The sequence below is a fragment of the Pseudoalteromonas sp. A22 genome (genome assembly GCF_018141345.1).
GTDB lineage: Bacteria > Pseudomonadota > Gammaproteobacteria > Enterobacterales > Alteromonadaceae > Pseudoalteromonas > Pseudoalteromonas maricaloris.
Genome location: NZ_CP047238.1, coordinates 4,010,686 through 4,095,939 on the forward strand (window position 1 = coordinate 4,010,686; position 85,254 = coordinate 4,095,939).

Below are 85,254 nucleotides of genomic sequence, written 5' to 3' on the forward strand. Positions count from 1 at the left end.
AGCAGAGCAAGTTTCGGCAGTTAACGTCTACAAAACGCCTGAAGCAAACCTTGAAGAAGGTGCGCTGGGTGGTACAGTGAATCTTGTCACGCGCAAACCACTGGACTTAGATGCACACACTTACATGGTGTCAGCAGAAATGGGCCGCTCTACCTTGTATGATGAAAATGATATAAGTGGCTCATTTTTAGGCAGCTGGAAAAGTGACGATGAAAAATTTGGTGTGCTCGCAGCATACTCTATTGAAAACCTGACTTCAGGCCGTCACGTTATTGAGTCCATTGGTGGCTACTATGAATATTTTGCGGCGGATCAAGACACGGGACAAGCATCTACAGTGGGCGCTTGGGCAATCGGCTCACAAGCATTTAGAGCTGAACGCGAGCGCACCAGCGCGCAACTCACGGCGCAATTTGCGCCAAGCGATAACACCGAATTTGCGGTAGACTACTTTCGCTTTGAGTTTGACAACCCACATGTAAACCATAACTTCCTTACTGTAAGTGCCCGTGGTGCAGGTGCTGTTGATGTACAAAACAACGCAGCGGGCGGTACACAGCGGGCGCGTATTTTGCCAGCTTACGCGAACATTATATACAACCCCACTGTTCGTAACGCCGTAAACATGAAAGTCGATGCCTTAAACTTCAGTGGTAAATACGTCGGTGATACTTTCGAGATTAGCGGTGTTATTGGTCGCTCAACATCTGATGGTGGTACACAGTTTGGTTCCTCAAGTTGGTGGATCCCGGCAACGGATGAGGGTGGAAAAATTGGCGATCCTGCCTTCCCTAACGGTCAAAATAGTACTGATGGCGGCTTTACTTACGATGCATCCGGTCCTTATCAAATTTGGTTTGATTCGCTAGACCCAACCGATGCCTCACAGCTCAAATTTGCTCAGGAATCAAACTTCCAAACTACGGTCCAAGAGCATGAAGTGAGTTATGCACAAGCCGATATCAAGTGGATGCTAGAGCATGATTACTTCAAGAACATCAAAGCGGGTGTGAAGGTTAATAAAAACGAATTTGCACGTATCGCAATACAAAGAAATCCAGCGGATGTTGTTGGTTTTGTCCCTGATGGTAATAGCTTAGCTAACTGGAGTGATGGTATTTTTACCAATCTTCATTCGCAAACGGGCGGACATATTCTTAATTCATACGCCAAGCTCGATGAAGATAAGTGGTGGGATTTTATCACTGGTAAGTATGAGGCGGGTGAATTAATTGAGCAGCAAGATTTTGGTAAAACCTACAATGTCGAAGAAGATATGCTCGCTATCTATGTGCAAAGTGAATTCAGCGGTGAAAACTTCCGCGGTAATATCGGCTTACGCTATGTGGATACAGAACAGCAGTCCAGCGGCTATGTTGATAACACGGTGTTCGATGAAACGGTTGACTACGACAACTGGCTACCGAGCATCAACTTCGCTTATGACTACAGCGACGATATTATCATCCGTGCGGCCGCCTCCAGCGTTATGTCTCGAGTTAATTATAACGACTTAAAACCAGGTCTAGCGATTGATGCCAACTTTGGTTCCGCCACCGGTGGTAACCCGAACCTTAAACCTTATGAAGCAGATCAAGCAGATATTGGCGTCGAATATTACTTTACCGAAGCTTCCTTGCTCTCAGCAGCCGTTTTTGTGAAGAAAATTGACAACGTTGTCTTTTCTACCGAAGCGATTGAATATGTGGACGGATGCGGTACCGACCCTTCTAAGTATGATCAATGCCGAGTCACACGCCCACGTAGTAACGGAGACGGTGACGTAACAGGGATAGAACTGCAGCTTCAACATAGCTTTGATAATGGCTTCGGCTTTATTACTAACTACACCTACGTGGATAGTGAAACCACCACACCAGATAATGCAAAAGAAATGGTGCCGGGAGTATCTGAAAACTCATTCAACGGCTCGCTATTTTTCGAAAATGAGCAGTTCAGTGCACGTATCGCTTATAACTGGCGTAGTGAATGGATTGGCGTCGGTGCAGCACAAGCGGTGCGCAACGATAGCTACCAACAATGGGATGCATCTTTGGTGTGGCATGCAATGGAAAATCTGGATGTCAGCTTAGAGGGTGTAAACCTGACCAATGAGGTTATTCAATCTTACGACACCAACTACAACTTAACGCAGAACACCATTGAATTTGGTACGCGTTATTACCTTGGCGTCAGCTATAAGTTCTAACCTCGGAGCCCCAGTCACTTGCGGCTGGGGTCATTTGCCTATGAAAACTCATGTGCCTATGAAAACAATACAGTCACTCACCATCCTTGGTGGCGGTACAGCCGGTTGGATGTGCGCAGCCTACCTTGCAAAGCATCAACCCAATTTATCAATTACGGTGATTGAGTCATCGAGTATTGGCAGAATTGGCGTTGGCGAGGGCTCAACGCCGCATTTGCAGCTTTTTATGCAAAGTCTTGGTGTGAAAGAACGCGATTGGATGCCCGCATGCCAAGCAAGCTATAAAACCGGGATCTATTTTGATAACTGGAATGGCGACAATGGCAGCTATTTCCATCCCTTCTTCTCTGAAATGGATGCCAAAACAGCGGAAGTCTACTTTGTCAACGCCAACGCCAGACGTCGTGGTAACGAATATATAGATAAGCCCGAACATTACTTTTTAGCGGCAGTACTGGCCGACAAGCAACAAGCACCACTGCCACAGCGCCCATTACCAAGGGCGCTTGAATACGGCTATCACTTTGATGCGCAAAAACTTGCGGATTGGTTAAGGGCATTTAGCCTAGCGCGAGGCGTAAAGCATATTCAAAGTACGGTGAGTAGCGTACAGCATCATGCCAAAGAAATTATTGCACTGACACTTGAGTCGGGTGAGCAGGTGAAAAGCGATTTTTACGTCGATGCCTCAGGGTTTAACGCCCTGCTGATAGAGAAAACGCTCGAAGTGCCCTTTATTTCCTTTGCAGATCAGTTACTCAATGATTCAGCTGTCGCGATTGCCGGCGCTAAAATAAACCCGCTACCTTCAAGCACTTCTGCTATCGCGATGCCGTGCGGCTGGCGCTGGCATATCCCGCTACAAGGCAGAACCGGACATGGATACGTATACAGCAGCGCACATACTACCCCCGAAAAGGCTGAGGCTCAGCTGCGTCAAGCCGTGCAACTCGATAAAGGACAAGCCACACATCTCACCATGAAAGTGGGCATGATGGCACGCAGTGTTGAAGGCAATGTGTTTGCTATTGGTCTCGCGCAGAGCTTTATTGAACCACTCGAAGCCACCGCGCTGATGGTCACAGGTTATAGCATTGAGTTATTGAATAGGCTGCTTTCGCAACAGCTAGAGGCACAAGCCATCAATCAACAACTGTCAGAGCTGGTGCTCGGTATTAAAGAGTATGTACTGGCACATTACGCCACCAGCAAGCGCGCAGATTCACCGTATTGGCAAGATGCAAAAATCGCAGCACTGAGCTTAAACGAGCTCGATGAGCTGCTCACACACTGGCGTAGCGGTGGTGATTTTGATGCTTGGCTCAACCAACACAGGATGCACTCACCCTATATTCGTCCCAGTTGGTATTGCTTACTTGGCGGCATGGATCATCGCGATAGCACCTGCCAAATGCCCTTTGATCAAGCGCCACAGCATATCGAACAGGCGGCCAAGGCCTATCTTACGAAGCTTAGTGATGAGCATTTTACTGCCCATACAACAGCACTGGAACAATTACAGCGAGCACAAGCGTTTCGTGCATAACCCAATTGCGGGTGGTGGTGAGATTCCCCTTGATCTTTTTGTTTGTCTGCCCACAAGCGAGATCGCCACGCCATCACCCGCTCTCTAATGAAGGTGGAAATACAACATGAAAAAAAGCTACCTAGTGATTGCCTTAGTATTGGCAACCTTTTTTACGGTGTCCTTTATCACCAATATTTTAGGCGCGATTTTTCCAGCATTAATAGAAAGTTACAGCATAGGCCTAACGCTCGCGGGGTTTTTCCCGTTCGTCTTTTTTATCGCTTATGGGGTGATGTCTATTCCAGCGGGACTGCTAGTTCAGCGTTTTGGAGAAAAAACCGTTATGCAGCTCGCATTTACCCTTGCTGCAATTGGCGCAACGACCTTTGTGCTCATGCCAACGTTTGCCATTGCCATGGTTGCACTGTTTATGCTCGGCTGTGCCATGGCATTACTGCAAGTGGCTATCAATCCACTATTACGCGCTAGCGGTGGTTCAGAACACTTTGCCGTGCTTTCAGTGTTTGCGCAGTTGATGTTTGGTGCTGCAGCAACACTCGCGCCTCTGGTGTATAGCAAACTACAGTCTCAAGTCACCACCGCAGAGGGATTTGGCGGAGCGCTGTCTGGTGTTATCCCAGCAGATAAAACCTGGCTAAGTATCTATGCGGTATTCGCTATCCTAAGCGTCGTGATGCTATTACTCTCGCAATTTACGCCATTTAACGCGGTACCCGAGCAGAAAAAGCAGCAGCTGAGCTGGTCACAAAGTATCGGTTTTTTTAAAGATAGAACCGTATTGAAATTTTTTGCCGCCATCGCCGCTTATGTTGCGCTAGAACAAGGTATCGCTAACCTCATTTCCGTGTTTTTGCAGCAATATCATGGCCTAGACCCAGCCACCGAAGGCGCAAAAGTGGTGAGCGAATTCTGGTTATGCCTAACCTTAGGCTGTTTACTTGGACTGGCACTACTTAAACTCATTGATGCGCAAAAGCTTTTGATTTTATTCAGCTCTGCCGCCGCCATCGCGCTCCTAAGTGCGTTATTCGGTAGCACTACGGTGGCGCTTATTGCTTTTCCAATTGTGGGATTCTTCCTCTCCATTATGTGGTCGGTCATCTTTGCTCTGGCATTAAATTCATTCAAAACCGGCCATGGCGCAATCACGGGAATTTTATGTACCGGGATCATTGGCGGTGCTTTTATGTCTCCCATCATAGGTTTTGCGGCTGAATTGAGTAACAACTTACAACTTGCTGCCCTGCTGTTACTACTGCCACTTAGCTATATTCTGAGTGTTGGTGTATGGGCTAATCCTTTAATTAAAAATAAAACTTTTGGCAATAGTCAAAAGACGCTGTCTCAACCTCTAAATGAAAATAGTTAAATTACGATGAATCACTCTTTGTTATGTATTGACTTGGGTGGCACCAAAGCCCTTGTGGCTTCGGTTGCCCACACTCAGGTCGAGCAGGTACGCCAGTATGCGGTGCCTAGTCAGGCCAACTTAGACCAAGTTAATGCCTTTGTTATCCGTTTAATCGAAGAAAACCTAACAGCCGAAACAACCGGTATTGCGATTGGCGTACCAAGCACACTGGATGTGTGCAGCGGCACCGTGCTGACAACACAAAATATTCCTCATTGGCAAAATGTGCCTCTGAAGCAATTGTTAGAACAGCACTTTTCTTTGCCCGTTGTTGTCCATAATGACGCAAACTGCTTTGCATTTGGTGAATACTTATATGGTGGCCACCATGCCAACAACCTAATTGGCGTATGCCTTGGCACAGGTATTGGTGCCGGTTTTGTCTTTAACGGTAATTTATATACGGGTAACCATAGTGCTGCAGGAGAGCTAGGAAACTTAAGCTATCTTGATGGAGTTATTGAAGATTATGCGTCAGGACAGTTCTTTGGGAGACAAGGAATTGAAGGGAGGTGGTTGGCCGAGCAAGCACGCAGTGGCGACCCATTTGCACAACAACAATTTGAGACTTTTGGCAGTCACGTTGGTCATGCACTCGCGCAAGTAGTCATGGTGCTGAATCCAGATGTCATTGTACTTGGCGGCTCCGTGACGCATTCATATGACTATTTTAACGCTGCACTTGAAGCCAAGATGCAGCAGTTGCTTGGCAATGTTTTATATCAATCCGTTCGTGTCATTCCAAGCACCTTAAATCACGCGCCACTTTTAGGGGCATACGGATTGTTTCAACACAATAAAATTAACCATGATAACAAGGAACTAGCCAATGAAGTTTAATCGGCTTATGGCCCTACTTTTTGGGGTGTCGTCACCCCTTTATGCGCTCGACCAAACCGCTGTAAACTGGTTGAGCCAAAATCTTGATGTAAAGTACACCTTGCTTGATAGCAAGCCTAGCACCTGCCCCAAGGCACAACAAAAGTGCTATTACTCAGAGCTGAGTTTTAGCGTAGCTACAGAAAATACCAAGGCAAATAATGACTTTGCTATCTTTTTTAGCCAACTGATGCCGATTTACCATGTTGAGGGCGATAACTTTGCCATTACCCATATCAATGGTGATATTCACAAAATCACGCCTGCGGCAGGGTTTAGTGGGTTTTCAAGTGCCCCCACTACCGTGCGCTTTTATACCAAGGACTCTCAGGTTACACGCTCAGAATTTATGCCAAATTATGTTGTAACGGACGCGCAGCTTAAGCTCACCCCACAAGTGATCAAAAGCACGCAAACCCAGCGCGATAACGACACAGGACTTGAACTACAACCTTATCTGACGCCATTTGGTACGCTCAACCAGCTGCAAACCAGCAGTAAAGATGACACCCCGTGGATGGGTAGTGAATACTTATATCAACATCAAGTGCAGCCAACACTTGATGCTGCAATTGGGCTGATACCAAAACCTAAACAACTGACAGTGCTGTCCGATAAACGACTCAATCTAGCAGCCGGAATTAATCTGCAACTTTCAGGTATTTCAGCTGATGCTATCACCATGGCACAACAGCGACTCAATACCCTCGGGGTAAAAAGCACCAAGGACGGACTTGTAGTTAATGTCGCTGTAAAGCCAAATAAGCAATCAAGTCCACATTATCAACTGACGGTCGCCGAAAATAATATCTCAATCCAAGCCAATAACAGCGCAGCTGCATTTTATGCGCTACAAAGCCTTGCTGGACTGTTGGATATTAATGATTTAAGTATTCCCATGGTGGATATTATTGATACACCAAGGTATGACTTTCGTGGTTTACACGTCGATGTTGCCCGCAACTTCCGCTCCAAAGCCTTTATTTTACAAACCATTGAACAGATGGCGGCATATAAGCTAAATAAACTGCACCTTCATTTAGCGGATGATGAAGGCTGGCGCTTGGCCATCGATGGTCTTGATGAACTTACCTCTGTCGGCGCTTATCGCTGCTTTGATTTGACCGAAACTCGCTGCCTATTGCCGCAATTAGGCGCTGGGAATGATAAAAACGCGCAAGTGAATGGCTTTTACTCTGCAGAGGATTATATTGAGATCCTGCGCTATGCCAAGGCGCATCATATCGAGGTGTTACCCTCATTAGATATGCCAGGTCACTCACGCGCTGCAATCATCGCCATGGAGGCGCGATATAAAAAGCTGATGGCACAAGGCACACCTGAGGATGCACAGCAATATCGATTAGTAGAAGCTGCTGACAAGACGCGTTACAGCTCCATTCAACATTACAACGACAACACGCTAAATGTCTGTATTGCAAACACTTATACCTTTATCGACAAAGTATTAAGTGAAGTAAAAGTACTGCATGACCGTGCAGGTGTACCACTCAACACTTACCATATAGGTGCAGATGAAACCGCAGGTGCTTGGCTAGAATCGCCGGCTTGTAAAAAATTGCAGGCAAGCGTGAAAGATTTTACCAACTTTAACGGTTACTTCATTGAACGGATCGCAAAGCTGCTAGATAAGAAAGGAATACAGGTTGCAGGGTGGAGCGACGGTTTAGGTGATGTACGTGCTGCAAATATGCCAGCAAACGTACAGAGCAATGCTTGGGCGACATTAAGCGAAAACGGGCACGCGGTCGCGCATCGCTTCGCCAATCAGGGCTGGCAGGTTGTCTTGTCTAGCCCTGATGTAACCTACTTTGACTTTCCATATCAATCTCACCCAGAAGAGCGTGGTAATCACTGGGCAAGCCGTGCTATCGAAAGCAAAAAGATGTTTGAATTTATGCCAGACAACCTCCCAGCGCATGCAGAGATCTGGAAAAATACCAATAACCACGCCTACATAGCCAACGACAGCGACTCATCTCTAAACAAGGGGGTTAAGTTTGCAGGGCTCCAAGGGCACTTATGGAGTGAAATGCTGCGCAGTGATGCACAAGCCGAATACATGCTTTATCCACGGCTATTGGCCCTTGCAGAGCGTGCATGGCACCATGCCGAGTGGGAATTACCCTACCAAGCCGGTCGTATATACAGCCAATCTAGCGGATATTTTACGGCTAAGTTACAGGCGCAACGTGAAGCTGATTGGCAACGATTCGTGGCTATTTTGGGCAATCAAGAGCTACCTAAATTAGCACAAGCCGGAATTGAATTTCGCATTCCTGTCGTCGCCGCAAAACAGCTATCTGGAGCAAAGCTTGACGCTTTTACCGCCATTCCGGGTTTTGTTATCGAAGCACAGCTTGAAAACGGCAACTGGGTGCCCTTCAATGCCTCACTTAATCAAGTACAGGCGCTTAGAGCGGTGCACCCAAACTCTGATCGCAAAGGACGAGCTTTGAGTTTAGAGAAAAAATAACGAATAAGATCAACATGTGATGCTAAGCCCTACTTAGTTCTTAGCATCTCTATCACCATTATCAGCCGCAAAAGAAACATTGAGAAAATGTAATTAATAGCAAAATGTTGAAAAAGTAATAAATATGTTTTAGCTTAGTTGTTGTGTTACTTTTTTGTTCACTGAAGAATAAATCAGATGACATAACTACAATATAATGAGCTCAATCAGAGCCTATAATTTAGAAGGAATACTGAAATGAAATTATCGTTAAACAAGAAGAAAATCAAAGCCCTATCAGCTGACAAGCAAACTGTTCCAGCAGTAATGACTCCACAGGTTGCAGGCGGCGCGCTTCGTTTCAGCCAAGACAGGCTAACGCATTGTGTTGCCAATACGTGTGGTCGCCATACTTGCCCTGATATTTACTAATCGAGAGTAAATAACACAGTTCAGTGCCTCTAAGGAGGCACTTTAAGGCTTACTTAAATTTAACTTTTTTGTCGCTTTTTGTATAAATGCGCGACTCAGGTTCAGTCCACTCGCCGTTTTTCAAGTATTGCGTCGACACCGTAAATTGACCACTCTCAAACTTACTGGTTGATTTCACCTTTGTAATACCATCTTTGTTATTGATAACCTCTTCGTATGCCACAAACTCGCTCTGGTTCAGGACTTCCATTGTTCCTTGGGTGTAAAACCCAGCCGTCGTAAAATAGTAAAACACTAGACTGTTTTTACTTTTATCCCAGAAAATTAATGACTCTCCGCCGTACATGCCATCGTTGATTGAATGTAAGGTACGAACGGCTGTGCCATTTAAAGCTCGCTCCCAGTGACTGACATCCTGCATCTTTGGCTTATCTGAAGGCACGTCAAAGTTCGATTGCCAAGTACCAAGATAAGGTGTAAACACCGAGAGTTCTTCATTTAATTTTTCATTAGCCCAAGATAGCGTACTGAATACCACCAATATGGCGAGCCCGAATTTTTTCATCATTTTTATTTCCGTTGATTGTGTCTCACTCAGTATAAAACTCAATACTAAGATTTGCGTAGCTAGTCAATCCCCCTCTGTGGGGCAGTGTCTAATATAGACGGTAATAGCTAAATTGCTTGAGCTACAAAAAAACTAAGGAAAATTACGTGAATCCATTCAAACATCAAATGTGACTTTATAACGCAACAAAAAAGTGCGAGATAGCATTACACCAAATATGCTTTACCTATAACATTAATTATTATCTAAAAATTCAATTACTTCAGCGATTAAAGTAGTCACTTGAGCCCGATCTTCCCAGTTTATATTTTCCCAATCAACACCAAGGTCTAATTCAGAAATATCAGTAAATAAAAGCTTTTTAAGCAATGAACTCGAAGAGATATTCTTAATAATGTAGTTCTGTTTTTTAATACTAGTGGCAGCTTTCCCCTCTAGTGCATCTGAGATTTTTGCACCAATCGCTTTTCGGTCACCAATATTCAATACTTTTTTATCGTGTTGGACCTTGTAATCATTTTCAATTTTCAAAACGATCTTTTTTACTTTTACAAAAGAAAAGCTTAATCCATTTTCGTATGCTCGAATGACCTCTGGGTACCTTGTTAAAACATTGTAGTTATCAAAAGCCCCAAAAGAAATACCAAGATATTTTGCCTTTTCCCTAACTGTAATTCGCTTTTCACCAATTTTAAGGCGAGCTTGATCCAAATAGTCCACTTCCATCATCGCAGCTAAAAATGCTTGAAGCTTACCGTATTGAGGAAGATCCTCTCTACTAGCATTTTCTTGAAACTGTTTAACTTTTGAGAGTATAGGCTTGCGCGCATAGACTTTAAACTGAGCAACATGGCCAAACCCATAAGCGAAAACCAGTGCAAAAAAGCGTCTGTGCCCAGTTAGTATCTGATACTTTCCATCATCGATAGGGTATACCGTAGGCACTTGGATCATTTCAGAAACAGCTATATTTTCTCCAAGCTCAACGATTGACTCAATTGTTGTATTCGCCTTTTTCCATTCACTTGAGCCATATTTAAGACAATTTATGATGCAAGATTTACCAACAAGAACATAGTTCTCCCCGTTGTATAGATCACATAGCTTACGCTTAGATATCGCTCTCGATATAAACTGTTTTGCATGTTCATCTTCAATAAAAATACATGGCATAAACCTAGCGTTGGAAATGTCCGGAGTAACCGAGCTGAGAAAAAGTGATTTATACTCAAATGATTCACTATGCAGAAACTCTTTGTTATTCAGTGTCGCAAGTAGAAGCTGTTCAAGGTTTTCAGCCATAATTCCAGATGACTCCGTATTAATATTTAGGTACAACAAACAGGTTGCACGCCTGTAAGGCACGCTCCCTATAAAATTTAATAGCTCAGATGCTATCTAAGGATAAGAGTAAAGTGTGTCATTATATTGCAACTTAAAAGGGTTTAGTATCTTTTAGTAAAATAATTACTACGATACAAATTGACACTAACGCCCCACACTAATTTCCCACGCTCCCACCAAAAATCAAAAAATAAAAATAAAAGCTTAAAAATCAAAATTTTAAACTTAAACATTTGCTAGGGTAGATAAGAATTCATAAGTACCAAATAAAACTTTTCCTCTGTAACCTTAAAGATAATATATAGGCACACAACTTCAACATCGAGCCGTACTTCATGTTAAAGCTCAACAGCAAAGTAGGTTACTCATGAAACAAAATACAATAGAAAAAACATCTAATCATACACTTTCAAGCAGAGAGTATCAGCTAATCAAGTGGGCATATAGTCATGGCTACTCTAAGGGACAAGCAAACGGCTTAGATGGTGTTTTTATTAGTTCCAGTGCAATACAAGGGTTACTTGATACCGATTTGCATAAAGAATTTGATACACAAAACTTTATAACTGACCTAGCTTAAAGCGCTCTGAGTGTGTCAATTTAAACTAGGTAAAAGTACTCACTCATATAATTCCGACAAGCCTGACTGACCGCAAAATTATAATAAACGAATCAGTCTGAGCTTGCTGGCTTTATGCACAGCTTAATTACCAATCAATTTCAATAATATTGCGCCTTCTTTTGTGTTTGTTTATTTGCATATAGCCTAATATTTCCAGAACACACTGTGATGATAAGCTCTAATTAATGTCTCACGAATGAGATTCGCTGTTTAAAGAATGTAATGATACATAGCATGATGGGTATGGAAGCGTCTGATATTAAACGCCTCAAAGAGCTTGAAGAAGAAAATCGTAAGCTAAAAGATATGTTTGCAACGCTTAGCCTAAAGCACTCGATGCTTGAGGATATCATCGCAAAAAAGCTGTAAATACAAGTAGGCGCAGAGCTTGGGTTGAGCATTTAAGAGCTCAATTTAACGTCAGCGTCGCATTTGCTTGTGAAGTGGCAGGGCTAAGCCGCTCAGCTTTTTATTACAAACATAAACGGCCGTTAGATGATGAAGTTATCGATGCATTACTTGCGCTGGTAGAGTGCCATCCTAGGTGGGGGCTGCCTAAGCTATTCAAAAGGCTTCGCAATAAAATAAAAAGCGTGTTGAACGCGTTTACAACATGCTAAAACTAAACTTGAGACGTAAGGGGAAGCGCCGTGCTCCAACAAGAACACCTGAACCATTAAGTGCACCGACACAACATAATGAATCGTGGTCAATATGACACCAATTGGCTATCTTGAGGCTGCATAAAATTCTACGAAATAGCTGTACTAAATTGGGTGGAGTTACATACTCATCGATTAGTATCTGCATAAATTAGTGAATTTGAAGATATACTGACGGTATCTAAAACTAGCTTTGAACTTCCCTGAAGTATATATATATCATTAATAAACATATTATTAGGTAATTCGGATGTTATGAGCTCAGGTTTAAAATCACCCAATTCAAATCTATATTTGAATATGTTCTTTCCGTCCGAGTGAAATAGCTCACCCTCTCTTAATGCAAAGGAATCTATAAAATAGCTTTTTGTTATGTTGGCTACATTTTTAGTACTCCCATCACTCTCTTTAACCCAGACACTTCCTTCAACATCGACATATATATAACTTCCATTTTTATAGGGGGCAAACCAGCTCACCTTGTCTAACGGTAAAAGAATCATTTTCATAGCATTTAGGTCATAGAGAAATGCTTGGTTCTGTCTCAATTTGTCATTCTTTATTAAGCCAAAAACAACATTTTCAGATTTAAATCCAATACTTATTGGGTAGTTTTTTAGTGTAACTTCAGCTCGCAATTCTCGAGTTATTAGGTCATAGACCTTAAATGAATCCTTATATAGGAAGAGCGCCGTTTTTGATTTCTCAGCAAGATCAAAGTCTAAAATATTTCCTACCATCCAAGGTTCCTCACTGTCAATTCCAGAACCTGTAAGTATTAATTCTTTAGACCCATTACCGTGTTTCTTAAGGTAAGCATTGAATTCACCTTTGTAGATCGCCTTAAATTCATCTTCGCTACTCACGTAGAGAGGACTGAATTTCCTTTCTTGCAAATCGAAATCATAAATATCAAAAGAGTATGGAACACTCACAGCTATGATCTTGTTATTACTCAAATTGTATGCGAGCGAGTAAGCGCTTTTCTTATCTAACTTTTCGACTTTTGATACAGAAAACTTATTCAATGAAAAGTAGACTATAGCCTGATTGATATTATCAAACCACGATATTGAGTCATTCTCTTTATCGTAACTCACTCTCCATATTCTTCCTTCTGTTTTATATAAGCTTGTTACCTCTGTACCTTCAATGTCTGTCACCATTAATTCCGTAAAACCAAACTGCACTCGCTCAAAGTATACCTTTTTACCCAGTTCATCAAAGTAAAGAAAGTTATCTCCAAATGAGCTAAGACTTGGAGAAGTGATCTGGTATTCATCACCTGATTTTATATTTCTAATCACAACTGTAGATAAGTTATTATTATTTCTATAGCCAAACTTAGAATATATTATTGTTTCATCGCTTATTCCGGCCATTACACGCTGCCGTTCATCGCAATTCATAATAAACTTTTGAGACTTTTCCTTATCCTCTAAGTCAACTTTCCAAATTTCACATTGGCTGTTTCTAATCTTTTTGACGAAAAGCTCGCTAGACTTTAAAGACCAACCTGAAGGAGAAAGATTAATACCTTGATGTGAAAGCTTATTTTCTTGGTTTGTCACTAAGTCTCTAACGATAACACTAGAAAACCCTTCCCCTTCAGGAGTAAATTCAAAAGCAATAAATCGTTCAGATGGGTGTATGATGATCGAGTTGTAACTACCTTCAAGCCAAGAAATTGTTTTCTCATCAACACTAACTTCTCTCACATCTACATCACGTGTTTTAAACGATATAAAAACGAATATCAGACTTGTGATTAGCATGGCAAGTACAAAATAGAAAATAAACGCCGTACGAGGGGGAAAGATTTTTGGTGTACTATCGTGAGGATAAGACTCGGATGTGTTTTCGAAATAAACGATTTCAGGCTCAAGGAAAAAGCTATAACCTTTACTGTAGTGCGTTTTAACCACAATACCTTGCTGCTTGTTTGAACGTAAGATCTTTCTTAGTTCAGACATAGCGCGATTGATAGCATTATCATCTACATAGCGCTGACACCAAACACTCTCAACAAGGTCTTGCCTTGTTACGACCGACTCATGATTAACAATAAAATAACAAAGTAGTTTAAAGATAAGAGGCTCCAATTCTCTGGAGACTTCGCCATCAAATATTCTTTGTGACTTGGGATCCAAAACCCATTCACCAAATCGAACTTCTCTAACTTTCCTTGAAAAACTAACTTCGTTCATTATTTACTTTTAGCTATAAAGATCTACTTAATCATTCTACTCAATAAGTACAATAACTCAACAATCACATAGCGAAAATAAATAAAACTTAAAAAAAACAACTACAAAAATGAAACACAATACCAACACACGCAACAAAAAAACTACATACAACCATGATTATTATCCATAATATTGATGTCGATTTTTGATTGCCACTCAAATGACACATCATTAGCTACAAACGTATAGCTTCCTTTTTCTTTGCTCTGGATAATAATTTTCGCAGATACCCCTCTATTACATAGTGTTACTAATTGTCCAACCTTGAAACCTTCATCAGTATCGCCAGGCATCCTGATAACACCATAAATCGTCCTACTCTTCAATTTCATAAGTAAATCACCAGAGCTGAACCCTTGTTGATCAAAGCTATGCTTTCTTATCCAATTAACTAAGCTGGATGATGTGGCTAATATTTTTTTTTCTTCATTTTTTTCATTGATATACTTAATTAAAATATCTCCTTCAAAAACTTCTACATTTTCCGAAGCTAGAAACTCAAAAGCAATCGCATTTTCATATGCATACACGAGTTCAACTCTTGGAGGCTCTACTTCAATAGTAAAAGATGGTGAAGTAGAAGCAGAGATCATTAAAGAATATGTAGTGAAGCACCCTAATAATGCCTTTCCTACATTCATTACTAACAATTCTAAAGTTTAGGTTCTGGATCGGCGACACTATGTGTGGTAGTCACAATACCATCCGTATTACCGCCTACAACTTTTTTGGTTAAAGACTTATTAAAGTGACCTTTATCATTTAATTCTTTTAGATTTCTTTTTATAAATTTCAATTTAAGCATGATGTCTACACCTTTTATGTTTTTTCTTCGTAGTTATAGTCTCAGTCAACCTTTCAGCTCAACCGTCCCACTCCAGAGTACAAACAAAGTGTAAAAAGCAGTAATTATCAATCCTTAGAAACAAATAAGAAAATGATATTTATAGCTTTATTATGGATGAAGATAATGTTTAATATGATTTCTTAGATGGCTATTGACGATAATATTTATAAAAAAGTTTTCGCAAAATATGCTAATTTTTAGTTTTATTGGCGGGATAGTAGTGCTTTTCAAGCTAGTAGACACACAAGGTAAAGAACGAAACCTGTTACCTAAAGACCATCAGGTCATTAGGTAACAGATTTGTAATTCCTCTAATTATACGCTCTAAATAACCTTTTAGCTTTACTTAGCTCCTGTAAGTCCGGATGCTACTTCAAGCCCTACTTACATATTGCTACTAAACAAATTCAAGGTATATCAAAGTTCTCTTATTATTTGGTATTTGCTCTCGTCCGCAGGTAAGTCAGCTTAGTCAAAGAGAGCATTCTTAAGTCACTAAACTGAAGAATATCTCTAGATAGTACATAGCTAATACCTATTACCGACTATTAGCTTTTAGTCATTGCTTGCCTTAGTTGCACTATCTACGACTCCCTCCCTAAAAATACATACTGGAATTCGTGTTACCGCCCAGTTGGTAAAAAAACATTGCAAATACACAATTAATACACAATTTAAAACAACAATTATACAACAAATTAATATCATAACTGCAATAGGGAAAGCGGGGAACGTTACCCTGTCTAGAGTAGTTGTTGCAGCACCAACACCAACAAGGAACAACGAACATGCTTGATTATCTTATTATTGGCGCAGGCCCAGCTGGAGTCCAAACCGCTTACCACCTAAAACAAAGTGGCTTGTCCTACCTCATGTTGGAGTCAGGTCAGCGCGCAGGGTGTTTTTTTGAAACATTCCCAATTCACCGGAAACTGATTTCAATTAATAAAGTATTTACCGGTTCAACAAACCCTGAATTCAACTTAAGACACGATTGGAACTCCATTTTAACTGATGACTACAGCCTCAACTTTTCCAGTTTTGACCGCGACTTTTTCCCAAGTGCTGATAACTTAGTCAAATACCTCAACCATTATGTTGACCAAAATCAGCTAAATGTTGCTTATAACCAGCGTGTTAAGTCCGTCGAAAAGATTGCCGATCACTTCGTTGTGACCACAACTCATAATGAACAATATACAGCAGCCCGCGTCATCGTCAGCACTGGTGTCCCTAAGCCTTATATTCCGAAGATCGAAGGAATAGAGCTAGTTACACAATACTCAGACTTAAATATTGATTTGGCACCATATGAAAACAAACGCGTACTTGTTATCGGTAAAGGAAACTCAGCTTTCGAAACGGCTGATCACCTTATCCCTGCCACCAGCCTAATCCACGTTTGTAGTCCAAATCCTTTAGATATGGCATGGAAGACCCACTATGTTGGCGACCTACGTGCAGTAAACAACAATATTCTAGATACATATCAACTGAAGTCGCAAAACGCTATCTTAGACGCCGACATTAAGCGTATTGAGAAACAAGACAACCGTTTTATCGTGCACTTTAGTTATGCTCATGCTAATGGTGAGCAAGAAACCATAGAGTATGATGAGATCATTTGTTGTACTGGATTTGCCATGGACAGTAGTATTTTTGCCGATAGTGCAAAACCTGATCTCATGATTGAAGGCCGCTTCCCATCTCTAGATTGCAGCTTTGAATCCATCAATGTAAAAGGCCTGTATTTTGCCGGCACGCTGACACAATCCACCAAATATCGTAAGTCGACCTCAGGCTTTATTCACGGCTTTAGATATAATAGCCGCGCCTTAGTCGAGATGCTAAAACAAAAGCATCATAATACTACGCTTGCATGCGACCAACACTTAGGTACGCCAGAAGCAATCGGCAGTGCAATCCTGAACCGTATCAATGAGACAAGCGCGCTATGGCAACAGCATGGCTTCATGGTGGATGCAGTTACGGTATCAAAGAGCGGTATGGCACAATATTATAAACACTTGCCGAGTCCGTACCTCCATGCTCATCTAGGTGATCACTATCATTTGCAGATAGCATTAGACTTTGGTGCACCAATTGAAGGTGACCCGTTCAATCAGGTTCGAGTGCATAAAGACAACGCGACTGATGCGGAGTTAAGTAAATTCTTACACCCCATCATTGAACTTTGCTATCAGGGTGAAGTAATAGAGACTCATCATATTATTGAGGACCTAGAAGCGGACTGGACTGACGTAGAAGCGCACGTTAAGCCACTTCAACAGTTCATTGAGCGAGTATTACCAAAACTTGTTGGTGAGAAAATGCAAAATAAAGTGTCAGCATAACTCATAAATGAAAAAGGTTGGCAACCAAGCCAACCTTTTTCATTCTCTAAGAAACTTTAGACTCAGAGAAGTACTTTCGTCTCAACATATCATGAATAACAAATTCCTGTTCTCGACCATAAGCTTTAAACATACGGTTGTTATGCATATGCAAAAGAGAGCCGAGTAATGATTGTATACTCAAATTAAGTGAACCTGACTTTTCTAATGTCAAAATTTCCTTCACCACTGGCTCTGCCTGCTTCTGCCACGCCTCTAACAGCGCCAACATCGCTTGTTGCGTCTCATCACATTGCGCTAAGCTCGCAATATTAAGCTTGGTAAAGTCATCATCGAGCTGAGTTTGGTGATCGCGATAACGATTACCGAGCTGCTTTCTCAGCGCGCTACTCTCATTGAATTCTTTACCAAACCCTGCGCGCAATGAAGAGATCAGTGATAGCTTTTGTTCCGCATCATAATCAAATAGCGTCAGCAAACGGTTAGTACAAGCCAATGCGATACGCCAACGGACATCTTCTCCGAACTCTTCAACTAGCTGACAACTTTTCGCAATAAGCTCACTGTCAAACATAAACAAGCTTTCGATCAAAGTCATCGATTGCGGACCGCCGTAGCGCTCGACTTCTCGCTCATAAGTCATTAATTCAACTTTATGCAGCTGAGAGCTCTCTATCATAGGTGACAATAGCTGATTGAGTTTTGGCAATAACTCTCCACAAAGCACTGCTGGCTGGCCTTGGAAGCGTAAGCGTAGATGCCAATCCGGATCGCCATAGCGAATAAAGAACCACTTATCGAACAATGCACTATTTTCCTCAATAAGCGGCAATAACTGCTCATAAAGTAGCTGCTCAACAATGGTATTACCTGAATATATTTTTAAGCTAAGCCACTCGGAACCCGCACTGAAGCGCCGAGAGATTGGTGTGGCGGTAATATTTTCTAGTGGCTTTTCTGCAAAGTGCGTATGAGGAGCCGCATTCTCATTAAGTAAAGGAACAATGATTTCATTAGCGTAATGACGACCTTGCGCATCCGTTACACGCGGCGTCAGTTGATATGCTAATACTTCGCTGAGCTCAACCGTATTGCGGCCTTTGGTTTCCATCAGCAACACTTCTACCATCGCACTTTGGCTTAAGTTCAAAGTTAAAACATTATCTCCTGCGGCAAAACTGACCCAATCATCTAACAAATACTTCTCTCTGAGCTGTTGAAGCTTATTTGCGTCGATGTGTTGATTAACTAATAACGCTTCAAGTTCTTTGCGTTCAATACGCCATGTTTTCTCATGTAAAATCAGGTTATCTAACATGATGCGCGGCACATAAGTAGCGTTTCTTAGGCTTGAAGGCAGTGAAAACTTGGGCGTTTCACTTTCTTGATGCTGCAACATACACAGGAATTTATAAGCGCTCAAGCTTCGAGCAGAAAAGTTATGTGCACTCGACAAACGCGGAATAATGCGTTTATTGAGTCGCTTACTCCAGAGTTTAACCTGCTGGCTTTCGACCCAAACATACAGATCACTTAGCGGGATCTGGTATTCAAGGTCTAGTGAACTGTCTGCCATAAAAACGATTTCGTACTGCCGTAAATGTGGCCTCGCAATCACGTTACCAGGCCTTCCCTCAGGCATATGTACAATTTCTGCGAAAATAACCTCTTCACTGTGACTATGTTCTTGCTCTAAATGATGAATAACCGACTCTTTTAATGTCTCATCAAGGTGGCAGAAACGACCCAAAAGATTAGCTGCCGACGGCCCATAGCAGCCATTGAACTTGAACACAGGATTCGACTTTTCATCCTCAAATAAACTCAACATCACAGCCATTGAACGTGGCAAGTTAAGTTCTACTTTATCCTTAACTTTTTGCTTCAATTCGCTACTGGTCAGGACCACACAGCTTTTGCCTAAATTACTTGGCAATGTCACAGCCTGCTCAATAATGTGATCCAGTTCGGTATAGTCAGGGGCGCTAGCTTGTCCGCTACTCGCTCTACCCAACTGTAAACCACCTACTAGCGGGGCATCATAGCCAGTTTCAGTGGAGACACTAATACCCGACTCATCATCCAACACCATATCCAAAGGTACAAATTGACCTTCAAACCGGGTGTTGAACTTATTAATAAAGTTCTCAAGTGGGTTATGCTTAGCGCTGCGATTTAAGCTCGCGATCAATTGCAGTTGTTTATTCACCCTTGCAACTTCTTGCTGTGACATTTCACAATGTAAAAAAGCGCGATAAGTATCTGATTGGAAAAGTTTGTTTTCTTGAACTTTAACCGGTAGCTCAGAAAGGTATTTAAAAATGGTTTGGTATTGCTCAGGCTTCGCTTGTCCCGCTTCATCCATCACTGCAAGGTCATGACTCGCCTGCTCCAACTTGGCGTAAACTTCCACAGGCGCAACATTTTTCAACGCTTTAATCAACGCGATGTCGGGACTTTCACCAGTAAGTGGTAGCGGAATATCGGGAATTAATACCCCTTCACTGATGAGCTCTTCAAGGTATGCACTAACTTCCTCATATTCTGCTTCACTATAGCGCAAACAAAATTGCTCAATGAGCTGAGAAAAGCTTAGCTTCTGTTTCGCCAGTTCCAGCATAGTGATGAAGTACTCATCACTATCAACGGCACTCAGGCGATACTGCATGGTGTCATCAGAAAGGTAAGTTTCGATGTAGCGGCACTGATCTGCTATAAAGTAATGAGATGGATTAGGTAAATAAGACAAATTATCTGATTTTGCTTCAGTTTCTGCTAAATGAGAGCGAATTGCAGACAGCAGAAACATGTCTAAGCGAGTTTTGCGGGAATCATGCTCTGCGCTATCACTCACAAGACGAGTTTCTGAGCCGATTTTACCCGTATGGACACCAGAAAAAAGACCAAAAGGTGTAGGTCGTGAAGACATTCGAATGAGGTATCGCAATAGCGCCAATGCGACTTTTTTCCCCTGCTTGGAGTTCGGCTTTTCACGCCACTGTTCCAATCGCTCTAATAGAGATGGACTTGCAACGTACAAAGCTTCCATCACCCCTGGTGTGGCAAGCCAGGCACTTAACATCGCATTACTATCTTGCTGATTGAACAAGGTCTCAATCGGCAGTTTTGGTGTTCGCAGAACAAAAAAGGAGTCTGTTGTTATTTTAGCTGGCATAGATACTCCTTAACTCATTAACAGACAATCGGTCCAATCAAGATTGTCATCCAGCACACCGATGAGCGCTAAACCAATACCCGCAAAACCCATTAAAAAGCTATGATCTTCCTGGTGTGCCTTTTCCAGACCGTTATATGAATACAGGGCTTCTAGTCCACGTTCTTGGTACTGATTTAAGCCATAATCTAACCAAGTTAAGGCGGCCTGCTGTAACTTAGGATGAGGCATAACTTGGTTGAGTAGTTGATAAATGGTTACCAACCCAAAAAAACCATGACAAAGTCCGGCATCGTTAATATGGCCTTGCTTCGCGTCTCTATCGACGTTAAACAACGCGATTTCCAGTGCCTGTTCAACATAACTTGGCTTGTCTAACGCATGCCCAGCTCTTGCAAGTGTTAACGCAATCGTTAAGTCACCATAGCACCAACCCAAGCGAGAATGGTGCTCATCTCCTGCACATGATCCAAAGCAAGCTTTCTTATCATCAGCATGACTTTGTTGTTCAAGCAGCCAATCACAGCCCGCAACGACCAGTTTTTGCGCCCGCAGCTTTACTTTTTCGTCCTGAAGCGCAGGAATAAGAGCGGCGATAATGCCAGGAACACCATGTGCCAGACCTAGATTAAATTCGTGACTTTCCGTATCTTCTTTATCAAATCTATATACCGATTGCTTCGGCTGAGACCAAGCAACCTGCTGACCATCTAGCTCTACCGCAACCGACTCGTATCCCGTAACAAGACGATCAAACAAAGTACTTTGTTGTGTTTTTTTTGCACGACGTGAGATATAGGGAGAATATCCGGCAAGGCCTAACACCATTTCGATTTCTCCTGTCCAAGGAGAAAAGTCGAGTGCAGTGTCAAAGAAATTATCTATCTCCTCCAGCAGAGCAGGATCATACTCTTCGTCCTCATACTGGTTAAAATACTCAAGCACCCAAGCTTGCCCAGCTAGCCCTGAACTCAGTTCAGGGGTTTGCTCTGCCAATTCATTTTGGAGCTTATCTAGCGCCAGATGAAATTTTTCCTCATCGACCCAAGCATCATTAAAGTTTGCAGCTCGAAATAAAAACAATAAGTGCCCAGCTAAACCACTAAGCAAACCGTTACTGTTCACGGCTTCAAGATTTGATTCAACCTGCTTGGCTAGCTTTTCCACTATAGACAGGATTTGTTCTTTTTTTTCTAAATCTAACGCCTTTAGCATACTTATCCTTGTTTCAACTCTTAATTATAATTTCTGTACTCACCATAGGTAAGTTAACCTTTTGTTTAGCCAAACTCAAATTTTGATATAAAGGTTGCCATAAAAAAACAATGTATTGACATTTATTCAAACTAACACTAGCTTAACTTTTGTACACACGCATTCAATGCGTGTAGCAAAAGGATTGAAATAAAGGACTACTATTAACCAACATAAGTAAGGAAAAACGAATGAAATTGACACTAAACAAAAAGTGCATAAAAGCGCTCTCAAATGACAGCAAATCTATTCCAGCAAATATGACACCTCAAATTGCTGGCGGTGATGTTCAGGCTAATTCTCCGGCAGGCTCTCTATTCACAGATCGCTATGGCGATTGTTGGACAGGTCGTAACCACTCTTGCCGTGAGCACACTTGCCAGATCCCATAATTTGCTACAGCAGTAAGCCTTAAAATAAAGCGAGCTGCATGCTCGCTTTATTTATTCAGATCCCGATGTCGAGGTTTGTTCTTCCCCTTCATGGTGCACAGGCCTTTTGAGCTTAATTTCCCGATCCGCCGAGGCAATGGTTTCTTTCCGGTGCGCAATGATCACGCGAGTAATTTTCAACCGTGATACAGCTTCATTGATATCCTCTTCCAGCCCAGTATCAAGGTGACTCGTTGCTTCATCCATAAACAGTATTTTCGGATCTTTATATAGAGCACGCGCCAAGATGATCCGCTGCTTCTGACCACCAGATAAGCTTGACCCCATATCACCAATCAAGCTGTCATACCCCATTGGCATATCGCTAATATCATCATGGATAGCTGCTAATTGAGCACAATGCACCACTTTTTCCATATTGATTGGTGAATCAAAAAAGGCGATATTATCAGCCACAGTACCGGATAGGAGCTCATCGTCTTGCATCACCGCAGCTATCTGCTGACGATACTGTCTTGCGCCAATTTGGTTAAGAGATATACCATCCACCAAAATTTCACCGCTGGATGGTTTATTTAGCCCCAGCATTAACTTAAGTAACGTCGACTTACCGCAACCGGAAGGCCCTGTGATTGCTACTGACTCGCCCGCATTGATTGTTAAGTTTAATTTGTCAATGACATTTGGTGTTGCGTCTGAATATGCGAACGACAGATTTTTTACTTCAATTTTGCCTTCGATATTCAGTTTGCGATATTGATCTGGTTGTAACTCTTCTTTGTCCGTTAAAGCAATATCAGCGATACGGTCAAAGTGGAGGCCTAACATTTTAAACTCAATGAGCTTTTCTATAAGATTTGCGGTCTTATCCATAAACTGACGCTTGTAAGACATAAAAGCAAACAGCATACCGGTACTAAATCCACCAGCAATCACCAAGTGCGCCGCCAAATAAACCACAATGATATTTTCGATACCAAATAGCGCCCGGTTAATCGCGTCATAGCCAATTTTAAAATTGCCCAAGCGGATATTGTGGTTAATCGCACTCGCATAGCGATTTTGCCACTGTCCTTCTCGCTTCACCTCTGAGCCAAATAATTTAATTGTTTGGATCCCGCGTACCGTTTCCATAAAGTTGGAATTTTCTTCCGCGCGCGCCATGATTTCTTGCTCACTGATATTGCGAAATGGCTTATACATGAGCATTCTGATAATCGCGTAAGTGATCACGGCCACCAACACAACCGCTGATAACATAGGGCTGTAAAAGAAGATCATCGCTAAGGTAATAATCGCCATTAAGCCATCAATAATCGCTTCAATGACTCCCGTTGTAAGGAGCTGCTTTACTTGCTGAAGAGAGCCGAAGCGAGAAACAACATCCCCCATATGGCGCTTCTCAAAATAGGCGATGGGTAAGCGCACTAAGTGGTGAAATAGGTTCGCCCCCAGTTGAATATTCATCTGATTACCAAAGTGCAGCAAGGTAAAGCCACGTAGCGCATTGGTAGCGATTTCAAAAAGCAGTACTAAAAAGAACCCTATCGCCAGCACCGTCAAGAGAGAGGTGTCACCAGTGAGTATGACATCATCTATAACCAGCTGAATATAATAGGGCGCTGCCAGCGTAAATACCTGTAGCAAGATGGATAACATAAAGATAAGCAGCAGTGAGCGTTTTAAGCCCGTAATACGGCTCCAAAAATCTGAGAATCTAAGGCTCGCTTTTTGCTCTTTCTTTTCAAAGTCTTTGGTTGGCGTTAACTCCAATGCCACGCCAGTAAAATGCTTAGAGGCTTCTTCCATCGTAAAGGTTTTTTCGCCACCAGCGGGGTCATGGATCACGATGCGCTTTTCGTTGGCTTTTTTAAGCACCACAAAATGGTTCATATCCCAATGTAGAATTGCCGGTGCTTGCAGCGCATCTAGATCTTCAAGCTCAATTCGCAGAGGCCTTGAAGTTAAATGGAGCTTTTCAGCAAAGTGCATAATATCGAGCAGCGTACAACCCTCGATTGAAATACTAAAACGCTGCCTTAAGCGAGTTAAATCAGTGCGATAACCATGATATCCAGCAACCATAGCAAGACTCGCAAGGCCACACTCTGCCGCTTCTGATTGGATGATCACTGGTAAAGATTTCCGCGACCAAAACTCTAACTTATTGGCTGCACCTTCATGTTCCATTTCCATATCAACCCTTTTACTTCTTATAACTGGCCTTTGATGCTAAATACTGGGTCAAACAACCAACGCAATAAAGAGCGTTCTTCTACCACAATATCCGCATCAAGCGTCATACCTGCACGCAAGACTGTATCTTTACCATATGCTTTTACTGCTTGTTCATCCAACGCAACCACTACACGGTACGCAGGCTCTTGAATAATGCCTGGCATGTTAGTTTCCTCAGGCAAGATGACGCTGTTACTAAGCTCTACAATCTTTCCTTTGTATATACCAAACTTTTCGTAAGGAAACGCGTGGTAGCGCAATTTTGTTTCCTGCCCCTCTTTGATAAAACCAAAAGCCGAAGTTGGGATATAAACAATTGCTTGCATATCACTATCTTCAGGGATAAGGGTCAGTAAATGCTGACCTATGGAGACATTTTTGCCAAGCTTAGCAAGCAATCCAGTGACAACACCGGATTGGGCCGCGCGGACTTCACCAAGTCGCTCCTGCTCGATGGATGAGATTTGGATAAGCAGGTCAGCTTGCTGCGATTGCAGCTGAGAAGTTCGGTTTTGATGTTCAATCGGCAATTTCGCCAATTGATTTTTGATGTTTTTAAGCTGTGACTCAAGCGCTATGCGTTCTGAACGGATTGAAGAAGCTTGCTGCTTTAATGAAAGCAAGGTGTCTTTTTGGCGCTGTAATTCTAGTTCAGAAATATAACCAGTGCCTTTTAACGTCGCAATTTGCGATACTAAATCTTGATTAAGTAGTAGCCGCTCCTGGAACGTGCTTGCTTGGCTCTCAAGTTCTTTTAACTTTTCTTTTACGGTCGTTTCTTGTTGCTGTAGCTCTTCGATATCAAGCTGGTACTGTCCACGTAGTTGCTCAATCTGCTGTAGTAAGTTCTTTTGCTGAAAGCGATATTGATTCAGTAATGCTTGATTCAATTCAGTGGCTTCGGTGCTATGTTTTGCAGATGCAATTCGCAGCAAAGGTTGCCCAGCAGCGACTTGTTCACCCTCTTTGACCAACACTTCAGACACCACCCCCTGTTGCATTGCAGCAACACGCAGCAATCCACCACTGGGCTCAATAACGCCAGACACTCTTTCCTTTCTGGTATAGCTACCACTTGATAGAAACACGATACTTAAAATCACAACCGTTAAAATGAGTAATCCCAAAGTCTTAAATACGGGCGGTTGGATTAAGCTAATTGTGCCCTCTAAGCGGTGCTGTTTATGCTCTAACACCTCACGGCGAAATAAATTTTCCATAGCACTTATCGGGTAATATTATTGTTAATATTTTTTTATTGAAAATACAATGTACCACGGGTGGTAACAGAAAGGAATGAAATAAGGCAAGTCGCACTTGCCTTATTTAGGTTTAGAAATATTTAACGCTATCTGTATGATATTAAAAATTAAATAATATTATGATTTCTTTATTGGACGCTGCCAGCCATCCAAGTTACGCTGTTTTCCTCGCGCGACTGCCAATTGCTCATCTTTAACACTTGAGGTAATCACTGAGCCTGCACCAATCGTTGCCGTACTACCAATTTCAACCGGTGCAACTAGTGATGAATTAGAGCCAATAAAGGCATTATCACCGATAATGGTTTTTGACTTATTCACACCGTCATAGTTACAAGTGATGGTCCCGGCACCAATATTCACTTTTTCCCCAATTTCAGCATCTCCAAGGTAGGTCAAGTGATTAGCTTTTGAACCTTTACCCAAACGAGATTTCTTCATCTCGACAAAGTTACCAATATGAGAATCTTCTTCCATTATCGCGCCAGGACGCAAGCGAGCAAATGGACCTAAAGTACACTTATCAGCAACCTGCGCATCTTCGATAAGCGTATTAGCTTTAATAACTACACCATTGCCGATTTTACAGTTTTTAAGTACGCAGTTAGGACCAATAACGACATCATCGCCAATTTCAACATGGCCTTCAAATATCACGTTAACATCAATCTGAACATCTTCGCCAGTTATTACCTGTCCACGCACATCAATGCGAGCAGGATCCGCTAAACTAGCACCATTAATCATCAAGGTTTCAGCTTGCCAAGTTTGATAAGCGCGCTCTAAAGCAGCAAGTTGCACACGGTTATTCGCACCTTCTACTTCCATCTCATCATCAGGCTGTGCAGAAGTAATTTCTACCCCTTCGCGGTGCGCCATCGCCACAATATCAGTGAGATAATATTCACCTTGTGCGTTATTATTCGATAGCTGTCCAAGCCACTTTTTCAATAATCCACCGTTAGCCGCCATTATGCCTGTATTGATCTCGGTAATAGCAAGTTGCTCCGCAGACGCATCTTTTTGTTCGACAATACCAACCAATTTGCCATTTTCTCGCAGCATACGGCCGTAACCTGTCGGGTTTGCTAAATCAACAGTGAGTACCGCAAGGCCTTTAGCTGGCGTCACATCCAGCAAACGCTGTAGCGTGCTCAGCTTTGTGAGAGGCACATCACCATAGAGGATCAGTACTTTATCGTCATCACTGATATGCTCCTTTGCTACCGCGACAGCATGACCAGTACCCAACTGCTCAGCTTGATGCACCCAGTTCACTTCATTATGTGATAACGCGGCTTGTAGCTGCTGCGCACCATGACCGAAAACTAAATTGGTAGACTGCGCGCCCAATGAGACCGCATTGTCGATAACATGCTGAACCATCGGCTTTCCAGCGATAGGGTGAAGTACTTTTGGCAACTTAGAGCGCATGCGAGTGCCTTTACCCGCAGCAAGAATAATTGTATTTAACGGCATGAACACAGGATCCTTTTTCTTGTGTCAAAAAACAAACGTACGGTTCAATACTCTTGTCTTTAATTCGGTCACTTCATTGTGCACCGTAATACTGAAATGGCTTTAGCAGACAACAAGCACTTACTAAGTACAAATTGCGCAATATTGTAGCGAGGATTGGTGAGAAAGGTAAGAGTGTACTTTTCTTCCGCACAGCGGTTTAGTCAAAAAATACGTTAAAAGAATGCAATAGTACCTACAACACAGTCAGCTGAATCGTTTTAACACACTAAAAGTGAGCTAAAGTGGCACGAAGCTTTCGCCTCGCACCACTCAATGTTCAGCACTTATTTGGCTGGAACTTGGGGCGGAGTCGGCGTGGTTGGGGCTGGTCCGCCATCGCCTTTGGTAACGGTTACATGGCGTTCTTTCACCACTTCACCACCAACGGTGTACTGGGATTCTTTCACGGTCACTTCACTTTCTGCTCCAACAGCTTCGATATCCGTATTTTTTGGTGTTTCTGGGGTCTTGCGACCTTTGATAAAATCAAACATATGTGCTCCTTTAATTATGCAGCTTGTTGTTTTTTCTGGTTCAACTCTTCTGCCTGCCCCTGATCGAACTTGATATGGCGATCAGCGAGGTGAAAGTATTTGTCATCATGAGTTACCGCAATTACTGTTTTACCTTGCGACTTCAACCATGGCAGCAATTCTTGATAAAATAGCGCTCTAAAATGTGGGTCTTGATCCGCAGCCCATTCATCTAGCACGTAGATATCTTTATCTTCGAGAATTGAGGCGATCAATGCCAAACGCTTTCTCTGACCTTGAGAAAACTGTGTGGCGGAAAACCCTTCCTCATCCACGCTTAGCTTGTGATCCAATTGAAACTGAGCCAGCAATGTATTCGCCGTTTTTCTATCTACTGGGTCGCCTTTGGCGTCTAACAGCTCGCGATAAAGGTAGAAATCGGGCAGCACCATCGTAATTTTATCTCTATAGCTATCAAGTTGAGCTGCATGCACTTCCTGTTCATCTACTTTTATTACGCCCTTTGAGGGTGTGTAAAGACCCAATAGCAAGTGTAAGAATGTTGACTTACCACTGCCGTTACCACCGGTAATAAAAATAATTTCTCCTTTATTAAACGTCAGATTCAGTTTCGGCAAAGAAAAAGCGGTATCTTCTCCTTTCGCTTCATAAGCGAAAGAGACATCTTTAAAAACTAACTTATTCCAGTTGTCTGAAAGCGGCGTGTGCTGATCCGTAGTTAATCCACCTTGCTCACTGCCAAGCTGTAAAGATTCGATTTTTTGCATCGAGACGCGTGCCCGAGCGATGTTTTGCCATAGATTCATCACATACCCAAATGGTGCCGCAATGTAAGTTACGATAAGGATATAACTCATTACTAATTCAGTGCGCTGTAGATAATGACTGACCGCAACTATGGTGCCCAACGTGATGAAAATCACCACCTGACTTATATTGCGGTTAATGTCCCAGGCAAAGCCATATTCACGCTCGCTGCTGCGTAACTCAGTCATCACTGGCTGTAGGCGCTTCTCAAAAAAGTACTGGCGTCTCGCTTTGTTGACTGTTAATTGTTTCGCGCCATCTAAAATGCCCTTATAGCCCTCAAATACATGGTCTTGATGTTCACGCATTTGGTTCGCGGCCTTGGTTATTTTTGTCATTACTATTTTTGTGATTAAAAATGACACTAACGCAGCTAATACAAGAATGCCAAACATGACTTCAGACAGTACAAATAGATAACCGAAACAAGCCAACAACAGAAAACTGTTATAAACGAAAGCTGGCATCTCAGCGAGCGCCCCCGAGATAGCATTCACATCATTGGTCAGAACGTTATATAGTCGCGCTCTACCAGCTTTTTCTAGTTTGTCGTAATCGGTTCCCAAAATTCGACTAACTAGGTTTTGGCGCACACTGTTTACTGTGCCTGCACTGTATTGAGAGAGAAAGTAACTCGTCGTCATTGAAGCCGCTAATAGAAACGTGACTAATACCGCAAACACAACAACCTCTAGAGGCTGAAAACCGGTTTCCCCACTTTCCCCTATCATATGAAACAAAGCTATCGATGTAGCCGCAGTAAACAAACTAGCGAGCCCCGATAAGAACATGATCTTTTTGAATTTTTTAATATAGTAAAGCAACATAATAAACCTGCTATTTTGGGGCTCGCAGTCACGAGCCACATGACTAACTTATAGTTCCACTGGCTCGCCCATTGAAACAACAATCCGACGCTCGCCTTTGAATGGATCGCGGCCGTGTGATACCAACATGTTGTCCATCAGTAACACATCGCCTTTTTCCCACAAGAAAGTCACGGTCGCTTTTTTATAGGCTTCGTTAATATGCTCAATCACGTCGTCAGGGATCACAGAGCCGTCGCCATACATTGTGTTATAAGTTAACGCTTCTTCGCCAAACTGAGACACCAACTCTTTTCTAATCACTGGACACAAGCTTGACGGATGCCAGAATGCAGCATGGTTAAACCACACCTTTTCACCGGTATGAATGTGATCGCGAATAGCAGGACGCACTTGGCGAGTACGGATTTGATCGGCACTGATAATTTCCAACTCCACATCCGCTTTCTGACAGTATGCTTTAACTTCTTCAATATCATCAGTGTTGAATGCTTTTTGCCACGTTGGGCCTAAGCCATTGCCATAGTTGCGTACTAACATCCAACCATGCTGTTCAAACTTGGCTTTAATATCAGCGTCAATATAGTCATGCACTTTTCTAACGTCTGCGATAGGTGTCGCACCGCGCTCCTCTGCTGGGATCATGCAGCTAAATGCAATCTTCATTGGCCATTGTTTAACGTATGACAACTCGTTGTGCTGTGCGATGCTCAATTCATTAGGAAACTCAGTTGAGGTGTAAGCACCTTTGCCGAGATTGGTACGAGGTGTCGCGCCTTCCATATATTTTGCGAGCGTCGGAATAAACTCATTTGCGACGTCACGGAAGTCGTCTTCATTCTGTAGATTAAAACCACGTAATAGAATTGCACCGTATTGTCTCAGCTGCTGATCTATTTTTGCTGCATTGTCAGCAACCCACTGCGCAGCACTGTGTGTTCCGCTAGTATCTTCAATTACAAGCGGGAAATCTGGACCTTCAGGTAAAAAACGCTCCTGAAGTGCAGCTGGCATTTGACCGTTGTATTGCTCTTTGAAAATTACAGTATCTTTTAACATGGATATTTCCTTTTATATTTTAGTTTAAATATTTATTAATCAGTGTTTTAAGTTCGTTTTCTTTCATGATGGCATGATGATCTGTGTCCTCAATGCCAAATGCTTCACAATGTGATAAACGTGTTGACCATCCCTCTACAGCCGTAAAATCGCTGGCGTAAATTAGTCGAGCACTGGATGCAGAAGGAATGCAGGTATGGGCTGAAAATAATGCATGGTTATGGCTCAATATCTGCCACTGCATCTGTAAATCCATTAAGGTAAACGCTTCAGAGACTAGGTGCTGTGTCACACACAACTGATGAAGCATCGCCAGACGTTGCTCGTGATCCAAATGCTGTACATCTTCAACGGCAATGCCATCCAGCGATACCCCAAGTTCTTCGGCAAAAGCGCCTAACCGCTGTAATTCACTTTGTTCAATATTTCTATGTAGCTCAGGAATATATGAATCAATCATGGTCAGACTAAGTACTTTTTCTTGTGCCAACCTTTGCATGGTGTGACCAATTACTCCACCCATCGACCAACCGATCAGATGATAATTCGGGTGCTCGATATCAACCTCAAGCAAAGACAGATAATGTGTGGCCAGCGCAGTGATCGATCTAAATTGCAAGGTAGTGGATTGCAGCCCGTAAATAGGTGCATTCGTTTCCAATTCAGAAACCAATTGTGCATAGCAAGTCAACTGACCACCCACAGGGTGAATAAACACAATCGGGGGTTGTTGGTCATCGCCTTCACGCAAACACACAAGTTGTTTAAGGTCACCATAACTATCCATTGCATCCACTTTTGCTGCCAGTGAACTCAACGTTTGCTGCTGGAAAACATCTAGTGCATTGAGCTGCACATTGAACGTCTTTTTAATTGCTCGGACTAGCGCGACCGCTTGTAATGAGTTGCCACCTAGCTCAAAAAACGACGACCCCTTAAACAGCAGCGTATCCGTCGGTAGCCTTAATACTGCTTGCCATACCTCTGCTAACTTGCACTCCGTCTCAGTGCTTAAACTGTCCCCGGATGGCTCAACCTCGACTTGTGGTAATGCAGAAATATCCAGTTTGCCGTTGCGAGTAACTGGCCAGTGTGTCATGGCAATATATTGTTGAGGTATCATGTAGCTTGGTAATTTCGCACTTAATGTAGCGCTCAACCCAGTACTATCAAGCACTTCAGATACACCTTGTACATATGCCACAAGCATAGGAGTACCACTTGCTAAATAACTAATCATCACATGTGCCCTTACGACATCAGGCAAAGCGAAAAGATGCTGCTCTATTTCAGCCAATTCAATACGATATCCGTTTAGTTTCACTTGAGAGTCAGCACGACCTACGTAGTGCAAAATACCGTCTGAAAAACGCACGATATCGCCTGTTTTGTATAACCGAGCATGGCATGATTGATGGTAACCAAACGGGTTATCAATAAAGCAGCTGGCAGTTAGCTCAGGTTTACCTAAATACCCTTCTGCAACGCCTTCACCACTGATATATAACTCCCCACTCATTCCTTCTGCGACTAACCTTTGATGATCATCAAACACATACAAACGAGTATTAGATAACGGCACACCTAAATGTGGACAGGAGCCTGAGATTTCAGCAACCGTTGCATTGACGGTACATTCTGTTGGACCATAAACGTTCAAAGCCTTCCGATCATACTGGTGCTGCCACTTAACCAAACGCTGCCAAAGTGACTCAGAGATGGCTTCACCGCCTATGATAAGGTTTGGTAATTGCGCATCTAGGTCTTCGTCCAGCCACATTTCGACTAAGCTTGGCGTACAATCCAATACCGTCACGTTATTGTCGCTAAGGTATTCGCCCAGTTGTTGTGGTTGTAACTTAAGGGTTTCTGGTATCGGTGTTAACGCCATTCCAGCTATCAGCTGCAATAACCCCTGCAACGACGCATCAAAAACATAATTAGCATTCCATCCCCAGTTTTGTTCACCTTGGCATATTGGCCAACGTTGCATCTCTTCCATCAATGAAACTGCATTGCGGTGCGATACCATGACACCTTTCGGCTGCCCTGTAGTACCTGAGGTGTATATCACATAGGCAAGATCCTCTGCCGAGACGATAACAGGGGTAACTTCCCCAGCGACTTGTGCGACTTCTAACATATTGACGGTAGTGCTTGGGCACTGAGCGCTATCAAAGCGCGTCTGATAAGCTGGCTGTGAAATCAATAGACTGGCTTTAGCATCAGCTAGCACAAAATCAACTCGTTCTCGCGGCGCGCTTGGGTCTAGCGGCAAGTAAGCTGCGCCAGTAGTCATAATGGCTAACAAAGCAACGACCATCTCATCACTTTTGTCCATCTGCACAGCGATAACCTGTCCACGCTCAATACCATGAACTGTCTGGAGCACTTGCGCACACTTTGCTACACGCGATGCCAACGCTTGAAAGGTCCAATTTTGATCCTGCCAGTGAAGCGCGATGTTAGTAGCGTGCTTTGCTACAGTATCTGACCAACATGTGACCAAACTCTCGGCAACAACAGGCTGCGTTGAGTCTAGCGGATTCAACTTAGCGAGTAGTGCTGTGGTTTGAGCTTCGTTACAAAGCGTCAACGCGCTCATTGGTAAAGTCATGATATCGCGCTGCGAATTACCTTTTACCAACGCGCGTAACAACTGCATCATCTGCTCGGATAATCGCTCAATGCTCGATGCTTTAAATAGGCTAGTGTCGTATACCCAATTAACGGTTAACTGGTGGTCAGACAGCTCAAAATGAACATCTAAATCAAACTTGGTTGTGATCTTTCCATCCGTTAGCGAGGTAAACTGAACACCTGATAAAGCCTCTATCGAGTCTGCTTTATCAAACCGGAAGCTGTCTTCCCCATCCGTAGTCAACATTATCTGAAATACTGGGCTTATCGCTGCGGAGCGATTCACATTTAGCGCATCAACTACTAAATCAAAAGGCACCAAATTATGTGATTGTGCGGCAATATTAACGTCACGTATGTGAGCTAAATACTCTCCCAGAGTCGCAAAGTCGGTGTGCGCCGTTAGTGCAATGGTATTTACAAATAGTCCAATTAAATCGGCTAGCTTTTGATCATGCCTACCAGCCACCGGCGCGCCAATTACACACTGGGATTCACGGCCATGTTGTGCAACAACAAGCGACAACGCTGCATGTGCCAACATAAATGGGGTTAGATTATGCGTGCCGATAAAATCCTTTAACGCCAACGCTTCAGCCTTTACAAGAACCTGGGTTACAACGGCTCCAGCTTGCTGTTTAATTTTCGGCCGAGGAAAATCCAAGGTAATACCATGCTCTGCTGGTGCATCCTTAAGGCACTCCTGCCAGTGTTCAAGCGATGCTAAGCAGCTCTCACTGGTCAAGTATGTTTGCTGCCACACAGCATAATCCGTGTAATTAAGCGCATTATGCGGCAAGTTTGGTCTCTTACCTTCTTGCTCACCACGGTAGAGTTCGGCGAACTCGTTAAACAAGATGTTCATCGACCAACCATCGGTAGCAATATGATGCAAGCACAATAGTAAGGTACCCGAATTTTGCGCAGCACCATCAATGTAAGCCACGCGTATCAGCGGAGAACAGGTGAGATCAAATGATTCATTCAACTCACTTTGCACTCTCATTAACTCATCAGCATAGTGTTCTGCACTGGTATGGTAGTGAGCAATAGTAAATGCTGAAATTGGCTGAACCTGCTGTATCTCACCTTCATCGGTTTCATGGTAAGACGTTCTTAATACTTCGTGACGCTGAAGCAGGCTTAAAAACGCGCGTTCGGCTAAATCAATGTCAAAATCACCGCGAACTTCAAACTGATAATTTAGATTATATTGCGTACTACCATGACCAAGTTGGTCGATAAACCACATTCTGCGCTGTGCTGCCGACAAGGGATATCCCTGCTCCGAACTTGGCGCTTTGGTGACGCTAAGTAAGCTAGTGGTATGCTGATATTGCGCGACTAATTCGGTAAATTGAGCCAGTGTAGGCGCTTCAAATAAACATTGCACAGGCACTTCAGATTGTGCAGCATGATGAATTTTGTGCACGACATTCATCGCCAGTAGCGAATGGCCGCCGAGTTCAAAGAAATTACTTTCCATGCCAATGTGCTCTGGCGCAAGCTGCAGAGCAACAGCCCAAATATTGGCAACTACACTCGCTAAAGCGCTAGAGGGTGGTGTCAGTTTCGTAGCCGTATTACTTTGCTCACGCACCAGGCGGGCACGATCTATTTTGCCATTTGCGGTCAGTGGCATCGCTTCTAAAAGTACAATCTGAGCCGGGAGCATATGTAAAGGCAAACACGGAGTAAGTGCCTGTTTAATCGCCTCAACACTCTGTACCTGATGGCAAGTTACATAAGCAATCAAGCTTTTTTGCCCACCCTCAGTTTCGACTTGTACTGCGGCCTCTTTGACATCGGTTAGATTTGTTAGCGCTTGCTCTATTTCACCGATCTCGATACGAAATCCGCGGATCTTTACCTGATTATCGGTTCTGCCGATATAACAAACATTGCCATTTTCATCCCACTTAACCATGTCGCCGGTGCGATAAAGTCGCTCACTCGTAATTGAATCAACATGGACAAAACGCTCTGCTGTCATATCAGGTTTGTTTAAGTACCCTCTGGCAAGTCCCATTCCGCTTAAGTACAGCTCACCAACAACGCCAACGGCACTGCGTTGCTGCTCAGCATCCAAAATATAACAACCCGTACCTGAGATTGCCTTGCCGATTGGATATTGGACTCTCCCTACTTCTTCAATTTCATAGTAAGTACTAAATGTCGTATTTTCAGTCGGTCCATAAATATTCAATAAACGCATGGGCTTACCATTAGCTAATGCGCGATCAATAGTATATTTATCGAGTTTCTCTCCACCAACCATGACATTATTTAGTGAGGCAAATGCATCTGGACGAATAGCAATGATTTGATTAAATAGCGCCACAGTGATGAATACTGTGGAAATGTTCATGCGACGAACTTCATCAGCAAAGCGGTTGGCATCAAGTAAACAAGCCTTATCCATCCCATATAATGTTGCACCGTTTGCCAATGCTCCCCAAATCTCAAATGTGGCAGCGTCAAACGCGGTATTGGAAATGAATAAGATATTTTCAGCTGAACTCAATGAGACATAATTAGGGTTGTGTACTAATCGCTCAATACCTAAGTGTTCAACCATCACCCCCTTTGGTTTACCTGTCGATCCAGAGGTGTAAATAATGTAGGCAAGATCATCACCACTAGTAGTTAAATCAAGATTAGTACCACTGTGAGTTGCAATTTTAGCTTCAATTTCTAGCGCATCAACTGCCGCGACAGCAATCTCGTACTGCTCAAAAATGGGTGCTAACGCTGTCGTAGTCAGCACTTGCTCTAGCGCCGTATCTTCGATCATATATTGCAGCCTAGCCGCTGGATAATCGGGATCTAGAGGGACGTAAACCGCGCCAGCTTTGACAATCGCGAGCATGGCAATCACGAGCTCCGTAGAACGTTCGAATGTCACGCCAATGAATGCACCTTTACTTATACCTTGGCTTTGTAGGTATCTTGCTAATTGATTCGCTCGGGTATTTACTTCTCCATAACTCAGAGTGTTACCGGCGACACAAATAGCTGGTTTGTCTGGGTTGCTACCTGCCCGATGCTCTACATAGCTATGAATAGGTAAATTATTTCCCTGATATGCAGCGGATTGCTCCCATTCTTGTATCTGAGTAAGTTCGGCATCATCAATCAGCACAAGTTGCTCTATAGGAGTATCAATATTGTCAGCAATTTGCTTGCAAATGATCTGTAACTGGCGGGTCATTCTCGCGACGGTTTCGGCCTTAAACAGGTTAGTGTCAAATGAAAAGCTCACTTGAATGCCATCAACTGTGTCAACGATGTTTATTTGGATATCGTATTTTGCGCTTAGCTCTGCTGAGTCAAACGATTGCAACACGACCTCTCCTGCCAATGGGATCTCTGCCTCTGTGCTAATATCTAGATTGTTCTGTACGAGCGCAATTTGAAACAGCGGATGATAACCATTGCTACGCTCTGGTTTTAACGCCTCAACTAAATATTCAAATGGAATATCCTGATGCTCAAGCGCAGATTCATTCACTTGTTTGGCTGCCGACAACAGCTGGGCAAATGACTGCTTTGAGTCTAGGCGTAAGCGCAACACTAAGTTGTTAATAAAGCAGCCAAACGTTTTTTCTAGTTCTTTTTGCTTTCTACCCGCCACTGGCGTGCCCACGACAACGTCGTCACTACCTGCGTAGCGCCCCAGTACCACCGAAATAGCGGCATGAAACAACACAAATAATGATGTTTGCTGTGTTGTTGCCAACGCTTTTAGCTTGCGACTTAAAGAAGCTGATAACTGTGCAACTCTAAAGTCACTTCTACCACCGGTAGATGCCGGTCGCGAAAAGTCCAATGGGATACTATGAACGCTTGGCAAATCCTGTAATTGAGTTAGCCAGTAGGTCTTTGATCCCTCCACATTATCACTACGTAGCATCTCTGATTGCCAATTTGCATAATCGGCATATTGCACTGCAACGTCGGGAAGCTGTGGCGCAATACCATGAAATAAAGCGTTATAAATATGCTTGAATTCGTCAAGTAACAATGCCATTGACCAGCCATCAGCAGCAATGTGATGGACATTGAAGAACAAAATACCCCGCTCTGGAGATTGCCTTAAAAAACCACCTCGAAGCATGAGGTCATGTTCAAGATCAAAAGGCCTATCAGCATCCTTACGTACAAACTCAAGTGCAAGCGCCTCGCTTTCTGCAGCTGATAAATGACTATAATCTTCAATAATAAAGTCAACATCGCCCGCTTCACGTACCGTTTGCACCAGCTGTTCACCTTGGTAATGTACAACAGTACGCAATGCTTCATGACGAGCAACTATCATTTGCATTGTCTGACGAGCCATAAGCTCGTCAAACTCTCCAACCACGTGCACACCATTTGGCATATTGTAAGTCGCCGTAGCATCTGACATCTGCTGTGATAACCAAATTCGGCGTTGTGCAGAAGAAACGGGCAGAAGCCCATTTCTGTCTACTGGCGTAATACGATAACGCTGCCGTTCACCTTCTAGCGCAGCAAACCGCTGAATATATGTAATCAGAGCTGTTTTATTTTCCTTAAGCATCGCTATGAGTTCAGGGATCAGGTTACTCTTATCGCCAGTGATATTCAGGCTCTGGCCGTCCGTAGACAGCCTGAGGCCCAAAGTAGAGCACTGTTCAATGATGTGCTCTACACTCATATCACCATCCTTTCGTCATCATCACGCGCGACGCTGCTAGACATTACCAACTTTTGTTTCTCATAGAGCTCACACTGTTCAGCAAGTGCTTGAATAGTTGGGTTTTCCATTAGCACTTTTAATGGTATTTCAATGCTAAGTTGCTCACGGCAGGCACTCGCAACTCGGATCCCCAATAGAGAGTGACCGCCGATAGCGAAGAAGTTGTCGTCCATGCTGATAGACTCTTTGCCCAATAAATCCTGCCAAATGGTTTGTAAACGCGCTTCCATCTCTGATCTTGGCGCAATGTAGTCATCAATCACTTCTTCAAGCTCAATGCTAAGTAGCGCTTTACGATCCTGCTTACCATTTTTCGTTAACGGGATTTCTTCAACTTCAATGATGACGGCAGCAACCATGTAAGCGGGAAGTTTTGCTTTCATCCAATCACTGAGTCTATTTTGGTTTACATCTGCACCTGCCACGTAAGCGACTAGCTGTTCATCTTTAACGAGTACTGCGGCATCAGTTACACCCGCATCTTCCAAAATAACAGACTCGATTTCGTTTAGTTCGATACGATAACCACGTAACTTAACTTGGAAGTCACTACGTCCTAGGTATTCAATAGTGCCATCTGCCAGCCAACGCCCTAAGTCACCGGTTTTGTAGATACGACCAAAAGTAGCAGACTCGATGAAACGCTCTTCAGTTAACACTTCATTGTTAAAGTAGCCACGAGCAACCCCTTCACCACCAATGTATATTTCACCTTTTGCGCCAGCCGCTAACGGTGCTAGTGCATCATTCAAAATATAAGTCTGGCAATTCGGCAATGGACGCCCAATATTTGGTACAGACTCAGCGGTAATATCAGAGAAAGTCGCGTTAACAGTGCACTCTGTAGGCCCATAGACGTTGAGCGCAAAACGTTGATGTTCAGAAGCATGTGATGCCACTTTTTGCCATAATTCAGAGCTGATAGCCTCACCACCGATTAATAAATTCGGCAATGCAATTCCCTGCTCATTGGCTTCACGAAGCACTAAATCAACTAATGCAGGGGTGGTATCGAGTACGTCGATTTTATTTTCGGTAAGGTAACTAAGTAACTTGCTTGGATCCTTTCGCAATTCATCTTTTAGTAGATTAAGCTCCACACCAAAAGCCAACTGAGTCAGAGCCTGAACAGAAGCATCGAAAATCATCGGCGCGTTCCATGCCCAGCGATACTGACCTGAAACCCCACGCTCAGACAACAGCAGCTTCATGCTGTTTGCAAGATTCACCAAGTTACCGTGTTGAACTGCCACGCCCTTTGGCTTACCAGTTGAGCCTGATGTATATAACACGTAAGCCAATTGCTCAGCTGACAAGTTGATATCGTCGACACTGATCTCACCAGTTGCCACTAACTGTGTGTGATCGATAGTCAGAGTCTGACAGTTGATGTCTTTGAATTTATCGTTGTAATGAGACTGAGCAACAACGATATGTAGTCCAGTGTCAGCAATGATGTATTCGATGCGATCATTAGGTGCTCCAGCATCTAGTGGGACATATGCGCCACCCGCGTGCATCACAGCTAGTTGGGCAATTAGCTGTTCGATACTGCGGTCGACACAAATACCAACAGGAGACTCAGTTACCACGCCTAGCGCTGTTAATTGCTGAGAAAACTCACTGACTTTCGCTGCAAGCGCACCATAACTAATAGCTTCATCTTCAACTCGTAACGCGATTGCATCTGGATTTTGTTGTGCGAATTCAAAAATCGACTTAATCAGATTGGTTTTGTTTTCAAAGGTATGTTCATTCGCATTTTGCCAAGGCTGTAGAGTACCTTCTGTCACACCAGAAATTGTCGAGATTTTCTCGTCTCCATTAGCGATAGCATTTGCTAGCAACGCTTCAAATGATTGAGCAAAGTTCTCCATGGTATGTGCGTCGAACAGATCCGATTTATATTGCCAAACCAGTACTAGCTTTCCTTCTTCCACCGCGGCACTTAGCGAGATATCAAAGTTGACCACGTCAACACCTGAGAGGATTTCTTCCGGATCCGACATTTCTAAACCAGGGAGCTGGAACGTACCACTATCATGGTTTTGTAGTACAAACCACAGCTGGAACATAGGTTGATGACTGCTACTACGCTCAGGATTCAGGTCTTCAACAAGTGCATCAAACGGCAGGTGCTGATGTTCAAATGCCTCTAATAACGTAGTTCTATTGCTGGCGATAAGTTCATTGAAACTTGGATTACCTGACAAGTCGGTACGTAGTACTAAATTGTTTAGGAAGAAGCCAATGAGTGGTTCAACGTTTTGGTGAATACGACCTGCGACTGGCGTCCCCATAACGACATCTTCTTCGGCGCTCCACTGACCAACCAATAAGGCATAAATCGTTTGCAGCGCCATAAACTGTGTTACGCCCTGTTGTTGGCAGTATGTATCTAGTTTTTTCGTTAGCGCGACACTCAATTCACGGCGCAATGAATTACCTAAAAAGCCTTGCTGTGCTGGGCGACTACGGTCTAGTGGTAGGCTGTGTGTTGCTGGTAGGTCTTTTAACTGTTCGCGCCAGTAACCCACTTCATTTTCAAATACTTCACCTTGTAGCCATTGACGTTGCCAGTGTGCATAGTCCTTATATTGTACTTCCAACTCAACTAACGGATTCGGTTTGCCTTGACTGTACGCGGTATATACTTCTAAGAACTCTTTGACTAACACACCAAGAGACCAACCATCTGAAGCAATGTGATGCATGTTAAACAACACATAGTGCTCAGACCCTGACGCTTTAATTAACTGAACTCGCAGCATAGTGTCGTTTTGCAGATCGAATGGCTTTAGCGCATCTTGCTCTGCCAACGAACGGATCTCGTCGTACAGGTCATCTCCTTGCAAGTGAGTGAAATCAATAATGGTCACCGCACTATCGACCTGATCTCGGATCACCTGTTCACATTTATCGTTCGTTTCTTTGTATACAGTACGTAAAATCTCATGGCGCTCAATCACGGCATCGATCGTAGCAATGAAAGCTGCTTGGTTAAGGCTGCCATCTAGCTTAAATGCCGCAGACATATTGTACTGTGCAGAGCCTTGCTCAATACGGTCAATAATCCAAAGGCGCTGTTGAGCAAAAGATAGCGGAATAGGTCCATCAATCACCGCACGCTTGAGTTTTTGTTTTTCAACAGCACTTTTCTGTGCTGAAAATTTATTAATGAACTCAATAAGCTGCGCTTTATTTTCTCGTAAAATAGTGATCATTTCATTGCTCAATCCGCCTTTTGGCGCATCGATTTGCAAGTTGCCGTTCTCTACAGAGAGTCGAACTCCTTGCTCAAGACATTGATTTATTATTGTTTGTGTGTTCATGGTTATTTCCTTAAAGTTTGCGGCGAAGTAGTAGCTGTCATCGTTGGACTGGCCATACTTTGATTGTTAAAAATGGATGAGATTAGTTCTGCCAATTGGCTAACAGAGGGACCACTGGCAAATGTCGACACATTTAGTCCCAAGTTAAAATGCTGTTCACAAGATGAACATAAACCCTGTACTTGTAATGGATTACCTCCTAATTCGTAGAACCCTGCATCGACTTTGACTTGGTCTTTTTTTAGTAACGATGCATAAATATCATGCAAAATATCTATAATGCGTTCGCGCAGTTGTATGGCTTTGCTTTGAGTCTGTGCAAGACTGCCAACATGCTGAGTTGACGCTGATAGCTGGTTAAGTTTGATTAAGCGGAACTCTTCAAAAAGTGCGTTGACTGCTATCACTTTGGCATCTGATGTTGCTTGATATTGCGCTAGGATTTCAGTCAGGTGTGTATCCACCTCTGTACCATTGATAAGCAGATCCGTTGTGTGACTAAACGTAAGCCCAGTTTGGCTGTGCATTAAATTTAAGTACCCAGGCGTCAGCTCAATCAGGTTTACTTGTTGAGATGCTAAGTAATCATTCAATTCAGTAATTGAGTATCGAGTCTTGGTGTCAACGATATGTAATTCGAAGCCAATACTCATTAGACATAGCGCCATGACAGAGCAATCGAAGGACACGGATGCATTCCAAATAAACTTATTACTGTGACTCTGCTGTGGTTGAAGCTCATTGGTGAGCTTGCCCGATAGCATGACGAGATCGTGTTGTGTTAGTGCTATTTCGTTATCGGATCCTGGATACAGAATACAAATAGGCTGAATCGATAACTTTGCTTCTGGCTCAAGAAACCCTGTCGGTACCTTAAAAGCCAGCGCTTCTGTTGTATCCAACACTTTTACCAGTGTATCAGCTAAGAATGATCCTAAATGACGCTGCGTAACCGCGAATTCCAGGTTAAAACGCTTGATTGCTTCATCTATCGTCTGTGTATCACTATCTGGGTCTAATACGATAAAGGTGATACCACTGAATAAGCAGGCCATTTGAGTGACTAATAAAGCCAAACCATGTTCTAAACAAACCCCTACCGAATAACCTGGTTTTACGCCTTGAGCATCTAAATAAGCGCGCATGCGTCTAACTTTGGCAAACAGGGCTTGCTGAGCAACTGTTTGTCCTTCGTTTACCACTGCCGTTGACTGAGGACTGGCGGTAGCATTTGCGACCACTCGTGCAGCAAACACTCCTTGCTCAACGATTGGCACTTCAATATTTTGTGAGGACATTTGTGTCAAAGGAATTAACGTGTCAGACCCTTCAAGGAACCATTGCAAAATAGCCTTAAAGCGCGCGGCGTATTGCGCTACCGTATCGACGTTAAACAACTCAGGGCGGTACTCCCAATCCAGTGTTAATGTGCTTTCCTGTTCGTATACCGACAATGAAAGATCGAAGTTAACGCTTGGAGTATGAGGCTCCACCAGCTCAACTTTTAAATTATCCAACGTCATCGGGTTGAATTGTTGGCTGTGGTAAACAAACCAAAGCTGAAAGATCGGGTTGTAACTTTGGTTGCGTTCGGGATTTAATCGCTCTACCAATAGTTCAAAGGGAACATCCTGATTATCAAAAGCAGACATCACAGACTGTTTGGACTCGGCCAATAAGTCTTCAAGGGGTCGACCAAAATCGATCCTATTGCGAAGTACTATTGAATTAGTGAAACACCCTATTAATCCTTCGATATCAGGGTGATTTCTACCCGCTACAGGTGTGCCAACTAGGATATCGCTTTCGCCACTTTGCTCTGCGATTAAAAGGGCATACACGAGCTGTAGTACCATAAACGGCGTCATGTCTTTACGCTGACAAAAAGCCTGTAACTGCGAGCGCATTTGGCTATCAATAGTCAACTTGTAGCTACGCCCTTCAAATGAAGGTTGTGCTGGTCGAGGATAATCCAACGGCAAACCATGCACTTGTGGATGATCCGCCAAAAAGTCAAGCCAATGCTCTAATTGCGCATCCAGTAAACCGTCCTGAATGTTTTGATGTTGCCAATGCGCATAATCTTTGTATTGAATATCCAGAGTCGGAAGTTCAGCAGCTTCATTTCTCAACACACTGCGATAAAGCATCTTCAGCTCTTCGGTTAAGATGTTGATAGACCATCCATCAGCGGCAATATGGTGCAAAGTCAGTAACAAAAAGTGATGTTCCGGCGCAGTTTTAATAATTTTGGCGCGAATTTTTAAACCCACATCTAGTTGAAAAGGCATATTCGCTTCGGCTTCAACAAAATGTTCAACACTGGACATCACATCTTGTTTACCCGAGAGGTCTATCATTGGCACATCAAAGCTATAGTCTTCGAGTACGTATTGCTTAGCCGTATAATCGTCATCGATTAACACTGTGCGTAACACCTCATGGCGGCTAACTAGCTGCGCTAACGCATTCCGTAATGCACTAACCTGCAATGCCCCAGTGATGGAAAATACTCCGGGCATATTGTATTGCGCCGTGCCATAACTGAGCTTATCAATCACCCACATTGACAGTTGAGAGCGCGATAAAGGATGTCCACGTTCGATGTCCGACTTAGTCAGATTGCGAGTCGCCGGACTATATGATTGATCTTCCAACATCGCATCGACTTTGCTCGCCAACTGCCTAATCGTTGGCTGTTCAAAGATGCAAGCAAGTGGCAGATCCACTTGTAATCTTTGCCTTATCTGACCAAACATCTTCATGGCTAATAAAGAGTGACCACCCAGCTCAAAGAAGTTATGCGTCACGCTAATTGCATCTCGCTCAAATAGCGACTGCCAAATCGTGCTTAACAAATGCTCGGTGTCAGTTGTTGCTGCGAGAAACTCAACTTCTCGATGTGCGGGTTCAGGCAGAGCTTTGCGGTCTACCTTGCCACTAGAAGTCAATGGAAATGCATTCATTTCGGTATAAAAGTGAGGCACCATAAAGTTAGGTAACTCAGCTGTAAGCGCAGTACGTATGGCCTCAACATCAAGTGCAGCACTAGACTCCATGATGACATACGCAGCCAGCTTTACATCACTACCTCGCTCACCATGCGTGGTCACCACCGCCTGCTTAATGCCGGTCAGTTGCGATAGCTTTTCTTCGATTTCCCCCAATTCAATACGATAACCACGGATTTTTACCTGATGATCGATACGACCTAAATACTCAATCTCACCGGAGCGGTGTAAAGTGACTAAGTCCCCTGTTCGATAAAGTCGCTCTTTGGCAACCGCAGGTAAGTGCACAAACTGAGTAGCGGTAATATCAGGTCGACCTATATATTCAAGCGCAAGACCATCGCCAGCAATACATAGCTCACCACTCACACCAACCGGAGCTAGTTGCCCTCGAGTATCAACAACAACATGACGGTAATTAGGAAGTGATCTTGATAACCGGCAACTTGGTATACCATCTTTGTCTCTATGCACCTCTTCAACCAAAGAGTACACAGTTGCTTCCGTTGGCCCATAACCGTTAATAACTCGTTTCGAACGCAACAGCATTTGCTCTGCAAGTGCTGGATAAAGCGGCTCACCACCAGTGACCAATGTCGCTTGAGCATTTCCTTGCCAACCAGCCTCAACTAAGGCTTGCCACATCGTTGGAGTACACTGGAATAAGTTGTACTCAGATGTATTTGCAAACGCTGCGAGTTTAAGTGCATCCTTACCTATCTGATGTCCAACCAACGTGACTTTGCCACCAACAACCAAAGGGGCAAATATTTCCAAAGTCGAAATATCAAACCCTATCGTTGTTGTTGCTAAACAATGACATGCTTCTGTAAGTTCAAGGCGCGCGACCATGCCACCAATGAGGTTGTCTAAACTACGTTGAGCAATCAATGCGCCTTTAGGACGACCCGTAGACCCTGAAGTGTATAAAATATAAGCACCCACAGCTTCACGTTCTGTCAAAAAGCTAAGGCTATGCTGCCTTGGCGCCTCTATATCGGCGGTTAATTGGTCAATAAGTAATGTACGTTTAGCATCAATCGGAGTCGTTTTCGATACCTGCGTATCAGTCACCAACAGCGCAGCCTGACTATCAGTAAACATAAAGGTCAGACGATCAAGCGGATAAGAAGGGTCTAGCGGTACATAGGTTACGCCTATAGATAAGCAAGCTAATAACGTGGCAACCATATTCTCATTGCGATCGAGACATAACCCTACACAATCGCCAGATTGGAGCCCTTGTGAAGTTAAAATTTCAGCGATTTGCACCGCTTTTTCGCTTAATTCGCGATAAGTCCAAGTAGATTCACCAACAACTAGCGCAATACTATTTGGGCGGTCTGTTACTTGCTGATTAAAACGTTGCACTAGGCTACTACTGTCACACGCTTCCGAGCTGCCGTTTAGCGTTTGATAAGCCTGAAAGTCCTGCTCATTGAAAAAGTTAAAGCCTGAGATCTGCTGCTCTGGGTTGTGACGTATAGCTTCCAAAATAGCAAACAGACGTTCGAATATGACTGCCACATCAGATTCATCAAAAAATGCGCGATTTGCTTCAACCTGTAAAATCACATCTTGATGGTCGCCATATTCACAAAGATTGAATAACAAAGGTGTGGTTTCCACCCCAGGAGGGATAAACTCTGATTCGGCGTCTATCTGTCCGTCTGCATATTTATAATCTAGCTTTTGATAATTGAACTGGACATCGAATAAGCGCTCAAGGTCCGGCTTCAACTGACGAGCGTGCTCAACAATTTTACTTACCGGATATTTCTTAAACTTTGAGACATCTCGCATTTGCGTGCGGATCTCACTCGCAAGGTCAGCCATGGTCCACTGTTGATCAATGCCAAAACGCATTGGTAAAACAGAGACTATGCCACCAATTGCTCGCACGGTGGCTTTATCACGATTGTGAAACGGCAAAGCCAAAATAATGTCAGATGTATGATATTGAAGGTTTAAATAACATGAGATAGCTGCCATAAACAGATGATGTATACGAACTCCCATGTTTTTTGCCAGTTCAGATAGGCTAGTATAATCAGCCTGAGCAATCGCATACCGGCTCAAAAAGCTCTCATGCATCAGGGGGGTATTTAGCTGCTTGGGAACAAACATTCTATCTGGCAATTGGCTGCTGAACTTTTGCTGCCAGAAGCCTGCTGTTGCAGCACTAATATCCACATTGTGATTCATATAATCGACAACGTGCTCAAACTGCGTCAGCTGGATAGGCTCAACAACGCTGTTTCCATCTTTCTGTGCCAAATAATATCTAAATAACGTATCAAACCAGTTGCTGTAACCAAATCCATCGGTAATCAAGTGATGCGCAATCGGTACATACCAATACTCATCGCTCGTTACTTTGAGCAAGAAGGTTTGATATAAACCTGGTTCAGATAAATCAAAAGGCTGCATTAGCTGTGTTTTTACAAACTGCTTCGCTTGCTCTTTCGCATCAGAAGCGGCACTAAAGTCAAGATATTCGAACTTACACGCAACTTCAGCGCGACACTGAACTGGTTGACCCATCTGTTCTTGGAAATAGAGGTGAAAAACATCGTTTTCAGCCACAAGTTGCGCCATAGCCTGTTGAAAGGAGGCCACACAAATAGGCTCTTTAATTGTAATCACTCCACCAATGTTATAGTTTGGTGAGCTTGGATATCGTTTTTGATCCAGATAAATATCGAGTTGTGCAGATGTCAGCATCATACCCTTATCCTCTGTGAGTTTATTATTGTTTTTCATGGTTTATTCCTTAGACTCAGCGGGGAGTAGCTTGAGCGAGTAAACGGTTTCCTGCGGCAAAAATGGCGAGAATACCCCTTTTTGCCAGTCGTCATGCCCCGCCATCCAGTATGGCGACATTGGATTGGACGCTTGACCTACAGGCATATGAAAGAATCCACTTTGCTCTTCACCTGGTGTCACCCCCATTCTCATCGAGGCACCGAAGCTTTGCTCCTGTACTAGGGGCATGTTGATATCTCCGTCAGCACCGTATTCTGGGATATTAAAGAACCTCCCAATGAGTGGCAGAGCACCAGCGACAGGATGAGAAATAGCAACTTTGTTGTAGTCACCCCATTTGGCATTCGCAATCGAACCATGAGTGTTATTAAAGTGGTCATTCAAAAAAGTCAGAGCATCGGCATACAAAGCTTGCCAAGACTCAAAATGTGTATTTAAGAGATGGTCAGGGTGCTCATTGACTAACTTCCATAGTGGCCCTTCCCACTGGCTGGTTAAGCTGAAGTAGTCAAAAACATTTAGGTCGGGATTACTTTCATTAACTCCACTCAGAATGCCGCTAAAAACTCTGCGTGCGACCTGAGTTCTGAATGCTCTCACCAACAAATAACCGGTGGAGTCTTTAAGTGCTTTACCATTCCAGTTATTGACAATTTTTCGGTATTCGGCCAATTCAGGATATTTGGCCATGAACTCTTCATTCATAATAGACAGCAGCAGATACTGCCAACGCTGGAGAAATATTGCGCGACTATCGAGCTGTGTACGCAACATCTGGGCTTCACTAGGCTCATGCATCACTCTGAGACCGTTATGAATTTGCTGCGCTCTCGCGCCAAGTGCGTAGTTTTCGCGACCAATAATATCTAGTTCATCACCTGAAACGACTCGTGCATTAGCAGTAAAAATAAAACCCGATTTAGGATTAACACGTTTCGGATATTTATCTGTCGTTAAGTACCCTGACCAGTCATATTCTTTATTGTCATAGTCGATGGGAGCCCATACTGAATGGGCTCTCTTTGGTAATGCCCCCAACATCGTCCAGCCAATATTCCCTTGTTCATCACCCACCACTACATTGAGATGCGTCATATGCGTGTTATTGAATAAAGGCAGCGCGGTATCAACGCTAGATGCACGCTCAACCTCCAATAACCCTAAGTTGACCGCAGAGGATGAATGGGCGACCCAACGTAAAACCAATAAATCGCCATTCTGTTCACGTTCAACGACAGGTCCGTAAGGTGTGATATCAACGACATATTCCACAGGTTCAGCGTCCTTGACATCAATGTGCTGTGTAACATGTGTGACTAGTTCTTGGCCTCTATCTGCAGGGATCCGCAGCAAATCAGACCAATCTCCCATAGAGTTAGTGAAACCCCAGGCAATATGTGTATTACTGCCCGCAATCATCAGCGGTAGACCGGGTAAGGAAACACCGGTTAATTTGCGGTCTTCATTCGCTTCGTGCCAAGAAAAGCCAACTCGATACCAAATATTGGGAACATTGAGGTTTAAGTGCATATCATTGGCAACTAAAGCCTTGCCGGATTTTGTATTTGCACCCGACACAGCCCAGTTATTACTGCCAGCAACTGAAGGGCTATCTTGTAACGCCATTGTATATAAAGAATCAGCTTGCTCATGCAACGCCAGAATGTCTTGATTAGTGTCAGTAGCACTTTTTAGTGAGTAAACTTCAGCACTAGGGATAGATATTGCGGCAAGATGTTGTGTATCTAATGGCTGATCCCAAGAAGTACCCAGCGGCACCAGAAAGTCAACCAGTGCCTGTGGTAAGTTTTGTCGTAACTTATTTAGATAAAGTGTATTACGGTAATCATGGCCTTGCATTTCCATAAACATGGCAAAAGAAACTAAGAATGAATCCTCCGCTTGCCAAAGATTTGGTGATGCCTGTAACAAAGTATATTCAAATGGGGTATTGTCTAGCTTTTCAAGCCCAGCATTTACGCCTTCAACATAGGCATCAAGTAGTGCTTTGTGTCTAACATCTAAACTTTCATAAGCTTGTCGCGCAGACTTTCTGAATTGATGTAGCCGAGCTTCCTTGTCAGCACTAACAAAAGACTCACCAAAAAGTGCACTAAGTTCACCAGCCGCCTTTCGACGCAGGTAATCCATTTGAAAAAAGCGCTCTTGAGCATGTAAGAAGCCCATTGCTCGAGATACATCCATTCTTGTCTGTGCAATAATGGATGGCACACCGCTTCTGTCTCTGTCTATAACAACTTCATTTTCAATATGAGGAAGATTAACTTCACCATTTAATAAAGGCAGAGCAGAATTCAGTCGATCCCATAACCAATAACTAGCGCAACTGGTTACTACCATAGTTGATAGGCCACTAAATAAAAGTGCCTTTTTTATAGTGCTATGTTTTCTTTCTATGCTCATCTTCGCTTTCCAATACCTGTTCCTTGTGCACGACACACGGTGAACAAAACTAAACTAGCCAAGATAATTGAATAATCAGTACAGAAAGACAAAACACTTCCCATTATAATGTGTTACATTGGTTGGTAACAAAAAAACACATTAAATAAACACAATATAATCATGAATGGTAATAGTGTTAACAGGGCAATTTGGTTAGAAGATAAACAAATTACAGTTGGTCAATTTCAGATCGATTTCAAAAAAACACGCTTGTATGACAACAATGCCGTGGATGAAGCCGAACGAGTAATTAAGCTAGAACCCTTAACCATGGAGCTTTTATGCTACCTAGTTAAGCGCCAAGGTGACTATGTAAGCCAAAAAGAGCTGCTTGATCATGTTTGGGATGGGCGCATCGTTTCAGACAATGCTATTCGCCGAGTCGTTAAAAAGCTCAGAGATGCGCTAGGTGACGATGTAAAGTCTCCTACTTATATAAAAACCGTGCCTAGCAAAGGCTACCTGCTTATTGCCGAAGTAAATATCGAGACGGTCACACAAGGTAACGACGCTGATCACATCCCTGGAAATATCCAATCCCCTGATAATAAGAACATTAAAAGAACTCTCCAGAATCAATCTAAGTATTTGTTTATATTGCTTATAGTAACATTGATTTCTTGCTATGTGGCTTACGCTTATATTTTGAAACCTACTAAAAAGGAAATACAACAAATAAAAGCAGTCACCAGTATGTCAGGTGAAGAGGATTGGGCGGATTACCACAAAGAGTCGGATATGGTCGTCTATTCTCATCGCAAAGACGTGTCGGGTTTTTTTAACTTATACATTAAATCTTTGTCAACCAACGTTACTAAAAGGTTAAGCTCAGGCGAGGCTAATTATTATTCCGCTAAATTCTCTAAAAATGGAAAGAAAATCGCTGCACAAAAACAAAAAGGCAATCATGCAGAACTAGTCATCTTATCGCTAAATGATGCAATGGATGTTTCTAAGGAAGAGGTGATCTACAAGTATGATACATCTCAGCCAAATTTATCCTGGGCTCCAGACGATAGTGCGCTGTACTTTTCCCTGAAAAAGCAATCGGATTATCCAAATACCATCTTTAAGATCGATATTAACAGTAAACGCCTAACTCAGGTAACTTACCCAGACTTTAATCCTTATGGAGATTACTTTTCAGCAATTTCAGGGGATGGATCACGCCTTGGCGTTTTAAGATACTCAAATTATCAACGGACACACTTGATCATTTTAGAATTGGCCTCTGGAAAAGTGCAGAGCAATACCGTACTTGACTTTATACCGCAAAATATCGTTTGGGATGAAAGCGGTTCAGGCCTTTATCTTTCAAATAATAATGAAATCTTCTTTTTTAACGCTCAGAAAAATGAGCTCACCCCTCAAGTGCAAACCGATTTTGGGCTATCTTCAATTTACAGTACCTGCGGACAACATTGCTTGTTAGTAGGTAAGGAAGAAGAAAATGTGCGTGATATTATTGAAGTTAAGAATCCATTCTTTAACAATAGTATCAACAACTTATTTGAGTTTTCACTTGCGGGTAAAGAGGGACATCCCGATTATCTGGCAGACTCAAATAGCATAGTGTTCCGCTATGAATATGACAATATTCCACAAATCGTGACTTATTCAACATCAGGAAAAATGGAGTTATTAACCGAGTTTACTCAGCATCACAATATAAGCGACCTGGAGTATCACCCAAAGCATCACTCCATACTCGGTATTTTAGACCGCCAACTATTTACCTTAGATATCAATAGCAAACAAATACACTATCTAACCACTCAGTTAGAAAATATTCAAAATCCGAGCTGGAGCAATGATGGATGTTCAATCTACTTCTCACGAAAGGAAGGCAATCAGTTTTGGCTTATACGCCAAGATGTCAACAGCGGTAAATCAGAACCACTGCTTTCTAATGTAGTCAGTGCAAAAGAGGATCCCAAAGGCCAGTATCTATATTATCAGCGTACTGATGGCCAATTGTATCGAGCACCATTAGACACGATGAAAGAAAGTAAACCGATAGCAAAGCTAGAGTTAGCGTCTAATATTTCTTGGCACCTTACATCTCAATACGTCTATTATTCTGTTTCAAATGGTTATAAGTATGATTTGGTTCGTACAGATTTGAATTCAGGCAAGTCTGAGCGAGCTTCTCTACTGAAATACGCATTCTACGCAAAATTTCAACTCCATCCGAGCGAACAAAAGCTATTGCTACTGCAACGAGCAGCACCGAGTACAGACCTTTACAACGTCTATTTTTAACTCGATACGATAAAGTGTCCTCTGCATCACATATCATTTTGCAGAGGACAACGGGCTAGAACGATCATAGGTGTTAAAACGCCTTTCTTAACCTTTTACTATGAGACTTTAAATAATCCAACTACCGCATGTAAGTATCCACTTGGCGGTAGAGTGTCATTATTACTCTTCCGTTGAGTTATCTTCCGGCCAACACTTAGGGAAGTTTGGGCAACTTGGGGTAATAATCTCACCATTTGGGGTACCCGTGGTGTTGGCACCATTCGAGTAATAAGGTTGCTCAGAAGCCTTTGCTGGCGCCCACAGAATAAAAAACACGGTGCCGATAAAAAGTGATTTCATTGTTGTTGAGTTTATTTTAGAAAACATATTATATCCTTGTGTAATTTTTGTTTTTAATTGATTTTAATTATATTTTTTGTTTAGTAGTGCTTATTCAGTAACATTATCACTACTGAGTGCATCACCTATTACCACTTTTTCAGCATTGGAAATAGGATGTAAGCAATCTCTTCGATGCTATCGTTTTATTCTTTATTTGTGCTGTGTTGTGACGTTGATGTTGGAGGTAGAGCCGGCCAGCATTTAGGAAAACTAGGGCATGCAGGTGTTACTACAAAATCATCCGTTACTGTTGCACTATCTTGACTGTTAGTATCTTGCTCATAAGCATTTACAGATACTGTAGTTAAAGTAAGTAGAGTTGTTAGCGCTAGTTTTTTTAATGTAGAGAACATATTTATTTCCAATTTTTGAGTTTAATTTATATCGAGCATTCATTTACTTTATTATCGTGCTTCGATTTGATGAATCTACTTTAAGCGTAAAAAGCCTATTTACCACCCCACCATTCATGACTACGCATTATTTCAATTGATTACATACCAAAAATATAAATAAAACCAACAAAAACAATAGTCTGTAAAAAATCAATATTGCTATCTTTTATCTATTACTAAGTACTCTTTTGTTTTATTAGGCCATTCATAGCGGATAGTCACAGGAGTGTGAAGATGAAATGGGACCTGAATAGTTGTAATATGAGGATAAGTTAACATTGCTAACTAAGTTTTAGTGTGTAAGCTGCTGTCATGAAATAAATATGTCACAATACTTCAATGCCAGTTAACTCACAATAATGACTCCCAAGCTTACGGAAATCAGATCGTAATGTTAAATAAGCGGCGTATTGTTGGGTGTAATATTCGATTAATACTTCATGTCATAGCGCTCAGCACAGACTCAAATGCTCTTATACATTAGGGCATAATATGACACATCGTGTAGCCTTGATGAGATTTCCAACTTTACACGTTTCATAGCAAAACCAGATCTCTTCAACTCATAAAAGATACAATGTGCAATACATAAAAAGGCCACAACTAAGTGTGGCCTTGATGGGGTTCAACTAGGTAAATAAATATTATGAAACCGTTTCAGCGTGTGGGAAGTGGGCTTCTCGCTCTTTGTATTTGGCGAAAACGGGTAAACTTAACAAGGCAGCCATAACAGAAAGAGAAAATATAGCACTGAATGTCATACCACCAACGATCACAATGGCCAAGCCACGATAAATCTCCGAACCCACGCCAGGAATAATGGCCAGAGGCAACATTCCAAAAATACTCGTCAGTGTACTCATATATATAGGCCGCGCTCGTGATTTAATCGCTAACTGAATTTTGTCGCCTATGGTATAGCGCAAACTATCAAGTTCATTAAAATGACCTACAAACAGAATTGCATTATTAATAACGAGTCCTATTAGAATGATGAACCCCATCATTGAGATAACATCTAAAGGTTGATAGGTAAAAAGATTAACGGTATTGAGTGCTAACATCCCGCCAATCAGTGCAATAGGTAACGATAGCATAATAGCCAAACCATTGCGGAAAGACTTAAACCACCCGGATACAAGTAAAAATAGAATTAGCATTGCAAAGCTAAACTGTTGCAGCATATCCGAAATAAGCTCATTTAATTTACTCGCGCTACCACGATAGGACACCGAAACGGACTGTGGCATATGTTGCCCAATAATTGGGGTCACTTGAACTTTGAGATCGTCAATAAAAGTAGATAAGGGAACGCTAGGCGGTGGCGTTACATTAATTGATAATGTACGAAAGCCATTTAGACGATATAAAGAACTTGGCCCGACATCCAACTCATAATCAACTAAGGTCCTTAACAGGGTGACTTTGTTTTCAAGTGGAAAATACAACGGTGTATCCATTACATTATTGATGGCATCCCAATCTTCCCCTTTGATATAGATTGGTAAGTTTTTTGTGCCATTAGAATATTCCCCAATATAGACACCGTCGGTCAGAGCACGTAACTTCTGTGACAAATTATACTGGGACTCTCCCAACTCAAGCAGCTGATTGTCTTTTGGAGTAAAGATAATTTGTGGGTCATCATTATAAAGCGGTGTGTTGCTCCACGGGTTGGCATAACCCATATTGGTATTTAGATGCTCATACACTTCTCGCCCAATTAATTGCAAATCATCCAGCGACGTACCGGTAAAATCGATAGTAACCCGACGATTGGTAGACAAACCAAAACCAAGTAAAGAGTTAAAGTTGGCATACACATTCGCATGTGGAAAAGCCGCTTCTAGTGTGTTTTTTGCCCAAGACTTTAATTGCTCAGCCTGCTCAGGTTCTTTGGGATATAGCACCAACTGGACCGACGAACTTCCCGAAACAAATGACAAAAATTTATCAATAAGTGGGCCTTGTTGCTGTTCCTGCTCAGCTTCAATCAGTTGATTTATGGGCATCAACAACTCACTGGTTAACGCTTCATGATTCATACTTTGGTTGACATTAACAGACACGTTAACGCGCGTTCCTTCCACTTGCGGTAGAATGTTCAACTTAGGCGCGAGTAATATCAGTCCGGCGATTGGTACTACCACTAATAACAGGAGCATCACACTTCGGTTTCGTGAACTTACTACCATACGTGCAAGGCGTGCAGAAATTCTATCGACAAAGTCTCCTGTCGTATCCAGAGCTTTGATGCTAGGCAAAATATAGCGTAAAAGCAGTGGTAACAGCAGTAAAGCAACAAACAAAGAAGCGCCTAGAGCCGATGAAATAGTGATGGCCAAATCGTGGAATAACTTGCCCTCTGCACTTTGCATCAAAAGTATTGGAGCAAATACGATGATGCTAGATACCACTGAATTTATCAGCGCTCCCGATACCTCAGCCATCGTTTTACGTATCGCATCTACAACACGCTCCCCCTGCTCTCGATATCGCACTGCAGTTTCAACCACGACGATTGCAGCATCCAAAATCATGCCCGTCGACAGAGCAATACCGGCAAGCGATATCACATTAAATGTTCTACCCAAAACCTGCATAGCCAAAAATGTGGCCAAAATGGAAATTGGTAAACTGATGAATATCATCGCGATAACCGGGAGCTTTCTAACAAACAAAAATAGAATTAAAGTAGATAATACAACCCCAAGGATCAGGTTATTTTGCACCATACTTACTGCACTATTGATGGTTTTAGAGTCATCCTTGGTCAATTCCATTTGTACACCTAGCTCAGGCAGTACTGTAGTATTGAGTTCAGTCATCACTTTTCTTAGCTGTGCCAAAGATGCCAAAGCATTTGACCCTGTTGCAGCATTAACGCTGACATAAAAAGCTTGCTGTCGCTTCCAGTAAACGGGCGATGAATCAGTAACAAAGGCATTTTCGATGTAGGCAACATCACCGAGTGTAACCACCTTTTGCTCATTCTTAGCGATAACTAGCCCATTGAGATCTGAGATATCACGACGACCCTCAAAACGTACCGCAAAGTTGCGTGTGCCTTGTTCAACGATACCGACACTTTGATCTAGAGAATTGCGCAAAATATTTAGCATTTGATCTATCGTCAATGTGTATTTAGTCAACTTTTCAGGGTCAAAAATAATATCTATGCGCTGTTCAATTGACGCTAAAGGCGAGAGGCTGCTAATGCCCGGAATCGCTAGGATTCTAGGTCTGACATATTTCTCAAATACTTCTGTGTATCTTGCTCGATCAGCCGGAACCCCTGCACTATTTGGGAAAAGTACTAGGCCGGCAATGCTACCTTTATTATCTTTTGACTTGTTTTGAATGATTGGTTCTAGTGCTGTTTTTGGCCGCGTATTAAATTGATTCATCTTATCGATAACTTCAATATAAGCCTCCTGCATATCGGTGCCTGGCTGAAAGGTCATATTTACCCAAGCAAACCCAGTCCCAGTATCGGTTTCATAACGCAACACTCCGGGCACTTTACTTAACAGCTCCTCTACTGGTTCAACAATCTGACGCTCCATTTCCATGGGCGATGCGCCCGGCCAGAAGTTTCCTACAACAATTCGGTCTTCACCAATATCTGGAAGTAATTGAACAGGGAGTTTGGGTATAGCGGCAATACCCAAGATGATTATGATGAGAAAAAAACTCACCACATAGTGAGGATTTTTCAGTATTCTGCTATTCATAATTGAGCTACCCTTTCATCCACTTTTACTACATCACCGGATTTCAAACCTAGTCCACCTCGAGTGACAACAACCTCCCCGGCAGATAGCGCACCACTCACGACATAATCACCATTAATGCCAGCAAGTACCTTTACATTGGCTTTTTCTACTGAACTATCAGCTTTTAATTTGTAAACAAAACTATCCTTGCCTCTTGGGATCAGCGCATCACCAGGGATAAGCAGACTATTTGGTATCGTGATTGTGAGTTGTATGGACAGGTTAGAGCCTAATACTAGCTTATCTTTCAATCCAGGTTCCGGTTCAACAAATAGCTTTACAGCGCCAGTCCCTACACTTACTTCAGGTACAACTCTCGCGACCTTGGCTGTGCCTATGCGCTTCGGTACCTGTAGCTCACTTTCGATGATCAGTTCAGCATGCTCATCAATATAATCAAGTAGTTCAATGGGAAGCTGACTAGATAGCTCAATCGCAGCAAAATTATTGACTCTTGCAATCGCATCCCCTTCTTGGACAAATTCGCCTTTACGTACGAAGGTTTCTGCAACAAAGCCACTTTCAGAAGCACGAATTGTACTAAGCGAAATATGTCTTTGGATTTCTGTCAGACTGACTTCAAGCTCAGATACCTTGTTTTTGGCGCTCGCAAGCTCATAAGTAAGCTGATCTAACTCCGATTGATTAACACTTTTAGTTTTTGATAAGGTTTCGAGTCGCTTTAACTCAACATTAAGATGCTGTACCTGAGCCTCAGCTTGGTGAATCTCAAAGCGCTTTTTTTGCTCCGACAACGATAGAAATTGAGTATCCAATTGTGCAATCACATCGCCAGCATTTACTCGCTCTCCAATCTTTTTAATCCTAAGAACGTGCGCGCTGCTGTAACTAGATAGTACGATGGCATCTGAATCAACAACCTCTGCAACCAACTTACTCGTGATCCCTCGGCTGTTTTCGACAACCGGAGCGGTAGTCACGATACGCTGCGCCAAGCTGTGCTGAGACACAAGGAGTAGCAACAACACACCGACTTGATGCGTAAAAATTTTCATAACTTGATCCCCGTTGATTTCACTTTTCTCTGTGTTTGTTTGGTTGAGTTTAGAGAGTAGAAAGCGGATACGAGAAGTGAAGTGTTGTTACCTCACGCCACAACGTGTGACCAAGTAATTATTAGCTTAATAAACATATAGTTATAACAATAAATACAAAAAGTAATGAATCGTGACAAACAGCTTAAGCCTGCATATTTGATACGTCAGCATTCCTAAAAAAGAACTTCAACATAAAGAATTAACACTGTCACAATAGGTTGGTGGCCATTTTGTAGCTCTCCTAAGAGTAGGAAAGGTTAAATGTACTAAGTAATACCAATTCGCTTAATTAAGTGAATTGGAATAAACCCAAGGAGGCAACCTCGTTGAGAAATCTTGAACTTCGTTTGGGTCGGTCGGCTTGATACTTTCAAATTGATTGGGTGGTATACATCGTTCATAAAAAAACCCACGCGATGCGTGGGTTTTTAATAACCAGATAGGTGGTTGCTTATTTGCGCAGCTGGCGAATAACGCGTAGTTGAGCAAGGGCTTCTTCTAGTTGTACCGCAGCTTGTTGATAATCCAACTCACCGGTAGTACCAGAAGCCATTTGCGCTTGCGCTTCACGTTTAGCTTCTTCAGCAGCTTGCTCGTCAAGCTCTTCCGCACGAATAGCAACGTCCGCTAGAACAGTTACTGTTTGTGGTTGAACTTCAAGCGTACCGCCTGCAACGTAGATAACTTCTTCTGAGCTATCTGCTTTAACCAAACGTACCATACCAGGTTTTAGGCCAGTCAGTAGTGGCGCGTGACCTGGATGAATACCAAGCTCACCTTCACTACCTGTCACTTGGATAGTAGTCACAGCGCCAGAGAACAAGCTCTGCTCTGCACTTACTACATCAAGGTGTACTGTCATTGCCATAACAACCTCCTAATTACATGTTTTTAGCTTTATCGATCGCTTCGTCGATTGAGCCAACCATGTAGAATGCCTGCTCAGGCATATCATCGTAATCACCGTTTAGGATGCCCTTAAAGCCAGAGATTGTGTCTTTAAGAGATACGTATTTACCAGGAGCACCTGTAAATACCTCAGCAACGAAGAACGGCTGAGATAGGAAACGCTGGATCTTACGTGCACGAGATACAACTTGCTTATCTTCGTCAGATAGCTCGTCCATACCTAGAATTGCGATGATGTCTTTCAGCTCTTTATAACGCTGAAGAACTGTCTGAACGCCACGTGCTGTGTCGTAGTGCTCTTGACCGATAACTTGTGGGTCAAGCTGACGTGAAGTTGAATCTAGAGGGTCTACCGCAGGGTAGATACCTAGAGACGCGATATCACGAGAAAGTACTACTGTCGCATCTAAGTGAGCAAACGTTGTTGCTGGAGATGGGTCAGTCAAGTCATCCGCAGGTACGTATACCGCTTGGATTGAAGTGATTGAACCTGTCTTAGTTGATGCGATACGCTCCTGTAGAACACCCATTTCTTCAGCTAGTGTAGGCTGGTAACCTACTGCTGAAGGCATACGACCTAGAAGTGCTGATACTTCAGTACCTGCTAGTGTATAACGGTAGATGTTATCTACGAAGAATAGTACGTCACGACCTTCGTCACGGAACTTCTCAGCCATTGTTAGACCAGTTAGTGCAACACGTAAACGGTTACCCGGTGGCTCGTTCATCTGACCATATACTAGAGATACTTTGTCTAGTACGTTTGAGTCGTTCATCTCATGGTAGAAGTCATTACCCTCACGAGTACGCTCACCAACACCTGCGAATACTGAGTAACCGCTGTGCTCGATTGCGATGTTACGGATAAGTTCCATCATGTTTACGGTTTTACCTACACCCGCACCACCGAATAGACCAACTTTACCACCTTTAGCGAATGGACATACAAGGTCGATAACCTTGATACCAGTCTCTAGAAGCTCAACAGAGTTGCTTTGATCTTCGTATGATGGTGCTGCACGGTGAATAGACCAACGCTCTTCTTCACCGATAGGACCCGCTTCGTCAATCGCGTCACCAAGTACGTTCATGATACGACCTAGTGTTGCTGTACCAACTGGAACCTTGATTGGCTCAGCTGTACCTTGTACTGGAGTACCACGACGTAGACCGTCAGTACTACCTAGTGCGATACCACGTACCACACCGCCACCTAGCTGCTGTTGCACTTCTAGTGTCAAACCAGCTAAGTCGCCTTCTGTAACTTTTAGTGCGTCATATACGGCTGGCACGTTGTCTTGTGGAAACTCGATGTCCACAACGGCGCCGATAATTTGGACGACCTTACCTAAACTCATGTCTATTCCTCTTATTAAACTTTGCCGAAGCGTTACACGGCAGCCGAACCGCTCACAATCTCACTGATTTCTTGTGTGATTGCGGCTTGACGTGCCTTGTTGTATACCAGCTGTAGCTCATCAATCAGGCCACCTGCGTTATCAGTTGCGGCTTTCATCGCAACCATACGGGCAGCTTGCTCAGAGGCAGCATTCTCAACTACGCCTTGGTAAACCTGAGACTCAATAAAGCGCACAATTAGTGTCTCTAAAATCGCCTCTGGGCTTGGCTCATATAAGTAATCCCAAGCGTGAGCTGATACTTCTTCTTCAGCTTTTGGCAAAGGTAATAACTGATCGATAACAGGCTCTTGTTTCATTGTGTTGACAAACTTGTTGTACACAACGAATAAGCGGTCAATTTTGCCTTCTTCGTATGCATCTAGCATTACTTTTACAGGACCAATTACGTCCTGAATTGAAGGTGCATCTCCCAGCCCTGCCTTTTTGGCTTCAAGCGAACCACCAAAACGTCTAAAGAAACCAGCAGCTTTGCTACCTAGTGTTGCGAACGACGCCTCAACACCTTTTTCTTTCCACGCTTTCACGTCTTTCGCTACACGCTTAAACTCGTTTGAGTTTAAGCCACCACAAAGACCACGGTCTGTAGAGATAACGATATAACCAACTCGTTTCACATCACGTTCTTCAAGGAACGGGTGATGGAAATCAAGATTAGCCTGAGCAACACGACCGATCACTTTGCGTAAGTTTTCAGCGTATGGACGACTAGACGCTACGCGTTCTTGTGCCTTCTTCATTTTAGAAGCGGCAACCATCTCCATTGCGCTGGTGATCTTTTGAGTATTCTTGATACTCCCGATCTTGCTTTTTATCTCTTTTCCGCTGGCCATGACTCTCTCTCCGAATCTCGGTGAGTAGTAACCTACTCACCTTAATAACACATTACCAAGTTTGCGTAGACTTGAACTTCTCAAGAAGCTCTTTAAGCTGCGCTTCGATCTCGGCGTTGTAGTTACCAGTTTCATTGATTTGAGCCATTAGCTCTGCGTACTCGCTCTTAGCAAATGCGATTAGGCTTGCTTCGAAATCAAGGATCTTGTTGATTTCGATATCTTTTAGGAAGCCTTTCTCTACTGCAAATAGCGATAATGACATATCAGCAACAGACATCGGTGCGTACTGTTTCTGCTTCATTAGCTCTGTTACACGCTCACCGTGTTCAAGCTGTGCACGTGTTGCATCATCAAGGTCAGAAGCGAACTGAGAGAACGCCGCTAGTTCACGGTACTGAGCTAGCGCTAGACGGATACCACCACCTAGTTTCTTAACAATCTTAGTTTGAGCTGCACCACCTACACGAGATACCGAGATACCAGCGTTAACAGCTGGACGGATACCTGCGTTGAACAAGTCAGTTTCTAAGAAGATCTGACCGTCAGTGATTGAGATAACGTTGGTAGGTACGAATGCAGAAACGTCACCACCTTGAGTTTCAATGATTGGCAATGCCGTCAATGAACCTGTTTTACCTTTCACTTCACCATTAGTGAACTTCTCAACGTAGTCAGCGTTTACACGAGACGCACGCTCTAGAAGACGTGAGTGAAGATAGAAAACGTCACCTGGGTATGCTTCACGGCCTGGTGGACGCTTAAGTAGTAGTGAGATTTGACGGTAAGCAACAGCTTGCTTAGACAAATCATCATATACGATTAGTGCATCTTCACCGCGGTCACGGAAGTATTCACCCATAGTACAACCAGAGAACGGCGCTAGGAATTGTAGCGCTGCAGATTCTGATGCAGAAGCAACTACTACGATAGTGTTTGCAAGTGCACCGTGCTCTTCTAGTTTACGTACTACGTTAGCAATTGTTGACGCTTTTTGACCAACCGCTACGTACACACACTTAACGCCTGTGTCTTTTTGGTTGATGATAGCATCGATCGCTAGTGCTGTTTTACCAGTCTGACGGTCACCGATCACAAGCTCACGCTGACCACGACCAACTGGGATCATCGCATCGATAGACTTATAACCAGTTTGTACTGGCTCATCTACTGATTGACGCTCGATTACGCCAGGTGCGATTTTTTCAACTGGTTCAAAACCATCGTTATCAACAGCGCCTTTACCGTCGATTGGCTCACCTAGCGTGTTAACAACACGACCTAGTAGACCACGGCCTACTGGTACTTCAAGGATACGACCAGTTGATTTAACTTTTACGCCTTCTTTAAGGTCAGCGTATGGACCCATTACTACAGCACCTACTGAGTCACGCTCAAGGTTTAGTGCGATAGCATAACGGTTGCCAGGAAGCTCGATCATCTCACCCTGCATACAGTCAGCAAGACCGTGGATGCGGATGATACCGTCGGTAACAGATACGATAGTACCTTCGTTACGCGCTTCACTTACAACTTCAAACTGCTCAATGCGTTGCTTGATCAGTGCAGAAATTTCTGTGGAATTAAGTTGCATGCTCTTTTTCCCAATTACGATTGTAGCGACGTCGCAAGACGATCTAACTTGCCGCGAACAGAACCGTCGATTACGGTGTCACCGGCTTTAATCACTAGGCCACTTACAATGGCTTCGTCGATGCTACAATTCAGCTTAACTTTGCGTGCGAAACGTTTCTCAAGTGCCGCGACCAATTTTGCTTGCGTATCATCTGCAAGCACTGTTGCTGAAACCACATCTACTTCGATTTCTTTGTCATAGTCTGCTTTTAGTTCAGCAAACAATTCTGCAACAGCTGGAATGGCGGCTAAACGCTCATTTTCGGCCATCAGCTTGATAAGATTTTGACCTTGTTCGTTGAGTTGCTCAGCACATAACTTGATAATGATTTCAGACTGCTGTGATTCAGTAGCGATGCTACCAAGTAGCGCCTGAACCTGCTCGTCGCTGGTAACTTGACCAGCGAAGAACAGCATTTCATTCCAAGCTTCAACTGTGCCTTTTTCAACGGCAAGTTCAAAAGCCGCTTTAGCATATGGGCGAGCGATAGTAGTCAATTCAGACATGCTCATACCCTCCTACTTAAAGCTCAGCGACAAGTTTTTCAACGATGTCACTGTGTGTGGCTTGATTGATTTCACGCTCTAAAATCTTCTCAGCGCCTGCGATAGAAAGTGCAGCGACTTGTGAACGCAGCTCTTCTTTCACACGGTTGCGCTCAGACTCAATTTCAGAGTGTCCCTGAGCAATGATTTTTTCACGCTCTTGCTGACCACGAGTAGTCTCTTCGTCAACAATCAGCGCAGCACGCTTCTTAGCTTGTTCGATGATTTCAGCCGCTTGTGCTTTCGCTTCTTTCAGCTGTTCAGCACCTTGTGCACGTACGCGCTCAAGTTCTTTCTCAGCTTCATCAGATGCCGCTAAACCATCTTCAATTTTCTTCTGGCGAGCTTCAATCGCACCATTTAGTGGTGGCCATACGAACTTCATACAGAACCATACGAAGACCACAAATGCGATTAATTCACCTATTAGAGTGGCGTTTAAGTTCACGACCGCTCCTCCTTACTTGACAGTTGTTCGTTTCAGGTATTTTGCAATATTAAAGAGCGAACAACATGTACATAGCGATACCTACACCGATCATTGCAACGGCATCGATAAGACCAGCTAGGATGAACATTTTAACTTGTAGTGAAGGCGCAAGCTCAGGTTGACGAGCACATGCTTCTAGGAACTTACCACCCATGTTACCGAAGCCTAGTGCAGTACCGATAGCACCAAAACCGATTAGTAGTGCAACAGCGATAAGTTTAATAGCAACTGCGATTTCCATTTTTATCTCCAAAGTTTTAATAGTAAATTAAAGTTTAAGTTTAAATTTAAGTTGTAAAAATCTTTATTATTCAGCTGATTAGTGACTTTTTGTACTAGCCATACTGAGGTAAACGATAGTCAGCATCATAAATACGAATGCTTGAAGAACGATTACCATAATGTGGAATACTGCCCACACGAAGTGCAGTGGTAACTGCATCAAACCAATTGCACCGATAAGGATGAAGATCATCTCACCTGCGTATAAGTTACCGAACAAACGTAGTGCTAGCGAGAACGGCTTAGCAACCAATGCGATTGTTTCAAGTAGTAAGTTAAACGGGATCAACACTGCCATCATTAGTTTGTTTTTAGAGCTAAATGGGTGCAATGTTAATTCTGCAATAAAGCCACCGATGCCTTTGATTTTAATTGAATAACCGATCATCAGAATAAACACACCTAGCGCCAGTGCAGCTGTCATGTTTAAGTCTGTTGTAGGTACAATCTTCATGTACACATCGTGTGAATCCATACCAAATGCTTGTTCACCAACAAAGCCAGCGAATGCAGGTAGGAAGTCAACTGGAATCAAATCCATCAAGTTCATTAGGAATACCCAAACGAAGACCGTTAGGGCTAAAGGTGCAACTAACTTGCTATTACCATGATAAGTGTCACGTACGTTGGCACCAACGAACTCAACAACCATCTCGATAAAGCACTGGAATTTACCAGGAACACCTATAGTGGATTTTTTAGCGGCACTTCGGAAGATCCATAAAAATATCAGACCTAAACCGATTGACCATGCGAGGGTATCTACATGCCATGTCCAGAAACCACTATCCGCACATGCTTTGTTGAAGGCAAGACCGGCATCGGTCGAGCACATCTTGGCATTGGTCAAGTGGTGCTGAATATGGCTTGATAGAGTAACTTCTTCTGCAGCCATGTTTTATCCCAAAAGTTAATGATTAAAAAAAATCAGGACCAACCATTGTGTCAGCATCACGAGCATATACGCGCCAAAGAAAGGCAGCATCATTACTGAAAAATGCTTAAAAATCAGTGCAAAGAGCACAACAGTTAGCAAAAATTTTAATCCATTTCCTCGTTTTATCGAGGAATATACTTGATTTGCTTTGCTTGCACCCATAAATCGAAAGGCGTAAGCAGCAAATACAAAATTAGGGAGTACCAACACAGCGCCGCCAGCTAATGCTGAAACTCCGGCTTGTACTCCCCAACCTATAAAAACGATTACTGCAGCGACTAATGCTACGATACCCTGAATCAAAACACCTTGTAATGCGGCTCGCCTGTATGGGCGGGCTAACGAATGAGTCACTTTATATTAACCTTAATGACGTTAAATTTTATCAGGGTATGAAAACTGGCGAAATTATACTTGTTTCTGCTTAATTTGCAACTTGACGAGGCGAAATGTGACGTTTTTTGGACGCCAAATAGGTCAAAATTTGTTAGGGAGGAAGGCTTAAATTAAAGCCTGTACAAGAGTGGCTATTTTTCCATCAAAGTTCTTAGTATTCTCGCAATATTGCAGCATATCGGTGAAGAAATAGCGGCGCAAAATAAAGCACCGCATTCACGGATTAGTCAATTGGTTAAGTTTACCGTTAGTCAGCTTCATTCATTTCAGGGTTAATACGCCCCAAAATACCATCAAGCTCATCCAAACTAGCATAGGAAATGACCAGTTTACCTTTGCCTTTTTGGTTGTAGTTGATCTCAACTTTTGCGCCTAAGTTTTCCTGTAATTGCTGTTCAAGCAGCTTCACATCAGGATCTTTTTGCTTCGCTTCTTTTTTCTCAACCGGCTCTAAAATGGTGCGAACCAGTTTTTCGGTTTCTCTTACGGTTAATCCCTTAGCCACAGCAGTTCTTGCCGCTTCAGATTGCGCTTCGCCAGTTAGGGCAAGTAAACAACGAGCATGGCCCATTTCTATGTCGCCATGTTCCAACAAGATTTTTACATCATCGTTGAGATTGTTGAGACGAAGTAAATTGGTGACCGTCGTACGCGATTTGCCAACCGCATCGGCAACTTGCTGATGCGTGAGTTCAAATTCATTGAGCAATCTATCTAGAGCAATTGCTTCTTCCATTGCATTGAGGTCTTCACGCTGAATGTTTTCAATAAGCGCAATCGCAACAGCCGCTTCATCCGGCACATCTTTGATTAAACAAGGAACGGTATCTTGCTTTGCCAGTTGTGCCGCACGCCAACGTCTCTCACCGGCAATAATTTCAAAGCTTTGCGTGGTAACTTTACGCACCACAATGGGCTGTAAAATCCCCTGTGAACGGATCGAACTCGCCAGTTCCTCAAGTGCCTGTTCAGACATATCTTTACGCGGCTGATATTTACCCGGCTTTAGCCACTCAATAGGTAATCGTTGTAACTCTTGTTCAACCGCCGATTCGGCAGGTGCTTCACTGACTGTTGCAACCGCTTCTTGTTGATTAGGCACAGGTGCCGCAGCACTTGGATTAGGTTTAGCTGAGCTGAGTAGGGCATCCAACCCTCGGCCTAAACCACGTTTTTTAACCGACATGTTCTTTTTATCCTCTTAGGCAACCGCAGCCGCTTGCTTTTCTTTGCGTCTTAGCATTTCACCCGCTAGCGCTAGATAAGCTTTCGCACCGCTTGATGCTCTATCATAATACATCGCAGGCGCTCCAAAACTTGGCGCCTCCGCTAATCGCACATTACGAGGGATCACAGTCCGGTACACTTTATCGCCAAAGTGTTGTTTTAACTGCTCAGATACGTCGTTAGCTAGACGATTACGCGGGTCGTACATAGTGCGCAAAATGCCTTCAATTTGCAATTCTGGATTCACCAACTTACCGAGTTGGGTAATGGTGTCCATTAAAGCTGTTAATCCCTCCAGTGCATAATATTCACACTGCATCGGAACTAAAACCGCATCGGCGGCAGCCATGGCATTTACCGTTAGCATATTTAATGAAGGTGGACAGTCGATGAATATATACTCATATTTATCTTTTATCGTCTCAAGGGCGTTGCGTAGTCTCACTTCGCGCGCAAACAACTCCATCAGTTTGACTTCTGCCGCGGTTACATCCCCATTCGCTGCGATCAGATGATACTCACCACTGGTTTCTGTGGTGATCACTTGATCCATAGGCACTTCTTCGATCAACAGATCATAAACCGTTGCAACATCGGCGTATTTATCAACGCCACTGCCCATGGTTGCATTACCTTGGGGATCGAGATCGATCAACAGAACTTTACGTTTAGTCGCCGCCATGGACGCGGCTAAATTCACCGCAGTGGTTGTTTTACCAACACCACCTTTTTGGTTTGCTATTGCAATGACTCTTGCCACATTGTCCTCGACAATTAATCTTTAGAAAGAATGATTAAATGGCGCTCACCTTCAAGCTTGGGCACCACTAAACTAATATCTTGCGATAAACTCACGCCGTTTGGTAATTGTTCTAGCTCATCCGCAGGGTATTGACCCTTTAGTGCTAAGAATACACCTTGGTTATCGATTAAATGTGAACACCACTGGATCATATCTTGTAGTGATGCAAAAGCACGGCTGAGTACACCGTCTAATTTAACACTTGGCTGATATTCTTCAACTCGAGACTGCACTGGGGTAACATTCTCAATGCCAAGCCCATGTTTTACCTGCATTAAAAATCGAACTCTTTTACCAAGGCTATCAAGAAGAACAAAATTGATGTCCGGTCTAGCTATCGCTAAAACCATACCCGGTAAACCCGGTCCGGTGCCAACATCAATATAGTTACTGCCTGTTAGGTGTGGCGCAACAACCAAAGAATCCATGATGTGTTTTACCATCATTTCTTTTGGGTCACGAACGGAAGTGAGGTTGTAGGCTTTGTTCCATTTATCCAGCAGCTGGACATATTCGACCAACTGCTGCTTTTGTTGTTCGCTGAGCTCGATTGAGGTATCAGCGAGTAATTCATTCAATTGTTCTAGTAACACAGTGTTCCACTGCTATTACGCCGACTTACGTAATAGCCCTTGCTTTTTCAGATACACTAATAATAGCGAAATAGCAGCAGGGGTGATACCAGAAATACGTGAAGCTTGGCCAATCGTTTGTGGACGAGCATCACTTAGCTTTGCCACAACCTCATTTGACAGGCCGCTTACCTGACCATAATCAAACTCAGCAGGCAGTAATGTCTCTTCATGACGAAGCTGTTTATTAATCTCATCTTGTTGACGCGCAATGTAACCGGCGTACTTAGTTTGGATCTCAACCTGTTCAAGAGCTGGTATATTATCAAACTCAGATCCTAATCCTTCAATTGCCATCAGGTCGTGATAATTAACCTCTGGGCGGCGGATAAGATCTTCAAGACTGGCTTCGCGTACCAGTGGTTTTTTCAATAATCCATTTACCGCTTCAAGTGCAGGGTGATCTTTATGGATCCAAGTATTGCGCAGACGCTGTGCTTCTTGTTCCATAACTTCAAGCTTGTCGTTGTATGCAGCCCAGCGTTCATCGTCAACTAAACCTAATTCGCGACCTTTTTCCGTTAGACGTAAATCCGCATTGTCTTCACGCAGTAACAAACGGTATTCAGCACGCGAGGTAAACATACGATAAGGTTCTTTTGTACCAAGCGTTGCTAAGTCGTCAATCAACACACCGGCATAAGCTTCATCACGGCGCGGTGTCCATGCTTCACGGCCTTGAACTTGAAGCGCTGCGTTCATACCCGCAATCAGCCCTTGGGCACCAGCTTCTTCATAACCGGTTGTACCATTTATTTGACCAGCGAAGAATAAGCCATTGATAAACTTAGTTTCTAATGATTGCTTTAGGTCACGAGGATCGAAGAAGTCGTACTCAATTGCATAACCAGGACGACAAATATGCGCATTCTCAAAGCCTTTAATAGAACGCACGATCTCCAGTTGGATATCAAATGGTAAGCTGGTGGAGATACCATTTGGATACAGCTCGTATGACGTTAAGCCTTCAGGTTCTACGAAGATCTGATGCTTTTCTTTATCAGCAAAACGCACAATCTTATCTTCGATGGAAGGACAGTAACGCGGACCAATTCCCTCAATCACGCCAGCATACATCGGCGAACGATGTAAGTTATTGCGGATCACATCATGGGTTTTTTCATTGGTATAGGTGATATAACAAGGGATCTGTTTTGGATGATCAGACACTTTGCCCATAAACGAGAAAACCGGAGTAGGGGTATCGCCTGGTTGCTCTTGCATCACTGAAAAATCAACCGTTCTTGCATCGATACGTGGTGGGGTACCTGTTTTTAGACGATCAACTCTAAAAGGCATTTCACGTAAACGCTCAGCCAAAGCGATAGAAGGAGGATCGCCAGCACGGCCGCCTTTGAAGTTTTCTAAACCAATATGGATCTGGCCACCCAAGAAAGTACCAACCGTTAGCACCACTGAAGAAGCACTAAAGCGTAAACCCATTTGAGTTACGACACCTTTGACCTGATCGCCTTCAACAATCAGATCATCACAAGATTGTTGGAAGATCTTTAAGTTTTCTTGGTGTTGCAAAATGTCTTGGATCGCCGCTTTATACAATGCGCGATCTGCCTGAGCACGAGTCGCTCGTACCGCAGGGCCTTTCGATGAATTAAGCGTTCGAAATTGGATCCCACCTTTGTCGATTGCTTTGGCCATTGCACCACCAAGCGCATCGATCTCTTTAACCAAATGACCTTTACCAATCCCACCAATAGCTGGGTTACACGACATTTGGCCTAAGGTATCCATATTGTGTGTTAACAATAAGGTATTCATACCCATACGTGCAGCTGCAAGTGCAGCTTCAGTGCCTGCGTGTCCACCACCAACAACGATGACATCAAAATGTTCATGATAAATCATTTACGGGATCCTACTTAAAACAACCGAGCAAATTTAGAAAGGATGCGTATTCTACCTAGAATTAACCAGAAGTGAAATGGTTAAACTTTGCACAACGCAAAAAAGAGATCACTTAAAATATATAAGGATCTTTTTAAAGATCTTTATTGATCTTACTACTACTGATCCTTTGATCTGTGAATAGTTTTGTATTCCTGTTTAGATCCAACTGCTTAACTAAGATCAATTAGTGTGAATTAGATCGGATCAACGGGCTTAAAACCTTTGATCAACTTGGCACTTTATTCACAGGGCTAGATCTGAATTATTTTATCCAATGGATAAGTAAGCGTAGATCAGCAGTTAGATCATAGGTTATCCACAATGCGATCTAAAATAAACTGAATTTGTGAATAACTTCTGTGTATTTCAATGTTGCAGCGTTAAGCGACACATTCAACAAACTTAGGTAACCAAGCAATAGCGGTATCTTCTGGTAGATCTGGGTGTAAAACATCGATCTTTTCTATGTCTAAGAGCTGTGTTGCACCTTTTTCTTTAAGTAGATCAGCAAGATTAATAGCTGCATGATTAAAGGTGTCGTAACTTGAATCACCAATTCCCACTACCGCAAAGCGTAACTGGCTTAGATCCGAGCTCGCTTTTAACGCTGATATAAAAGGTAATAAGTTTTCTGGATAGTCACCGGCCCCATAGGTTGATGTCACCACCAGCCAAAGTGCTTGCTGACAAGCTTCAAGCTCGGGTTTTTCATGCAAATTCACGGTATAACCTTGAGATTCAAGCGATTCCATTAGCTGTTCAGCAACGTATTCTGCTGATCCCATTTGGCTGCCTACAATAAGATCTAAAGTTTGCATTGTTACCCTTACCTAAGTCGTATTGCGCGCCATCTTAGCGTTTAACGTGAATATGTAAAGAGGGCTTTGAAGTAATTGGATAAAAATATTTGCATAAATACTGTGTAATTTTTAGTGTTTTTACTTATCTTAATGAAATGAAAGGGAAAAATAAAATATTCCTAAGCTTAACTCGGTGATTTATTTGTGGATAATCTATGGGATAGCTGAGCCTAAAAATACTTTTATAAGCTAAGGCGCATGCTTGAAACGGTAAGATCTCCGCTGTTTTTGAACAAATTTTGAGGTTGTGGATGAGGTGTTGTGGATAACGATCTAAAAGCTGGAAGTCGATCCAGTCTTTTAGATCTATATAGTTAGATCCATATAATAAAAGAATCTAAAAAAGCGGTCAGATCTTGTGATTTATTTAGTTTGACAGCCAAGTTGTGCGGACTGATTGCTCAAATAAGAAGTCTACAGTATGTTCTTCGAGCAGCCTTCTGGTGGCTGATTCTTGTAGTGCTATCACATGATCGCTGAGAGCATTACCCGATGAGATACGTTTGACTCCTAACTCTGCTAACGCCTGTTTATCACTAAATCCGGGTAACAGCATCACATTGACTGGAATTGAAAGCAGGGTTGTTAGGCGTTTTATCATTGTGGTGTTGGTTAAACCGGGAATAAAAAAGCCATCGCAACCTGCTGTTTGATAGGCGAGTGCACGCTCATGCAGCGTCGCTTCAGTCCACTGTGGTTGTAAGCAAAGATCGCAACGGGCATTAATAAAAAAATGATCGAAACCGCCATGACGTAAAGCTTGTTTGATTGCCTGCAATAACGCTTGGTGTGCCTTTATATCGCGCAAGCTGTTCTGGTGACTGGGTTTGTCTTCAATATTGATACCTGCAACGCCAAGGTCGGCCAATTGGATAATATGTTTGATGATCTGATTTTGATCCGCGCTGTAGCCTGCCTCAATATCAACACTTAATGGAATAGTGATCACCTTAAGGATGGCACTTACTGTTTGTAGTACACGGTCAAATGTGAGTTGTTCTCCATCTTTGTAGCCCTGATGATTAGACATACCCCAGCTTGTTGTCGCAACGGCCTGACCACCAACCTGTTCGATGATAAGCGCTGATGATGGATCCCAGCAGTTAGCTAGAAAAAGCGGGGATGATTGTTGGTGTAGTGCATTGAAAGTTGTAGATAGAGCCATTTTATTTCTCCTAAGTTTAAGCGCTTAGGATACGCAGTGTATGGATGTTGGACTGGCCAGATTTAGCACTTAACGTGATTGGGTAGATTTGCGGTTATCGCTCAGATCCTTATTATAAGTGTGCTGCTCTTTACTTTTTATTAATATTTATCAAAAACTTAACGATAAATTTGATGTTGACCTAGTTATATGGATTCGAAATAATAGTGTTGATATTAAGGAACTACAAAAGGTAAAACATGGATAAGGATCTGCACATTAGTGCTGCTGAAAATTGGTACTCATTTCGTATTAATGTATCTGGAGAGTTGGAATTTAAACGCGTTGCACTGTGGGCTGCTGATAAACAGGGCTCTGTCAGAGGGTTAGTCTCTGGTACAGCCAACAAAAAATTCGCCAACTATTTATACAATGCGCCATACGCACACGGTGGTTATATTCATTGGGATGATATGACACCCGATCAACAGAAAAAAGCAAAGCAGGACTGTCAAATAGATATCGACAAGTTAAAGGAGCTGCAAGCTGAGGATGCTAACGCGTAGCTGCCACTCGCTGTGTTTAGCATTTACTTGAAATTGCCGCAGTTCACAAAGCTGCGCTTCATTCTCTTTTTCTTCTCTATAGTCCGATTAGTACGGCTATACGTCAAATTCAATTAGAAATAACGACATGAACCAATTCGATAAAAACCAGATAATCACGCTGGATATCCAAAACCCGCAACAAATCAAATTAGCTTTAGCTCAGTATAAGGCTTTGTTGGACAGTGATAAGGCCTGTTTTAACAGTCAGTTTGATGTTGAGTTTAAGCAACTTGATGAAGCGGGGATGCGCCGTTTGCAACCCCAAGATAGTGGCAACAACCTAAAGTTGCTTCAATCTGCATTAGATTTAGGCCAAGAAGGCGGTGCTCACCACTATGACCACACCATATTTGATGATACCGAAAACTATATTTCTGAGGTCATTTTATTTGCAGCAGCGCTGCAATACCCTGAGATCAAACAAGCCGTTGTAGAAGCCGCCAAGGCAATAGTGGCCTATAGTCGCCGCCAAAATGACACCGATGAAATGTGGCTTGATGATATGCGGGTATTTGGCGTTGAAGCTTTGTATATGCTTGCAAAGACGGATATACAGTACGCCTATTTGCTAGCACAATACTTTGTGCCTTATTGGGATGACGAACATGCATGTGGTTATGAAAGCTATTTAAGTGTGTTGCTACACGAGCACGGTTGGCATCGTGAAATGATCAAAGCATTTATTTGGTGTGACAACGATAACTTTAGATCTGGCATGTTCAAAAATGATCAATACAGTGAAGAATGTGACTACCAGCCGCTTGGGGAATATTTACGCGAAAATCCTGAGAGTTATGAGCAATTTAAAGCATTAGTCATTGCACGTTTTCAAGCTGAGCCCGTATTACTTGCCCATGTCGATACCATGTGTGATGAGGAAGAAGAAGACCTGAGTGGTCACCAGCCTGTGATCTCTTTGTATCAATCGCTATTCCCCCATAGCTGTTTTTATGACGATGAAGAAGCCAAAGACAGCTTTATGGCAATGCCATTTTTTGACAGTACCCTCGAAAATGAAGCGTATGATTTACAGCAAAAAGTCCAATCACAGGTTGCAGGCCCATTAGTTAAAATTGCACAGAGCGCCATTGCTGCTCGTGCAAGCTATCGTGCCTATCTTGCCAGAGATGAGCGTAAATATGAGCTTAACTATGGTACTAATTTGCTGAAACCTTTAGTGCTGGCCATGCCCCAAGGCGGATTATTGTGGCGCTACATTGAAACTGGGGAACCACAAACAGTATTAGAAACAGTCTGTGAAGTAGATGTGCTTGAATTAGCGAAAGTGCATGCCAGTGACATGGCTGAGCATCTTATTGATCAATTGAATAGTTTTGAGCGCAATAATCAAGGTATAGCCGAGGAGCTGGAGTCGGTGCTCAGCCTTGTGCGAGGCGATCTACTTACAGATCACTTCAGTGAAGAAGCTGAATATACACAACCAAATGGCATGGTGTTGACGCTTGCGGTACGCAACGATGCAGAAAATAACTTACTACAAGCTCGTGCTGAGCAGTACCTTCGCGTGATTGATGTATTTTACCATGCCCTAGGCAAGCGTGAGTTTAGCAAATATATGATGGCATCACTTACCGAAGGTGATGAAGCACTACTCTCCAGAGAAGCCTACTATCAGCGTTATACTCAACTCTCCGTGTCTGATATCAAAAGCGCGGCTGAAAATGCTAAAGCCAAAAATATCCAGTCGATATTTCGTCACTTCACCAACCAAGATGAATTACTGTGTCGCAAGCATCTTAAGTTGGTCAATGAGCATTTCCGCTCATCGCGTGCGCTGTGCCACCCAAAGCAATGGCCGCAATTGGATATGGGATTAATTACACTGGCCAGCTATCACCTGCACAGTGATTATAATCAGCATATTGGCGATGATATTACTGAGGCACTAGCAAATTATCTTAACGACAATCATATTTGGCAACTCGCTGCCCAGCACATAATTCAGAAATGTCATAAAAAGTCCGATCATTATAACCCTGATAACTTAGGATTGTCTGAGGCACAAATAGCGCGGATCTGTGATTACTTTACTGCAGACACGCCGCAAGATGATTTAAGCAGTTTATTGGCATTAGTGCAGCCGCAGTTGTATCGAGATGAGTGTTGTCGCGGCGATCTTTACCTAAACAAGTTTAGTGAAAAGCAGTCAAGCTATCAGCTCTTTAAAGATTTTGATGATGATTTCCAACGCTTTACCCTAACGGCATTTTGGTTGCGACAGCTACCTTTACCCCTGCAATACAAAGCGGATCGTTTATGGCAATTTATTATTGCACTAGCGCCAGTTAGGGTTGCACGCAATGTGCTTCGTGCTTATTCGGATGATCATTGGAGCATAGAGTTTGACACTATACTCGATGAAATTGAGGTCTACGAACAGTTAAGTAAAGCTGGAATAGATGGCGGTATACTGAATGCCTATGAAATGAGCAACCAACGTTATAACTCCGAACGTTACTTGAATTGGATAGAGATTTACAGCGAAATAGCCAGTGATGATAACAGTATGTTTGGCAGCATGGGACGTAACAAAGCCAAAGCTATGGAGCAGGGACTCGCATATATCAATGAGCGCACGAAAGTTGAGTTTTTACATCATGTGTCGCTTAAACACCCGGAAGTTGAGCTTGATTTCAGCCATGATTTACAACGCGCGATTGATATTTTTGTGCAATTAAACCTGCACTCTTGGGAGCATGCGTTAGCACAGGTATTAGGTCGGGATTGTCTATATTTCGGTGAAGGTGAAAAGTTACCAAAGAAGCTGCATAAAGCCATTGTAGCGGATAGCCTCTCAATACACGATAAACCTTGCCATGTTGATGGTCGAAGTTGGGAAGCGTGCACTGTGTTACAACAGCAAGGAGACAATTACGTTATTGTGATGGCCGATCATGAGGTACCGCTTGCTTGGTATGAAGAAAAGCTGCCATCTGGGCCGTTACTGATATTTTCAGAGCAGCTTGAGCGTGCGGCTATTATAAAACGCGTGGCTGAGCTGCAAGTGCAGTCCAATCGCATTAACGCGATTGTTGAGCAAACGATGGCTTATCTACATAACGAGGTCGAGTTTGATGTCATGGCTGCGCTGTTTAAAGGGCAAATATCCACCGAGTTTATGCGTATCGATGCCGATGAATATCAAATGTATAGTCTTCATCAGTTTGTGTGGATGTTAGATGCTGAGCGTCGCAACAAACTGGTACGTCTGCTTCTTAATCATGATTATCGGGGCTTTAAATTAATTGAAGCGCAAATGGAACAACCTTGGCTATTACATCAACTGGCACACAATGAGATAGATTTTGAAACTTACCTATCGAAAAGCGGTGAATATGAAGGCGAAGCGTCCGAAACCGGCATGGCATTTTTGCTCACCTGGTTATTTGATATAGGCGTTAAACCCGAACATTTGGTGCTGTTTTGTATTAAGCGCAGTCACTTTGACGTATGTCGTGAATTTATCGTGGCACATGCTCGTGGCCAATATGGTAGTTTTAAACAGAGTTTGAGCTATTTATATGCTGATCGCCGCGCTGAACTTCCTGAAATATTCAGCCAAGCAGCAGACGCTGAAGCATTGCTAACTCGATTAAGAAAAGACAAATCTCGCAAGGTAAAAGAAGCGGTAAACCAATACGCTAGTTAGTGTGTAGTCATACGCCCAAAAAAGGGCGTATGACTACTTAGATATTTGGGTTATTTACCAATACAAAATGCGCTAAAGATTTTGCCCAGCAAGTCATCGGAGGTGAATTCACCGGTGATCTCATTGAGGTATTGCTGGGTAAGGCGTAGCTCTTCTGCCAAAATTTCACCGGCAATATGCATTTCTAGCTGAGTTTGACCTATTTCTAGGTGCTCAGCAGCGCGCTCTAGAGCATCTAAGTGACGACGGCGAGCCATAAAGCCACCTTCAGTTGCACCAGTAAATCCAATACAGGCTTTTAGGTGTTCCCTCAATAAATCAATGCCTTGAATATCTTTAGCACTTAGACGGATAAGGGTATGGCCATCACTCGTTGTTGCGCCAACGGCTTCACCGCTTAAATCGACTTTATTGCGGATCACGGTAATTTCCATGCCTTGTGGTAATTGCTCGATAAAATCAGGCCAGATCTTCGCAGGATCGGTTTCGTGGGTTTCGGTGCCATCTACCATAAATAGTACGTGATCGGCGCCGCGGATCTCTTCCCAAGCACGCTCTATGCCTATTTGCTCTACTTTGTCTGGACTTTCACGAAGTCCTGCCGTGTCGATAATATGAAGCGGCATGCCATCAATATGAATATGTTCACGTAGTACGTCTCGTGTGGTACCTGCGATGTCTGTAACAATCGCGGCTTCACGGCCTGCTAAGGCATTGAGTAGTGAAGATTTACCAGCATTAGGGCGGCCTGCAATCACCACGCGCATGCCTTCACGCATGATGCTGCCTTGCTTGGCTTGTTTACGTACTTCTGCGAGTTGCTGAATAATGGCTTCTAGGTCACCCGAGACTTTACCATCAGAAAGAAAATCGATTTCTTCGTCGGGGAAGTCAATTGCGGCTTCTACGTACATGCGCAGATGAATTACTTTTTCAACCAACGTATTGATATGTTTAGAAAAGTCACCTTGTAGTGAATGTAGCGCGCTTTTTGCAGCTTGCTCGCTGGTGGCGTTGATCAAGTCTGCGATAGCTTCTGCTTGCGTTAAGTCTAGCTTGTCGTTCATAAAAGCACGTTCTGAGAACTCACCAGGCTTTGCCAAGCGTACTTGCTCAATTTTGCTGATTTCCTTTAACAGCATATCAAGTACCACGGGGCCACCGTGGCCTTGTAACTCAAGGACATCTTCACCGGTGAATGAGTTCGGCCCTTGGAAGAACAATGCAATACCTTGGTCTAGTTGTTCACCTGCTAGGGTATTGAATGGCAGGTATTCGGCATAGCGAGTTTTTGGGCATTTACCTAAGATTTGCTCGGCAACTGCTCGGGCTTTACACCCTGAAACTCGAATAATACCAACGCCACCGCGACCCGGTGCGGTAGCCTGTGCTGCTATGGTGTCTTGTGCGATCATGATGACTCTTTAGACTGTCTGGTTAATAGCCATAATTGTACAGCAATTGATATATCTCAGGTATAGCTGGTGGGTAATATCTAAGTCTGCTCATTGCATTTTGGGTGGTTGATGACCTTAATGATACGGTTATGCGCTTTTGTCAGGTATAATTATGGTCACAGTTTTTACTGTTCTTATTAGCAAAGGTTGTATAAGGGAAACTAACGCTGTGCTGCACTTTCTTCAATACCGCTTCGATCCAAATGTCTCGTGTTTATATCGTGATGCTGAGCAAGTGCCACTGAGGCCGAGAGTTACGCAGCTGTTGGCTTATTTTTTAGCCCATCCAAATCAAATTGTTACACGTGAAACATTGCTCAGCACGTTGTGGCAACACGGTGAGTTTAGAGAAGCTGCACTAACACAAAGTATCACTGAGCTAAGACAAGCCCTCAAAGATAACGCCCAGCAACCCACCTTTATTAAAACCATACCACAGCAAGGTTATCAGTGGATTTGTCCTGTTGAGAGCCGCACATTTACCACATTCAAACTCACTACAACAATGAAAGCGATGCTTGTCGTTGGCGCTATTGCGTTAAGTGGAGTCGCGGCGAGTGTTTACCTCGTTTATAGTTCAGCACCCGTTGTCACTCGTGTACAAGCTGAGAAAGACTCGTTAATCATTGTGCCTATGGTGAATGAGACGGGTGTGCAAGCCAATGCGTGGTGGGGTTATGCGCTTGAAGCAGCATTGAGACAACATTTACAGTCTCATTATCAATTAGTACCGCGAAGCCAATATCCTGAGCTTGCAGAGAATAGTACGATTAATCAGCTCACGCTTTCACTCAAGCCGATACAACAGCGTTTTATACTCAGCGTTACTTATGGAGATAAGCAAAGCGAAATAATTGTTGAACAGTTAGATGAGAGCTTTGAAGCGATTGCAACAGAGGTTATTGCGCAGTTAGCGCTAGGTGTTGATACTAAAACCGCCAAAAAATCACCCTTAAATCTAGCAATGAATGACTATTACCGCGGTGTACAAGCATTAAATGAACAGGGACCTCAACTGGCAAAGGCATATTTTGAGGCGGCTGTGGCACAAATGCCGGAACATCTAGAAAGTCAGTTGGAGCTTGCGCAAATTTGTTGGCAGCTCGGTGATATTGATTCTGCCACCCATCGATTCGAACAGGTTTCACTAAGTTCAGCTTCAATCGCGACTCGTGCTCGCTACCACCTCTATTACGGAGAGTTTTTCAAGGCACAAGGCTTACATCAGCAAGCGTTGCAGCAAGCTCAGCTTGCCCTCGATGCTGCTGAGCAAAGCCAGCAAGTTGAGTTGATTGCGATGGCATATCAACTCAAAGCAGATGCTTTTTGGGTGTTACAACGTTGGGATGAATACCAGCAAGCGATGAGTTCAGCGCATGTTTTGATAGGCAGTCGATCGTTTGCCTATAGCGAAGCACAGCGGAGTTTCTATCTTGCCAATCCACCAGCGGCTGGTCCCGCTGAAAAAACGTTACTGAACTTAGAGAAGAGTAAACCTGTACTCGCGCAAGCCATTGCCTATTATGAGCAAACAGAGCAGACCATGAATTTAATAAAAGCTTTGTTTGCTTATGGTCAAAATTACTTAGTGCCAGTGGTTGAAAGTGAGCCTAGTTTATTAAAAGCCCTCGCTTTAGCTCAGAAAAATGGTTATCACTATTTAGAAAAGCAAATACTCACTTACCTAGGGTTCTACTATATTCAGCTACATCAGGGAGAAAAGGCGCTACGTTACTTAAATGAGATTAACGGTGAGCCGCGTTTTATTCCAAGTTATGAACAACAGCAATTACTGATTGGCATGGCGCATATGGATATCGCATTGCAAACGGGTGATACGGATGCAATGCAAAGTGCAATTACGCAATATCAAGTGCTGTTAGAAAGCGATTATATTTCTTCGGTGACGCGTGCCAACGTTAAATTGTTACTGGGTTGGACCTGGATCAAAGCGGGCAAGCTCGAATTAGCAGAGCCGTTGACGGTTGAAGCAATGCAAGACTATCAAACGTTACAGCTACAAGAAGTTGAGACCTATGCGCTCTATACGCAAATGTATATCCATCTTTTGAGAAACGAGCCTCAACAAGCGCTTGAGATCATTACTGCACATCAACATACCAATTCACATCTTTTGTTGCTTTACGGTGTTGTTGCGGCTGATATGTTAAATGAAGAAGCGCTGCAAAAGCGCTTTTCAGATAAATTGGCCGGACTCGAAAACAGCCAATTATTACAGCAACAGTTGCTGCAAATACGCCAGCAAAGCAGCATCGATAAGCATTTTATAGCTGAACTTATCGATGCCCCTTACAGCGTCTATTGTCAGAGTAAATGGACGATAAATTAGGCTCTAGTCTATGTTGGGGGGCTGATTACCGCGATAAACGACTTCACCATGTTTGTCTTGTACCACCCAGTAAGGTAGCTCTCTAATCTCAAACTGGCTAAATACTTCGTTGTGGTGATCGAACACAATATCGTGTTTGACCTCAAAGCGTTGTTGGTAGTCTCGAGCACTTTGTTCTTCCACATAAAAGGGCTTAATCACAGTAACGACCGGATACGCACTCGAGTCAGCGAGTTGATTGTTTTGCTTTATTCTCATTTCACAGGCAGGAATATGTTGAAACGGACACAAACTATCGCTGAAAAATAACACTCTGTATTGGCTGTTTATCGTCGCTATCGAAAATGGCGTACCTGTGAGTGTTTGCAATGGGATCCGTGTTTCTTTCTCTGTGTTTGGTGCACTGTTAGTCGTCAACAACTCTCGTTTGATAACTTTGTCGTCTTTAACGATAACACGAACAGGTGTTTGCCTTATTGCAAAGCGTTGCAGCAACTGGTTTTGCTTATCAATGGCTAACTCAGCATAGCTTGGGTAGGCCGTTTTAAACTGCGCTAAGCTTGCCTCATCAATATTAATATCGGGCTGTAGCAATCTCCTTGGTGCTAGTGGCGTTGGTAGAGTCGTGGGCTGTACATACTCATCCCAAATATTAATAAACACATACTCTTGCGTGTTAGCGTGCGCAAACACGCTGAAACACACTGCGGCGAACATAAGTAGGGCTTTAATTGATGACATTAGTTTGCTCCTTGGAGTGTGCTCAGATGTTGTTGCAGCTCATCTGTAAACAATGCACTGCGATAGATTTCTTTGCCGTTTTCATCAATGAGGATATGTTGTGGCGTGCCTAACACTTGAAACTGCTGAGTTATCTTGCCATTACCATCAAATACCGTTGGAAATTGGTAATCATGTTTATCAAGGTAAGCTTGCACGCCTTTTTTTGACTGATTGAAGCCGATATTGACGGCGATAACCTGATAGTGGTTATTGGCTTGCTGAAAGCTTTGCTCAAGCAGTGGCATTTCTTCCACACAGTAGGAGCACCACGTTGCCCAAAACTTCAAGTAAGTGACTTTGCCTTGACTGGTTACAGTATTGTTTGCAAGCGTATTGGCGGTAAGTACGGGATAGTCCTTTGCTGCAGACATTGTGCTGAGTAACATAAAGAGTGAATAATAAATGATTTTTTTCATGGTGGTTCCTTTGCGTTTTATAGCCAACTTTTGCCAGCTTGAATAAGAAAATATTGCGCCATCGCGACCAAGATAAGTGCGGTTGCTGTAGTGATGTGATTTAGCCAAGCTCCAGATCTTGGTAATGTATGCAAAAAGCGTGTGCTTAGCCCTGCTAGCAGTAATAAGGTGCTCATACCGAGCGCAAAACTAAACAGCAGTGCGCCTCCTAATAGAGGTTGCTGGGCATTAGCAACGAAGAGCAATAAGCCACCTAGAATTGGAGACGTACAGGGAGCCGCAACAAGAGCGCTGGCCATGCCCATTAGAAGAGGTGCTGGTGAGCCTGTTGAAATCGCATTTGGCAAGCGTGGCAGCGAGATTAAACCTTTTGATACCACAGCAAAGTAGAGTAATAGATTGGCAAAAATTAGCAGCACCCAAGGGTTTGTTGCTACTTGGCCAAAGAAGCTACCGGTTAATGCTGCAATAAATCCAAGCGCGGCGTACACCGCTGCAAAGCCTAGTGCATACCAGACTGGGGCAAGGCGAATATGGCGTTGTTGGCTAAGAGTCGCAACAGTTATGGGAAGTATGGGATATACGCAGGGCGTAAAGCTGGTGAGTACACCGACTAAGAGTGCTATAGGCACTAACCACCAATCAGTTTCGGCACTGGAGAGTGCCTGTAGTAACGTAGATTCAAGCATCGTCTTCTCTTTGCATTTTTTAACTGCAAAAGAGCATGACGGATAGCCCAGATTTGACCTATCAAATCGTCATAAAATCGCTATCAAATTTTATCAAGTGCTTGCTTTTATTTGATATTTTAATTGCTATGAGTTTAAAAGGGAAAGTGCTAGTTGCTCGTTGTGTTTATAAGATAAGGTAAGTTACCTAGTTTAGGTAACTTAAAATTATGCGTAAAGGGAGATATTATGAATAGACTGACACTAGCGGTTGTATCTGCAGCATTTGCGGTATCTGGTTCTGCACTAAGCGGTGAGAATGTAAAACCAGACTACGACCCTACAAAGTATTGTTATTATGCCGATCAGGCATATTCTAAGGGAGCGGTAGAAAAGCAAAATAACAAATGGAAAGTCTGTGTTGACGGTGGCCCAAATGGTGAGCTTCAGTGGGTTGATCAATAACGACAACTTCATATGATGCGCAAATAAAAAACGCCAGCTGTGAAGCTGGCGTTTTTTATTCAAGGTGTACGAGCGTTAACCGCGTACTTTCATGCCTTTTTTCTCCATACCACGGTAGATGATAAGCATCTGAGCGATAGAGATAAGGTTTGAAACTAACCAGTAAAGTACCAGACCTGATGGGAACCAAATAAAGAAGATTGAGAACACGACTGGCATGTAAGTCATCATCTTTTGTTGCATTGGGTCTGTAACTGTCATTGGCTGTAGTTTTTGGGTTAGGAACATACTTGCACCAAATAGCACAGGTAGTACGTAGTACGGGTCCATTGATGATAGATCCGTTAGCCACAACATAAACTCAGCATGACGTAGTTCTGTTGATTCAAGGAATACGTAGAACAAGGCTAGGAAGATTGGCATTTGTAGTAATAGTGGGAAACAGCCACCCATTGGGTTCACTTTTTCCTTACGGTACATTTCCATCATTGCTTGGCCGAACTTCTGGCGGTCATCGCCATAACGCTCTTTTAGTGCCTGCATCTTAGGCTGTAGCATACGCATTTTAGCCATTGAGGTGTATTGCGCTTTAGTTAGTGGGTATAACGCCGTTTTCACAATCAAAGTGATAGCAATAATCGCTAGACCCCAGTTACCTAAAATACCGTAAAGGAACTTAAGCAGAGTCAGTAACGGTTGTGAAATAAACCATAACCAGCCGTAGTCTACAGTGAGATCTAGGTCTTCTTGAATTGCTTCAAGCGCTTCTGTGTCTTTAGGACCCATGTAGTACACCGCATGGATAGTTGCCGTGCTGTTTGCTTGAACATTGGTTGGCTCGCTCTTCATACCAACAATACCATTACCATTTCTAAGCGCGGTATAAATCGTATTATTGGTTTGCTGATCTGGCACCCATGCACTGACGAAGTAGTGCTGTAGGAAAGCAACATAGCCGCCTTGGGTATTTTTATTCAGGTTCGCATCCGCCATATCAGAGAAGCTGTATTTCTCATAAGGTTCTTCAGCGGTACCATAGGCTGCACCTAAGTAGGTCTGATCAACCATGCTGCCTTTATCTTGGCGTGTACGTTTGATTTGTGTGTACAGTTGTACTTGAACAGGTGATGAGGTGGTGTTGTTAACTTGGTATTCTAAGTCAACGTCATATTTACCTGCTTTAAATACGTAAGTTTTTGTGTACTGTACGCCTTTCTCATCAGTAAAAGTCAGTGGTACACGTAATGTATCGCCATTAAGCTCATATTGCTGTTGTGCAGACTCATAGACTGGGCGACCAGCTTTGTTTGCGTCAGGGCCGTTTAAACCAATTAAACCACTCTGTGAAACATACTGTTTGCCTTCAAATTCACCAAGTAACATGAAAGGCGTGTCGCTGCCATGGGTTTCTGCGTGTTGTAGTAAGTTAGCTTCAACGATATCACCGCCTTTAGTATCAATTTTTACCGAAAGTACATCGGTAGTGATACTAATGACAGAACGTGTTGCCTGAGTTGCTACAACTGGGACATCGGATTGGCTTGATGCTGGTACATCAGCTTGCTCTTCTGTTGGGGTTGAGTTCGCCACTTGTTGTGTGACGGCACTGGTATCAGCTTGTGGTTGGTTTTGTTCTTGTGTCCACTCTTGGAACAGTAGGAACGAAACCAGCAACAAACCGATAAATAAAAACGTGCGTTGCGATTCCATAACAGCTCTTATTTCTCGTGTTGTTTAACTTTAGTCGACTTCACAGGTACAGGATCATCTCCACCTGCGCTCAAAGGGTGACATTTTAATATGCGTTTAACCGCTAACCAACTCCCTTTTGCAATTCCATGTAAATTAATTGCTTGAATTGCATAACTAGAACAGGTCGGGTTAAAGCGACAATGAGGCCCGAGTAGGGGGCTAATCCATTGTTGATAACCGCGGATCAGCAATATAAGCAGGTGCTTGGGAAGCGAACAAACTGCTTTGAACTGATCTCTGATCTTGCTACGCCCTGAAGTTGAATTCATGGCTTTGTAGATATCAATTTCCTCAATTTACTGCTTCAACCCAAGTGAGCAAAAACAGACTATTTTTCCATTGATATAGCTGATTAAAAGGTGAGCTAACCTTACCTTAATTGGCGTAAAATTACTATGCTAGCAAGGGTAAATGCGCCGTAAAAAGGAAAGGCTAAAGCAGATTATTGCTTTTTCGCGTTAGCTTGAGGATTTTTTGAACGCTTGTGTTGAGGCTTTGGCTTAAAAGGTGGTTTAGGTGCACCTGGCTTACAACGTTCATTTATTTTGCGCCACATCTTAGTGAGCTGTTTAGTTAGCTCTTCATTAGATTGCTCGTCAACACCGGTTTTGACCATCAACACAATATCGATATTATCAAGTTTATGACGATTTAATCGAAAGCTTTCTCTGGCAAGTCGTTTGATACGGTTTCGTTGACATGCTTTTTTGCAGCGTTTTTTAGCTACAGTTAAACCGAGTCTTGGATGACCAACATCATTTGGTTTTGCAAGTAGAGTAAAATAAGGCGTAGCAGCGCGAGCTGGCTCTTGAAATATGCGGGAGTAATGCGAGGGAGTTAACAGACGTAACTCCCTGCTAAAGCTAAAGTCTTCCACTAAATATTAAGCAGAAAGTACTTTACGGCCTTTAGCACGACGACGTGCTAATACTTTACGACCGTTCTTAGTCGCCATGCGAGCACGGAAACCGTGAGTGCGCTTGCGCTTAAGTACGCTAGGTTGAAAAGTTCTTTTCATAACAATTCCATCCGATCGGTTAAAAGTTAAAACATCCTATGCAGGTCGCGATCCTGGCACAGGTGCCATTGCGAGCGCGAGATATTAAAGCTGAGCGCATCTAAAGTCAATCAAAATCTGTTCTCTGTGGCTAAATAATCCACAGTAGAATTTCTTTATCCTTATATATAGACAAAACTTGGCAAAGCTATCGAGCAAACATAGACGATCTACATAAAGTAGGATCAATACGAAATCGATCTGCACAGATCTGATCCGATGGGCGGCATTATAGCATTTAGTAAGAATAGGAAAAGCTCTGGAAAACTAAATTTGATCTTAATTTTGGGGTGAGATCGGGAGAGTTTTTTGCTATGATCTTACTTGTGGGTAAAAAATAAAAACCTTTAAATTTCATGTGTTTATTTTTTTGCTAGGGTGAGATCTTGCTTTTTCTAAATGTCAATATTGAACTTGTGGATAAGATCACTTCATAATACCCCGCTTCCACCAGTGATTTTGTAATAAAAACTAAGTATTTCCGGCGATCCTTTCATTTAGATCTGATTTTTTAGATCTGAATGCTCTATTTTTTATTCCCGGGAATCAAAACCTATTGGAGTTCAGA

The 85,254-nt window shown here is 43.0% G+C and carries 58 protein-coding genes (1 of these 58 only partly in view); 15 read left to right on the top strand and 43 right to left on the bottom strand.

Annotated features, from left to right (window positions below; genetic code table 11):
• From GSF04_RS22915 to GSF04_RS22940, 6 genes are all read left to right on the top strand, one after another.
• Positions 1 to 2,209, top strand: partial view of a TonB-dependent receptor gene (locus GSF04_RS22915; protein WP_211858902.1) — the 3' portion only. 446 nt of this gene lie to the left of the window's left edge; only the last 2,209 of its 2,655 coding nucleotides appear in the window; its start codon lies beyond the left edge, outside the window; the stop codon is at positions 2,207 to 2,209.
• Positions 2,210 to 2,267: 58 nt separating this feature from the next.
• Positions 2,268 to 3,755 carry a tryptophan halogenase family protein gene (locus GSF04_RS22920; protein WP_249122431.1) on the top strand — a complete coding sequence of 496 codons (1,488 nt, stop codon included), beginning with the start codon at positions 2,268 to 2,270 and terminating at the stop codon, positions 3,753 to 3,755.
• Positions 3,756 to 3,861: 106 nt separating this feature from the next.
• Entirely contained in the window at positions 3,862 to 5,127 is a 1,266-nt protein-coding gene (locus tag GSF04_RS22925; RefSeq protein WP_211858904.1) for an MFS transporter, read from the top strand.
• Between the two features lie 6 nt (positions 5,128 to 5,133).
• Positions 5,134 to 6,009, top strand: a complete 876-nt coding sequence (locus tag GSF04_RS22930) for an ROK family protein (RefSeq protein WP_211858905.1) — start codon at positions 5,134 to 5,136, stop codon at positions 6,007 to 6,009.
• A complete protein-coding gene (locus GSF04_RS22935; RefSeq protein ID WP_211858906.1) occupies positions 5,999 to 8,545 on the top strand; it encodes a family 20 glycosylhydrolase in 2,547 nt (848 codons plus the stop codon). The genes GSF04_RS22930 and GSF04_RS22935 overlap by 11 nt, the downstream gene beginning before the upstream one ends.
• Before the next feature lie 237 nt (positions 8,546 to 8,782).
• Positions 8,783 to 8,956 carry a hypothetical protein gene (locus GSF04_RS22940; RefSeq protein WP_017218574.1) on the top strand — a complete coding sequence of 58 codons (174 nt, stop codon included), beginning with the start codon at positions 8,783 to 8,785 and terminating at the stop codon, positions 8,954 to 8,956.
• 49 nt (positions 8,957 to 9,005) lie between these two features.
• Here the strand turns inward: GSF04_RS22940 and GSF04_RS22945 are convergent, their stop codons facing one another.
• Positions 9,006 to 9,524, bottom strand: coding sequence for a hypothetical protein (locus GSF04_RS22945; RefSeq protein WP_130165217.1), 519 nt, complete (start codon positions 9,522 to 9,524; stop codon positions 9,006 to 9,008).
• Between the two features lie 234 nt (positions 9,525 to 9,758).
• The gene (locus tag GSF04_RS22950) at positions 9,759 to 10,826 is read right to left on the bottom strand and encodes a ParB/RepB/Spo0J family partition protein (RefSeq protein ID WP_039493195.1); all 1,068 of its coding nucleotides are present in this window, start codon (positions 10,824 to 10,826) and stop codon (positions 9,759 to 9,761) included.
• Positions 10,827 to 11,235: 409 nt separating this feature from the next.
• Between GSF04_RS22950 and GSF04_RS22955 the strand changes: the two genes are divergently transcribed.
• Together GSF04_RS22955 and GSF04_RS22960 are read left to right on the top strand one after the other, a co-directional pair.
• Positions 11,236 to 11,448 carry a hypothetical protein gene (locus GSF04_RS22955; RefSeq protein ID WP_045965510.1) on the top strand — a complete coding sequence of 71 codons (213 nt, stop codon included), beginning with the start codon at positions 11,236 to 11,238 and terminating at the stop codon, positions 11,446 to 11,448.
• A 264-nt stretch (positions 11,449 to 11,712) separates the two neighbouring features.
• On the top strand, positions 11,713 to 11,859 hold the full coding sequence (locus GSF04_RS22960; protein ID WP_211858907.1) for a hypothetical protein: 147 nt from the start codon (positions 11,713 to 11,715) through the stop codon (positions 11,857 to 11,859).
• Positions 11,860 to 12,280: 421 nt separating this feature from the next.
• On the opposite strand, the gene GSF04_RS22965 is transcribed toward GSF04_RS22960, so the two are convergent.
• From GSF04_RS22965 to GSF04_RS22975, 3 genes are all read right to left on the bottom strand, one after another.
• Positions 12,281 to 14,359, bottom strand: coding sequence for a winged helix-turn-helix domain-containing protein (locus GSF04_RS22965; protein WP_211858908.1), 2,079 nt, complete (start codon positions 14,357 to 14,359; stop codon positions 12,281 to 12,283).
• Positions 14,360 to 14,502: 143 nt separating this feature from the next.
• Positions 14,503 to 15,042: a hypothetical protein gene (locus GSF04_RS22970; protein WP_211858909.1), complete on the bottom strand. Its 540-nt coding sequence runs from the start codon at positions 15,040 to 15,042 to the stop codon at positions 14,503 to 14,505.
• Positions 15,043 to 15,053: 11 nt separating this feature from the next.
• A complete protein-coding gene (locus GSF04_RS22975) occupies positions 15,054 to 15,206 on the bottom strand; it encodes a hypothetical protein (protein ID WP_017218567.1) in 153 nt (50 codons plus the stop codon).
• An 830-nt stretch (positions 15,207 to 16,036) separates the two neighbouring features.
• Here GSF04_RS22975 and GSF04_RS22980 point away from each other — a divergent pair.
• Entirely contained in the window at positions 16,037 to 17,602 is a 1,566-nt protein-coding gene (locus GSF04_RS22980; RefSeq protein WP_211858910.1) for an NAD(P)-binding domain-containing protein, read from the top strand.
• 46 nt (positions 17,603 to 17,648) lie between these two features.
• Here GSF04_RS22980 and GSF04_RS22985 read toward each other — a convergent pair whose 3' ends face one another.
• Both GSF04_RS22985 and GSF04_RS22990 read right to left on the bottom strand, forming a co-directional pair.
• Positions 17,649 to 20,777, bottom strand: a complete 3,129-nt coding sequence (locus GSF04_RS22985) for a lantibiotic dehydratase (protein ID WP_211858911.1) — start codon at positions 20,775 to 20,777, stop codon at positions 17,649 to 17,651.
• Positions 20,778 to 20,786: 9 nt separating this feature from the next.
• Positions 20,787 to 21,992, bottom strand: coding sequence for a lanthionine synthetase C family protein (locus tag GSF04_RS22990; protein ID WP_211858912.1), 1,206 nt, complete (start codon positions 21,990 to 21,992; stop codon positions 20,787 to 20,789).
• Between the two features lie 230 nt (positions 21,993 to 22,222).
• Between GSF04_RS22990 and GSF04_RS22995 the strand changes: the two genes are divergently transcribed.
• Entirely contained in the window at positions 22,223 to 22,423 is a 201-nt protein-coding gene (locus tag GSF04_RS22995; protein ID WP_039493184.1) for a hypothetical protein, read from the top strand.
• A gap of 51 nt (positions 22,424 to 22,474) precedes the next feature.
• Here the strand turns inward: GSF04_RS22995 and GSF04_RS23000 are convergent, their stop codons facing one another.
• The 10 genes from GSF04_RS23000 to GSF04_RS23045 form a co-directional block, all read right to left on the bottom strand.
• Positions 22,475 to 24,619 (bottom strand): peptidase domain-containing ABC transporter, encoded by a 2,145-nt coding sequence (locus GSF04_RS23000; RefSeq protein WP_211858913.1) that lies wholly within the window; start codon positions 24,617 to 24,619, stop codon positions 22,475 to 22,477.
• A 17-nt stretch (positions 24,620 to 24,636) separates the two neighbouring features.
• Positions 24,637 to 25,881, bottom strand: a complete 1,245-nt coding sequence (locus GSF04_RS23005; protein WP_211858914.1) for an HlyD family efflux transporter periplasmic adaptor subunit — start codon at positions 25,879 to 25,881, stop codon at positions 24,637 to 24,639.
• 159 nt (positions 25,882 to 26,040) lie between these two features.
• Entirely contained in the window at positions 26,041 to 27,402 is a 1,362-nt protein-coding gene (gene glmU, locus GSF04_RS23010; RefSeq protein ID WP_211858915.1) for a bifunctional UDP-N-acetylglucosamine diphosphorylase/glucosamine-1-phosphate N-acetyltransferase GlmU, read from the bottom strand.
• 326 nt (positions 27,403 to 27,728) lie between these two features.
• Positions 27,729 to 27,938, bottom strand: coding sequence for a hypothetical protein (locus GSF04_RS23015; protein WP_130127216.1), 210 nt, complete (start codon positions 27,936 to 27,938; stop codon positions 27,729 to 27,731).
• A 14-nt stretch (positions 27,939 to 27,952) separates the two neighbouring features.
• Entirely contained in the window at positions 27,953 to 29,572 is a 1,620-nt protein-coding gene (locus tag GSF04_RS23020) for a cyclic peptide export ABC transporter (RefSeq protein WP_039493173.1), read from the bottom strand.
• 48 nt (positions 29,573 to 29,620) lie between these two features.
• On the bottom strand, positions 29,621 to 30,631 hold the full coding sequence (locus GSF04_RS23025) for a TauD/TfdA family dioxygenase (RefSeq protein WP_130165225.1): 1,011 nt from the start codon (positions 30,629 to 30,631) through the stop codon (positions 29,621 to 29,623).
• 19 nt (positions 30,632 to 30,650) lie between these two features.
• A complete protein-coding gene (locus GSF04_RS23030; RefSeq protein ID WP_211858916.1) occupies positions 30,651 to 37,949 on the bottom strand; it encodes a non-ribosomal peptide synthetase in 7,299 nt (2,432 codons plus the stop codon).
• Positions 37,946 to 41,323, bottom strand: coding sequence for a non-ribosomal peptide synthetase (locus tag GSF04_RS23035; protein ID WP_211858917.1), 3,378 nt, complete (start codon positions 41,321 to 41,323; stop codon positions 37,946 to 37,948). The genes GSF04_RS23030 and GSF04_RS23035 overlap by 4 nt, the downstream gene beginning before the upstream one ends.
• A 2-nt stretch (positions 41,324 to 41,325) precedes the next feature.
• Positions 41,326 to 47,097: a non-ribosomal peptide synthetase gene (locus GSF04_RS23040; RefSeq protein WP_211858918.1), complete on the bottom strand. Its 5,772-nt coding sequence runs from the start codon at positions 47,095 to 47,097 to the stop codon at positions 41,326 to 41,328.
• A gap of 3 nt (positions 47,098 to 47,100) precedes the next feature.
• Positions 47,101 to 49,524, bottom strand: a complete 2,424-nt coding sequence (locus tag GSF04_RS23045) for a penicillin acylase family protein (protein WP_211858919.1) — start codon at positions 49,522 to 49,524, stop codon at positions 47,101 to 47,103.
• Positions 49,525 to 49,686: 162 nt separating this feature from the next.
• Here GSF04_RS23045 and GSF04_RS23050 point away from each other — a divergent pair, with 162 nt between their 5' ends.
• The gene (locus GSF04_RS23050; RefSeq protein ID WP_211858920.1) at positions 49,687 to 51,828 is read left to right on the top strand and encodes a winged helix-turn-helix domain-containing protein; all 2,142 of its coding nucleotides are present in this window, start codon (positions 49,687 to 49,689) and stop codon (positions 51,826 to 51,828) included.
• Positions 51,829 to 51,990: 162 nt separating this feature from the next.
• Here the strand turns inward: GSF04_RS23050 and GSF04_RS23055 are convergent, their stop codons facing one another.
• From GSF04_RS23055 to GSF04_RS23140, 18 genes are all read right to left on the bottom strand, one after another.
• The gene (locus tag GSF04_RS23055; protein ID WP_017218550.1) at positions 51,991 to 52,197 is read right to left on the bottom strand and encodes a hypothetical protein; all 207 of its coding nucleotides are present in this window, start codon (positions 52,195 to 52,197) and stop codon (positions 51,991 to 51,993) included.
• A gap of 1,054 nt (positions 52,198 to 53,251) precedes the next feature.
• Positions 53,252 to 56,341, bottom strand: a complete 3,090-nt coding sequence (locus GSF04_RS23060) for an efflux RND transporter permease subunit (RefSeq protein WP_211858921.1) — start codon at positions 56,339 to 56,341, stop codon at positions 53,252 to 53,254.
• The gene (locus tag GSF04_RS23065; protein ID WP_211858922.1) at positions 56,338 to 57,399 is read right to left on the bottom strand and encodes an efflux RND transporter periplasmic adaptor subunit; all 1,062 of its coding nucleotides are present in this window, start codon (positions 57,397 to 57,399) and stop codon (positions 56,338 to 56,340) included. The genes GSF04_RS23060 and GSF04_RS23065 overlap by 4 nt, the downstream gene beginning before the upstream one ends.
• Positions 57,400 to 57,892: 493 nt before the next feature.
• Entirely contained in the window at positions 57,893 to 58,309 is a 417-nt protein-coding gene (locus GSF04_RS23070) for a F0F1 ATP synthase subunit epsilon (protein WP_010376888.1), read from the bottom strand.
• Between the two features lie 13 nt (positions 58,310 to 58,322).
• On the bottom strand, positions 58,323 to 59,708 hold the full coding sequence (gene atpD / locus GSF04_RS23075) for a F0F1 ATP synthase subunit beta (protein WP_017218546.1): 1,386 nt from the start codon (positions 59,706 to 59,708) through the stop codon (positions 58,323 to 58,325).
• A 32-nt stretch (positions 59,709 to 59,740) separates the two neighbouring features.
• Complete coding sequence (gene atpG / locus GSF04_RS23080) at positions 59,741 to 60,601, bottom strand: F0F1 ATP synthase subunit gamma (protein ID WP_010604140.1); 861 nt, start codon at positions 60,599 to 60,601, stop codon at positions 59,741 to 59,743.
• Positions 60,602 to 60,653: 52 nt separating this feature from the next.
• Positions 60,654 to 62,195, bottom strand: a complete 1,542-nt coding sequence (atpA, locus tag GSF04_RS23085) for a F0F1 ATP synthase subunit alpha (protein WP_010376884.1) — start codon at positions 62,193 to 62,195, stop codon at positions 60,654 to 60,656.
• A 14-nt stretch (positions 62,196 to 62,209) separates the two neighbouring features.
• The gene (gene atpH / locus GSF04_RS23090; RefSeq protein ID WP_010604141.1) at positions 62,210 to 62,743 is read right to left on the bottom strand and encodes a F0F1 ATP synthase subunit delta; all 534 of its coding nucleotides are present in this window, start codon (positions 62,741 to 62,743) and stop codon (positions 62,210 to 62,212) included.
• A 16-nt stretch (positions 62,744 to 62,759) separates the two neighbouring features.
• Positions 62,760 to 63,230, bottom strand: a complete 471-nt coding sequence (atpF, locus tag GSF04_RS23095; protein WP_010376882.1) for a F0F1 ATP synthase subunit B — start codon at positions 63,228 to 63,230, stop codon at positions 62,760 to 62,762.
• 49 nt (positions 63,231 to 63,279) lie between these two features.
• Entirely contained in the window at positions 63,280 to 63,513 is a 234-nt protein-coding gene (gene atpE, locus GSF04_RS23100; protein ID WP_010376881.1) for a F0F1 ATP synthase subunit C, read from the bottom strand.
• Between the two features lie 78 nt (positions 63,514 to 63,591).
• Positions 63,592 to 64,449: a F0F1 ATP synthase subunit A gene (gene atpB / locus GSF04_RS23105; protein WP_069021955.1), complete on the bottom strand. Its 858-nt coding sequence runs from the start codon at positions 64,447 to 64,449 to the stop codon at positions 63,592 to 63,594.
• 15 nt (positions 64,450 to 64,464) lie between these two features.
• A complete protein-coding gene (locus tag GSF04_RS23110; RefSeq protein WP_010604145.1) occupies positions 64,465 to 64,845 on the bottom strand; it encodes an ATP synthase subunit I in 381 nt (126 codons plus the stop codon).
• Positions 64,846 to 65,134: 289 nt separating this feature from the next.
• Positions 65,135 to 66,073, bottom strand: a complete 939-nt coding sequence (locus GSF04_RS23115; protein ID WP_017218543.1) for a ParB/RepB/Spo0J family partition protein — start codon at positions 66,071 to 66,073, stop codon at positions 65,135 to 65,137.
• A 15-nt stretch (positions 66,074 to 66,088) separates the two neighbouring features.
• Positions 66,089 to 66,874: a ParA family protein gene (locus GSF04_RS23120; RefSeq protein ID WP_211858923.1), complete on the bottom strand. Its 786-nt coding sequence runs from the start codon at positions 66,872 to 66,874 to the stop codon at positions 66,089 to 66,091.
• A gap of 14 nt (positions 66,875 to 66,888) precedes the next feature.
• Complete coding sequence (gene rsmG, locus GSF04_RS23125; protein WP_010376874.1) at positions 66,889 to 67,509, bottom strand: 16S rRNA (guanine(527)-N(7))-methyltransferase RsmG; 621 nt, start codon at positions 67,507 to 67,509, stop codon at positions 66,889 to 66,891.
• Positions 67,510 to 67,524: 15 nt separating this feature from the next.
• Positions 67,525 to 69,414: a tRNA uridine-5-carboxymethylaminomethyl(34) synthesis enzyme MnmG gene (gene mnmG, locus GSF04_RS23130; protein ID WP_211858924.1), complete on the bottom strand. Its 1,890-nt coding sequence runs from the start codon at positions 69,412 to 69,414 to the stop codon at positions 67,525 to 67,527.
• A 422-nt stretch (positions 69,415 to 69,836) separates the two neighbouring features.
• Entirely contained in the window at positions 69,837 to 70,274 is a 438-nt protein-coding gene (gene mioC, locus GSF04_RS23135) for an FMN-binding protein MioC (RefSeq protein WP_010604148.1), read from the bottom strand.
• Positions 70,275 to 70,683: 409 nt separating this feature from the next.
• Positions 70,684 to 71,481 (bottom strand): isocitrate lyase/phosphoenolpyruvate mutase family protein, encoded by a 798-nt coding sequence (locus GSF04_RS23140; protein WP_211858925.1) that lies wholly within the window; start codon positions 71,479 to 71,481, stop codon positions 70,684 to 70,686.
• Positions 71,482 to 71,720: 239 nt separating this feature from the next.
• On the opposite strand from GSF04_RS23140, the gene GSF04_RS23145 reads away from it, so the two are divergent.
• Both GSF04_RS23145 and GSF04_RS23150 read left to right on the top strand, forming a co-directional pair.
• Positions 71,721 to 72,026, top strand: a complete 306-nt coding sequence (locus tag GSF04_RS23145; protein WP_211858926.1) for a hypothetical protein — start codon at positions 71,721 to 71,723, stop codon at positions 72,024 to 72,026.
• A gap of 127 nt (positions 72,027 to 72,153) precedes the next feature.
• Positions 72,154 to 75,738, top strand: a complete 3,585-nt coding sequence (locus GSF04_RS23150; RefSeq protein ID WP_211858927.1) for a hypothetical protein — start codon at positions 72,154 to 72,156, stop codon at positions 75,736 to 75,738.
• 50 nt (positions 75,739 to 75,788) lie between these two features.
• Here the strand turns inward: GSF04_RS23150 and mnmE are convergent, their stop codons facing one another.
• Positions 75,789 to 77,153 (bottom strand): tRNA uridine-5-carboxymethylaminomethyl(34) synthesis GTPase MnmE, encoded by a 1,365-nt coding sequence (gene mnmE / locus GSF04_RS23155; RefSeq protein ID WP_211858928.1) that lies wholly within the window; start codon positions 77,151 to 77,153, stop codon positions 75,789 to 75,791.
• A 211-nt stretch (positions 77,154 to 77,364) separates the two neighbouring features.
• Between mnmE and GSF04_RS23160 the strand changes: the two genes are divergently transcribed.
• The gene (locus tag GSF04_RS23160) at positions 77,365 to 79,545 is read left to right on the top strand and encodes a winged helix-turn-helix domain-containing protein (RefSeq protein ID WP_249122432.1); all 2,181 of its coding nucleotides are present in this window, start codon (positions 77,365 to 77,367) and stop codon (positions 79,543 to 79,545) included.
• A 3-nt stretch (positions 79,546 to 79,548) separates the two neighbouring features.
• On the opposite strand, the gene GSF04_RS23165 is transcribed toward GSF04_RS23160, so the two are convergent.
• From GSF04_RS23165 to GSF04_RS23175, 3 genes are read right to left on the bottom strand one after another with little or no spacing between them, the layout of a single operon-like run.
• Complete coding sequence (locus GSF04_RS23165) at positions 79,549 to 80,286, bottom strand: hypothetical protein (protein ID WP_211858930.1); 738 nt, start codon at positions 80,284 to 80,286, stop codon at positions 79,549 to 79,551.
• The gene (locus GSF04_RS23170) at positions 80,286 to 80,744 is read right to left on the bottom strand and encodes a TlpA disulfide reductase family protein (protein ID WP_211858931.1); all 459 of its coding nucleotides are present in this window, start codon (positions 80,742 to 80,744) and stop codon (positions 80,286 to 80,288) included. The genes GSF04_RS23165 and GSF04_RS23170 overlap by 1 nt, the downstream gene beginning before the upstream one ends.
• A 17-nt stretch (positions 80,745 to 80,761) precedes the next feature.
• A complete protein-coding gene (locus GSF04_RS23175) occupies positions 80,762 to 81,433 on the bottom strand; it encodes a cytochrome c biogenesis protein CcdA (protein ID WP_211858932.1) in 672 nt (223 codons plus the stop codon).
• A gap of 228 nt (positions 81,434 to 81,661) precedes the next feature.
• On the opposite strand from GSF04_RS23175, the gene GSF04_RS23180 reads away from it, so the two are divergent.
• Complete coding sequence (locus GSF04_RS23180; protein ID WP_211858933.1) at positions 81,662 to 81,877, top strand: DUF1496 domain-containing protein; 216 nt, start codon at positions 81,662 to 81,664, stop codon at positions 81,875 to 81,877.
• Positions 81,878 to 81,952: 75 nt separating this feature from the next.
• Here GSF04_RS23180 and yidC read toward each other — a convergent pair whose 3' ends face one another.
• The 4 genes from yidC to rpmH form a co-directional block, all read right to left on the bottom strand.
• Entirely contained in the window at positions 81,953 to 83,587 is a 1,635-nt protein-coding gene (gene yidC, locus GSF04_RS23185; protein ID WP_211858934.1) for a membrane protein insertase YidC, read from the bottom strand.
• Between the two features lie 8 nt (positions 83,588 to 83,595).
• Positions 83,596 to 83,898, bottom strand: coding sequence for a membrane protein insertion efficiency factor YidD (gene yidD / locus GSF04_RS23190; RefSeq protein ID WP_249122433.1), 303 nt, complete (start codon positions 83,896 to 83,898; stop codon positions 83,596 to 83,598).
• A 173-nt stretch (positions 83,899 to 84,071) separates the two neighbouring features.
• On the bottom strand, positions 84,072 to 84,506 hold the full coding sequence (gene rnpA, locus GSF04_RS23195; protein WP_010376847.1) for a ribonuclease P protein component: 435 nt from the start codon (positions 84,504 to 84,506) through the stop codon (positions 84,072 to 84,074).
• Between the two features lie 6 nt (positions 84,507 to 84,512).
• Complete coding sequence (rpmH, locus tag GSF04_RS23200) at positions 84,513 to 84,647, bottom strand: 50S ribosomal protein L34 (RefSeq protein ID WP_010376846.1); 135 nt, start codon at positions 84,645 to 84,647, stop codon at positions 84,513 to 84,515.
• Positions 84,648 to 85,254: the final 607 nt, after the last annotated feature.

Bases quoted from the DNA above. Each gene is read 5' to 3' on its own strand.
- GSF04_RS22920 (WP_249122431.1), top strand. From the start codon at position 2,268: ATGAAAACAATACAGTCACTCACCATCCTTGGTGGCGGTACAGCCGGT.
- GSF04_RS22925 (WP_211858904.1), top strand. From the start codon at position 3,862: ATGAAAAAAAGCTACCTAGTGATTGCCTTAGTATTGGCAACCTTTTTT.
- GSF04_RS22930 (WP_211858905.1), top strand. From the start codon at position 5,134: ATGAATCACTCTTTGTTATGTATTGACTTGGGTGGCACCAAAGCCCTT.
- GSF04_RS22935 (WP_211858906.1), top strand. From the start codon at position 5,999: ATGAAGTTTAATCGGCTTATGGCCCTACTTTTTGGGGTGTCGTCACCC.
- GSF04_RS22940 (WP_017218574.1), top strand. From the start codon at position 8,783: ATGAAATTATCGTTAAACAAGAAGAAAATCAAAGCCCTATCAGCTGAC.
- GSF04_RS22945 (WP_130165217.1), bottom strand. From the start codon at position 9,524: ATGATGAAAAAATTCGGGCTCGCCATATTGGTGGTATTCAGTACGCTA.
- GSF04_RS22950 (WP_039493195.1), bottom strand. From the start codon at position 10,826: ATGGCTGAAAACCTTGAACAGCTTCTACTTGCGACACTGAATAACAAA.
- GSF04_RS22955 (WP_045965510.1), top strand. From the start codon at position 11,236: ATGAAACAAAATACAATAGAAAAAACATCTAATCATACACTTTCAAGC.
- GSF04_RS22960 (WP_211858907.1), top strand. From the start codon at position 11,713: ATGATACATAGCATGATGGGTATGGAAGCGTCTGATATTAAACGCCTC.
- GSF04_RS22965 (WP_211858908.1), bottom strand. From the start codon at position 14,359: ATGAACGAAGTTAGTTTTTCAAGGAAAGTTAGAGAAGTTCGATTTGGT.
- GSF04_RS22970 (WP_211858909.1), bottom strand. From the start codon at position 15,042: ATGAATGTAGGAAAGGCATTATTAGGGTGCTTCACTACATATTCTTTA.
- GSF04_RS22975 (WP_017218567.1), bottom strand. From the start codon at position 15,206: ATGCTTAAATTGAAATTTATAAAAAGAAATCTAAAAGAATTAAATGAT.
- GSF04_RS22980 (WP_211858910.1), top strand. From the start codon at position 16,037: ATGCTTGATTATCTTATTATTGGCGCAGGCCCAGCTGGAGTCCAAACC.
- GSF04_RS22985 (WP_211858911.1), bottom strand. From the start codon at position 20,777: ATGCCAGCTAAAATAACAACAGACTCCTTTTTTGTTCTGCGAACACCA.
- GSF04_RS22990 (WP_211858912.1), bottom strand. From the start codon at position 21,992: ATGCTAAAGGCGTTAGATTTAGAAAAAAAAGAACAAATCCTGTCTATA.
- GSF04_RS22995 (WP_039493184.1), top strand. From the start codon at position 22,223: ATGAAATTGACACTAAACAAAAAGTGCATAAAAGCGCTCTCAAATGAC.
- GSF04_RS23000 (WP_211858913.1), bottom strand. From the start codon at position 24,619: ATGGAAATGGAACATGAAGGTGCAGCCAATAAGTTAGAGTTTTGGTCG.
- GSF04_RS23005 (WP_211858914.1), bottom strand. From the start codon at position 25,881: ATGGAAAATTTATTTCGCCGTGAGGTGTTAGAGCATAAACAGCACCGC.
- glmU (WP_211858915.1), bottom strand. From the start codon at position 27,402: ATGCCGTTAAATACAATTATTCTTGCTGCGGGTAAAGGCACTCGCATG.
- GSF04_RS23015 (WP_130127216.1), bottom strand. From the start codon at position 27,938: ATGTTTGATTTTATCAAAGGTCGCAAGACCCCAGAAACACCAAAAAAT.
- GSF04_RS23020 (WP_039493173.1), bottom strand. From the start codon at position 29,572: ATGTTGCTTTACTATATTAAAAAATTCAAAAAGATCATGTTCTTATCG.
- GSF04_RS23025 (WP_130165225.1), bottom strand. From the start codon at position 30,631: ATGTTAAAAGATACTGTAATTTTCAAAGAGCAATACAACGGTCAAATG.
- GSF04_RS23030 (WP_211858916.1), bottom strand. From the start codon at position 37,949: ATGAGTGTAGAGCACATCATTGAACAGTGCTCTACTTTGGGCCTCAGG.
- GSF04_RS23035 (WP_211858917.1), bottom strand. From the start codon at position 41,323: ATGAACACACAAACAATAATAAATCAATGTCTTGAGCAAGGAGTTCGA.
- GSF04_RS23040 (WP_211858918.1), bottom strand. From the start codon at position 47,097: ATGAAAAACAATAATAAACTCACAGAGGATAAGGGTATGATGCTGACA.
- GSF04_RS23045 (WP_211858919.1), bottom strand. From the start codon at position 49,524: ATGAGCATAGAAAGAAAACATAGCACTATAAAAAAGGCACTTTTATTT.
- GSF04_RS23050 (WP_211858920.1), top strand. From the start codon at position 49,687: ATGAATGGTAATAGTGTTAACAGGGCAATTTGGTTAGAAGATAAACAA.
- GSF04_RS23055 (WP_017218550.1), bottom strand. From the start codon at position 52,197: ATGTTTTCTAAAATAAACTCAACAACAATGAAATCACTTTTTATCGGC.
- GSF04_RS23060 (WP_211858921.1), bottom strand. From the start codon at position 56,341: ATGAATAGCAGAATACTGAAAAATCCTCACTATGTGGTGAGTTTTTTT.
- GSF04_RS23065 (WP_211858922.1), bottom strand. From the start codon at position 57,399: ATGAAAATTTTTACGCATCAAGTCGGTGTGTTGTTGCTACTCCTTGTG.
- GSF04_RS23070 (WP_010376888.1), bottom strand. From the start codon at position 58,309: ATGGCAATGACAGTACACCTTGATGTAGTAAGTGCAGAGCAGAGCTTG.
- atpD (WP_017218546.1), bottom strand. From the start codon at position 59,708: ATGAGTTTAGGTAAGGTCGTCCAAATTATCGGCGCCGTTGTGGACATC.
- atpG (WP_010604140.1), bottom strand. From the start codon at position 60,601: ATGGCCAGCGGAAAAGAGATAAAAAGCAAGATCGGGAGTATCAAGAAT.
- atpA (WP_010376884.1), bottom strand. From the start codon at position 62,195: ATGCAACTTAATTCCACAGAAATTTCTGCACTGATCAAGCAACGCATT.
- atpH (WP_010604141.1), bottom strand. From the start codon at position 62,743: ATGTCTGAATTGACTACTATCGCTCGCCCATATGCTAAAGCGGCTTTT.
- atpE (WP_010376881.1), bottom strand. From the start codon at position 63,513: ATGGAAATCGCAGTTGCTATTAAACTTATCGCTGTTGCACTACTAATC.
- atpB (WP_069021955.1), bottom strand. From the start codon at position 64,449: ATGGCTGCAGAAGAAGTTACTCTATCAAGCCATATTCAGCACCACTTG.
- GSF04_RS23115 (WP_017218543.1), bottom strand. From the start codon at position 66,073: ATGTCGGTTAAAAAACGTGGTTTAGGCCGAGGGTTGGATGCCCTACTC.
- mnmG (WP_211858924.1), bottom strand. From the start codon at position 69,414: ATGATTTATCATGAACATTTTGATGTCATCGTTGTTGGTGGTGGACAC.
- mioC (WP_010604148.1), bottom strand. From the start codon at position 70,274: ATGCAAACTTTAGATCTTATTGTAGGCAGCCAAATGGGATCAGCAGAA.
- GSF04_RS23140 (WP_211858925.1), bottom strand. From the start codon at position 71,481: ATGGCTCTATCTACAACTTTCAATGCACTACACCAACAATCATCCCCG.
- GSF04_RS23145 (WP_211858926.1), top strand. From the start codon at position 71,721: ATGGATAAGGATCTGCACATTAGTGCTGCTGAAAATTGGTACTCATTT.
- GSF04_RS23150 (WP_211858927.1), top strand. From the start codon at position 72,154: ATGAACCAATTCGATAAAAACCAGATAATCACGCTGGATATCCAAAAC.
- mnmE (WP_211858928.1), bottom strand. From the start codon at position 77,153: ATGATCGCACAAGACACCATAGCAGCACAGGCTACCGCACCGGGTCGC.
- GSF04_RS23165 (WP_211858930.1), bottom strand. From the start codon at position 80,286: ATGTCATCAATTAAAGCCCTACTTATGTTCGCCGCAGTGTGTTTCAGC.
- GSF04_RS23170 (WP_211858931.1), bottom strand. From the start codon at position 80,744: ATGAAAAAAATCATTTATTATTCACTCTTTATGTTACTCAGCACAATG.
- GSF04_RS23175 (WP_211858932.1), bottom strand. From the start codon at position 81,433: ATGCTTGAATCTACGTTACTACAGGCACTCTCCAGTGCCGAAACTGAT.
- GSF04_RS23180 (WP_211858933.1), top strand. From the start codon at position 81,662: ATGAATAGACTGACACTAGCGGTTGTATCTGCAGCATTTGCGGTATCT.
- yidC (WP_211858934.1), bottom strand. From the start codon at position 83,587: ATGGAATCGCAACGCACGTTTTTATTTATCGGTTTGTTGCTGGTTTCG.
- yidD (WP_249122433.1), bottom strand. From the start codon at position 83,898: ATGAATTCAACTTCAGGGCGTAGCAAGATCAGAGATCAGTTCAAAGCA.
- rpmH (WP_010376846.1), bottom strand. From the start codon at position 84,647: ATGAAAAGAACTTTTCAACCTAGCGTACTTAAGCGCAAGCGCACTCAC.